This window comes from Trichocoleus sp. ST-U2 (genome assembly GCF_039961875.1).
Taxonomy (GTDB): Bacteria; Cyanobacteriota; Cyanobacteriia; order Cyanobacteriales; family FACHB-T130; genus FACHB-T130.
On the sequence record NZ_JAMPJY010000008.1, the window covers coordinates 115,343 to 207,890 of the forward strand.

Below are 92,548 nucleotides of genomic sequence, written 5' to 3' on the forward strand. Positions count from 1 at the left end.
TCCTCTCACTTCTCAACCATCGGTAAAATATCTGCACTGTAAAATTCAAAATTCAAAACTTATCAAATGGTTTGACGGCAAAATCTCCCAGTGTCACCGTGAAACTTTCCCGATTACCAGTGGCGACAAAATTAATAATTACTTCACTCGCTACGGCAACAGCCAACATTACTAAATTTCGCGCTAACGGGTAGTCGCAAACGTCATCGTTTACTGGTGAAGGAACGCGGTAAATTTCATTCCAGATAATCTCTGCATAATCGGAAGCTAAGCCAACGTGCAGGCAAGGAATATTTGCATTGATGCAATAATCTTTGACAATTTGACGGCTGGTGCTGTTATCAAAAGTATCAATAACAAGCGTACTACCGCTGAGCAATTGGGCAGCGTTTGCTGATGTTAATTCTTTCGGACGCCCATCAACGGCAACACCCAAGGCACGATAGAGGGTATTGGTGAGAATTTTAGCTTTGTAAGCGCCAACATCTGAACGGTAGTAAGGCTGAGTGGAGAGGTTGCGTTCCTCAATGCGATCGCGATCGATAACCACCAGCTTACCGAAGCCAGAACGTGCCAGATTTTCGGTAATATTTGCCCCCAGCGCCCCCGCACCGCACACCGTCACTGGGAAGTCTTTCAGCTTCGCCATCAGTGCGGATGTTCGGTGGAGTTGTTCGTGAAAGAAGATAGACATTTTTGCTAATGGCTAATAACTAATTCAAAAGTCCCAGTTATCTCGCGCTTCGATAACGCCAACGAGAGATTGCAAGTCAAAATCGCGATCGCGTCCGCTTAGGCAAATCCCAGAACTAATCACTGTCAAATCGCCCTTGTCGATTGCAGAGATGTGACGTTCACCGTTGCGGGTTGTCCACTCGACTTGCCAAAAGTCACCGCGATCGCGCACATCTTCGAGTTCGCCACCACCCATCCCCAAGGCATCGCGCACGCGGCTTTCATCACCTGACATCGCCCGCCGATACGGATCTTGCCGTACCTCTTGGTAGTGTCTGTATGGGCGTTGTGCTTGCTGCTGGCGTCTTGTATCCCGTCGCTGCTGGCGCAAGCGTTCTTCTTCAAGTTGTTGCTGCCTTCGGCGTTGATATTCTTCTGTCTGCTGTAACGCCAAGTCATAGACGGTACGCATCTCTGGCGTCATCCCCGCAAAGCGAAGATTTTCCGTTTCCGTCCCATTCCTCAATTGTTCTCTGAGTTGTTCCGCCACCAGAGGATCGGCACGTCGATCCAGTTCATCAAACCACCAAGCGCTGCCATCCCAACGCGCAATTATTGGCTCAAATGCTGCACCCTCAGTAACTAAATATACCGGCACTGGCTTAGCGGCACCCAAGCGCTGCTGCATATCAGATTCGTTAACAGGGTACGCAAGCCAAGTTTGTCCTTCCAACACATAAGCCAAACGCAGGCGCAACGGCTTCAACAGTCGCAGATATTCCGCCACCTGCGGCAAGTTTGCTTCCTCCACCATTTCAGCCTTTTTTTCGTTCATTGGCTGAAAAATGCCCCATCCTTCAAAGTTTTGTGGCTGCGGTTTAAAGGTATAAACCATCCCCGCTACAGAAGCGCGTACTTTCCCCCCACCTACGCATGGTGCGAGAAACTGAGTATCGCGTAATTGCACTTCCTGTGCAGCAATTTGGTTAAGGAGGTTGCGAATATCTGCCATTTCTTTAGGACTATATTTTTATAGCTATGAGGTTGCAATACTATTAATGGCTTGCCAAAATTCATGCCTAAAAGACTCTGATAAAACCAATTCAGGATCGTGTCCGAGCCTGATTAAAAATTTGCAGCCTAATTGCTCAAGACTGTACCCGCAGATATATAAGAGTGAATGCCATTCTTTTGGCGATAGAAACTCCCCTATTTCATTTGGGTTATCTAGAACAGTTTTGTATCGCCAAGTAACGGCGTGTGTTCCATGTACGTATTGGCAAAGTATGCGGTATAAAGGGTAAGTGCGTTCCCGATTCATCGAACGCAACATAGTACGAATGTCGGGTATTTTCGGGAATGATTTATACTCTGGTGGTAAATCACTAATGGTTGCCTCGCGAAAAAGCTTGATGTTGTCCCTGACCTGCTCACTCTCTAAGGTATCAGCGCCAAGTGCATTCAAGCTATTTATATAGCGATCGGAGAATTCAGTTTCTTCTTTTTGCATGAAGGCAACTAAACGAACCTCTCTTTCAAATGGATCTTCCGGCTCTAGCATCCAAAGTGCATTCATAGCAGTTTCAAAAGCTGAGCGCGAAATAACCACCGCTGAAGGCAGAAGGTAAAGATCTTGTTGAGCTAAAGACACCACACTTTCTACATGACAGATAGTGAGCTTTAATAAATAAGCCGCTTCTACATCTGCTCTACATTTCTCTGGTGGCTGAAATTTTATAAAGTCAGACGCTACGTTTGTTAATTTGCTGACAAGTTCTTCTAAAAATTTTGACGCTTGCTTTATTTCCGGTGTAGTAGACAAAACGGGATTTTTCATACAAAACCCTTTGCTCTATTGATTTGATTTTTTATGGATTTACACAAACCGATGAGCGAATTCATAGGTAAAATCAACTCTTCCCTTGCGTAAAACGGCTGGATCTAATCTTTCAGTTGTATTGCAAGTCATCAAAACCACTAACTTTTGCTTCGTATGAATTCCCGAATCATCAATTACGCTTTGATACAATGTTCCATCCAGTAAGCTCAAAATATGCTCCGTCTTATTATTATTTTGAGCAGCTTCAGAAGCGCGATTTTTGGCTAAATTATCCGCTTCGTTGATAATTAGACAAATTCGCTCTAAGTAACTTGGCGGCACAAAATTCTCAACCGCATCGTGATCCAGAATAAAAATCACATATCCGAGAGGCGCGAGAATTTCTTGTGCTACAGCTTGCGTCCAAGCAGTTTTCCCCGTACCCGGATCTCCGTGGACGAGAACCGCCAACTGGCTTTGGTCGAGAATTGCCTGCTGTACCGTATCGGTAAAACTTTGAATGTCAGCGGGAAACGACCGAATTGGAAATTCGCCGTGAATTTTTCCTACACGACTTTGGTAGCCACTCAGCATCACTGCAAGATTAAAAGTTGCTTTATTAATCAGTGGCGCTAGTTCCTTTGCCATTAGGGTATAGCGTCGCCGTCCCCGATCTAAATTTTCAATTTCTAACCAAGCTTGCTGTTGAGGCCAATAGGCATAAACTGTGTTAATGATATCCAGACGTTCCCAGTTAACAAATCGATCTACCGGAAAATAAAAATATCGATCTAGATAATACTGGGTAATCATATCTGGACGACCCAATAATTCCAGAATTTTGAAAATCGTTATTTCCTGTAGCCGGTTGAGGACGTGTTCAATAGGAATGCTGTTACGACTGACAAATTGAATCACCGGCGAATCAACACTTAAAACGTCTTGGAAGCGATAATCTGGAGTTGGAGGATCTGGGGTGATGTAATTCCAGAATTCATCAACTTCATATCGCGTACTTTCAGAAAATACATTTAAAATATTTGCCCACCAAGTATATTCGTTGCGACCCATTGCATCAGCAATGTCGCTTGCTAAACCCATAGTTTTCTGGCTTAGCTCTTTGGAATCGTTAAATACTAAATGCCAAAGAAATCCCCAGTCTATCTGCCGAGTTAAGGGTCGCCAACCTGCACCTAATAAGCCTTTAGCTTGCGGGTTTTTGTTGCCTGGATTGCTTTCGTCGTTTCCGAAATATCCCGATCCCATAGTTTCAGTTCTTCTTGCTTTGTGATGGAATGATGAGAAAGTAATGCGCTCAGTTATTTCCCCAAGCTGCCATTAAATTTTTTGCAAGTATTCGGCTGGAACGCAATCCACCAACCAAACCCCATTTTCAGAACAGTAAAATTCATATCCTGCTTTGTGCATCGCCGCCGCATCTACAGCAAAAACTACTGGACGACCATGTCGTGCGCCGACAGTTTTTGCGGTGGAAATATCCTTCGATAGATGAACGTGGTGCCGCGACATTTTACACAGTCCTGTACTCAAAATTGATTCGACTGTACCCTGTCCTGTACCGTGGTATAACACATCTGGAGGAACAACGGCTTCTAGCTGCAAATCAACTTCTGTACTATGTCCTTGATTCGCCCGAATTAAGGTACCTGTTGAGTCAAAAGAAAAGCGTTTTTTGTCATTTTTAGCAACAACTTCATCAAGCTCAGCACGAGTAAGCATAAAATAACGATCTGCACACGCTTTTAGAAGTTCATCGACAGCAACCCAGCCACCAGGTGCAAGTTCAAGACCAATGGCTTCAGGAGTATGCCGAAGATGCTTGCTGAGATATTTGCTAATTTTAACTAAGCGAGAATTATTCATTAAGTCGCTCTTTTTAGCTTAACAATACCAGTCATCTTCTAAATATCGCTTGACCAATCCTGCGTGGGATAAAGGACTCGATAAATCGTCTAAATCGCAGTTTGTTTCATAATCTAATAACAATACTGTTTGGTCTGCACTTAGCTGTTTGAGTTCCGCAAGTAGGTTCTGAAGGCGGTTCTCTAGTACCCATTTATACGATGGTAGGTAGATGGCACGACGCGCTTCTACATAGGACAATAATTTGTCTCCGGTTAAGCCTGCACGATGCCCTAGAACCTTGCCGAAAGTTTGTGTCGTGCGCTTGATCCCTTTCATATTAGCGATCGCTAGTTTGCCCGGATCTACATCCGCAGACTCAAAAACTTTTAATCCTTGCCAAATTCCTTCAACGGTATAGCTGAAGTGTCCTGGGGAAAAAGGAACGGGAATTCCACCATGCGGATAAAAAGGGCTAAAGCGAACCCAAGGTTCGGTACTGCGAGAAGTTACGTCGAGAATCGTTGCTGCATCATAGCGTTTACGCAAAGTATCTAGGGATGTGCGGCGACTTTTTACAAAAAGCGGCATTGAGGGCTAAATGTGTAGAGACGCGATGAATCGCCTCTTGAGTCCTGAGTGGGAAAGAAGAAAGGGAAATTGAATATTTGTATTATAAGGTACTACAGGATGGTTGTGGCAGATTCCCGATCGTTTCTATTTTCCCAATCATAGGGGCGCACAGGCGTGTGCCCCTACTGCATTACCGTGCAATGAGTTTGATATTTGGCTAATGCAACTCAGTACCGTCTTTGCCGAGGAGGTAGCGATCGCTGCAAAAGAAGCAACGCGCAGAGAACAAAGGTTTAATAAAGAAGGAAATTAACACCGAGTTTGATGATGAACTTTGTGCTGAATACGACAGCGCTCAAATGCATGGGTATGTCAAGGGGAAGTATGTTGAACGTTACAAACAAAGCACTAACTTAGTATTGCTAGCACCCAATGTTGCTAAGGCTTTTCCAAGTGATGAAGCAGTGAATAAGGCACTATGACTTTTAATTAGATTTTCTAAATCTCATCTGGAAAATCTTGAGTAAAAAATAAATTTACCTTTGATTGAACTGAATGGCGGGCATTGCTTGCCAGGTAATTTTTGGCTCAAACTGGAAGCATCGATCTAAGTCAAGTGAAGTTAATATAAAAGCTTGGGTTGGTGGGCAATGCCATTCTACTCTGTGTAGGGATGTCGGGATTTTCGCGGGCAATGCCCACCCTACAAGAGATCGCGCTAAAAATGAAGCATTGGTACTGATGAGCTATATGACAAATCCAAATTCCCGACCATCAAATCATCCTTTAGCTACGCTAAATTATCTGTCTGAATCATTTGTTGATGATGCAACACCCTTGACTGAATTTGATTCAGGCGAGCCTCCAAAACCTCCGCGACGCAGACCTCCTACTGGAGCAGAGTTTGAGCCAACCTATCTGGGTAAAAGGATCGTCAACGTGATGGAAGAGTTGGTGCAAAAAGAGGCGCTCGCACAGTTGGCGGAAATTGAAGCCACAAGCGATTGCATCCAGAAGCTGAGAGATATTGTTGCCTATGTCTTGAATAGAGTGCCCCCTCTCTATGCCACCACAAAAGAAGGTGCCGAGTATCAGCAACAACGTGCCAGAGACGAACTCCAACAACTGATTTCCCAGCAAGTCACAGAAGCGATCGCCTACATCAATAGACCATAATTTTTACCATAACGACAAGCCAAGTCCCACTTTAAATTTAATTAGTAGGTTGGATTAAGGTAACGAAATCTAATACCCCTTCTATAGTTGGGTTGAGCGTAAGCTCAACCCAACTACATTCTTTGAGCAGTTACTTATCATCCCGTACTGGTAGCGGTGTCTCCAGAATTTCCATTAGCAACTCTAGACGCGAAGGACGAGACAAAAGCAGGATAAGATTCGGCAGCGAGTAGTAGTCACCCGCAAAGCTGAAAGTATCTACTTGCACCTGTTTTTCCTGTAACCGACGCTCCAGCCAATCGTAGGTTTCTATTTTTCTAATCATAAGAGCGCACACTCGTGTGCCCCTACACCTATATACCGTGCCATAAATTTGATATTGACTAATGCAACTCAGTACCGTCTTTGCGGAGGAGGTAGCGATCGCAGTTTTGAACAGAGACAAGACGCGATCGCTCTTCTGTACCAATTTTGGCTCTAGCGATCGCGCAAAGGCTTATCCACCAAGCAATTTCTCTGTAAGATAGCTGCATCTGCTCGTAGAAGATAGATTTGTCATCCGCGATGAAATAGCTAAAAACAAGGCGGCTAAACTTATACTTGAGCTGAGACTTCTGCAATCTGCAATCCTCCATCCCAAGTCAGCGTGACTCCATTTCAAAAATAGACACTATGACACTCAGTAGAGAGCAAGCGCTAGAAACCCTACAAACATATCTGGTCGCTGGAGAACGGCTCAAAGCCACATCATTCCTGGCGGATGCCTTGATTAATAACGGATTTGTTCAAGCTGCTGCCTTGTTTAACGATGCTCAAGGGAAAGAAATTGCCCCTGATGTTTGGATGTCAGCAATAACAACAATTGAAAATACCCCCGAAGGATCTGTAATCGATAATGTTTTGTACAGTCCACATAATTGCCACTTGATGGGCGTTTATCCAAATGAAGAAGATGACGAACCAGAGTTCACATACTCAATTGGACTTTGGTATAACTTTCAACACCCAGAAATCTTATGTCTGGGGCTTCCTAATCGCGTTTCAGGGGGACTGATTAACGAATACGCTCAGGAAATTGCCGAGGGGAATGCCCCACCTCTGGATACTCCTTTGGATGGCGTACTTGCCGACGGTTATCAGCTCCAATTTAAACTTTGTAGTAACAAGGCAAAAACAGAATACACCTGCTGGGCTTCTTGGTTTAACGGAGGTCTCCACTATCCTGTTATCCAGATGATTTGGCAAGACAAAGAATACCGCTGGCCTTGGGAAGAAGGGTTCCGCCCAATTCAAGCTCAACCCTTGCTAACCTGAGTTGTAGGGTTTGCTTGGTATAGCCGTAACTGCCCGTAGTTTTTTAGAGTAATAAGGACGAATCCTCAATTCATCTAAAAACTTTTCGGAAATAATACTATCAATCGGAAAGTAGAACGCCAAATCCCCAGATTTGAAATTACCCTTGGCGGTAATAACCTGATACGCCATCCCTTCAAACGTGCAAATGTCTAATCTGTCTGCATTTGGGTGAGGATTGGCGCTATTAATTTTGACTATTTCTACTTTAAAAATGCTCATGACAAATTTATTAAAATTTGAAATAAGTCTGAATTCTTTTTCCCTTTGCTTTAACGCGAAAAATTCGTTTTAATATTGCTAAATCATCGGGATGCTCTTCGCCAGCAATTTGCCATACGGCAAGGGCTACCACTTTGTACGCTGTCTGTATTTCGCTCATGGCATCTTTTTGGGATGAATATATTTTTGGCAAGGATTTGCCACTAGCGGCAAATCTACATTTATCGTTGATATATTTCACCGATAGCGAAACCTATGCAGTCCAGCGTAGGGTGGGCACTGCCCACCCTACTTTTTTTGTCAGGGTAAGTTTTTTAAAACGTACCCCTACTTGTCATCCCGGACTGGCAAAGGTGTCTCCAGAATTTCCATCAGCAACTCTAGACGCGAAGGACGAGATAAAAGTGGCATCAAGTTCGGCAACGAGTAGTAATCACCCGCAAAGGTGAAAGTATCTATCTGCGCCTGTTTTTCCTGTAACTTGCGCTCTAACCAATCGTAGGAATAACCTACTTTGACGATGAGGACGCTTGGCTCTACTTTGAGATCGCGCTTGTAGGCGTCGAAAGTTTCCACAAAGTAGGGAGCTTTATTTTCTCCTCCGTCCGTCACTAGGATGATTTGCTCAACCAGTTGCTTTCTCAGGCGCATCGCTTCCAACCCGCAACCGATGCTGGTGGCACCGTTTGCCTTGATGTGCTGGAATGCCCGTTCCCAGTCACTCAACTGGTTCCCAGTCGCTTTGACGGGGTAAGGCATGGTGTCGAAAGCGTAGACAAATAAATCTGCCACCGCCATCCCGGAAATGAGGGCAGCGATGCGCTTTCCGACTTCGATGGCGCTTTCCATCGAGCTAGATTTATCGACTAATAAGGCAGTCGGTTTAGCAATTTTGCCACGCTTTTTTACCTGTTCGTCCATGACCCGCTCTAACCGTGCAGCGGTATCGGCGTCTAATTCTGCCGCATCTGCTGCTACACGCGCTTTTAAAGCTGCTACTCGGACATCTCCTTGCGCTTTCTCCAATTTCTCGTCGATGAGTGCTTTTACCTGGGGGTTTTCCATCGCACCGCGAGTTTGGAGTGACTTGAGTTTATTAATCACCTCTTGGGGTGTCATGGAGTTAATTAGCGCGACTAGCACGGTGGGGGTCATTTGTTTGATGGCTCCCACGGCAACTGTGTAGGGAATTTTGTGTTCTACAATCAGTTGCGCTTGCTCTAAGGGTGAAGATGCGATCGCCATCAGCTTTAGCGCAAAGGCTAAACTATCTTCTGGCGGGTTGTCCTTGAATAACACTGCATCCGCGCGATCGCTCGGTTTAATATGCAAACTAGCATACAGGTGCTTCATCGCACTCCGTGCCCGTAGCGCTGCCCGATCGAAGAATACAGGATTTTTCTCCCGTTCCTTCAGATAGCGCCGCACCGCAGTTCGAGTAGAACGCGGCAACTTACCCCGGTGTTGCTTCAAGAAGTCTACAATCCGCGCAACTTGATAAGGCGGAAACTCTTGCAAAAGCACATAACCAGCGTCGCGGTGTTCCCCTAAGCTACTGCTCAGCAAACTCCCCACAAATACCTCTTTGTGGTCGCGGACATCCCCATTGCGCTGATACCAGACTGCTAAATGTCCGTAGAAGATGGGGTCGCTTTCCACCATCGTCCTGTGAACTTCACTCACCTTCTCTAGCTCCCGGTGAGGCGTGGTTAGCAGACTATTTAACATATCTAAACGCAAGTCGCGCTCGGCTGTTTGCACAGGAATCACCTCGATATAAGTCACCCCGTACAAGTTGAGAAAGCTCTTGGTTACTTTGGAAATAAGTATGTAAGCTTTCTCGGTTTGGATACGGGGCGAACGCTTGAAGAATTGGAAATTATAAGCTCCGCGCAAGTCGGCAAAGCCGTTTCACTTTTTCTGGTGCTCTACCACTGAGCTACATCTCCAATTGGAGAGAATGGGATTTGAACCCACGACAACCAGAACCCTAGGTGTGTATGCTTCACTCATCTGGGCGCGGAGCAGAAAAATATAAGTGCCGTCTGCTCTTGGAGATAAAGTCACGTCGCCTAAAAGCGTCGGTTTCGCTTCCACGGCTACTGGCAGATGGCTTCAAAATCAGATACTTCTATATGCTACAAAAGTAATACAAGACCGTCAAGAGACTGGAAAAAAATTTTTGCGCTTTAGAGACTGACGATAGAATACAAATTCTCTACCAAGTCAGAACACCTGTATGGGGATGGTTCATTTCTATCGCCGTCCGGTTGCGGTCGATTTATTTGCGGGTGCGGGTGGATTTTCTTTAGGGATTGAGCAGGCTGGGTTTGATGTAGCGGTGGCAGTTGAAGTTGACCCCGTTCACGCAGCCGTTCACGCCTTTAACTTTCCCCATACCGAGGTTTTGTGTGCCGATGCGAGGACGCTATCCGCTGAAGCGATTAGAAAAGCGTTACAGAGATGGGCATTGCACAAGGGTAGCAGCGGGGTTTCCCCACCCGCACCCGCTTGGAATGGTGAAATCGATTTAGCAATTGGGGGACCCCCTTGCCAAGGGTTCTCTTTAATGGGCAAGCGGCGTCTCGACGATGAGCGCAACGATTTGGTATTGCATTTCTGTCGATTAGTCATTGAACTGCAACCCCGTTACTTTCTCATGGAGAACGTACCCGGCATTGCTCAGAAAGAACACGCGATTTATCTGGAACAGCTCAAGAGCGCGTTTAAATCCGTTGAGTACCACATCACCGAACCCGTGCAGGTATTAAATGCGGCGGATTTTGGGGTGCCGCAGAATCGGAAAAGGCTATTTTTATTAGGAACTCGTGCCGGGGAGGTGCCTTTGTCTTATCCTGTTGTCGCAGGTTTTGTCGCAGGTAAAGGCGTTAAGACAACCTTCCCCGATACTTCATTCCCGGATACTTTATTCCCCGATACTTTATTCCCCGATATTTCCTTGCCAAAGACTTCCTTGCCAAAGAAAAGAGGCAAAAAGAAGAATCCTTTGAGCCTGCACTCTTTATCCTTTCGAGTGACCGTGAAGGATGCGATCGCCGATCTCCCCAACCTAGATGATTTTCCCGAACTCCTGACAACTGATGAAGTCTTGCTACAGCAGCGACAACTAGAGCAGATGGAGACATTAGCCAGCATCTATGCACAGCACTTAATGGGGGTCGTACCCGAACCGAATAATTTCGCCTATCCCCGGCTAGTCAATCCTCATCTGTTGACTAGCTCTCTGCGAACCCAACACACGGCAGCTTCGATTGAACGATTCGAGAAAACAGTGCCCGGACAACTAGAATCGGTGAGTCGCTTTCGACGGTTGAATTGGGATACGCTGTCCCATACCTTACGCGCCGGTACGGGTTCTGGAGGCGGTCGCTACACCTCTCCCCGTCCGATTCATCCAACTTATCCCAGAGTGATTTCAGTCCGCGAGGCGGCGCGACTGCACTCTTTTCCGGACTGGTTCCGCTTCCACACAACAAAATGGCACGGGTTTCGACAAATTGGAAACGCCGTGCCGCCAAAACTGGCAAGAGCCGTCGGGTATCAAGTTATTGCTGCCTTAGGGATCAGACCACCCATGCCACAACAGCCGATAAATTTGGGTGATATCGAGCTAGTGAGGTTTAACCCGTGGGACGCGGCTCACTATTGGATAAGCGTCAATCGTCATGGTTGATTGCAACCCACTACTGAGAACTGACGACTGACAAATCGCTAAATCTACTTTTGTACCTGACTCTTGGTTGCAGAGACAGGATTGTATCCCGGTGCTCCTGGAGGATTTTGGGATTCAGCAGCCCCTTCTGTAGGACCCGCGATCGCTTTCCATGCAGGAAAACCGCCTTTGAGTTCAGCCACGGACTGGAATCCAGCCGAGCGAAGTTCGGAAGCTGCGCGAGAGGTTTCGGTGTCGCTGTCGCCATAGACGTAGATATCGCGGGCGGGACGAAGGCTAGTTTTCGCACGCTCTACTAATTCATCCATCGGCATGGACATGGCTCCCATGATGTGGCCTTCGTTGAAGGCACCGCGCTCGCGCACATCGAGAATTGTTAAAGCTGGCTCGCCCCATTCCAGACGGGATTTCAGGTCATTCACGCTGGACTGCGTTTTCATTCCCGGTGGGGTGGGAGTAATATCTGGAAGGGCTTCTTTTGCCTTAGAAATGGTGTCTTGAACCTTGGCACTAGCGCTTTCAACGCCACTTACGGCTTTGTCTTTAGCGCCTTCAATGTTGTTTTGAATGTCACTCATAAAAAAACTCTAAGTAATTGATCTCTTCAATGGAAATTTAATCAAAATTTGATATTTAACTTCTCTTTCTGGAGAAAGAACATTTAAATAATCCTTCTTTAGGCAGAGTAAAGTGTTAGAATTCCTATCCCAATTGACAAATATTTTCGGCAAAATTGCGGCAAATAAACAGCAACTCTCGCCTAAACTAAACTGGATCTCATGGTGTCTAGTATTCAAACTCTACCGGCAGAGGTAGTAAATTTAATCGCAGCTGGAGAGGTTATTGACTCTTTGGCGGCTGTGGTGCGGGAATTAGCGGAAAACGCCCTTGACGCCGGTGCAACCCGCATCAGCATCTCCCTATCGCCGGAACAGTGGCGGGTGCGAGTCGCAGACAATGGCTGCGGTATGGATTTGGTAGACCTGAAACAAGCTGCAACTGCCCACAGCACCAGCAAAATCCGCGACTTGGAAGACTTATGGAAAATTAGCAGTCTGGGATTTCGGGGAGAGGCGTTGCACAGTTTGGCAGCTTTACCTTGCCAAAGCTAGTTACGAAGAATTAGCTGAATGCGAGTTGCTAGATGCTATCTCAGCACGCATCCTCTCCAGGTTTTCCCGAATAGTAACAGGTTGAGGATGATTTGCTCCTAATGCGCGATCGCTAATTTCTAATGCTCGCAGATACAAAGGTTCCGCTTCGCTGTAGCGTCCTTGACTTTTGTAGAGAAGGGCTAAGTTGTTGAGGTGGATGGCAATTTGTGGATGGTCGGCGGGGAGACTTTTTTGAAGGATGTCAATCGCTTGCAGATACAATGGTTCCGCTTCGCTGTAGCGTCCTTGACTTTCGTAGAGATTAGCTAAGTTGTTGAGGTGGGTGGCAATTCGTGGATGGTCGGCGGGGAGACTTTTTTTATCGATGTCAATCGCTTGCAGATACAATGGTTCCGCCTCGTTGTACCGTCCTTGAGATTCGTAGAGTCCGGCTAAGTTGTTGAGAGAGGTGGCGATTCCTGGATGGTCGGGAGGGAGACTTTTTTTATTGATGTCCATTGCTTGCAGATACAATGGTTCCGCTTCGCTGTAGCGTCCTTGACTTTTGTAGAGAAGGGCTAAGTTGTTAAGGTCAATGGCGATTCCTGGATGGTCGGGGGGGAGACTTTTTTTATCGATTTCAATTGCTTGCAGATACAATGGTTCCGCCTCGTTGTACCGTCCTTGAGATTCGTAGAGTCCGGCTAAGTTGTTAAGGTCAATGGCGATTTCTGGATGGTCGGGGGGAAGACTTTTTTTATCGATTTCAATTGCTTGCAAATACAATGGTTCCGCTTCGCTGTACCGTCCTTGACTTTTGTAAAGTTCAGCTAAGTTGTTGAGGTGGGTGGCGATTCCTGGATAGTCGGGGGGAAGACTTTTTTTATCGATTTCAATGGCTTGCAGAAACAATCGTTCCGCTTCGCTGTAACGTCCTTGACTTCTGTAAAGTTCGGCTAAGTTGTTGAGAGAGGTGGCGATTTCTGGATGGTCGGGGGGGAGACTTTTTTTATCGATTTCAATGGCTTGCAGATACAAAGGTTCCGCTTCGCTGTACCGTCCCTGAGAATAGTAGAGTCCGGCTAAGTTGTTGAGGTCAGTTGCTAATTCTGTTAATAATCCTAACTCTTTTTCTAAAGCAATAGTCCTGCTAAAATATTCTATTGCCAGTTCTTGTTCTTTCTGATAATCTTGAGACTCTCCCCGCTCCACTCTTCTTTTATAAATATTTCCAATTCTGGAATATAAGACAGCCAAGTTAGGATCTTTAGTCCCTCGTTGCTGTTCGATCTGTTGAATTAATTGTTGCAAGTCTTCTATTGGCAGAAAATAAGGATCTTCATCATCTTTATTTGCTAAGTCGCTGTCATCTATAAATGCCCGAAATGGCGCTATATCTTTGATGGGGATTAAAGTGGTTTTTTTAGACTCAAAGCGAAAAACACCTTTGCGCCAACTCCAAAAATCAGGAGCTTTTTTACTTAAATTGCTGAGAATTTGATTATTTATCCAGAGGACAGTTGGATAAGGAAATTCTCGCAATCCTTCCCGCGTCCACTGTAAATAACCGAAAAAAACCTCTTGTTCCGAACGTTCTGCACCTAGCTTTAAGAAATAAAGTTGCTCTGCACCAGTGATAGTTAAAACTGCTTTACCTTGATTTTGTAAATACTCATCTTTTTGTACTAATTCTGCGATCGCCGCTCTAATACTTGGTTCGCCTCGCGCTAATTTTACTCGATAGGAACGAGTCTGCGGAGCTAGTTCAGCTTCATAACGAGCAATTATTTGTTCGCGAAAACTGCTGTCATCGCAAACTGCAATTAATATACTTAAGATGCCTTCGCTAGCTTCAATTGCTGCTAGCAAATCTTCATAAGCTATTTCATTTTTGTCTTCCAAATCTAGATTGCGATCTCGAATCATTAAATCAACCCCCTATCTCTCAACAAATCGATAACTATGGGGTGAACGTCGTACCAATTTTGACGATTACGATACTCTAGTACGTAGAGTCCGTGCAGTAAATCTAAAAATTCTGGACTTTTGGGATCGTCAGGTTCAAAATTCTGGTAAGTTATTTGCAATACTTCATAATCTGCTTTACCCAAAGGTACGGCAAAGTCATTGCGGATATTGTTAACTGCTTCATCTAATATTGTATCGTTAATAGTTAATTGCTGCTGTGGATGCCGTCGCACTAAACGCAAGCAAATTCGACAACATTCATTAGCAATCCGAATTAGTTCGCGTAACACTCCGCCACTAGCAATGACAATTTTTTCTGCTGTCTGTCTTTCTAGTAAAGTATTAGAAATACGCTTACTAATTACCTCGCATAAGATATGCATTGCCTTGTCACGAGGAATCCGATTTGGATGGCGGATGGCTGCTTTATCAAACAATTTAATAACAGGCATGACCACAACTTGATCGTTGGTCTCTGTCTCAATTAAAGGTCTGAGAACCTTATCGCGTAATACAGCAATAGGAATCGTGTAAATAACGCGAAAATGAGGCAAGCAAAGTGCTTTAATATTATCGCGATAAATATCGTTAACTCGTGCTAAGTCGATTTTATCTAAATCGTCTATAATAACTAAAATATCTTTATTGGTTGCTCCCTGAATTACAGCAGCAATTTCATTGATTCGCGCTACCAGTTCAGAAATTTTTCTTTCAAACTCCTGTTTGATTTCATGACGAATCGCGGCATCTGCTTTCAGCTTACCGCCGATAATTTTAAATAAATCAAACCCAGCAGAAGTTTCTGCACTTAACTTCTCTTCCTCAATTTTAGTTTTAGTCGCAAACCACTTATGCAAAGCTTCTTTAATTTTAGGAGGAATTTGTACTTGGCTTTTTTCCGCCTCTACCATTAAATTAACTGCGATCGCAAACAAAATATTGATATGATTTACATCCGACATCTCGATCGTGTCCGAGATAGAAAAGAACACGACAAAATAGCGATCTCTACACCGCCGACCGAACTCAGCTAACAATGTAGACTTGCCACAACCGCGATGTCCCGTAAAAATAATCTTGCCATCAGCAGCAGGACTATCCTCTACTAATTGCTCTAATTCCTCAATGATTTCGCTACCATAATCAACGCGAAATTTCTTGAGTTCATTTTCGTCTATTAGCGGCAATAAGTCTAAGTTCCTATAAGCTTCCCGAAAAGATTCTAATAACTCGCTGGTCATCGCGTTATGCTGTATTGGTGCTAACTACTCATATCATGTCCTATCCCCAAGTTGTCTGGTGTCTGGTATTCAAACTCTACCGACAGAGGTAGTAAATTTAATCGCAGCTGGAGAGGTTATTGACTCTTTGGCGGCTGTGGTGCGGGAATTAGCGGAAAATGCCCTTGACGCCGGTGCAACCCGCATCAGCATCTGCCTATCGCCGGAACAGTGGCGGATACGAGTCGCAGACAATGGCTGCGGCATGGATTTGGTAGACCTGAAACAAGCTGCAACTGCCCACAGCACCAGCAAAATCCGCGACTTGGAAGACTTATGGAAAATTAGTAGTCTGGGATTTCGGGGAGAGGCGTTGCACAGTTTGGCAGCTTTAGCAGAATTGGAAATTTTTAGTCGTTCTGCGGGAAGTTGTGAGGGTTGGCGCGTGGTTTATAACTCAGTCGGGGAATTCGTGCAGGTGGAAACTGTAGCGATCGCGCCCGGTACTGTTGTCACCGTCTCTAATCTGTTTGGCAATTGGTTGGCGCGGCGTCAGGGAATGCCTTCCGTCGCTCAACAACTCAGATCAGTGCAAGCCACGATTCAGCAAATCGCCCTTTGTCATCCTCATGTCACCTGGCAGGTTCAGCAAAATGACCGCCAATGGTTCACCATTAGTCCTGGGAAGACAGCGCAACAGATTTTGCCTCAAATTCTCCGGGAAATCCGACCGAGTGATTTGCAGCATCTGACAGTGGAAGTGCCAACATTCCCAGAAAAAATCCCAGAAAAAACAGGAACAGACACGCCGGGAAGCGGCCGAGAATCCAACTTCACTCTAAACTCAACCCTGACAGTGGTACTCGGCTTGCCAGATAGATGCCATCGCCGCCGTCCCGATTGGGTACGAGTGGCGATGAATGGAAGGCACGTAAAGTCGCCGGAACTGGAGCAAACGATCCTGGGGGCTTTAATGCGAACGCTACCGCGCGATCGCTATCCGATCTGTTTTCTGCATCTTTTCATCTGTGCCAGTCAAATAGACTGGAACCGCCATCCCGCCAAAGCCGAAATTTACTTAAACCAGCTCAATTACTGGCAAGAACAGGTGACATCAGCGATTGAGCAAGCCTTGCGTCTGAATGTGGGGACGATTTTGGAAAAAACCCCAGAGCGAGTCAGCCGCCTGATCAAAGCAGCGGAAGCGAAAAGTGCCTACAGCGTCAATCGTTCCCTGCAATCGCACCCAACCGATACTCAGGCAAAGAAAACTGATGACATTGGATTGATGGAACTCCGAGCCGTTGCCCAAGTTCACAACACCTACATTGTGGCAGAGCATCCGGCTGGGGTGTGGTTGGTGGAGCAGCACATTGCCCACGAACGGGTTTTGTACGAGCAGTTGTGCCAAGCTTGGCAACTCGTCCCCCTAGAACCCCCCGTCATCTTGAATCATCTCTCTCCCGCCCAGATCCAGCAACTCGAACAGATCAACTTAGAGATTGAACCGTTTGGCGAGCAACTGTGGGCGATTCGCACGGCACCCGCACCCTTACGAGAGCGAGAAGATCGTGCCGACGCCCTAGTGGAACTCAGTTTAGGTGGAGATTTGCAAACCGCTCAAGTAGCGATCGCCTGCCGCACCGCCATCCGCAACGGAACTCCTCTCGGCTTGCTCCAGATGCAAACTCTTTTAGAGCAATGGCAGCGAACTCGTCATCCTCGCACTTGTCCCCACGGTCGTCCAATTTATTTGTCCCTGGAAGAATCATCACTTTCCCGTTTCTTCCGCCGTCATTGGGTAATTGGCAAAAGTCACGGGATTTAGGAATATTTGGCAATTTCCATTTTTTTATGCCTCTAGTGAAAAAACAATATGTATATTTTGTGTGATGGGAATTGGGACAGACCAGAAATAGAGATATCTGATTTATCACAAGACCTAATTAGACTTGGAAAGCTTCTTTTAAGCATCAATGGAGATGTTAAGTTACAGGCAAACCTAAGAAAGTCCGAATTCTATCCAGAGAATCTTGAAGCTGTTTCAATGAAGTTACTTCAAAGTAAAAATGCAGAAAAATTAGATTTAGTCAGAATTTTTATTGATAACAAAAATCTTGTAATTGAAGGTTCTAAATTAGGTTTTTATAAGCTTGGCACTTCTTTACTAAACTACTTTAATAAAAATAGTCAAAATGGTGAACATTTTCATTTAGACTACTTTTCAGGAGATCGTCTAATAGCACCTACTAACTGCCATATAATATTTTTGTGCATAGACAAAAATCACTGAAAACGAGGATGAAGAAATAATTAGCCCGCCTACGCGGGCTAATTTTGTATAGCCGCAGACTTCAGTCTGACGGCTTATCAAGAATCAGCAGTAACTTTTTGTTTCTTCCTCCCTTCTCTCTTGATATTGTGTTCGTACCAATTCATCAAAGGAGTAGCACTAATCCCATGCAAAAATACAGAAATCACGATGACGATGTAAGTAATCCAGGCAATTTGTTCGCCCAAAGTATCTTTTAAACCTTCGCCAAAAGCATAGGAAAGATAATATAAAGAACCAACGCCACGAATGCCAAACCAGCCAAACAAAAAGCGGGTTTCAGAGGGGTAGCGACGACCGAGAAAGCTAATCCAAACTCCCAGAGGTCGAATCAAAAAAATCAACAAGACTGCTACCAAGAGACCCTGACCACCAAACTGGCGAATCGGCTCATACCGCAATAGCGTTCCTAAGATCAAAATTGTTGCAACTTCCAGTAATTTCTCAACTTGTTCGGTGAATTCAAATTGCGAAATTTTCTTTTCGGGATCGTGGTAACTCCGCTGAACGACGACTCCAGCCACAAAAACTGCCAAAAAGCCGTAGCCATTAACAATTTCTGTCAAAGCATAGGTAATTAAAATCGTACTGAGAGCAACAAAATCCTCCATCAACTCATCGACCTGGCGGAAACGTTGCAGTTGCTGGTCAACCAAAACAACCATTTTTGCCGCGATAATTCCCATGACAATGCCAGCTGCGATCGCCCAAAGTAAATCAACCGCTACCCATTGTTTAAACCAGTTGTCCCAGTTGCTATCTTTTAAGGAGTGAATCCCGAAATAAACAAACGGAAAAGCGAGCGCATCGTTTAAACCGCCTTCCGAAGTTAAACCAAAGCGCAGTTCATCTTTATCTTTTAGATCTCCCATCTGAACTTCTGAAGCCAAGACTGGATCGGTTGGCGCGAGAATTGCACCGAGTAAAATCGCTGGTCCCCAATCCATTTTTAAAAACCAATGACCAACCGCAGCGATCGCAAAAATTGAAATCGGCATCAGAAATCCAATCAACCGCACTGTTGTGTTCCACGACCTTAATCTGAGTGGGCGATTCATCTTTAGACCGCAGTTAAAGACGGAGACAATCACCACAAATTCCGTTAGTCGTTCCAGAAATTCGGCGTCTGGTCGTATCTGAATTAACTTAAGCCCGTATTGCCCTAATCCGATACCCACGAGCAGGTAAATGATGGCATAGGAGAGGGGTAATCGTTTAATCCAGCCCGATCCCAAAGTAACCATCAGCAGGAGTAGACCAATCACCAACAGGTCAAGAATATAGATAGATACAGGAGGGAATAGGACTTGGAGCATACATTTAGCGATCGCATAGTTGAAAACAGTACCCTCTGAACTCTACTGACTTGCCGAAGACCCCAAATCATCACCGGGCTAGATTTTAGACAAAATGCGATCGATCCACTTTTACGGCTGAAGGCTGAGGATCGCACTCCTTAAAAGCCTCTAAACCCTGACGCCAAATTATCCTGTAGTGGAAGGTTTTCTAGTGGAAGGTTTTCGCTCCAGATTACAGCGATCGCATCGCTGCCTCTGCTAGCTTAGTTTTGCGATCGATAAAAGGAAAAAATAAAAGGAAAAACGCCATGACACTGCCTGATGGGCCGCAGACGCCGCAATTCCTGCAACTACTCCAATGGATTTCCCAGCCGGTGCAGTACCTAGAAACGTCTGTTAAAGCTTATGGTGACTGCTTCACAGCCCGCTGGGGTGGCTTTCCCCCGTATGTACTCATTAGCAATCCGCAAGGAATTCAGGAGCTGTTAACGGCAAATCCCAGACAATTTAACAGCGGTAGTGGGAATAAGATTTTACAACCTTTGCTGGGCAACCAATCTCTGATATTACTAGATGGCGATCGCCACCAGCGCCAGCGACAGCTATTGACTCCCCCCTTTCACGGGGAACGAATGCGAGCTTACGGCAAGTTGATTTGTGACATTACCGAGGAAGTCATGAATCGGCTAACGATTGGCAAACCCTTCCTAATTCGTGCCACCGCGCAAGAGATTTCTCTGGAAACCATCTTAGGCGCTGTCTTTGGCATCAATGAGGGTCAGCGTTTCCAGGAACTCAAGGGACTCCTTACTTCGATGCTGGATGCTGTGAGTTCTCCCCTTTCCTCCGCCGTCCTCTTTTTTCCATCACTCCAACGAGATTTGGGTTCTTGGAGTCCTTGGGGAAAATTTCTTCGCCAACGGCAGCAAGTTGACCGACTCATTTACGATGAGATTCAGCAACGCCGGGAGCAATTCGATCCAGATCGCACAGATATTCTCACGCTGCTGATGTCTGCGCGGGATACTGATGGGCAACCAATGACGGATGAAGAATTGCGCGATGAGTTAATGACCCTCCTGTTGGCGGGTCACGAAACCACGGCTTCAGCGATCGCTTGGGCATTGTATTGGATACACCGTCAACCAGAGGTACATGACAAGCTTCTCCAGGAACTCAATAGTGTTGGGGATGTTTCAGATGTCAGCGCCATTTCTAAACTTCCCTACCTCAACGCTGTTTGCTCGGAAACGTTGCGAATTTATCCAGTGGCGATATTTACTTTTGGTCGAATTACGCGATCGCCAGTGCAACTGATGGGCTATCAATTTGATGCCGGTACACCGCTTGCTGCCTGTATTTATCTGGTTCATCACCGTGAGGATATTTACCCCCAAGCAAATTCTTTCAAGCCTGAGCGCTTTTTGGAACGGCAATTTTCTCCCTATGAATATTTGCCCTTTGGTGGCAGCAATCGTCGTTGTATCGGGATGGCATTTGCCTTGTTTGAAATGAAGCTGGTACTGGCGAAGATGCTTTCGCGTTATCAACTAGCTCTCACCGATCAACGTCCGGTTAAACCTGTCCGTCGTGGCGTTACCTTAGCACCCCCGGCAACGATGCAGATGCTTATCACCAGTCAGCGTCCCCAGAATACTCAAATACATCAGCCCCTTTCTACGTCTGCATAAATAACTGCTCGCTCAATTGTCATTCAGTTTGAGTTTTAGCCAGTCCAATCAGGATTTACAAGAAACGCTTGGAAAACTAACAGGTACGGCTGAAGATATGCCAAAAGACTCTATACACTGCAAAAATGGCTTGTGAAAATCCCTAGTAAATTTGCACAGTTCTGACTCTTATTGATTCCTTTTCTCTTCAGTCCTATCTTCTAATGAAAAGGTCATGGGCTTAAAATATGCAAGTCTTGGTACCAAATCTTCTTTCCCATGTCCTCTTGCAATTCACAGCAGCGGCGGGAAAACCCCGCCTCTACAGGATTCAGCAATTTTTAAAGTCAGGACATCCAGAAGCGATCGCTATCTTGGTAGCGATCGCCTCTGGTTTAAGATTGAGAAAAACAACGATTTTGTAAATATGGTGAAGTAAATGCTCAATTTCTATGTATTTTTAGCTAAAGACTGGTTAAAATCTGGAACTTTTAAGTGTTTTTTTCATTCTCAGATTTGTTGAAGCATAGTATCTTTAGTTAAGAACTAATCAGGGCAAAATAATGATAATACTTAACATTATTCTAATTTGTGCAGGTTTAGGGATTAGTAGTTGGTTACTTTTAAGTTATGGAAATGAGTTAGTTAAAGCGATAAATGTCTTGTTTTCAGGATTAGAATCTATATTTATGGTGATTATCGTTATTGTTTTTAAAACTGTAAAATCCCTAATAATTGGAGGAATTATTGCTCTACTCTGTGCTGGAATATTTAAAATAGCGGGTGCCCAGATAAGCCTTTTAAAAGTCGCTGCGATTACAGTAGGAATTATATGTTTCGCTTTTCTCATGCTTAAAACCTTCGTAGAAGAGTGGAGTAACTTTTACTGGAGTATCCGCAATGTGATTCGCAACAAATATCGCTAACGGTGAAAACATCTAGTTTCTAAACAGAGCAAACTAAGCTAAGATTTTGAAGATTGTCATCTTCCAGTTTTTCTTATGAGAATTGCCCAAATTGCACCGCTGTGGGAACGAGTGCCACCTTTTCGCTACGGCGGGATTGAACTCATTGTCAGTTTACTAACTGATGAATTAGTTCGGCGCGGTCATCAGGTAACATTATTCGCCTCTGGAGACTCGATTACAAAAGCTCAGATGAAGTCAGTGCATAACCAAGCGCTGCGCTTAGATTCAAAGATTAAAGAGCCTGGAGTTTATGAGCTAATGATGCTCTCTCAGGTCTATCAACAGGCGCATCACTTTGATATTATTCACTCCCACGTCGGCTATGCAGCTCTGCCCTATACGCCTTTTGTGAAGACGCCGACCGTACACACCACACACGGAATTTTCACGCCAGATAATGAGAAAATATTCCGGCAATTTGCATGGGAGCCTTATATCAGTATCAGTGAAGCTCAGAGAGAACCCCGACTCGGTTTAAATTACATCCATACGGTCTACAACGGCATCGACCCAGCAGTATATCCCTTTCAGGAAAAAGCAATTGAACCGCCCTATCTAGCCTTTGTGGGGCGTATTTCCCCAGAAAAAGGTCCGGAAGGAGCAATAAAAATTGCTCGTGCCAGCGGCTATCCTTTAAAAATGGCAGGTAAGGTTGACCCGGTAGACAAAGTTTATTTTCATGAACAGATAAAACCGCTGATTGATGGCGAACAAATCCAATATCTCGGTGAAGTTTCTCACGAAGAAAAGGCGCAGTTACTAGGAGGTGCCACCGTGACGCTATTCCCGATTACCTGGCGGGAACCATTTGGCTTGGTAATGATTGAATCGATGGCAACGGGGACGCCGGTGATTGGAATGGCGATGGGTTCGGTGCCAGAAGTCATCGCGCATGGCAAGAGTGGATTTGTTTGTCACTCTCTGCAAGAAATGATTGACGCAATTCCACAAGCGATGACCTTAAACCGCCAGACGTGCCGAGACTACGTTTTGAATCGCTTTAGCGTCAAGACGATGGTGGATGAGTATGAACGAGCTTATCAAATGACGCTAATGGGGAATCCGGAAGGAGTAAAACACTAGCAAATTACTGATTTTTGGCATAAGTTTTTTCCTTGAATTTGATTAATTCTAAGGGATCTAAACCAGAGGGCGTCATCAATTCTTTTGCTAATAAATACCCGGCACAAGTCCAGGTTTGATGCCTTCTGGCTTCTCGACCAATTAAGTGACCGCTTTTCCCGTCATAATATTCAGGCCAATCTTCTTTTTGCAACCGTTTTCCAGCTTTTTCAATTGCTGCTTTTGCAAACTGCATATATTCTTCTTCTTTTGAATCTTGACCCAATTTTCGAGCGGCGGCTGCCCACATCCACATCAAAACAGGCCAACTTCCCCCATTGTGATACGACCAAGGACTATTTTTAGGATCGCAACCCGTCAAAATTCTCCAATCTTCGTCTTCTATGGCTGGATAACAGATTTTGAAAGGCATTTGTCCAATTAGCTCTTTATCTCGTTTTTCGATGAGATTCATGATTTTTTCGGACTGATCGTTGGTAACTAAGGAACAAACGATTGCCATCAAGTTACCAACCGAAAAGAATCGAAAATCCATCTGCGATGGGCCAATATTTCCAACTAAATAACCCCCGTCTTCTGGCAGCCATTCGTCTAAATTAGCATAAGGAATAGATGCGGCATAGATATTGTATTTGTTGATAGCGGTTGCCCCATATTCCTCAACATTGTACTGATAGGTTTGATTTAGACGATCCATATCCATCCAATACTCAGTCCGAATATGGTTAGCCAGAGAACCCAATCGTTTCTCTATCGCTGAGAGAATATCTTTATTGTTGTGATTTTTGCGGTCGAGTAGCTCATCAGCAGCACGCAAGGCAGCGTAGAATAGGACTTGGATTTCTAGTGGGTATCCATAGATGCCCATTCGACGGTCAATCATAAAAGCTCCATCGGGAACTAAGAGAGTAGGTTCTCGATCGAAGCGATCGCTAAAACAAAGTTCCAGAATTAATCTGATTCCTTCTTGGAAGTCGGCTTGATGGACTAAAGAGGTGTCGCCCGTCGCTTTCCAATAAGCCCGCAACAGGATAATCCACCAGAGGCTAGAATCAACTGGCGTGACTCTAGCGATCGCGTGCTGACCAAAATCGGGGTCTAAGTGTTCTTTGCCCTTCTTATTCTTAATAATTTTGAAGCTAGCTGGCATTAAAACTCGACCCGTATTCAAAAAAGTTTCGGATCTTTCTTGCTGGTGTAGTTCTAACGTTACTTCTAGAAAATTTTTGACAATTTCCTTGCCGTTGACTGTCACCTCTTTTTTGTTATCAAGTTGAACGGAAAATTCACCTTTAACTAAAAATAAAAGTGCTACTGGAACAAAATCACGAATAAAAACTTGGTCATAATTCAGCGTATCTCTACTAACTTTTTTGGGGATATTTATTTCATTTTTATCTTTTTTATAAGTATGAGCGGCTGGAGTTCCAACCAGCCGTCCTTTATAAGAGATAAGCGAATCCACCAGTATTTGTAATGCTTCTATTTCCAGTGCCTCTACTCCCATCAGATACGGACCTCCTTAATTTCTAGAGCAATCTATTATACGAGATGCTGCTTCATCACAGACACTTTTAAGCCAGAGAATTGTGCAACATAATCCCTTAAATAGAGCGTACTATAGAATGCAGGGTGTGGTGTATTGTTGAATTTCCATTTAACGCCGTCATCCCCGCAAAGGGCATGATTGACCAGGTTGAGCGAAGAAAAAATCCGTCCGCAGTAAGAGAGTTGGAAAAAAATTGGAAATTTTGTTCTCTCCGAACGATAGAGCGGATCGTTGATTAGATTTGTAGAAGTATAAAAAGGGCACATTTGTCGAAACCTCGATCCTCTACTGAATATCAGTAGCGATGGGTAAGGTTTTAAATTAGATCGTGTGACCCTGATTAAAGCCTCACAAAGACCCTGTATTCTTGAGCAGAAACCTGATTCATGGCACCGGATATTCTTGAACTGGACGGAAAAACCTTTGTTCCCGCACAAGAGCTGCCCATTCCAGAGTGGCCTTGCGTTCTTGGCGATCGCCCCCAACCGACTCTTACTATTAAAGACAATGACCTGTTTTTAGTCACCGATACCCTGGGCAACATTGCCGGGTGTTTAGGCGATGACATGAATGCTAGCATGGGGCTTTTCTGCGCCGATACGCGGTTCCTTAGTCGCCTGGAACTGCAAATTAACGGACGCTCCCCCGTCTTGCTCAGTAGCACAGCTGACAAAGGATTTGCCCTTTCAGTTCTGTGTACCAATCCCAGCATGGACGGAGGAGAGCGATTAGAGGGAGGGGATAAATTAGAGCCAAATGAGCAAATTGACGGCGGGGCAATTTTTGACTTTGCACCTCTTCGAGCCGACACCATCGGAATTAACCGAGAAATTGTCCTAAATGGAGCGCTGTTTGAAGAATTAACTGTTTCCAACTACAGCACCAGTTCCATTCGCTTTCAACTTAGCCTCAGCTTTGATGCGGATTTTGTGGACTTATTTGTAGTCCGGGGGTACGGTCGAAAAAACAAGGGGCAGCTGTTACGAGCCGTGCCTAAAAGTCAAGCCGCAGAACCCGAAAAGCAAGAAATGACGCTCGCTTATCAAGGGTTGGATGGCTCTGTAATGGAATCGCACATCGAGTTTGTTCATCGCCAGCCAGACACTCTCAGTGGTTATACGGCAGTTTGGCAGCTGGAGATGGAGCCTCACGAAACTCAAAAACTGGGCTATCGGCTGCAAATGCGTACCAATAACCGTCCCACTTCTAGGGTATCTGCCCCAGTCACACTGGTACAGGCTAGAGCCGCAGAGTTATCGGAGCAGCAAGAGTGGCGTCAACACGTAACCGGGATTCGCTCAGACAAAAACACGTTTAATCGAGCGATCGAGCGAGCCGAGCAGGATACTTATTTACTGCGCCAGTCTTTCGGCAAAGGGAAGGTACTCTCGGCTGGGGTGCCTTGGTTTTCGACGTTGTTTGGGCGCGACTCGATTATTGCAGCGTCGCAAACGCTGATGCTCGATCCGACAATTGCCCGCGAAACCCTAACGATCTTGGCTGAATACCAAGGGAAAACGGATAATGAGTGGCGCGATGAGCAGCCAGGGAAGATTTTGCACGAGCTGCGTTTGGGTGAAATGGCGCGTTGTGAAGAAATTCCCCATACACCTTATTACGGCACCGTAGATGCGACACCGCTGTGGTTAATGCTGTATGCGGAACACTTTGCCTGGACAGCCGATCGGGAAACCCTAGAGCTACTGTGGCCGAATGCCTTGGCGGCAATGGATTGGATTGACCGCAACAGCAAGGAAACGGGTTATCTCATCTACCAACGTCAATCGAAGCGGGGTTTGGCGAATCAGGGGTGGAAAGACTCTGGCGACTGTATTGTGAATCGCAAGGGGCAGATGGCGATGGGCGCGATCGCTCTTTGTGAAGTGCAAGCTTATGTCTATGCTGCCAAAATCCGTCTGGCAGAAATTGCCCGCATGAAGAAGCGCCTTGATTTAGCCGACAGGTGGCAAGATGAGGCGAGAGATTTGAAGAATCGCTTCAATCGGGATTTTTGGATGCCAGAGGAAGATTTCTGCGCCTTGGCTTTGGATGGCGACGGCAATCAGGTTGATAGTATTACTTCTAACCCCGGTCACTGTCTGTATTTGGGCATCTTGACACCAGAAAAAGCTTATAGCGTGGCGGAACGGCTACGGGCACCGGATATGTTCAACGGCTGGGGAATTCGCACCCTCAGTAGTTTGTCACCGGCTTATAATCCGATGGGCTATCATGTCGGTTCTGTGTGGCCTCACGACAATGCCATGATTGCGATGGGGGTGCGATCGCTCGGTCTAATCGATCAAGCGCTGGAACTTGCCAAAGCTTTAATGGATATGACTTTACAGCAACCTTATCAACGACCGCCAGAACTTTTCTGCGGTTACGAACGCACAGAAGATAACACCACGGTCAAATACCCCGTCGCTTGTTCTCCTCAAGCTTGGGCAACCGGCAGTATCTTCCAGTTGCTGCAAATGATGGTAAATTTAGTCCCCGATGCTCCCAATAACTGCTTGCGGATTATCGATCCTGCTTTGCCGGAGTCGATTAATCGTCTAGCGCTACAGAACTTGAGAGTGGGGCAGACTTTGCTGGATTTGGAATTTGAGCGTTCCGGCAATACCACTGCCTGTCGGGTTGCCAAAAAACGCGGTAATTTGCGGGTTGTGATTGAAGCTTGATTTAGAAGCTGGGTGGGGAATGCCCACCCAGCTCTATCAAGCTGATTGCCAGTCTCTAAAAAATCTTGCTAATTTTTTGAGTAAATTATCTGATTTTCCTTTTAAAATCCCGCTACTTCATGCTTCCTCAGTGTCCCCATTGATACCGGGAGAAGATTTGTAGAGGGCGTCCAATTGTTCGCGGGCGTCTTCTACGGTCATGGAACGCATCACCAAAAGCGGTTCGTTAATCGGGTTCCCGGCATCATCTAATAGTTCCGGGTGCGGGATCGACCCATAAGGAGAGCGAGAATCTCTAAATTGGGACTGCATCCCTGGTGGGTAGCGCCGTTGAGAATCCATACTACTGATGGTTAACAAGTTGCGGAGCATATTCCCTATAGCAAGAAACGCCAGAACAGTAAAGGCAATTAAATAAAGCAGGTGTAACATACGATTTTCCTCCAAGCCGCACAGTCTAATGGGATGTTCGTCAATAGGGGCTTTCGCATTCGTGGCGAAACGGTAATGCTTGCCCCCGGATTTTCCGTAAAAATGTTTCGCCCTTAGATTTACTTGTTCGTGGAAGTGGATTGCTCAGCGTGGAAGCGCATCGACACCTGCCAACACTCAGTAACCAACTGGTGCCACGGCATCAGAACTGACGTTTCAATGCCAACTTGAGCATCAGTCGCTTGAAAGAGCATCTGAGCGGTGCTGACTTCCGCGTGAGCAAGCTTGACTCGATCCAGTAAGTCGGATTGCTGTTGGGCACTTAAAAAAGTAATTTCTTCAGTTTCTAAGAGAGCGCGCGATCGCGCAAACCAATACTGAAAATCTTCTAAGAGCGGTTGTAATACCGTTTTCAGCAATTCATTTTCAGGCAAGTTGGAAGCAGCCATGAATCAAAAACCGAATACTATCTAAATTTAATCTTAACGTAGTTTACAATTCGTAATAATATTTTTAGATTCTCTTAAACAACAACCACATCGCCAGGGAAAAACAACCTCGGTATGATAGAGGCAGTAACACCCGATTAATTGCCCGTTTCTTCGTCCTTATGGAACCGCCGATGAGCGTCTCAGAATCTCCAGCGTCTCAAGAACAGCCAGAAAAAATGTATTTGCCCCGTACCAGCGAATCTGAATCGTTGAAGAAAATCCGTCACACCGCTTCCCACGTTATGGCAATGGCGGTGCAAAAGCTGTTTCCCAAAGCGCAGGTGACTATCGGCCCTTGGATAGAAAACGGCTTTTACTATGACTTTGATAATCCAGAGCCATTTACCGAAAAAGATTTGAAGTCCATCCAGAAAGAGATGGTCAAAATCATCAATCGGAAATTGCCAGTGATTCGGGAAGAAGTCAGTCGCGAGGAAGCTGAAGGTCGGATCAAGACAATTAATGAGCCTTACAAGCTAGAAATATTAGAAGACATTGAGGAACCAATTACCATCTACCACTTGGGGGATCAATGGTGGGATTTGTGTGCAGGCCCTCATTTGGAAAATACCAGTGAGTTGAACCCGAAGGCAATCGAACTCGAAAGTGTTGCCGGTGCTTATTGGCGGGGGGATGAAACGAAAGCTCAACTCCAGCGCATTTATGCCACCGCTTGGGAAACGCCAGAACAGCTGGCTGAATATAAGCGCCGCAAGGAAGAAGCGCTACGCCGAGATCACCGCAAACTCGGCAAAGAACTGGGACTCTTTATTTTCTCAGATCCGGTGGGGCCGGGGTTACCTCTGTGGACGCCGAAAGGAACGGTGTTGCGAAGTGTTTTAGAAGACTTCCTGAAGCAGGAACAGCTGAAACGGGGATATCAGCAGGTGGTGACGCCCCACATTGCCAGAGTCGATTTATTCAAAACTTCCGGACATTGGCAGAAATACAAAGAGGATATGTTCCCGCTGATGGCGGAAGATGAGCAGGCGGCGGCGATAGAACAGGGATTCGTCCTGAAGCCGATGAATTGCCCCTTCCACATCCAAATCTATAAGAGCGAGTTGCGTTCCTATCGGGAACTGCCGATGCGGCTGGCGGAATTTGGCACCGTCTACCGTTACGAGCAATCTGGGGAACTGGGCGGCTTAACGCGGGTACGCGGTTTCACGGTGGATGATTCTCACTTATTCGTGACGCCAGAACAGCTAGACAGCGAATTCCTGAAAGTGGTGGATTTGATTCTGTCGGTGTTCAAGAGTCTGCAACTGAAAAACTTCAAGGCGCGACTCAGTTTCCGCGATCCGGCTTCAGATAAGTACATTGGTTCCGATGAAGCTTGGGAGAAGTCTCAAGGTGCGATTCGCCGCGCCGTGGAAACCCTGGGCATGAACTACTTTGAAGGCATTGGCGAAGCCGCATTTTATGGCCCGAAACTGGATTTTATCTTTAGCGATGCCCTAGATCGCGAGTGGCAACTGGGTACTGTCCAAGTGGATTACAACCTGCCAGAACGGTTTGATTTGGAATATGTGGCGGAGGATGGTTCCCGGAAACGTCCGGTGATGATTCACCGCGCCCCTTTTGGCTCCTTGGAACGGCTGATCGGGATCTTGATTGAAGAATATGCAGGGGATTTCCCGCTGTGGTTAGCGCCAGTCCAAGCGCGATTGCTGACGGTGAGCGATGCCCAGTTGCCTTTTGCTCAGGAAGTGGCACAGAAGATGCGATCGCTCGGTATTCGCGTGGAAGTCGATACCAGCGGCGATCGCATGGGCAAAATGATTCGCAATGCCGAAAAAGACAAAATCCCCGTCATGGCGGTGGTAGGGGCGAAAGAGCTGGAATCCAATAGCTTGAGTATTCGCACCCGTGCTGCTGGCGATGTGGGGGTTATTCCTGTAGAAGAAGTGTTGGAGAAGATGAAAAACGCGATCGCTAACTTCGACAATTTTTAAGAAGTTGCCAGTTCATAGTTCATAATAGGGGCACTCTTTTGGAGTGCCCTTTTCCAATTGGGTGCATCTCAATAACAGCAAAAATGCCACCCCAGCTCAGCCTCTCTCCGCTTGCAAAGAGGGGTTCAATCTTTCCCCTTCTCCGTCAACGGAGAGGGGCTGGGGGTGAGGTTCCGCCTTTATATTGCACGCTATAAATCCGTTTAATATTGATATTTTTCAGCTTCCCAGTGCCTGCCGATTCCAACATTTTTTAGAGTGCTGGTTTGGGAAATGTAACCAATAGATTGCTAATCCCGATAACAAATACATAGAGTAGAACCGCACCCGCAAGCGTTACCGCAGTGTAGGCAGTTGCTTTATTTTTCGGGCATTTCATCACAATCGGCAATCCCAGATATAGCAGATATACGCTATACAACCCAGCAAGAAATGCGAAAATCGTGAAACTTGGGATGATACGGAGGATACCGGCTAACCAGGCAGGTGTGTTGGCATAAGCAGCAACTTTAAGAGCTTGTAGCTGATTTTTCTCGGCTGAAAATTGAGGAGCGAAAGCATTAATAATCAACGACAAGAAAAATACGCTTAATAGTGTTAGTAAAAAGCTAACACCTGCATATAAAATAGCTGGCACTAAGGGCAACCGAGACGTAACGATACTAGAGGTATTGATGCCGATAACTGCCCAACCAACAGCTGCGGCGATTGGAGCGATCGCTGCCAGAGGAGCAATATAGGTGTTATACAATCTAGCGCTAGAGGTTGTTTCTTTTGCGATCGCTCGCCACTCACTTTTGGGGTGCAAAAGGATATTTGGAATGCGCTTAATTAAGTTCATTTTTCACTTTGTTTTATTGATTTGATGTAGCAAAACTGATTTTAAGCCCCAATCCAGCTAAACACTATATATCTTCCCAATTATTAGGATTTCACCCTTTTGTCAGATGCTGCCAGCGCAGATATTAGTTAAATCAATATCCATTTAAATATTCCTTTAGCAAGAGGATTTAAGAGGTTGACAAAAGGTATGCTAAAAAGGGTTTTGTCTTAACTTTCTGGCTAGGTAGGATCTAGCTAAGGTGGAGGTGGTAAAAAAGCGATCGCCCTGGTAAAACATCCGAATCATATGGGATTTCACGGTTGCGGGGATGTTTTCTTGCTGTCATGAATTTGATGAATGAGGGCAAAAGCACGCGAAGCCTAGAGACGAATCAAAGATTTACCTTCCTGCACGCAAATAGGGTGTCGGTAGTAGCGATTGGTGAATTTTGACTGTACCGCAAAAGGCGCGGCAACTTGTGTGAAGGCAATTTGTGTCAAATAAATCCCGTTGCGAGGCGGCGATGTGATACCGAATACAGTTCTGGCGGGAATCCTAAGTGAAGGAGCAACTGCTTTTCGCAAAATCTATTTGGTAATAGAGGAATTGCAAATGCAAGTATGCGATCGCCCACTGCAATACACCGCAATAATACACAGGTTGACCCATGCCAACAAAGGGATTGCTTAGCTTAGAATCTGTCATCGATCGTCGTCCTCTGACTGTATCGGCTGACACCCCACTGATGGACGCGATCGCCATGATGGGCAAAGCGAAAAGCAGTTGTGTACTTCCTAGTTTGAAGATACCCCCAGAAGCAGTGCTAATGAGCGAGGCACGAGCTAGCGCTGTCTTTGTAGTAGAAGGGTTGCAGTTAATCGGAGTGTTTACCCACACAGATGCTATCCAGGTAATTGCCTCAGGAATCAATTTAGCAGAAGTCAAGATTGCCTCGGTGATGACGCAGCCGAGCATCGCTCTGACTGAATCTGACACAGAGAATATTTTCACAGCATTGTCAATCCTGCGCCAGCATCAAATTCGCCACCTACCTGTTATAGACGCGCAAAGGCAAGTGGTAGGCGTCATCACCCTAGAAAGTATTCGCCAAGCACTGCCCCTCGATGAGCTAATCAAATCGCAGCCTTTGACAGAAGTGATGACTGCCCCAGTTATTCAAGCACCGGCGACGGCTTCGGCGCTGAGCTTAGCTCAATTAATGGCAGAACACCAGGTCAATTGTGTTGTGCTTACAGAAGAAAGTTCCGAGTCGAGTTCTATTGAAAACTCAAAACTTCAACCCGATCCCTTGAGCGAAGCAAAGGTTCAACGCTCAAAACTTCCTACGCATCGCTACACTAACAAAACTCAAAACGTGCGACCTACCGCTACGCTAACAACCCTCCTGAAGCCAGTAGGGATTGTCACCGAACGGGACATCATCGATCTTCAGGCTCTCAGCCTGGATTTATCACAGATACAGGCGTTTAGGGTAATGAGGGCATCCGTGTTGTCTTTAAGCCCCTCAGATTCAGTGTTAGTTGCCCTTTGGGAAATGCAGCAGCACCAGGTGCAGCGAGTTGTGGTGTCGGAGAATCCCAGGGAGCTGTTAGGTATTGTTACCCAAACCAGTTTTTTGCAAACGCTCGATCTCACACAAATATCTACAGCAGTAGAGCAATTGCAGCAATCGATCGAGCAGTTTGAAGCCGAATCCTCTCTCCCCCCGCACAATGAAACCCTAGAACCTCAAGGACAGGAAAGCCCAGCGGAACTGTTGGAACAGCTTGAGCGCAATCGCCTGTTAACCACAATTGCCCTCCGCATTCATCAATCACTCGATTTGGACGAAATTCTGAACACCGCCGTCGCTGAAGTGCGGCAATTTCTCCAAACTGACCGCGTGATTATCTACCGTTTTAATCCAGATATGAGTGGCACTGTCGTTGTCGAATCGGTCGCTGAGGGCTGGCAACCTGCTCTAAGTAGCACAATTCACGACAATTGCTTTGGGAAGAATTATGCCCAAGCCTACAAAAAAGGGCGTATTCAAGTCACAGCAGATATTTATACCACCGGGTTAACCCAATGTCATATTGATATCCTGGCTTTGTATGATATCCGAGCGAGTCTCGTGGTTCCGATTCTGCAAGGAGAACATTTGTGGGGTCTGCTGTGCGCCTATCACTGTTCGGGACCCAGGCGGTGGCGGGAGTTTGAGATTGATTTGCTCAAACAATTGTCAACGCAAGTAGCGATCGCAATTCAGCAGTCTGAACTTTATCAGCAAGTACAAGCTGAACTCGCCGAACGCAAACGAGCAGAAGAGCAACTCAAGGCTTCGCTTAAAGAAAAAGAGGTGCTACTGAAGGAAATTCACCACCGCGTCAAAAACAATTTACAGATTATTTCTAGTCTGTTAAAGCTGCAATCTGCCTATACCAAAGAGGAACAGGTTCTGGGAATGTTCAAGGACAGTCAGAATCGCATTCGCTCGATGGCTCTGATTCACGAAAAATTGTATCAGTCCAAAGACCTATCTAGGATAGACTTTGCTGAGTATATTCGCGACCTGGCAGGAAATTTACTTCGTTCCTACAAAGCAAGCTCTCAGGCAATTACGCTGAAAACAAACGTTAATGACATTAACCTAAACATTGATACAGCGATTCCTTGTGGTCTAATTATCAATGAATTAATGTCCAATTCCTTAAAACACGCTTTTCCAACGCCCAGTATCGATAAGGAAATTTGTATTAATATTTACTCAAACGGCAATCATCAATTTATTTTGAACGTCAGTGACAACGGAATCGGTTTCCCGAAAGACTTGGACTTCCGGAATACTGAATCCTTGGGGTTGGAGTTAGTCTGCACCCTCACTGAACAATTAGACGGGACTATCGAACTTGATAGTCGTAGAGGGACAAGCTTTTTTATCACATTTTCAGAAATCGGCAACATTAGGAAGACATAAATAAAAAAAATGGCAAAGGAAAAAATTTTAGTAGTTGAAGATGAAAGAATTGTTGCCAAGGATATCGTAAAGAGCTTGCAACGCTTAGGATATAACGTTGTCGCTTCTGTTGCTTCGGGAGAGGAAGCGATTCAAAAAGTATTGGAAATTCAGCCCGATTTAGTGTTAATGGATATTATGTTGAAAGGACAATTGGATGGAATAGAAACCACTGAAAAAATTCATAAAAACTTCGATATTCCAGTAATTTATTTAACTGCTTATGCCGATAAAAAAACCCTCGAAAGAGCCAAAATCACAGATCCATTTGGCTATATAATTAAACCGTTTGATGAAAGAGATTTACATACTACGATTGAAATCGCACTTCGCAGACATTTAGCCGAAGCAGCAACTCGCGTAGCTCTTGAAAAAGAAAAACAATTAAGCGAACTTAAATCTCGCTTTTGGTTCATGGTTGCCCACGAATTCCGTAACCCGCTGACCGCAATTTTATCTTCTGCTGAACTACTGGAATCTTATAGCCACGAATTAACAGAACTTAGAAGACGTGAGTATTTCTATCTTATTCAAACCTCGGTTCATTCGCTGAACAATTTGTTAAACGAAGTTTTAGAGTTTGGAAAAGCAGACGAAGGAAAACTAGAATGCAAGCCAAAACCCCTGGATTTAGTATGCTTTTGCCGGGATTTGGTAGACCATATGCAATTCAGCTCTGGTTCAAAACATAGAATTATTTTCACCAATCAAGGTGACTGTACTGATGCTTGTTTGGATGAAAAACTGCTGCGGCATATATTTAGTAATTTGTTAGGGAATGCTATCAAATATTCACCCGAAGGCAGCAATATCTACTTTGAACTTTTGTGTGAGAATGGAGAGGCAGTTTTTCAGGTAAAAGACAACGGAATTGGCATTCCTCCAGGCGACCGAGAACTATTGTTTGACTCATTTCATCGAGCGACAAATGTGAGTAGTATTCCCGGTCATGGACTAGGACTAACGATTGTCAAAAAATGTTTAGACTTACAGAGTGGAGAGATTGCTGTAAATAGTGAAGTTGGAGTGGGGACTACTTTTACAGTCATGCTGCCATTGAACATCTGCGTAATGCCGGAAAAAAATGTTCCTTCATAGATAGCAGGCTGTTAAACGGTAGAGTCTATAATAGTCTATTTCGCAATTCGTTGAGATGCATCCTGTTTCTACCGTTACCGTCAGCGTTCCAGCCACAACTGCTAACTTGGGGCCGGGTTTTGATTGCATAGGCGCAGCTTTAACGCTGTACAACCAGTTCAAGTTCACACGCCTGGAAGCGGATGCTGTAACACGACTCAGCATTACGGTCGAGGGAACAGAAGCCGCACGAGTCAACACGGGTGCTGATAATCTGGTTTACCAGTCATTTGTGAAATTGTACGAGCATATCGGTAAGACGCCACCGCCTGTGCAGATTGAGATCGAGCTGGGTGTGCCGCTGGCAAGAGGATTGGGGAGTTCGGCGACGGCAATTGTGGGAGGTTTGGTGGGTGCGAACTGTCTGGCTGGGGCACCTCTAGATGAAAATGAGGTGAGAAGAATTGCGATCGCTCTGGAAGGACATCCTGATAATGTGGTTCCAGCACTGTTGGGGGGGTGTCGTCTAGCAGCGACGGGTTTGAGTGACGAACCGCACAGACACGGAGAAAGCAAAGAAGAATGGGCAATTTGTGAGATTCCTTGGCATTCTGAGATTGTGCCAGTAGTCGCGATTCCGGATTTTGAACTTTCAACTGAAGAAGCGCGGCGGGTTTTACCAACTCAATACAGCCGTGCTGATGCAATTTTTAATACAGCTCATCTGGGTTTATTATTGCGAGGGTTGGAAACCGGCAGGGGTGACTGGTTGCGAGTTGCGATGCAAGACCGAATCCATCAGCCTTATCGGACAGCGTTGATTCGAGGATATGATGCTGTGCGCTCGGCAGCAATGGCTTCTGGTGCTTTTGGGATGGTAATTAGTGGTGCGGGACCAACTTTATTAGCTTTAGCAGAGGCGGCGTTGGCACCGACAGTTGTGGAGGCAATGGCGGCGGCTTGGAAGGATGAGGGAATTATGGCACAAGTGCGATCGCTCTCGATTGACACCCACGGGGCGAAAACCTCTAATATTTCCTGAATTTATCAGTCAAATTTTTGCGTAACTGCTGAATTTGTGGGGATTGGTTTCTAGGTCCTGAAACAAGAACGAGAACTTTATCCCCTTCAGGCGCACAAATCAAATAAGCTGACAGGTTGCCAAATCGTCCGTAAGCTGCTTCTGTGATAACTCCTGTCTCTTGGGCATTACTACTTTTCAGGAATTCAAGCGCATTATCCAGACAGTTGTTCTGGCTGGTATCGTCTCTCCGATTCGTCACTCGGCTGACACTGTTGGTTTCATTGATTTCAATCCATTCGCTCCAGTTACTTGTAGTCATATCCGCTAAAGCAGGCATTGACTCATTTAGCAATCCCGTTTCCATACTTAAAATTGTGGCAATGACTAAAAACGAATTTGCTGTCTTTTTAAGACTAATTCGGTTCAACATAAGTTAGGTCAACAAACGGGTGAATTAATGTCGAGTAATCGTAACCCTGTAAATTGATTCACAAAATGCCAGAAGTTTTACGGAACTATTCACCTAAGTTAGGAAAGTAATTATGGAGCCAATTCAAGTAGAAATTGAAGCGATTCGCACTCAGATTGAGGCGCTCAAAGAAGAACGCGCCATCCTGAAAGTCGATCCAGTATTGCCAAGCTATAACACGCCAGAAGCAATCGTTGAGGCTTATCGTCGTCATGCTAGAGAAACAGCACAAATCTCTGCTGAAGTCAAGGGAATCGATGATGCGATCGCTGCCCTGGAAGCTAAATTGAAGGAGATCGGGCGATCGCAAGGATTGGCGCAACAGTTATTGCATGAGCGGACACAACATCCTCTCGCAGAGCAGGTAGAGGAAGGAAAACAACGCGCTCAGGATCGCGCTGAACGAATTAACGAACTGGCGGAGGAACTGAAGCAGGAAGTGCAAGCGCTCAAGGCGATCGCTGATGAGATTAGTCCCAGTTATTGGCAGTTGTACAACAGACCTTTCATTACTGGATTCAGCAAAATTTCGGTTCCCTACGTCCGTTCGGATAGCACTGTGTGGATGATTACGAATCAAGTCGTGTGAACGGGAAAAACATCTCTCTTAACCCCTCTCCGATTCGGAGAGGGGCTTTGAAGATAGCTTGCGCCCCTTAGAAAGGTAGGAAGGGGTGGACGGTTAGGTCTCGGAGCGCTGGCTATTTTTCCAGGTTCGCCAGTGTTTCCGGTAAAGGCAATCGCTTTTGTACAGGATAATTCCGCTGCTCAATTAAGCGCTGCAATTCTTTAACGCGCCTACCAGGGGCAGGATGGGAGGTCAAGAAATCAAAGTCTGCACCCCTTTTGCGACTCATTCGAGCAAAAAAGTCGGTTGCACCCGCAACATGACCGTAAGTTTGTTGCAACAATGTTAAGCCAAACTCATCCGCCTCAGATTCCTGAGATTGAGAGAATCGGGAACTGCTAACAGCTTGAACACCCGTCGCCGCTGCCGATGATAACCCAGCAGCATCCCCAAAGACAGTAGCGATCGCAATGGGTAACAGTAGTTGTCGCACCAACGCCCGTAAATGATCTCGGTGGGCGAAATGCCCCAATTCATGCCCCAACACCATCATCAGCTCATTTTCCGATTCCGTCTGTTTCAGCAAACCGGCGTAGATGATAATGCGATCGCCCGGTAGCGCCAGCGCATTCACCGTATTATCGGGAACATATAGCACCCGATAATCTCGCTCTTGGCGCTGCTCGGAAGGCAACTTTGTCTCCAGCCTATCTAGCAGCTGATTTAGCGTATCTTGAGCCGGTGAGGGCTTTGCCAAGCGCTCATAAGCCGGGACAATGACGGCACCCAACTGTCGCTCCACACTGGGAGGAATTACCCACACCAAGCTATTAATAAACAACCCCAGCAGCCAAATAACGCCGACGATAAATCCAATAAATAGCCCTAAGACAATCAGTAACTGGCGGTTATTGGGAGGTGGGTTGCGATCGCTCGATGTTGCAGTTCCAGACACTTCAGGCTTGCTCCAAAAACGCTATTGTTACTGCATTGCCTAGTTGCATCCGGTATAGCAATGCATTGACCTTCTTTCTATTGCATCGTGAGTTACCTGCACGCGATCGCAATTCTCTATTTAGATGCCCTACAGTTCACCCCCACCCCATTTACCCACAGGGGTTCAAGATTCTCCCCTCTCCGCGAACGGAGAGGGGTTGGGGGTGAGGTTCCTCTCTATATTGCCCTTAAGTAAGAACCGACATAACGCGACCGTCTAAAAGTTCTATTTGGTGCAGTTACAGCAAGATTCAGCTTAGTTACTACTCTTCACTGGACGGAACGGATTCAAGAAATTTACCAGTGCATAAAGCTCACGCGACTGAATCCATAAACGTCCTTTACCCCGGAAGCGGCAAACCAATCCTTCCCCGCCCAAAATTCCAGTTCTCAGCCCTTTAAATGACAAGCCTCCCAACATTTCGACATTGTATTGTAACGAGTCTTCAAACGCCACAATATAGCCCGTATCTACTACATAATCACCGGCAACTGGAATTTCTACAATTGCCCCATAAGAACTAAACCAGATATCTCCTTGACCTGTTGCTCTCAGTAAAAATAACGACTCCCCACTAAAGAAGCCCTTAAAACCTTGAAACTTAGTATCAATTTCGACACTAGGGTTAGCTGCAACAAAACCCGAAGATTGCACCATCAATCCATTACCACTCAGGTAGTAATGCTGAATGTCTCCAGGGACTCCAGGCGAAACATAGAGTTGTCCTGCCCTTCCTTCAGCGGTAAATTCACTCAAAAATAAAGATTCACCGCCCAGCATCCGACCGATACCTTGCATTAAGCCACCTTTGACTTTGGACTTCATTTTAATGCAAGTATCCATTGCTGCCATTGCGCCCGATTCTACCAAGACAGTTTGATTTGCTTGTAAGTCGAGGCGTAGGGAAGCATAGGCTGGGGAATGCTCGATTTCGTAGGCAATCTCATTCATAATTATCCTTTGCTAATTCCTAATTGAAGGATGGGTAATCGTTCAAAATCTATTTATCAATGACAAATTTCCACTCACTCTTTATCGCGGCGGAAGCTGAGAACCCACTAGCACCCCGAAGGCACCTGGATTGTGAGTTTGGCAAAACACTCGACCTTGCCCTTGAAACCGACAAACGAATCCTTCTCCGCCCAAAAACGAACCAATTAAACTGGAAGTTGCTTTTTTAATTTCAAACTTCAGGCTTTTTTCAAATGCCACAATATGTCCCGTGTCAACGATATATTCGCCATTCACAGGAATTTCATAAATTGCCCCAAAGGAAGAAAGCAGAACAGAGCCATGACCGCTGACATTTAACCAAAAAATTGATTCCCCAGAAAACAAAGATTTCAAGCCTTGAAATCCTAATTCAATATCAACATCTGACTCGCTAGCAAGGTAAGAAGCCGATTGGACGACCAGCCCAGATCCAGTCATTTGATAAAGTAAAATATCGCCCATCAATTTGGGAGCTAAAAATACTTCACCGCCAGCCGTAGGAGAGCGAAAAACGCTCAAAAACAACGACTCACCAGCAACCATGCGTTTCAGCCCGCCCAAAATTCCGCCGCCTTTTCCTTGCCTTAAAGTCGTACTGGCATTGATATAACCGCTCATGGCAATCATCCTGCCAGCTTCTGCGACTAATTCTTCACCGGCACCGAGAGTAACGCGAGCGATCGCGCTATCCGGCTGATGTAAAATTTCCACATCCATCGCTTCAAATCCTCTTGATTTATGCACTCAGCAATTAAGCGAAAAAGCTATTACGATCGGCTTTTTCTTAACGAAATTTAGGACGTAAATATCCGACCAAACCCCCAATACTGCGAGATTGTAAATAAATTTCTCCTTGCCCCGTCAGCCGGTTGACTAACCCTTCCCCCGACGTGACAGAACCAAGCAAGCCACCTGCGAGTCCAACATTCATTTTGATGCCAGGTTCGTAGGCAACTAAGTGACCGCTATCAACCACAAATTCCCCGGTTATCCGTTTTTGAATGATGCCGCCATAAGCACCGAAAAATACCTGACCTTGACCGCTTAACTTCAGCTTGAACAGCCCTTCTCCTGAGATCCAGCTCTTAAAACCTGCCCACTTAACTCCCATTTTCACGCCTGGACTATGGGCAATATAAGCACCTGGTTGAAAGCAAATTTCTCGTCCGCCCCGCAAGTCAATACAAGCTATATCGCCAATGGTGGATTGAGTCAAGATTAAATTCAGAGGTTGCTGTGTATTGTTGGTAAAAACATTCACAAAAAGGGATTCCCCACCAAAGAATTTCTTTAGCAATCCAGAGATTAAACCCCCTGAAAATTCCGTCTTTATCGACAATTTGGCATCCATACTGGTCATAGCTCCCGCCTCAGCAGTGAGGCTATCACCTGGATTCAGGATGACAAAAATAGAGGCAAAGGCTGGTTTATAGCGAATTTCGTACTTCACCGACAAATCTCCTGCTTGTGGAGGATGCAAACCTATACAAGTCTGGCAGAAGTTTTTCCGGTATCCAGATTTTTTTAAGAAAAAGCAATAAGTCGCTCCTGAGCAGATAGAATGCCTGGACGCTGGATTGAGGGCATTATTTAGCTTGGGGGAAGCAGTAACTTGACCGCGTGGTAGGTTGGAAGGAAGACTGTAACAGCATCCTTTCCTCCATGCGATCGCCTCAACCTCGAAAACAATTTGCTCAACACTGGCTGCGGAGTGACAAGGCGCTCAATCAAATTGTCGCCGCAGCGGAGTTATCCAGCAGCGAGTCGCCTGAGGGCGATCGCTCCGCTTCACGGGTCTTAGAAATTGGCCCCGGCACCGGCATCCTGACTCGTCGCTTATTACCTTTAGCTCAATCTGTTGTTGCGGTTGAAATTGACCGCGATTTATGTCAACTGCTGGCTAAACAATTAGGTAAAGTCGATCATTTTTTACTTTTGCAAGGCGATTTCCTTTCATTCGACTTAGACGCTCAACTTGCTCCTTTTCCAGCCTTCCAAAATCCCAATAAAGTTGTTGCCAATATTCCTTACAACATTACCGGCCCAATTCTGGAAAAATTGTTAGGTACCATTGCCCAGCCAGCCGCTAAACCGTTTGATTCCATCGTGCTGCTGGTACAAAAAGAAGTTGCACAAAGGCTTTATGCCAAACCAGGCACGAAACATTTTGGGGCATTAACCGTGCGGGTGCAGTATTTGGCAGAGTGCGAGTTAATCAGTATTGTGCCAGCGGGAGCATTTTATCCGCCGCCCAAAGTAGATTCAGCGGTAGTGCGGCTGCGTCCGCGATTGATAGAACCGCCCGCCGAAAACCCCAAGCACCTAGAGAATTTAGTTAAACTCGGCTTTGCCGAAAAGCGCAAAATGTTGCGAAATAATCTGAAAAGTATGGTTGAACGCGATCGCCTCACCCAAATACTGGAACAATTAGAAGTAAACCCTCAAGCCCGCGCCGAAGACTTGGGCCTTACCCAGTGGGTTGCTTTGAGTAATTTGCTCAAGCCTAACGACTAAAGTTGCGGCTACACAAACTCTTGTCAGGATGGTGCGCGGACTGAAAAGATCGCTTGTTTGACTAAGCCTGCTCTCGTCAAACTTGGTTTATGTAGCCCCAGTATGAGAGCCTGTGGGCATATATCTACAAAACCCTAATGCGTTCCTATACCCTGATTTCCCCAGCCAAAATTAATCTGTATCTGGAAATTATCAGCGATCGCCCGGATGGTTATCACGAACTGGCGATGGTGCTGCAAAGTGTTGGTCTTACCGACCAAATTGATTTGCGATCGCTTAGCACTGAATCCATCCAAGTTCACTGCGATCATCCCCTAGTACCGTCAGACAAAACCAACCTTGCCTACCGCGCAGCAGAATTGATGGCGGCAGAATTTCCCCAAGCTTTTGCCCAGTACGGCGGTGTCGAGATTAACATCAACAAACGAATCCCCGTGGGGGCAGGGTTAGCAGGGGGATCTAGCAATGCTGCTGCTGTTTTAATGGGAATCGATTTGCTGTGGCATCTAGGACTCACTCAGTCGGAATTGCAAGAACTGGCAGCAAAAATTGGCTCAGATGTCCCCTTTTGCATCGCGGGGGGGACAGCGCTGGCAACTGGGCGAGGCGAACAACTCTCTCCCCTCCCTAATTTGGAGCATCCCTGGGTGGTATTGGGCAAATACCGCAACCTTGCGGTATCTACACCCTGGGCTTATCAAACTTACCGGCAGAAGTATATCAGTACCTACGTTTCTGACGCTGATAGTTTAGAGGCTCGCAGACAACGGGTACATTCTGGAGCGATGGTTAACGCCATCTTCAAGAAAGATCAGGTGAAAATCGGTCAATTACTGCACAATGACTTAGAAAAAGTCGTATTGCCGGAGTATCCCCAAGTGCTGCGACTGCGGGAAGCGTTCTATGAAGCGGGGGTCTTGGGGGCAATGATGTCGGGATCGGGGCCAACTGTGTTTGCTCTCTCGGAATCAGAAGCCAAAGCACAACAAGTACAGCAGCACGTAAGAAAGTCAATCCCCGAACCCAATTTAGATTTGTGGGTAGCACCGTTTACCACCGCTGGGATTCGGGTTGTTGCCCATTGATTGCGCTAAATATTCATCACCGATCCCTAATTGCGAATCGCTCAATGAACCTATGAATAATCCAAACACTACAGATAACCCACCAGCCCCAGTCCAAACGCCCACGAGTCCTCTACGCTGTTTGAGTGGTGCGTCGATCGCAGGAGCAATGGCAACAGGTTGTTATTTCCTCACCAATTCAATTGCTCAAAGCTTTGCTGCCAAGCCCATCCACTCGGATAATGTAACGACCATCAATATTGCGATCGCTGTTCGCACCCTCGTGGTGGGCGTCAGCACGCTGGCAACCTCTATCTTTGCCTTAGTGGCTGTTGGTCTAGTTGCCTTAGCGATCCAAATCGCCTTTCAACGCTTGACGAATCGGACGCCTCCACCCAGTCAAAATTAGAATTCTTATCTAATTACTTTCAGGGCAAAGCGAGATACCCGTCGAGAGCTTTAGCATCCCAAAAGTCGGGTGGGCATTTTTATCTTGAGACAAATGGAATGAATCGGGGAAGCTTGCCGATGGTGGGTGCTAGCTTCCCAATTTTCCGCGCCGTTAGCGAACTAGAGCAATCCGATTTGACCGGTGAGCCAGCCCATCAGATCCCAGACTTCTCTCCCGAAGTCGGGGATCTCACCTTTCCGAGTTATTTAGAATTGCTATGCCTAATCAAATGAGCAACTACTAGGGAAATTGTAATGAGTATTACAATTTCGCACTGTCAAAAAGACTTGTCTTGGCAATTTTTTCTGATGCGGCTTTCTTGCCCATCACCGCCACAAACTCCTATTTTAAGGCAAGATGAGCTTGATTCTAGCTAACTTAGCTCGCATCTCCCGAAAGTCATTAAAAAGAATCAGTAAAAATGCCGATGACTGGTACGCCAAATTACCTGGAAATTAGAATTTAGGACTCAGCAACCAGTGTAAATTTTTCAAGAAGAATTATGAAGAATAGATGAAGTATGCAAATAAGTAATCACTCTAAAAAGACGGTTTTTAGCCTTTTCAACAGACTCGACAGTAACTTTCAAGACAAACTATGCTTCTGATTTCGTCGCAAATCTTGCTAACTTTATCTTTTCTTTAAAATCTCTGTTTAGAGGTGCGTAGAAATAGCAGATGATAGTCATAGAGAGGTTCGCTCCAAAAACTAGGATTAAAATACTCCTGGTTGAGCGAGGAGCATTACCGGCTGCAAAGATAAACCCGGTATTCCTGCTCTGCGGTGCCTGAGTTGCTTTTTTAGAAACCTATATTCAAGCAGCTACCATCAAGCTTACGTGTAATCAAACGGTGCATACTTATGACTGTCTCCCCTTGCCAGATAATCACAGCGAAGAACCAAGTGTGGCTTCCGGAAATCAAAGAGCCAGCAGAACTCATTGAGCAACTTTTGGCAATCGGGACAGCGCTTTCGAGCAGTCATAATTTAAAAGAATTACTGAATCTGATTTTATCGAAGAGTCGGGAAATTACTTGTAGTGATGCGGGGAGTGTTTATTTAGTAGAGCGAAGTAGTGACACTCCCAAGTTAGTGTTTAAGGTCGCGCAAAATGATTCTCAATGCAGCGATTCCTTTCAAGAGTTTTTGATGCCATTGACTCCGAAAAGTCTGGCAGGGTATGTGGCGCTGACAGGTGAAAGCTTAAATTTGCCGGATGCTTATAATTTACCCCTGGAAGTTCCCTATCAGTTGGATCGCAGTTTTGACAGCTCGATTCCTTACCATACTCGCTCCGTCTTAGTGCTACCCATGCAAGACGGTGAAGGGGAAATTATTGGGGTGCTTCAGCTAATTAATCGCAAGGTTAATCGTGATGCGATTGTCACGCCTGAAAATGTGCTGAATGTTACCCAACCTTATTCTGCTTGGGAAGAGCGCGTTGTGCGATCGCTTGCTTCTCAGGCGGCGATCTCGATCGAACGCAATCAGCTGCAAGAAAGTATTGAAAATCTATTTGAAGGCTTTGTTAGAGCTTCTGTCCAAATTATTGAAACACGAGATCCCACAACATCCGGGCATTCCGAACGAGTTGCCGACTTAGTGGTGCGTCTCTCGCAAGAAGCCAGTACAATTACCACGGGATCGCTGCGGTCAATTTATTTTAACGAACGCCAAATCCAAGAAATTCGCTACGCCGCACTGTTACATGACTTTGGCAAAGTCAGTACACCCGAAGCCATTCTGGGGAAGCAGAAAAAACTCTACCCATCCCAGATAGAGGTGATTCGTAACCGCTTTGCTGTGGCGCAGCGAACGCTGGAAATGGAATGCGCCCAGACTAAATTTAAGTATTTACTGGAGCATCCCAGCCATCAACATAAAGATTCGGAAATTGTCTGTTCCCACTGCCAACAGCTACAACAATTAGATAGTCAGTTAGAGGATGCGATCGCGCAACTCAATGAATATTGGCATCTCCTACTAGAGGCGAACGAACCCCACATTCTCGCCCAAGAGCTTCCAGAACGGCTCCAAGAGCTGTCTGGTTACACTTATCAAGATGTGGATGGACAGATCAAGCCTCTCCTCTCACCGACAGAGATTGCTCAGCTAATGGTGCCACAAGGCAACCTGACAACCGAAGAGCGTTTAATCATCCAAGCGCACGTCACGCACACTTTTGAGTTTCTCAACCGGATACCCTGGACGAAACACCTCAAAGATGTTCCCGCGATCGCCGCAGGGCATCACGAAAAACTCGACGGAAGTGGCTACCCTCAAGGCTTGAAACAGGAAGCGATTCCAATTCAGTCTCAGATATTGACAATTGCGGATATTTATGATGCTCTTACAGCAAGCGATCGCCCCTATAAGCGCCGCTTGCCCGTAGAAACTGCCCTGAAAATCCTCAAAGCAGAAGCCGCCCAAAACAAAATCAACAGCGACCTCGTTACCCTGTTTGAGCAACGCCAAGTTTTCGCTGCTTTGGGACATTCCCTCTCAGTTCCAGCTCCTTCAGCCGCCTGATTCCGTAGGATAGCCATTTAAGGTTGAAATGGTGGATCGGATTAAAACGTTAAATTTTAACCGACCAACGTTTTAAAGTATCAACATTTCAACCCTCGACTGAGTATCAGCCGTCCTTCGATTAGCACTTTGCAATTCTTATCTTTCACCCAACTTTTCCCCATCCATTCCCCAGCCTTTCCACAAAGGCGTTCAACTTTTTCCACAGGTTCTGTGACCTTTTCCACAGGGTTGAACACTCGGATCGGGTTTTGCTGTTCTATTGGGGATTTTTCTAAAAGACAGTAACTCAGCCGAGAGCAACCGAGTTTTTGTAAAGATAAGTAACAAAAATCCGCCTACAGAGCTGATTAACTCGTGCATATTTTTTAGACATACCCCGGCCTGTAATATTTCGCAGCATTGACAACCCTACCCCCTCTCAGCAGACAATGATGCGACGGTCAGTGTGATTGGCAACTGCAAAACTGACCCTTGTAAGGGCATGGGGCTGTTGCGCCCTTACCCATAGACAACGCAAAGGAATTCTATGAACACAAATATCAGTATCTTGGCAGAAATTCCCGAAGACCTACACGAATCTCTCAAAGATTACCTGGAAACTCATCCCGATTGGGATCAAGACCGGGTATTTGCCGCAGCGCTGTCGCTGTTCTTGCTGCAAAATGGTAATGGCAGCACCCCAGAAGCTTCGCGGAGTTATCGCAAAGCAGCACGGGTCTATCTGGAAACTCTCTTCCAGCACTCAGTTTGAGAAATTGCTCTGTTACCCTTACAAAAACTTGTTGATCTTACAGAGTTTGACCGTAGAGGACACGATTGATGGCTTATTTCTGGTTTAAGGCTTTTCACATTGTCGGCTTTGTGGTTTGGTTTGCAGGCTTGTTCTACCTGGTACGTTTATTTATCTATCACGTAGAGGCTTCGGAGCAGCCAGAACCTGCCCAAACGATTCTGAAGAATCAGTATCAGATTATGGAAAAACGCCTTTACAGCATCATCACGACACCGGGCATGATTGTGACGGTAGCGATGGCAATTGGTTTAGTAAGTACTGAGACTGAAGTGCTACGAGAGAGTTGGTTGCATATCAAACTCAGTCTGGTGGCTGTTTTGATTGGCTACCACCATTACTGTGGTCGTCTCATCAAACAGTTAGCCGAAGACCGATGCACCTGGAATAGTCAGCAGTTACGCGCTTTGAATGAAGCGCCGACGTTACTTTTAGTGGTGATTGTTTTGCTGGCTGTGTTTAAAAATAGCCTGCCTACAGACATTACCACTTGGCTCGTTGTTGGGCTGATTGTGACGATGGCAGCGACCATTCAGCTTTATGCGAAAAAACGTAAGCGAGATCAAGAAAAACTCATGGCTTCTGTTCCCCAAGAAGAGGCTCAACAAGTAATCTGACGAAGTTAGCGATCGCTTCTTAATTCGCTTGACCCAGGTTAGTGGTTACTAATCATCGACAATTGATAATGGACAATCAAAAAATGACCACTGACAACGGAAAGGCAACCTCTACTCTAGTGATTCCCCAGCTAATCGTTGGTCTGGGGAATCCAGAACCCAAGTACGAGAAGACGCGACACAATATCGGGTTTGAAGTGATTGATGCCTTAGCGCGTTCCTGGCAAATTTCCAAGAGTGAAAATCGCAAGTTCCAGGGGGAGTTTGGGGAGGGACGCGGATTACACGGAGACAAGGTGCGGTTACTCAAACCCCTTACCTATATGAATCTCTCCGGACAGGCAATTCGCGCGGTGACGGATTGGTATAAATTGCCGCCAGAGTCTGTCCTAGTAATTTATGACGATATGGATTTGCCGCTGGGAAAGATTCGCTTGCGTCTTTCTGGTTCGGCTGGGGGACATAATGGGATGAAGTCTGCGATCGCTCATCTCGGTACTCAAAATTTCCCTCGATTGCGGATTGGCATCGGTAAAACCAAAGTAGAACAGGACACGGTTTCCCACGTCTTGGGTCGGTTTTCCCCTGATGAAAGTAAAGCTTTGTCTGATGTCATGCAACTCGTGGTTGAGGCGGTGGAGTTGAGCCTCAAACAAGGAGTTGAGAAATCCATGAGTCTTTACAATAGCCGTAGTGTTATGGCAAATAAAGAATCTAAAGAAGCGCCCTAGCTGATGCTGTAGTGGTAGCACGCCAGGGCAACTCACTTTTGTTACCCAAAACGTCTTTTTTTGCGGCGGGCAGCAGTTGCCTTGCGCTTGCGCTTTTCTATGGGAGTTTCAAAATGCCGCCGATATCTAAAATCTGCTAAGATTCCAGCCTTGGATACTTGCCGTTTGAAGCGGCGCAAAGCTGATTCTATTCCCTCATTTTCGCCTAAAACCACTTGGGTCATTCTTGATGATTCCTCTGTATAGGTGATTAAGTTGCTTTTCGGGTGTGAACTTAATCCACGATCGATGGCTTCGCTTGAGCGATCGCAGCTTTCGTTCATTCCTCCTGCGATTGGCGCAGCGGCAAGGGTTATGACCATGCCTCTACTGCCGTTTTCGGTGTGTTTCGGGTAAAGACTTGGCTGCCGAGTCTCTAGTGCCCTACTCACCTCCAGACCCTTTGCGTACTGGAGTTGTACAGACCCAATATCGCTTCTGTACAAAGCTTTTTGCTTATTGTTTTTCCCGACGAGTGCGATTAGCCTACCAACGTACTCAGTCTCGAACTTCCAGGAGCAGCCCTACCTTATTCAGTCGCTCTGAGTACCTGAGATGACTCCAGCCAAACGACGGGCGAGCAGCACACTTAAGCTACCCTAAGCATTGATTGTACCATGCGCCACCCAGCATCTTACGACTAACCTGGTCTGGTGTAGTCGTAAGATGCTGGGCGCATTTTTACTCAATTTTGACCAACTAACACTGCTAGTCCCTAACCGAAATCAAGCGGAGAATTACAGGCAATCGATCTTTGCTGTTATTCCAATCTCAAGTTGACATGATTAAGCCACTAGCTCAATAGCGCCGGGAAGAGAAATTTCCTCCTCCTCCTTGACCGCTCCTGCTTCCTGGACTGCGACTCCCACCCCTATCTTCACGGGGTTTGGCTTTATTTACTTTCAGGGTGCGACCCATCCACTCTGCTCCATCGAGGGCTTCAATTGCAGCTTCCTCTTCAGCATCCGTTCCCATTTCTACAAATCCAAAGCCACGCATCCGCCCCGTTTCTCGATCTGTAGGCAGCTGAACTCGTTTAACGGTTCCGTACTCTGTAAAGACAGATGTGAGATCGTCTTGCGTAACTTCGTAGGATAGGTTTCCTACATATATCGACACGGAAATATCTCCACGATTCAATATTTTCAAGCTCCAGTTTCGGAGAGCTATTTGCCCACACAGTAGAGATAAACTTGCTGCGCGAGTAACAAAGCTTACATCCGATTCTGATTCACGAGCAAGATTCTAGCATAAAATTTATTTTCTGAATCGAACCGTTCCTAACTTTTCATTAAGCAGGCGTACAAAATCAGGGGAAAACTGTTTTTCACCAGCAGCAGAAGTCGGATTTCTTCGTCTGTCTACCCTCCTTGCGCCCCCGCGAACCCCCTCAATTCCTCCACTAAGGGAAGGAGGCTTAGGGGGTTAGGGATTGTATTTGAGCTAACTGTTACCATTTCACTTTTGTGAGGCTACACATCAGCTTTCCTGAACCCCTGCTGAATTCGGGGCAATAGACAGATGAAATGTAGTGGTAATTGGAAAAACTAGAAAAGTAAAAAATAATGCCTCTTGCCTTCGTTGGGGCAAGCAGCGGCAATTCCTGATAATATTTAGCTCATAATATTTGGCTCAAGCAGGAAACATCAGCATCCCCAAAGTGTAGGCTTAAAGCTACATTCAGATTTTCCAGAGATTTGATTAACCACGGCACACCATCTCTGGCATAAGACTCGTAGTGGTTAAAAAGAATTGAAAATCGCTTTTCCAAGTAGGGCTTGACCTTGCGGCACAGCAGCACTATTTTCAAAAGCAAGCCGGTTGTGAATGTCGCCCCCAAATTCGTAATCAGATCGACGAAGACATAGTGATTCGGTCGCTGCGGACTTTCTACCACTAAAAAGTTCAACAATTGACTACAAGTTCGGACAATCAAGAATTCGCTAGGTCTTTGGGAATCGCTATTCGGGAGAGTGTTTTTTAGCTGGGCATACAAGCGCTCGTTAAACTGACGTTTACCAAATTCTGGGTCAATGGAAGCGGTCAGATATTCGTATAAATCCCATTTAAAAGCTCTGTAGGAAGGTGTTTGGCTAGTGTGGGTGAGGAAGCGCTGTGATAAATCCCGGTAGGTGTGGGAGCCTTCTACTTTGCCGTAAAATTGTTTGAGAGCAACACCCAGTTCGCGATCGCTCAATAACGTTGGATTCGTCACCGGCTGGATAATTCGTTCGCGTTGACTGGGGCAAGTCTGACGCGACACTTGGGCACGCCGTACTTGGTAAGTTACGTACTGAGACAAATCGACTTCAAATCCCCGCTGAATTCTGGATTGAATTTGCCGAACTGTTTGCTGATGCTCGTAAGAGCTGTCTTCACTCAATAGGCAATGTTCATATAGGTAGGGATACCGGCGAATTAAGCTTCCCAAAGGCTTAGAGTCATTGCCAGCTGCCTCTGCGGCTTGACTCATCACTTGGGCTAGCCGTCGCAGGGTCAGATATTGCTCCGTCTGGTTGAACATCCTTACCAGTTCCCGCAAACGTCTGGCTCCGCGAGAGCGAACCGTTCCCATGACCGGAGGCGTCTGGAATATTTCTACCAAATCCGGGATGGACGCTTGGAGATTGGGGTGCATCTGCCAGCGATTGATCAGAATATGGCAGCACCGATTAAGAATAAACCGGAATTCCTGCTCAGCCTGCTTAGAAGTCGTAATTCTCTCCAGCGCCATCCAGATTTTTGGCTCTGAATACCCCACGCCATCCATGAACAGCTGGCGAAATCGCTCAATCATCCGACTGGGTGATTCATGTTGAACCCAGTAAAGCAAATGATCGTAAAGCTGCTGCTCTTCAGTGCTAGTGTGTCGGTGATAACAGTCTGTCCAGGTTGTCACTTCAATGCCCCCCTACGTACGCACGCTAGGGCTGAGTTTATATCAGTTCGGTTGATTCGGTTTATTTCTATTGCAACTGTCGTGTAGTAGACGCTTGAATCGATGCACCCTAAATATCACCCTGATAAGGGGGCTATTTTCTATACTCCTATAATCGGAGAAAGATTACCCCAAATAGAGCATATCTTGGTTGATTCTTCAAATGGTTCCGCAAATATGCGGCAAAATTGTGAAGTTTCGATGAAGTAGAAATACGGATGCCGCAGAGCATCAATTATTCACTTCGCGCATCTACCTCTAAAGTAGTGGGACAAGATAGCGGATTATGTGATAGAAATCACTGCTCAAAATGCATCTTTTGTTCTAACGCTTTGCGTAGTGCATGATAAGGATGAATCTTCTTGAAGTTTGAACATAAGCCTCATGCCTTGTCACGTCCTCCTCTCTCAAATAGCCCAAATCATAGGGGCGAAACCAATCAATCTATCTGACGCCGAATTAGCAGGATATGTTGCAGGAATTACAACTGACACCCGTAGCCTGAAGCCGGGAGAAATTTTTGTGGCACTACGGGGAGACAAGTTTGATGGGCATGAGTTTGTGGAAACTGCTCTAGAAAAAGGAGCGATCGCAGCCATTACTGACTACCCATTGTCGGGATCTATTCCGCATTTGTGCCTAGAAGACACCTTGAAAGCATATCAGACGATCGCTCATTGGTGGCGCTTGCAGTTCGATATCCCTGTAATCGGTATAACCGGCTCGGTAGGTAAAACCACTACCAAAGAATTAATTGCAGCAGTTTTGTCAACAAAGGGCGACATTCTTAAAACTCAGGCTAACTACAACAACGAAATTGGTGTTCCCAAAACACTATTAGAACTTTCACCAATGCATAACTATGCTGTTATTGAAATGGCAATGCGTGCTAGGGGTGAAATTGCCCTATTAACACAAATTGCACAACCTTCTGTAGCGGTAATTACGAATGTGGGAACCGCGCATATCGGGCGGTTGGGTTCGGAGGAAGCGATCGCCCAAGCGAAATGCGAATTACTCGCGGAAATGCCTTCCAATAGCATCGCTGTTCTGAATCACGACAACCGCTTGTTAATGGAAACTGCGGCAACAGTTTGGCAAGGGCAAACCATTACCTACGGCTTGGAAGGGGGAGATTTACGCGGGGAATTGATTGATAACGAGACATTGTGCGTCGAAGGGGTGCATTTGCCGTTACCGCTACCGGGGCGTCATAATGCATCTAATTTTCTGGCAGCCTTGGCAGTAGCTAAAGTTCTCCAGGTTGACTGGAAATCGTTAACCGCCGGTTTGTCGGTAAATCTGCCATCTGGGAGGGCGCAGCGCTACGATTTGCCCAACGATGTTGCCATTTTGGATGAAACCTACAATGCTGGGCTAGAGTCAATGCTGGCGGCACTGCAATTGTTGGCACAAACGCCAGGAAAAAGGCATATTGCGGTTCTGGGGACGATGAAGGAATTGGGAGAGCGATCGCCCCAATTCCACTTTGCAGTTGGAGAAGCGGCACGGCGGTTGAATCTAGACGCTTTGTTGGTGCTGGTAGATGACAAAGAAGCCGAAGCGATCGCTCTGGGTGCTGCCCCTTTACCTGCTGAGTGCTTTTCGACGCATCAGGCTGTGGTAGAGCGTTTGAAAGAAATGGTGCAACAAGGCGATCGCATCCTTTTCAAAGCCTCCCATTCAGTAGCCTTAAGCCGAGTTGTCAATCAACTTCGCACCGAATTAACTGACTAATTATTTCAAATTCCCAATACCCCGTAGAGGCACCTCTACGGGGTGTCCAGACCAAACAAGAAGTCACCCCAAAATGGCTAAGAAATTAGACCAAATCCTTGTGGTTGATATTGAATCAACTTGCTGGCAAGGAAATCCACCCGCTGGACAAGAAAACGAAATCATCGAAATTGGGATTTGTCCAATTGATATCGCTACGGGAGAGCGCTTGGAAAAAGAAAGTATCCTCGTGAAACCCGAACGTTCCCAAGTTAGTCAATTTTGCACCAATCTAACCACATTAACTCAAGCACAAGTTAATCTAGGAATTTCTTTTGAATCAGCCTGTTCAATTTTAAAGAAAAAATATTTATCAAAAGATAGAGTTTGGGCAAGCTACGGCGACTACGACCGACGACAATTTGAAAAACAATGCCAATCTTGCCATATCAGTTATCCTTTCGGAACCCGACATATAAATATCAAAACTCTTTTTGGGATTATTCATGCCATGCCAAATGAAATTGGCATGGATATGGCATTAGAATTACTGAATCTTCCCCTTGAAGGAACTCACCATAGAGGAGGAGATGATGCTTGGAATATAGCCGGTATTTTATCGAAATTAATATTACAAAAAAGAATAAATGTAACACTAGGCGCAAGTTAAAAACTTAAACTCACCCATTCGTTATGCCCGCCGAAACACCAGCACCCACATCACTTCCATCCAGTCTCTTAGGTTAAGCAGAGGCTGATATCGAGTTACACTTCTTTGAGCTTAGACTAGAAGTATCTGAAGTGTAGCATCACAAAAGTTAAATGGTATTAGTATAAGTTAGCTTAAAATAAAATTGGGGCAACAACCTGTGGAAAAATATTATCAATAGCTGCAATACTACTCATCTTGTTCCCCATAAAATAATTTGTTTTATATTTATCAATTAAAAAAAAATCGCAAATATAATGAACGCTTTCTAGAGAGGATATTTCCTGCTGACCCCAGCTAGACCAATTAAATAAAAGTAGATAAAATCTAGAAGCAAAATTCTTTTAGTGTCTTAGTAGTCCTGAGTCCTTAGTCAAGAGGTAGTAGGTAATAAGTGGTCATCCTTACCAACTACCCACCACCCATGACCCACTACCCACTATCCATGAGCAAGAAAACTATTTGCCTAGTTTTAACTTTGTTTCTGGTGGCCTGCGGTGCAACCGGAAGCAAGATTACACCTACACCTGAGGCTGGAAAAGCCGGGACTTTTAAAGTAGCAATGCTTTTTCCTGGCCCTATAAATGACAAAGGTTGGAATCAATCAGGTTACGAAGGGCTGAAATTGATTGAAAAAGAACTTGGGGCTGAGGTGGCTTATACTGCTAGCGTTCCTGAAGCTGATGGTGAGAAACTTTTTCGTCAATATGCCCAAAAAAGTTTTGATTTCCTCATCAGTCATGGTGATGAATATCGCGACGCCGCCGAAACAGTTGCCAAAGATTTTCCTCGCACTAAATTTGCCCTCATGAGCAGTTATGCCGGTAACAATAAAAACGTGGGTGCTTTGGCGTTTCGGAGTGGGGAAGTGGGTTATCTAACTGGGGTCGTTGCCGGACTCAAAACCAAAACTAAAAAAGTTGCCTTTATTGGCGGTCAAGCATATCCAGTGATGGAAGAAGAGGCTATCTTATTTAAACGGGGTGTCCGGGCAACGAAACTGGACAGTACAGTTTCTATCAAGTGGCTTAACAGTTGGTCAGATGCGGACAAAGCTAGAAAAATTGCCCAAGAGCAAGTAGCAGCAGGAACTGATGTTTTAGTCGTTGATGCCGATAGAGCCAATATAGGTGTTATTAAAGTAGCTGCCCAAAGTAAGGGCGTTTACGTTATCAGATGGAGACATGCCACCAATGAGATTGAAAATCAGCACAAACTGGCTCCAAAGACGATTGTTACCAGCGTTATCCAGCAGGTGCCTATGTTAATGCTGGAGGGAGCAACTTTGGTACAACAGGGGCGATGGGAAGGCAAGCAATACAAGTTTGGGCTGCTAGAGGAAGTCCAAGATTTAGCTCCTTTTTATGGCTCGTTAACTCCAGAGCAAGAAGCTTTCGTCGCTTCTGTTAAGCAAGAGATCGTCACTGGCAAAATAGATGTTTCACCCTAGAGGCAATTTACATCGCTTCTGTAGGGGCTTTAAACAATTGCGAATCAGCGGGTGCAACTTTCTGAGCTAGGAGGCACGATGAACAAAAGAAATCGCAACAGTGCTTCGCATCAAGCTAATACAGGTATAAATTTACCTTTATCTTGGCTTTCTTCAATTGCAAATCAGCTGAGATACGGTCTGGTCTTGCTAGTCGTTTCAACACTATTGCTCACTTCGGGAATTTTAATCTATCTAAGCTTTCAAGCTCAATTGCAACAAGTAGAAATTGCCCAACAAGAGCGCAGTCATGCGGCTGCTGGGGAAATCAATGCTTACTTGGATGACTTGCAGCGGAAACTAAGCTATTTAGCGAGAGTGCAAGGATTGACCGATCTTTCGCCTGAGATTCAAGATAGATTTCTGGAAGCGTTAACCCGCCACAATAGTGCTTATGAAACAGTGGCAATTTTTAATAATAAGGGTAATATTGTTTCTTCCTCTTCGCCTTATGGTAAAGCAATTTTCTATCAAGAAGAAGCTTCTACATCATTTTTACAAGCTTTTAGACAACAGGAAGATTTTGTCAGCCCCGTTAGAATTGACCCTAAGACTCACTTGCAGACGGTCATCTTAGCTGTGCCCATTCGCAATCAACAGGATGAAATTAATGGCGTTTTAATGGCTTGGATCAATTTAAAGTTTCTCTGGAATGTTCTCTCTCACACCAAAGTAGGGAAGACGGGTTATGCTTATGCGATCGATAATCGCAATTATTTAATTGCTGAGAAAGGAAAATCTCCTGAAAATTTTAATCTGAAAGACCTCTCAGACTACCCATTCATCCAAAAATTAACTAAATTAAATGGTGCAAAACGGCTGACTACTTATCAAGGTTTGCGAGGTGTTGAGGTAGTGGGAGCCATTTCTACCATCCGGACTGGGCGCTGGAAGGTGGTGGTAGAACTACCCACCGTTGAAGCCTACGCTCCGGTGCGAAAAATGCTTTTGGTGATGGGGATAGCATTGAGCGTGGCGATGCTAGTGGCGATTGAGCTGGGTTGGTTCTTCTCCCGGCAAATTGTATTACCTTTGCAGCGTTTAACAAAAGCAGCAGCCCAAATTAGTGGGGGAAATCTAGATACGGAAGTCACAGTTAGACAAGGCAATGAATTGGGGGTATTAGCGACCACTTTTAATGAAATGACGTCTCAATTGCGGGGACTCATTAAAGATTTGAGGAAGGAGCGAAATTTTGTTTCTGCCATCCTTGATACGGCTGGTGCTTTAGTGGTAGTTCTCGATTGCCAAGGACGAATCATCCGTTTTAATCGAGCTTGCGAGAGAACAACTCAATATTCATTTGAAGAAGTCAAGAACAAGTATTTCTGGGATTTATTTATAATTCCGGAGGAATTGGAACCCGTCAAAACTATCTTTAAAGCTCTTCAATCAGGGGAATTTCCTAAGACTAATGAAAACTACTGGGTAACGAAAGATGGAAGCCGAAGACCGATTGCTTGGTCGAATACGGTTCTCGTCGATGCGGATAGCTCAGTTAATTACATTATCAGTATTGGAATAGATATCACCGAACGAAAACGAGCGGAAGAAGCTCTGACGCGAAGTGAGGAATTATACCGCACGCTTGCAAGAAACTTTCCGAACGGCGCAGTTTTCTTATTCGATCAAGACCTCCGTTACACGATTGCTGAAGGTGCAGGATTAGCTGCGATTGGTCTTTCTAAAGAGTTGTTAGAAGGAAAGATGCTTTGGGAGACATTACCTCGTGAAACTTGTGAATTGTTAGAGCCGACTTATCGGGCAGCGCTGGCAGGAAAAGCCACTGTTATTGAAGTTCCTTACAATAATTCGTCTGATAGCGATCGCGCTGCTTCCCGGATCTATCTTTTGCACGCACTTCCCGTCAAAAATGAGGGCGGAGAAATTTTTGCGGCAATGGTGATGACGCAAGACATTACCGATTGGAAGCAAGCAGAGGAGAAACTACGCCAAGAAAGAGACTTTAACACCACGATTGTCCAAACTTCTCCAGCTTTTTTTGTGGCTATCAATCCGGATGGCACCGTCAGGATGATGAATGACGCAATGCTTCACGCTCTTGGTTATACCTTTGAGGAGGTTTTAGGAACTGATTATCTTTCAACTTTTATTCCCCAAAGCGATCGCGCAATCGTTTCTGAAGTCTTTGAGCATGTCATCCAACTACAGCAACTGCCTCAAAGGCACAACTACGTGCTTACCAAACAAGGCGAAAAACTGCTAGTAGAATGGCACGGAAAGTCGGTTGCGAAAGAAAATGGGGAACTTGACTTTTTCTTTGGGTTAGGAATTGATATTACCGAGCGCCAGCGTGCAGAAGAGGCGCTGTTACTCTCGGCGGAGCGCGATCGCTTGTCGGGCGCGATGGCACTCCGGATTCGACAATCACTCGATATTCAGCAAATTCTAGATACTACTGTGATAGAAGTCCGAAATTTTCTCTTAGCAGATCGGGTTTTTATCAGTCGTATTTATAGCAATTTTGAGGTGGTTGCGGAATCGGTCGCTCCCCCTTGGCGACCTGTTTTGGGATGGAGTCCCACAGATGAAGAACATATGCAACAAATCAGAGCGATGTTTGAGAATAAAACTATCCACGTTGTCAAAGATACTTCTCAAATAGAGCTTTCTTCAGCCATTTCTCAAGATTTTTCCAATTATCACATCAAAGCTTATCTGGCTGTACCGATTCTTCTGAACGACGAGCCGTGGGGAATCCTGATGGTCGATCAATGTACAACCCCGCGTGACTGGAAACAATTGGAAATTGATTTGCTTTCATCGCTGTCAACTCAAGTGACGATCGCCATTCAGCAAGCAAAACTCTATCAACAAGTACAGGATCTCAATGCTAGTTTGGAACGTCAAGTTGAGACGCGCACTGCCCAACTTATTCAAAAAATGGAGGAACTCAAAGAGCTGAACGAACTCAAAGATGAGTTTCTTCATGCAGTTTCTCACGATCTTCGCACGCCGATTATGGGAATGTCCTTGGTAGTGAATAACTTGTTGAATAAGCCAGGAGACACGATTCCCATTCCTCGCTCAATTTTAGAGCGGATGATCCAGAGTAGCGATCGCCAACTGGGTTTAATCAACTCTCTCCTCGAAGCGCATTCCAGCGAAGTTCGCGGTGTTGTCCTCCAATATGAGTTTGTAGAATTGAGTACGTTGATTCAAGCGATCGCAGAAGACTTAGAACCGCTGCTATCAAAACATCAAGCGTCGCTGATAAATCGAGTTCCCGACGATTTACCGGGCGTGACAGCCGATCCATTGCAGCTAAGACGAGTTTTTGAAAATCTGCTGACTAATGCTCTGAACCATAACCCACCCGGACTTCGCATCACCTTGGAAGCCACCATAGAAGAAGAGATGATTCATTGCACCGTTGCTGATAACGGGATCGGGATGACTCCAGAAGCGTGCGATCGTCTTTTCGATCGTTATGTTCGAGGAAACCGCGCCCGTTCTGCTGGCATCGGTCTAGGGTTATATCTTTGTCGGCAAATCATCACCGCTCATGGGGGACAAATTGGTGCCATTAGCGCCCCCGGAACTGGAGCAACTTTCTGGTTCACATTACCTTTAGCAACCTCACCAGAGGCAGAAAAAGCTGGTTAGTTCATCGTCATTATTGCGTTACCACTGACTAATGACCGATCGCTAAAAATCACCCAATCGGGTGAGTCACCTGCACGAAGGCGATCGCCAGTGCTTATTGTAACTTGGAATAAGACTGAATAATACTGAAAATGAAGGGTGAGTGCAATGTTGAAAAAGAAATTCTTGGCTCAGAGAACTCAATCACGTGCTGCTCATCAATCAGTTTTTCAGTGTCATCCCATATCTAGGAAGGACATGGTTTCTGATTTAAATTATTTACAAGCTTTACGGGCTTGCTGTCGAGATGAAGCAGCTTTTGAACAGTTAAAGCTGCTCCTGAATTTAGAGGGAGAAAGTGTTGAAGAAATAGTCAGCCAAACTCAAACACAAGTCGATTCAGATTTTCAGTTCCCAACTGTCACCCATTCCTGGGAAAATCTTTTACCCGCAGAAATTCCCCTGTCACAAAGTGACCCAACACTTGAAAAAGTGGCAGCAAATAAGCTGGGAATTATTTTTCAGCTTCTCAATTGTGATGATTCTCGCTGGTTACTATTTGCCCATTCCGGTTGCCAAGAATTCTTAGAATTAGCATCTTATTCAGCTTATACAGACCCACCTCTGCTATGGAACCTGATCCATCCTGACGATCGGGAAGCTTATGAACAATCATTAGTTATTTCGGCAGCGAATCTTCAACCTTGGATATGGGAAGGTCGTGTGATTACCAAATCGGGCAACCTCAAGTGGATGCAAACTGCGGCTCGACCTATTTTGCAAGGAAATAATGACATTTATTGGAATGGTTTACTGATAGATATTACCGAGCGCAAGACTCGCGAAGAGGCACTCTTGCTTTCGGAAGAAAAGTTTTCTATAGCGTTTCGTTATAGCCCTGATGCTATGAGTATTACAACCTTCAATGAGGGGCGTTATATTGATGTAAATGATAGCTATCTCCGCCTTTGTAATTATAAAAAAGAAGAAGTTATTGGTTGTACCTCACTTGAAATCAATGCCTGGGTGAATCCAGAAGATCGCATTAGGATGCAACAGATGTTGCGGGAACAGGGAGCGATTCACAACCAGGAATTTGAGTTTCGCAAGAAGTCTGGCGAGGTGGGAATCTATTTATTTTCAGCAGAAATTGTCAACATTAATGGCGAATCATGCTTAGTTTCTGTAAGGAGCGATATTACTGAGAGCAAAGCTGCTGAAGCTTTGGCTCGCGCCACCGCAGAACGCGATCGCTTGCTCTACGAGATTGCCTTGCGGATTAGGCGATCGCTCGATTTGAATGAAATTCTCAACACCACAGTTGAAGAAGTTAGGCAGTTTTTGCACGCGGATCGCGTGTTTATTAGTTACTTTGATGAAAAGGGGCAAGGTACAACCGTTGCAGAGTCAGTAGATCCTAATTTTCCGTCAATTTTAGGTTGGGTTACGGAGAACGTTGCTTACAAAGAAGTTCAACAAATATTTGAACTCGATCGCATCCGAGTTGTCAACGATACAACAAAAGTAGAAAAATCTGCATTTATCGCTGAATACCACAATCGATATCAAGTCAAAGCTGGCATCGGTGTCCCAATTATGCTAGGAGACAAACTTTATGGCATCTTAATTGCCAATCAATGCTCTGCACCACGGGAGTGGCAGCAGTATGAAATTGACTTGCTCGATCAACTGGGAGTACAGGTAGCGATCGCAATTCAGCAATCTTCTCTCTTCCAACAAGTACAAATGCTGAATGCTAATCTAGAACGCCAAGTAGAAGAACGTACCGCTCAGCTACAGCAGAAAATGCAAGAACTGCAAGAGCTGAACCGGATTAAAGACGTTGTTTTACATACAGTTTCTCACGATCTCCGCACCTCGGTTCAGGGCACTATCATGGTGTTAAATAATCTGCTCGGTTCGCCAGAAGAAAAAGTGACCATTCCTCGCTCTCTTGTAGAGCGAATGATCCAAGGCAACGAACGCCAACTGAGCATGATTAAATCATTAATCGAAACCAATACTAACGAAAATAGAGGGATTGTTCTTCAGCGAGAGTTAGTTCAATTAAATACATTGGTTCCGGCGATTCTCCGAGACTTGCAACCCATGCTGGCGGAAAATCAAGCAACTATCAAAAATATGATAGCGGCAAATTTACCGTTAGTCATGGTCGATCCGTATCAGAGTCAGCGGGTTTTTGAAAACCTATTCACCTATGCTTTAAAACAAAATCCGCCTGGATTGAAATTGACTCTAAAAGCTAAAGTTGATAAGCAGATGATTCGCTTTACCATTGAGGATAATGGTAGAGGAATGAGTCAGCTTGAGTGCGATCGCTTATTCAATCTCTTCGTCCGCGATCCTCAAGCTCGCTGCTCGACTAACATCGGGTTAAAATTGTATCTCTGTCGGCAAATTATTACCGCTCACGGCGGAGAAATTGGAGTGACAAGTCGCCCGAATCGCGGCTCTACTTTCTGGTTTACCTTCCCTTTGGCAACAGCGGAAAGTTAAAACTGCAAAATTAAAAAGTTTAAAGTCTATCTTTTATTTTTAAATTTTTCATAGAGTTACTTGCGATCGCTTCTTCCCCTGTGCCTTACTGGATCTATAGGCAGTAACTCAGCGCAAACATCATGGCAATGCAAGAACTGGCTTCTCGGATTGACGCAGTTAAAGTCTACGCTGCCGGTGCCACTGTGACTCGGATTGCTGAGTTACATCTGAACGTTGGGGAACTGCCAGAACACGTTGAGATACCGGGATTGCCTCTGGCGCTAGATGATAGCAGTGTTCGAGTGAGGATTGAATCTGTAGAGACGCAAAACCCGTCCCCGATTGCCTCAGATGTTCGCATTGGTTTAGCTGTTCCCCCGCCGCAAGAGACACAGAACCCACCCCCGGAGGAGGAATTGCGTGTGGCGACGGCTGAGGTACAACGCATTGAGGACGCGATCGCCCTCATCGAAAAAGAAATTGGCGTCCTCAGTAATCTAAAAGTACCCGATCGCCCCAACGCTCAACCAGGGACAGCACCGCCGCCTTCGCCAATGAACGCTAGACTTGCTTTGGCAAACTTCAGCGAAGAACAAATCCGCGCCCGAATCCAGGAAAAGCGGGAAAATTTGGAAAAATTGCGTCTAGCTCAGGAATATCTTGCCGATTTGCAACAAAAGCAGGCGATCGCTTCCACCGCCAGAAATGCTAGACCTAATGAGCTTCGCAAGACGGTTATTGTCCGTTTGAGTTACGAAGAGTTTACTTTCCCTACCCCTTTTCTACCAGGAGAGGGCCAAAATTCCCCTCCTTCCCTTGTAGAAACGGGGGAAAACGGGTTAAGTTTTTCACGCTTAGTTATCGAATATTTTGTCCCCGGTGCGCGTTGGACACCGACCTATGTTTGCCGCCTAAATAGTGCGGAATCTAGTGCCAGCATTGCCGTCAGGGCGTTGATTTGTCAGCGCACAGGTGAAGATTGGTCAGGGGTAAGATTGGAACTTTCTACAGCCGAACCGATGGGTTGGTGTGCGCTACCGGAATTGCCCTCGCTGCGGCTAGGACGAGTGCAACCAGCGATGAGAAAATCAGGCTGGCGTCGTCCCCCAATCGGTGCAGAGATTCTTTTTGAGGACTACGATAGCCAGAGACCGACAGCTTTAACCGCTGTGTCGTCACAAAGCGCGATCGCGAATTTCTTATACAACTCTCCTCCAGTTCCACCCTTACCCGATCTGACGGCGCAGGATCGCTCTGAAATGTACGCTAGTTATGGGATGGCTATGCCAGCAGCAGCGCCTTGTGCAGACTATATAGAGGAATCACTGGCACCGCAAGTAGAATCCCCTTCCCTAGGAGACCGACTAGCGGCTCACAAAGCACTGAAACGGGCGGCAGCTGCCCCACCAGCAGCACCAGAATTTCTCCAGCGTCGAAGGAGGCAGAACCTGGAGGATACTACAGATGAGAATTCTGTAACCGATTTACTTGCATACGGTCTCATGCGAATGGGCGCAGCAGATGACCAAGCAAAGCGGGGTAAATTGTCGATAGAACAACAGCAGGAAATATATTTAGAAATCCTTCAACGTCAGAAAGTTACGGTTACGTTTAATGTCATGCAGGTCGTGCAACAGGCTTTTGATAACGCCCAAAAATGCCTCTGGATAATGCTTCCTCCCGGTGGTATCCATGTGCGAGACGTTGCAGGTTCCTTCGACTATGCCTATAGCGCTGATGGACGAATTGATGTCCCCTCAGACGGGCAATTTCACTCTGTCGCCCTAACTAGCAACAGTACAGACGTAGATTTGCGCTACATCGTCGTTCCCCGCGAAGATACTAACGTCTTCAGAATTGCCCAACTCCGCAACCCCCTACAAGCACCGCTACTCGCTGGCCCTGCGGATGTCTACGTCGATGGCGAGTACATCTTATCTACAAATATTGCCACAGTTCCACCAAAAGCACAGATGGAATTAGGGCTAGGAGTGGAACAAGCCATCAAAGTTGCTCGAAACACCGTTTATGAAGAAGTTCGTTCTGGCGAAACCATCGTCTCCTTCAACGAACTGCGCCACAAAATTAAAATCGATATTAACAACTATCTACCAAGAATTGCCAAGATTGAAGTACGAGAAAGACTCCCCATTCCCCAAGAAGGAGCAAAAGTAGATATCCATTGCGATCGCGTCTCGCCACCTTGGGAAAAATACGAACAACAAGAACGTAACTCACCCATCAAAGGCGGCTATCGCTGGCAAGTCGAAGTCCCCGCAAAAGAGAAAACTACCCTATCAGTTGATTACATCATTAAAACTTTTGTAGACAGCGAATTGATTGGGGGAAATCGGCGGGAGTCGTAATTTTAATTGAAGATTTGGGCTTACTAAATATATAGCCTAAAGAGAGTAAGTTGTACCGTGGAAAAATACAATCGGCGGGAGTTTATTGTGTATGGCTCAGCCACCGTTTGCAGCCTCTTGCTACTGAGCGTTAGTGCTAGCAGCAAGCCTTCTCAAGCATCAACCAATCCTATTTCCACAAAAATATCAACGAATGAGTATGTTGAAAATAAATGGCAAGAACTCGAACAGCGGTGGCAAGAAATTTTGCAAAAACACGAGCAGCGGTGGCAATACACAGAGCAAACTTGGGAAAACAATCAAATGCCCCCTATCATCCGAATCCGCATGGTTGAGTCTCACCGTTCTGTGTACGATTTAGTTCATCTTATTCAAACTGCTAGAAAACACTCAGTGCTGAGTCAACTTTATCCGTATACCAGTCATTATTGTCTAGGTTTCAGCAGATATACGGAACCGCCGTTTTGGTACGATTGCCCTGCTGCTGTACCCACAGGAAAGGGGCAGTATGAAGTATTGGCTCCTAGTAATTATCAACAGATTATTGCAATCGTTAATGATGCACCAACAGCAATTAGCTTGATAGTTGAAAATTTGCCGCGTAAATATTCTAATCTTTATACTTAAATGCAAAAGCTAAATGATATTAAATCCGGTTGATTATTCAGCATTTGCAAACAACCTCTCCCCGCCATCGCCGATGGCTCCGGTTTCCCTCTCCGTCAACGGAGAGGGGGTAGGGGTGAGGTTCCAAATGATGTCATCAAATCCGGTTGATTATTCAGCATTTGCTTTAGCATTCCCTCAGAAACTCTTCCCGCGATCGCCTGCGGCTCCGGTTCCCCTCTCCGTTAACGGAGAGGGGATAGGGGTGAGGTTCCAAACAATGACGATTTAAATAAATTTGATATGAGGAAGTGGTAAATTATGCAAGCAATTCAAAAGTCGCCAGAAGTTATTCAAGAATTAACGCTCGATGCACCCGTTTGTGTCGTAACACTCTTAGAAGATAGGGCACAGGTGCGACGAATTGGCAAAATTAATTTAACCCAAGGACTGTGGAGAATTCAAGTCCAGAAAGTTGCCCCAGTTCTTTCAGATAAATCTCTTCGGGCAGAGTTTTGTGAGGAATATCCAGAGGCACGGATTGACGATGTTCGCGTTCGCCGCCAGATGTTGGTTAAGGAAACAGATCGACTAGCCAATGTAGAGATGCAAAATTTCGCGTCTCTACAAGCAGAACTGCGATCACTACTTAACTCCTTCAACAATATCAGCGAAGACCGCCAGCACCTCGAATCGTGCTTCGAGCGAGTAAACACCATCCTTGCTAAAGGTTTGCAGGAACTCCCCGTGGATGCGATTTGGGGACAAATTGACCCTAAATCCTGGCGAGAGCAAATTTCTACTTTATTTAAACAATTGCGAGATTTCCGATCGGAAATCTTAAGCAGCTATCACACTCAAGAACAACTACACCAGCAAATTCACGACTTAATTGCCAAAGCAGAAGCCTTATCGCGTCCCGATATGGTCTATGTTGCCAACATCGAAGCCGACTTAATGATTCCCCAAGCGGGAGAGTATGCGATCGCTTTCGACTATGTGGTTCCCGGTGCCATGTGGCGACCTTGGCACCAAGCACGCCTTCTCCTCGACGAAAAACCGACGCTCTCTTTCCGCTTCGATGGCTGTGTCTGGCAACGCACGGGAGAAGATTGGAAAGACGTAGATTTAGTCTTTTCAACCGCCCGCGCATCCTTGGGAACTGAACCACCCCTGCTGACAGATGACCCTTTAAATGTTCAAGAAAAATCTCAGCAGATAATCATTCAAGCGAGAGATCAACAAGTTCAGACAACCGGACTCGGAACTGGCACCGCCCCCACTACCATTGATTTACCCGGCGTTGATGACGGCGGCGAAGTCCGCAACCTACGCAGCCAGACGAAAGCAACGATTCCCTCCGATGGTCGCCCTTACCGCGTTGCCATCTTCTCCTTCGACTCTCCCGCCTCTGTAGAGTATGTCTTGATGCCAGAATTATCCTGTCAAGTCATCCTTAAGAGCGAACAGACAAACACTTCTAAATTCCCGATTCTAGCCGGACCCGTAGATTTAGTGCGGACTTCTGGCTTTATCGGTCGCACCTCAGTTTTATTTATTTCGCCTGGAGAGAAATTCGCGTTGGGATGGGGAGCGGATAATGCAATGCGCGTACAGCGCACCCAAACCCAAAAAAGAAAACAGGAGCATCTGACTAAATGGAATACGGTTACAACTACAACAACATTGTTCCTTTCCAATATTGGTGCAGAACAAAGAGCGATCGCAACCACTGAGCGGGTGCCGGTTTCTGAGCTAGAGCAAGTGAAAGTTGAGGTAATCTCCGATAAAACTACCGACGGCATCCAGGCAGATGAAAATGGCTTTTGCACCTGGAATTTCATCTTAGAACCTTACTCTCAACTCCAGGCATCCTTGGTCTACCAAGTTTCAGCCGCACCGGAAGTACAAGGCATCTAGCGCCAAGATTCCATTGATTGGAGCGACAGGAGAGGGGAACTTTTGGGTGATAAATAATATCACATAATTAAAGAAAAGAAATCTACCCAGCTCCATAACCTCCTCACCATGTCTTTGCCTTCAAGCTCCTCCAAGCGTCTATTTGGACGGTCAATTGCCGCCCTAGCCACCGTCGTCCTCTCCACCCTCAGTGCCGTCAACCCCAGCCCAGCCGCCGTTTTTACTCAAAAAGAAGTTGAACAAGGTAAATTTATCGCCGTAGCTGCCCCATACGGCACGAATAGTCATCAACTGCTAATCCTGGAACAGATATCCGATAAACGGGCCTGTTGGAGTGAAAGTGGCGATCGCCCAACAGCAGTCGATCCGCTGCTACTCAACTTTGACTTCACCGGCATTTGCGGACGCAGTACCGATAGCAACGGCTATTCTATGCGTATGGCGGGGACGGATTTGGGGCTGAAGTACAGTTTCAACTTAGTAAAGCGCGACGGAGAACTCGTCCTCGTCGGTACAAACTTTAGCGATCGCACGGTTCCAACCATAGAAATTGGCAGAACCAACGGACTCAGCGATGGTTTTATGAAAATCAATCTCGATCCGGCGTGGCGGTTCGCCAAAAGAACCTACAACGGGAAAACCCTCGGTCACGTCTATCTTGCTAGCGACCAAGCCGCGCCGGGAATCGACCCTGGCGATATCGCAACGCCTCCCGGAAGTTCCACCTTCGGAGATATCGCCTCAGATGTCTACGCGAAAGAAATTGAACAAGCCGTTGCGCTGGGGTTCGTCGCAGGCTTTAAAGAAGACAACACCTTCCGCCCTCAAGTCGCCTTAACCAGAGAGCAGCTCGTGTCTATGGTGTTGGAATCTTTAACAAAGCTACCAGGAGCCAATGTCACGATCCCAACTCAAGCTGCATCCCGACCCTATCCCGATGTCGATGCCTCGCGCTGGAGTGCCGCTAAAATTAAATGGGCGCGGGATAACAACATTGTCAGTGGCTACCAAGACGGCACCTTTAAACCCACTCAACCCGTCACGAGAGCTGAATTGATGGCAGTGCTGCAACGTGCTGCTGAATTTGGCAAAAATATGCGTGGCCTTAGCCCAGAATTAGCGACCAAAAACTTAGCGAAAACCTTCTCAGACACCGAAAAACACTGGGCTGCCTCGCTGATTAGCCAAATGTCTTCTTATTGCAACGTCGCCTCCCCAGTTAATGAAGTCGGTAGCAAGTTTGAGCCAAACTCTCCGACTCGCCGCAACTATGCAGCCGCTGCCACTCTGCGGATGCTCAACTGCGTCAAAACTGAGTAATCCCGATCGTTTTCTCGCGTCTAATAGGCTCTCAAGATAATTTTGATGGTTTGTTCTAGACGCGATCAATCCTTTCTCTACGACAAATGAATCCTGCCGCTCAACCCTCACTAATTCGTAGACATTTGGTTAAAAAACCTTCGTCACGATTAAAAATCAGCGGGTTCTCTTCGGCACGTAGCGGCTAGTTTTTCTAACAACAGATCCAGTTTTTGCTCGATTTCTCCGGCACACTGTCGATAGGTTGTCAAGTCGCCACCATACGGATCGGCGATTTCAGATTGATCGGGATAGCCAACGTATTTTTTTAAGGTATATACTTTGTCAGCAGCAGCAGAGAAAGCATCAGCGATCGCTTTCTTTTGCCCGCCCGTCATTGTCAGCACCAAATCCGCCCAATCGAAGAGCTGGCGATCCAGCCGCTTCGCTTCATGGTAGTAATCGATACCATACTCCTTCAGGACGCGCTGGGTCTGCGGGGATGCAGAATCTCCCTCAAACGCCACGACGCCCGCCGAGCGCACCTCCACTTCCATTCCTTTCGCTTTTTGGCGGAATAGCGCTTCTGCCATCGGGCTACGACAGGTATTGCCCGTACACACAAATAAAATCCGCATTTGTGACCCTCTCTTTTCTCTCTCGCTGTTGCTCAGCCAATAAAACTGCTGTAGTTAATTCTACGGAAGATTGGGTCTTTTTATTGCATAAACGCGAACAGTCTTTTCCTGAATAATTGTGTCTTTTTCGTAAGTTAAGCCGACTTTCATTGCGACATTCTGAGACGCGATGTTTCCCGGATGGATTAAGGAAATGAGGCGGTTATAACCCAGCTCAAAACCATAATCCCGAATTGCACTAGCCGCTTCGGTTGCCAAACCCTTTCCCCAGTATTCCTTAGCCAGCATATAACCAATCTCGACTTCTTCTTGCCCATCCACTCGCTGCGGTATTAATCCACACCGACCAATAAACTGGTTTTCAGCCTTGTGAATGGTCGCCCACAAACCGAAGCCGTATTTCTCGTAGCAGCTAAATATCCACTCGATGTTGAGCTTAGTTTCTTCAGATGTTCGCGTGTTGGGGAAGAACTTCATCACGACTGGATCGGCAAAAATGGCTGCCAAGTCATCTACATCATCCCATGTGAGATGTCGGAGAATTAAGCGCGGTGTTTCAGTTACAATCATCTGATTTTTGGGTGCCTGTTTCACAAAGTTGAGTTCAACTGATATCTTGCACCAATATCTTGCAATCTTGCACCAACCCGATAACCTGCCCAGAATTCAAATTCTGGGTGAATAAATCAGGTCTATTGAAATAGACTAAAAACCTTAATATTTCTGATTTTTAGCCCGTTTTAACGAAATTAAAGCTATCAGCAAAAAAATTGCTTTCCTTGCGCCTCATTAAACTTCAGTTCTCATGCCGAGAAATGTAAAACGCACTATCTTTGTTATTAGACCTATTTTGACACCGCAAAATGAGGCTGAGGATAACACGGCGACGGTTCGGTATGCTAACGATCGCAAGTACCTTGGTCGTTGCTAAGGACGCGATCGCATCCCGCATCGCGAATGCAAACCTTACAAAAAATATTTTTATGCAAACAAGCCCTAAGACTTCCACCGCAGTCGCGAAAACCCAGGAGCCTGGTCGTATTGACGTGACGCTGCGAATCAATGGTAAATCGCACACTTTGCAAATAGAACCGCGCGTGACGCTACTGGATGCACTGCGCGAACGCATCGGTCTGACAGGCACCAAGAAGGGTTGCGATCGCGGACAATGCGGTGCGTGTACTGTGTTGGTCGATGGACGGCGCATCAACTCGTGCCTGACCTTGGCGGTGATGCAGGAGGGCGCGGAAATTACAACGATTGAAGGTTTAGCTCGTGGCGATGAACTTCATCCCATGCAGGCGGCTTTCATTAAGCATGACGGCTTTCAGTGCGGATATTGTACGCCCGGTCAGATCGTGTCTGCGGTGGGTCTATTAGCAGAAGGTTGCCCGACATCCGATGAGGCAATTCGGGAGTGCATGAGCGGCAATCTCTGTCGCTGTGGTGCCTATCCTGGCATTGTTGCCGCTGTGCGCGAAGTTCATCAGACGCAGACTAGCAATGGGTAGCCGGGAAGCATGAGCAATTCCGTCGTTTCACCAATCAATTGCATACCCGCAGCTTTGCCCTGAAATCAATTTCGGGCTAATCGCTAAAGTTAGCTAAAGCTAACTGGATATGGATTTCAACGGGTTGAAATAGGTTTGAGCGGTGAAGCCGGAAATTTATTTCATGGCTCTTAAGTCAGTGCCATTCAACTTAAACCCATGCACAGGAGTTTTAATGAAACCTTTTAGTTATGTGCGTGCTACTGAAAAAGGCGCAGCCATTCAGACAGTTGCGGGGGATCGGGCAGCAAAATTTATCGCAGGCGGCACTAATTTAATCGACTTGATGAAAGGAGGCGTGGCGCAGCCTGACCAACTGGTGGACATCACCCGGCTACCCTTGGCAGACATGGCGGCAATCTCGAATAGCTTACGCATCGGGGCGATGGCACGCAACAGCGACGTGGCAAATAATCGGTTGGTGCGCGATCGCTATCCGTTACTGTCTCAAGCGTTACTCGCTGGCGCGTCGCCGCAACTGCGGAATATGGCAACCATCGGCGGCAACTTGATGCAAAGAACCCGCTGCTACTACTTCAACGATTCGACGATGCCGTGCAACAAGCGCGAACCCGGTTCCGGTTGTTCGGCGATTGAAGGGTACAACCGCATTCACGCGATTTTCGGTGCCAGCGAACAGTGCATTGCAACGCATCCTTCGGATATGTGCGTGGCGCTGGCAGCCCTTGATGCCGTAGTGCGTGTTGAGGGGCCGAACGGAGAGCGACAAATCCCCATCAGTGACTTTCACCGCTTACCGGAAGATACGCCTCAAATCGATACGATGCTTCAACATGACGAACTAATCGTTGCGGTGGATTTGCCAAATTCACCCTTTGCCGAGCGATCGCACTATTTAAAAGTACGCGATCGCGCTAGTTATGCCTTTGCCCTGGTTTCCGTCGCCGCCGCCCTCGATATCGACAACGGCACCATTAAAGCGGCGCGAGTCGCGATGGGAGGCGTCGCACATAAGCCGTGGCGGGCGGTTGAGGCGGAGAAAATTCTGGTTGGTGCAAAAGCGAACGAGCAAACCTTTGCAGCAGCAGCAGAGGCAACAGTTCGGGAAGCCCAACCCCAAAAATACAACCGATTCAAAGTTGAAATGGCAAAACGAGCGATCGCTCGGGCACTCACAAAAGCAGCAGGAGGCACAGTATGAGTCAATCTGAGAATGCAACCAACCAAGCTGTGGGTAAGCCAATGGATCGGGTGGATGGACGCCTGAAAGTGACGGGTGGTGCCCGCTACTCGGCGGAAATCCCTGTAGAAAATCCCGCCTATGCCGTCTCTATCGGCAGCGCGATCGCCTGCGGACGCATTAAAAGCATCGACACCCGTGCGGCGGAACAGTCCCCTGGTGTACTGAGTATCTTGACGCACCTCAACGCGCCTAAACTCCGCCCGGTGCCCACCTTGTTCGGGGGTGGGGCTGCTGCCGAAAACCGCCTGGTGCTGCAAGAAGCGGTTGTACATCACATCGGTCAGCACATCGGCGTTGTTATTGCCGACACCCTAGAAAACGCCACCCACGCCGCATCCCTCGTCCGCATTGATTACGACGTCGAAACGCCGGTGGTGGAGATGGAAAAGGCGCAGGCATACGTGCCGAAGTCCGTGTTTGGCAAACCGCCAGAGACGATACGCGGCAATCCGACGCAAGCTTTAGCCGATGCTGAAGTGCGGATTGAAGAAACTTACCGGACGCCCACCGAACACCACAACCCGATGGAGACGCACTCGACAACTGCCGTGTGGGAGGGCGATCGCCTCACCATTTACGACGCCACGCAGTCTAACTTCGGCGTGCGTCAGGCAATGGCGACGACGTTCGGCATCCCCGACGAGAACGTGCGCGTCGTGTGTCAATTCATTGGCGGCGCGTTTGGCGGCAAAGCTATGGTTTGGCCCCACGTCACGCTAGCCGCCCTCGCTGCCCGCCAGGTACGTCGTCCCGTGAAATTAGTTTTAACCCGCGAACAGATGTTCACCGTGGTTGGGCACCGGGCAGAAACCGAGCAACAAGTCGCACTCGGCGCAACCCGCGACGGTCGCTTGACTGCGATCGCCCATCGGGGCATCTCCCATACTTCAACGTTCGAGGAATTCCTCGAACCGTACACTGTGGGAACCCACATGATGTACGCCACTCCCAACTTGCAAGCAAAGCAAAGTCTCGTCCGTCTCAACAAGGGAACGCCGACCTTTATGCGTGCCCCCGGCGAAAGTCCGGGAATGTTCGCCCTGGAATCGGCAATGGACGAACTCGCTTATGCCGTGAAACTTGACCCAATTGAGTTGCGCCTCCGCAATCATGCAGACATAGATCCCAGCAATAACCTGCCTTGGTCGAGCAAGTCGCTCAAAGAATGTTACCAACTCGGCGCAGAAAAATTTGGCTGGTCGCGGCGCACTCCCGAACCGGGTTCGATGCGGGACGGTCGTTACCTAATCGGTATGGGAATGGCAAGCGCCACGTACCCCGTGAATCACTTCCCGGCTAGCGCGAGAGTCCGCATCCTGCAAGACGGCACCGCCTTAGTGCAAAGTGGTTCCCAAGAGATGGGGACGGGTACGGCGACGGTGATGGCGCAAGTCGCCGCTGACGCCCTTGGTTTGCCGGTTGAGCGAGTGCGATTTGAGCTGGGAGATACCCAATTGCCCCGCGCGCCGATATCGGGCGGATCGGCGACGATGGGAAGCGTGGGGACTGCCGTGCATGAAGCGGCGCAAGCAGCCCGTAGGAAGGTACTGGAGTTGGCACGCACGGATGCTAGTTCGCCGCTTTACAACGTCCCGGAAACAGACATGGCGATTGAGGGCGGACGCCTGTTTCGCAAGAGCGATCGCAACCAGGGCGAAACTTACCAAGCGGTGCTGACGCGCCAAAATTTGCCGCAAGTCGAAGAAAGCTTTGATGCCAAGTTTAACCGCGCCGAGAAGAAGTATTCCATGCACTCCTTCGGCGCTCAATTTGCCGAAGTGCGCGTCGATCCTGACTTTGGCGAAGTGCGCGTAACCCGCTTTGTGGGAGCCTTTGGGGTGGGACAGGTAATCAACCTCAAAACAGCGCGATCGCAAATGATTGGCGGTATCGTCATGGGGCTAGGTATGGCACTACTAGAAGAAACGGTGACAGACTCCCGTACCGGACGCATCGTCAACGCCAACCTGGGTGAGTACCACGTACCCGTCAACGCAGACATCCCCGCAATTGAGTCGTACTTCGTCGAAGAAATCGACCCGCACATTAACCCGATTGGAGCTAAAGGCGTGGGCGAAATTGGCATCACTGGCGTGGCGGCGGCGGTGGCAAACGCTGTCTATCACGCCACCGGGAAGCGCATCCGCGACCTCCCGATTACGCCGGATAAGTTGCTGTAATCTGTCTTAGCACCTAACCCCCCATCCCCTTCCCTACGAGGGAAGGGGAGCCATATTCAAAGCCCCTCTCCGTGTCGGAGAGGGGTTTGGGGAGAGGTCAGCCCGGATTGGCTCAAACTGCAAAGCTCTATATGAAAGAATTACAGGAGATTGTTGCCGCATTTGCAAAAGCCAAAAATTGCGGCAAGACAGTAGCGATCGCCACCATAGTCAAAGTCAGTGGATCTACCTACCGGCGACCGGGCGCTCGAATGCTGATGACTCTAGAAAGTGAGAGAATCGGTTCAATTAGCGGCGGCTGTCTGGAGAATGACGTTTTTGAACGCGCTCAACAGGTCATCGCGTCTGGTAAACCCATGTTGGTGAACTACGATACGACCTCCGACAATGACATCGTCTGGGGGCTGGGACTTGGTTGCAAGGGAATGGTACAGGTGTTGATTGAACGCCTAACTCCAGAGAACGAGTTAAGTCCGATGACCTTTCTGGGAGAGTGTCTGCATCAGCGGCAGGTAGGAGTTCTAGCAACGATATTTCACATTGAAGGTCAAATCAAGGCACAAGTCGGAACCCATTTAATGCTGCATCAAGATGGCACAATTTTCAGTAACCTCGAAGATGCAGATTTGAGTGCAGACATACTCGAAGATGCCCGTGAAGTGCTTGATAAAAATTGCTCGCTTTTTAAAGCGTATCCCTTACTGGGAGGGAAAGCCGAAGTTTTTATCGAAGCGATTCAGCCACCTGTCTCGCTGGTCATTTTTGGAGCAGGTGACGATGCTATCCCGGTTGTACGCTTGGCGAAAGAATTGGGGTGGTACGTAACAGTCATTGATAGCCGACCTGCCAATGCAAAATCAGAGCGATTTCCCAGCGCTGATGAAGTGATTTTGTCTCGCCCAGAAATCGTCAATGAAACCGTAGAAATTGATAAGCGCACGGTAGCTGTGGTAATGACCCATAACTATCTGCACGACCTAGAAATCCTGAAAACACTCTTGCCTTCTTCCGTGCAATATTTAGGCATTCTTGGCCCTAAAAGAAGAACCGAACAGTTACTTTTGGAGCTAAAAGAAGGGGGAATGCATCTGACAGAAGCCCAACTTCACCGCTTGCATGGCCCTGTTGGACTGGATATTGGCGCTGATACACCGGAAGCGATCGCACTCTCAATTGTGGCGGAAATTCAAGCAGTTCTCGCCAATCGTTCCGGCGGGTTATTAAGAAACCGCCAGGAACCAATCCACAACCGGAGTACCGGATGAATGCGCCTGTCGTCGGTTTGATTATTCTCGCCGCAGGAGCATCCACTCGCATGGGGACGCCAAAACAACTGCTGATGTATCAAGGGCGCAGCTTCCTCCGCCACACCGCAGAAGTTGCGATCGCTTCTCTCTGTCAACCCATCGTTGTCGTTTTGGGTGCAGATGCGGAACGAATGAAGCCGGAAGTTAACTTATTACCCGTCCAAATCGTAGAAAACCCACAGTGGGCGGAGGGGATGAGTTCTTCGATTCGGGTGGGTATTGAAGCGCTGAGTAATTTAAATCAGAACATAGAAGCCGTTGCGATCGCACTTTGCGACCAGCCTTTCATTTCTTCCCAACTACTCAATCAAATCGTGGAAGCTTATCAGGTGACGCGCCGACCGATTATTGCTTCAGAGTATGCAGGAAGCTTGGGCGTACCCGCTTTGTTCAGCCGCGCCTTGTTTCCAGAACTCACGAGCCTAAAAACGACCGAAGGCGCAAAAAAAATCATTAAAAAATACTCACCCGAAGTCTTTCGCATCCCCTTTCCGGAGGGTGCTATCGACATTGATACCCCAAAAGATTACCAGAAATTTCAAGCGATCGCTGATGAGTATCTACAAAGCAGGACTGGTATTTAACAAATATAGCAATCCTAAATGAGTTGTAAACTTCTCTCTCTTCTCTTCTCTTTCTCTGTGTTCTCTGCGTCTTGGCGGTTCGTTTTTCCCCCAAATCACATAGGACTGATATATCAAGATGAAAGATGATGCATTTTTACTTTTTAAAGCATTTTCTCCATGAACACAGTACAAGGACTCGTATTGTATCGCTCAATAAAATAGAAGCCGAGCCGCTGATAAAGCTTCAGAGCTTGTGCTTGTTTTTGTTCATCAATCGTATCCAGCCTGACTTTCTTATAACCTGTAATTCTGGCAAAATCTAAGAGCATCTGAGCCATTTTCGTCCCCAACCCTCGTCCTCGATAATCTTTAAGAAACCACATTCTCTTTAGTTCGCAGATGTCGTCGCTCAAACGCCGAATTGCGCCACTGCCAACAACCCGCTCCTCATCAATCAGCACCAAGAATGTGCCCTTATTGTCGAAGTAGTGCGATTGCACGTCATCTATATCAGACATGGCATCATAACGCCTAATCACTTCTTCAGGAAGCTGCCATATTTCCTTGCAAACCGTGATGATTACGCGCTTGACTTCTTCAACTTGGTGCGGTTGTATCGGTTTGATTTCTATCATCTGTTTTCTGCTGTTGCGGATAAACGGGACAGATTATCAGTTTGAGATCCTTAAAGTCGATGTGCAACCGCTGAGTAAAGCCCCACCAAGTGTGAAGGCGGAAAACCGATTGCCAGTTAGGAAAAATGTCTATCTTAAGACGTATCCCCAAGCAAGTGACAAAACATCGTTCCCTGCGTAGACTGAGCGCAAGTCAATCAGGCAAACTTTAACAAAGAAATTAGCGATGAAGATACGACAGTTAGGACAAAGCGATCTCACCGTCTCGGCAATCGGCTTGGGTTGCATGGGAATGTCAGATTTTTACAGCAACCGCGATGATACTGAATCAATTGCCACCATTCATCGGGCGCTGGAGTTGGGGCTAAATTTTCTCGACACGGCTGATATGTATGGGCCATTCAAGAACGAAGAATTAGTTGGACGAGCAATTAGCGATCGCCGCGACTCTGTGGTTCTCGCTACTAAATTCGGCATCGTTAGCAGCGAAGACCCTAACGTTCGCGGTATCAATGGCAAACCGGAGTATGTTCGCTCAGCCTGCGAAGCGAGTTTGCGTCGTCTGGGTGTAGAGACGATTGACCTCTACTACCAGCATCGAGTTGACCCCAATACTCCCATCGAAGAAACCGTCGGTGCGATGGCGCAACTGGTTCAAGAAGGCAAAGTCAGATATTTAGGACTCTCGGAAGCCGGATCGGAAACCTTGCGTCGTGCTTGCTCCGTACATCAAATTACCGCATTGCAGAGCGAGTATTCCCTGTGGAGCCGCGATCCAGAAGACGACATTCTTGCCACCTGTCGAGAGCTTAACATTGGCTTTGTTGCCTATAGCCCGCTCGGACGGGGCTTTTTGACCGGGCAGATCAAAAGCTTTGATGACTTGGCTGCTGATGATTACCGCCGCAACTCACCGCGTTTTCAGGGCGAGAACTTTCAGAAAAATCTGGAACTGGTACAACGGATTGGCGAAATTGCCCAAGAAAAAGGGTGCCGACCAGCGCAGCTGGCTCTTGCTTGGGTGCTGGCGCAGGGTGAAGACATCGTTCCCATTCCCGGAACTAAGCGGCGGCAGTATTTGGAAGAAAATACCGCGGCGCTGGAAGTGAATCTGACACCAGAAGATTTGCAGCGCATCGACGAAGCGGCACCGAAGGGCGTCGCTAGCGGCGGACGTTACCCGGAATCGATGATGAGCATGGTAAACCGCTGACATTTTTGAGCAACGGTTTCTGCTACAAAGATGCTTGTGACAGGTCAAAGTTACTGCGTGCAATCCTGAAAGCGGTTAATTCCGAGCCATCAGATTTTTTGTCCATGCTAAAACTCCCTTCGTTCTACGAGGAAAACCATGAGATACAAGCTATTAGGAAAGAGTGGATTAAGAGTTTCCGAACTCTGCCTTGGCACAATGACTTTTGGTGAAGACTGGGGCTGGGGCGCATCTAAAGATGAAAGCCGCCAAATCTTTGATGCCTTTGTGGAAGCAGGCGGTAACTTTATTGACACTGCCAACGGCTACACAGAGGGCACCAGCGAGAAAATGGTTGGTGAGTTCATTGCCTCAGAACGGGAACGCTTTGTCGTTGCTACCAAATACTCATTTCCCTTGCACATGAGCGTAGGCGCTTCGCCTTCTCGTAGAGATCGCGCGGGCAATCCCAACGGCAGTGGCAACCATCGCAAGAACATGATGCAGTCGTTAGAAGGCAGTCTGAAACGCCTTAAAACTGACTACATTGACATATATTGGCTGCACGCTTGGGACTTCATGACGCCCGTAGAGGAAGTGATGCGTGCCTTCGATGACATGGTACGTTCTGGCAAGGTTCTCTACATTGGCATTTCTGACGCACCCGCATGGATTATTTCCCAAGCAAACACGCTGGCGCAGTGTTACGGCTGGACGCCGTTTGTAGCGCTGCAAGTCGAGTACAGTTTGATTCAGCGGACGCCGGAACGGGACTTGTTACCGATGGCAAAGGCTTTCGACTTGGCAATTACGCCGTGGTCGCCCTTGGGTGGCGGTGTGCTAACGGGCAAGTACAATCAGCGCACCCAGAGCAACAATAGCGAACAGGGGGGCGAACAGGGGCGAATCGGAACGATAGGGGGGAATATTTCCGAGCGGAATTTAGCGATCGCTGACGTTGTGTGTCAAGTTGCCGAAGAAATTGGGCACACGCCTTCACAGGTGGCGCTGGCTTGGCTAAGCGCTCAAAGCAGCGTCATCATCCCGATTATCGGTTCTCGGAAGGTCAGCCAGATCGAAGATAATCTGGCTTGCCTAGATGTCCATCTGACGCCAGAGCATTTGCAACGCCTCAATGAGGTGAGTCAGATCGATCTGGGCTTCCCCCATGACTTCCTGAGTAATGACACGATCCGCGATCGCCTTTATGGCGGCACATTCAACTTAATCGACAATCATCGCAGCTGAAACCAGGGTAAGGAATAAATCAATAAACCCATGCTATTTCCTGATAATTTCCAATGGCGATCTAATTCACCTTGCAGAATTTACGCTAAAGCCAGAGAATCAGGAATGCTTGGGGGAATTGGAGCGGGAATCTGTAATGTTAAGGTTGCAAAATCTAGAACGAAACGATTTTTAAATCTCCCACAAAAATGTATCGCTTAAATAAGGTGAAGTTGCCATGAAAGTTAAATCTGCATATACAAGGCTTCTGGTTACTGATATTGAAGCTTGCTTTCTGTTCTACCGAGATGTAATGCAATTCAAGGTAAATGTAGAAGATTTCACGAGCGGATATGCTGAATTTGAAGCGGGAGATATGAAGCTGGCTTTATTCAGGCGCAAGGAAATGGCAGAGATGATCGGAAACGATCAGAAGCCTTCCAGTGCCGAATGTCAAGACAAAGTTGTATTAATTTTCACAGTACCTAACTTGGACGAAGCCTATCACGAATTAAGACATAAAGACATCGAATTTACTACAGATCCGATGACCAACCCATACTATGGAATGAAGACAGCCTATCTTCGAGATCCTGATGGAAATCTTATCGGTTTATATCAATTTTTAGACTGATATAAAAGAGCCAGTCTGGTTAGCGATGCCTAAGCTTATGATTGCGCGATCGCTATTTGCATTTTGGGCCTGCCGTCAGCATTACAAAAAAAGCGCTGCCCCTGGATAGCAGTTTATCTCAGCGTTCGGAAACCAAAGGCAAACCAAATTCCGCATCCCTCTTAGGTGCGGCTTGCTGACGGACACAGTGCCTTCGATACCTTTAAAGAACTCCTGACACAAGGCGGTGCAGGTTTAATCGAACCCATGTGAAATGAGCCAATATCCTGGCGTGCTACCGATCCGAGAAGAGGGCTTTCCAGCGAATAATGTAGCTGAAGAGAGAAAATCGCAACTTTAATCTGGCGAACTGACTTTTTCCGCCCTTGTTGTCCCAGCGCTAACTATCGGTCTCCAAACCACCATTGCTCCCCTAAATCGAAATATAAAATTACAGTTTTCCATGTTCCGAAATCTGTAAATTGTTCCACAATTAAGGGAACCTCTATTAAGGAATTGTTATGGGCAAGGAAAAGGAAAAGGGTGGCAAAGAAGCCAAAAAGCCTAAAAAGGAATCTGACGGCACTAAGAAGCAGAAGAAAGATCCGAATAGACATGACGGACCACCAGGAGGGAAGTAAACCGAGCTAGACGAGTTCCGTCTTCATATGACCCGCCCCACTTGTAGGATACGGTTGGCATCCCGATCTAACCTCTCCCTAGCCCCTTTCCCTGCTAGGGAAGGGGCTAGGAAATTCGATTTGCCAAGCATGGCGTTTTAAGTTGATAGCCACGACCTCATTTGCTTACAACATAATCAAACCCAACCTCGCACCCAGAGTCACCGCCTCAGTTCGGCTGGAAGCGTTGAGCTTTTGAAAGATTGATGATACGTGAAACTTGACGGTATGCTCAGAAATGCTCAACTGCTTGGCGATATTCTTGTTCCCCATTCCCAGCGCCAGCATCCCTAAAACTTCGATCTCCCGTGGTGTCAGCGCCTGAATCGGGGAAGCAGGGAGTCGGCGTGCGGAGGACTCTCTGAGAGGCAGCAGAGAATCCATAAAGTCTGGATGCAGCACCATCAGCCCCAGCGCTGCTGTCACCACAGTTGCGACAATTTCCTCAGCCGTTGCCGTTCGCGGTAAGATTGCCCGCACGCCGACTTGCAAAACCGACTCTAGCCAAGTGCTGTGGGGGTTGTTCGCTAAGATGACAAGTGCCGGAGATTCTGCACCAAGCGCGAGTAATTTCTCTTCAGCCGGATCGTCATCTGAGAAGGAATAATCCAGCAACACCACATCGGGTTGTCGTTCCTCAAGCAGCTGCACCAGAGTGTCTGTGCTAGACGAACTACCGACGATTTCCAGCAACTCAGAGGTGCGGATGATGCTCTCCAACCCCGCACGCACGATGGGATTTTCGGCTGTCACCACGACCGAAATCACGCTGACTTCACCTCTGGAAAGGCTGGTTCGCCAGTGTCTTGAGGAGCCGATGCGATCGCGTAGCACCGTCTCCCAGAACGCAGAAATTCCAACGCTAGCGGCTTTCCCGGTTCGGCATCCTTGAGAATGCTGAGCAGATCCTCAGGAGTATGAAAAGATTCACCGCCCACGGCTATTAGCACGTCGCCCATTTGAAGACTCACCGAGGCAGCTAAACTCCCCGGAGCAACTTCCAACACCAATAAGCCTAAAACGCGCTGATTTTCTAACCAAAGCAGCACGGGACGGAGAGTGACACCCAGAGAGAGTGGGCGATCGCGTTTGAGAAACCGTTCGACTCTCTTACTGGGGATTGCCAACGCTAACCCATTGGCAATCATCGTGTTAATTGCGATCGCTCGCCCCCGTGCATCGGCAAGCAAACCCCCAGAATTTCCGGGTGCTAGCCGAATATCAGCCTTCACCCATCTTTGAGTGCTGAAGTCATCGGTGGCGTTAGTCGCGTGGATAATGCCCTTGGTGAGTGCTCCGACTAGACCCAGAGGATTTCCCACTGCCAGCACCAGTTCGCCGACTCGGAGAGCCTCAGAGTCGCCAACCGTGACGGCGGGAAGGTCAGTTGCCTCAACCTTGAGTGCTGCTAAATCCTGTCTGGAGTCGATATCAGTGCGGATAGCCTCAATGACTCGTCCATCCCAAAGTTCCACAATTGCCCGGTCGAAAGGGGCGACATGAGCGTTGGTGATAATCAAACCTTGAGAATTCCAGATTGTACCCGATCCGCCACCCCCGCCACTGCTGCGGACTTGTACGGTACAACGGCGTAGTTGTTCGGCGATTTGCGACAACTCCAGGGCAATCTCTGCACTTGCACCTGTATTTTCTATAGTTGCGATCGCGAAGCGCTGACTGGTCAAGTTCGCCATCTTAATCCTCCCTCGCCGGTCGTTCGCCAACGATGAGTGTGACTTCCAGGGGCGCACCCCCCCGAATCATCTGCACTTTCAGGCTTTTTCCGACGCTTTCCGTCCCCAACATCGCCTGCACGTTCTCCGTGTCGCTGACCGGATTGCCATCGATTGCGACTAACACATCGCCAATCAGCACCCCAGCTTTATCCGCAGGGCCATTCGGCTCAACGTTGACAACAATCACCCCACCATTAGAAGCCAGAGAAAGCGCACTCTTAAGCGTATCCGGCAAGCGAACCGGCTGCATTCCCAAACCCAGGTAGCCTCGTGCAATCCGTCCTTTTGAAAGCAACTGATTGACTACCCGGTTCACCGTAGACGCGGGAATGGTTAAAGCCATATTGCGAGGCCCGGAGGTGTTCATGCCTGCAACTTTACCGGCTGCATCGACCATCGGCCCGCCGGAGAATCCGGAGTAGAGGGTTAAATCGAGACGCACAAATCGATCGATCGAACCACCGCTCATACTACGCCAAGCATCCCCAATCGCGCTCACCACACCCATAGAGGCACTCACGCCGTTCTCAGTCCCTCGTCCGAGTGCAAGTGCCAGATGACCAACCTTTAAAGTTGCCGCATCGCCAATTTCCGCAACCGGGAATTCGATGTTTTCTAGCTTCAGGACAGCGACATCGGTGCTAGCGTCACGCCCCAGGATGGTAACGGGGACTGTCCGACCATCGGGTAAGGTGACGGTGATTTCCTCTTCGCGCTTGATGGTTTCGTCAGAGGTGACGATGATACCGGGTCGCCAGTGGATACCGCTTGAGGAGGAATTCCGCCTTAGCCATCCTCTTCTCCCGTGGGAGGTTCGCCCATTGACTGCAACAACTGAGGCACCGACTCGCTCAACAGTATCGGCTAAATTGTTGGACAGAGCCAGCAAGGTGCTGGATATCTCCGATGAAGATAAAGACATTCCATTTCTCCCATGCGATCGCTTTTACGGGATAACTGCCAATCCGGTTCGGTAAACTCCCTCAACCCCTCTCCATCTCTCCCTAACCCTCCTCGCGGGGGTAGAGAAGCGGGTTCGGGGGTGAGGTCTGCCCGATTTAAACCGAATTGCCACTTCCTGCTGATATCGTGCCGTTTTCAAAAGACGGGCGGCATCGGAGAAATGGGGAGAACCCACCCTAGAAAAATGGCTAGGGTTGCGTGTATTCCTAATTACAAGCCAACTTTATGAGGGCTAACTCCTCTGGCAGAACGCTACCCCGCACGAAGGTAGTTCTTAAGAACGAGGTAAGCTGAGAGCGGTTTCTCCAACATAGACAGCAGGCAAGTCATGAAGAACGCAAAAAAAGTCTATGGAACCAACAGAAACCAATCCATCCCAAAAACCGGCAGACAAGAACTCCAAGCCAATTACTCAGGTACAACGAGATAGTGTAATTACCTCTGAAGACTTGCCTCCGAAGGCATTTCGCATCAGCCTGACGATAGCAACTCTGGCGATTGTGTTGCTGTTTTTTGGCTTTTACTTCGGCATCATTAATGTTTAGAGTATTGCTAGCAAGATGAGCTACTTTGCATTTCACCTTGTCTTTATCCTGCCACCAATCCTCTTTCTAGCATGGGTTCAACGCCAACCTCTAGCTGGTATCGGAGGACTAAGAGCGTGGTTAGGGCTACCCCTGATTGCGCTGATTGCCCTGATTTATACGACACCGTGGGACAATTACCTGGTTTGGCACGACGTATGGAACTATGGCACGGATCGGGTGGTGGGTACGATTGGCTACGTGCCCGTTGAGGAATATTTATTCTTCATCCTTCAGCCACTTCTAACAGGTCTGTGGCTGTACTGGTTGTTTCCTCTCACAACTGAGCCAGCACAGGAGGAGGATTCTCCTTGGCTGCGAGCATCTGGCATCGTTTTCTGGCTCGTTCTCAGCATTGCGGGAGCTTTTATGTTGCAGTCGGAGAAGACTGTGTACATGGGGCTAATTTTAGCTTGGGCATGCCCCATACTGGCGCTACAGTGGGGAGTTGGAGCAAAGCAACTCTGGGCCAGAAAAGATGCTTGGCTGATTGGCACTCTAATCCCCACAGTTTACCTGTGGATAGCCGACCGCATTGCCATCGGACAGGGCATTTGGAGCATTTCTGAGACCTATAGCATTGGATTTAAGCCGTTTGGGTTGCCGATTGAAGAGGCGACATTCTTTTTAATCACGAACCTGCTAGTGGTGCAAGGACTTTTACTGTTTCTATTGGTGGGGAAGATGCGATCGCTTCTACCACTCATCTCTTTCCCGATTCTCAATAATGGGCGACCAGAACTTCCAAAAGCTCTTGCTCAGGTAGAGTCTGGAAACGAAACGTTTTAAGACGGTTGCCTCTATTTTCCACATCACCTTTTAGGAGTAAAACCGAGATGCCTATTAAGGAATTTTTAGAACAAATTTCTGACACGGTATGGGAAATTCCGGTTTCCTACAAGGAAGGGATGCGCGTTCCCGCCCGGATTTATGGGACAGAGAAGATAATTTCCGAATTAGATGAAGCGGTTTACGACCAAGTTACGAATGTCGCGACGCTGCCAGGAATAACCAAATATGCTTTGTGTATGCCTGACGGACACTTTGGCTATGGTTTTCCGATTGGTGGCGTGGCGGCGATGGATGTGGAAAAGGGGGGCGTGATTTCCCCCGGTGGTATCGGTTTTGATATCAATTGCGGAATGCGCTTGATGGTTACAAACCTCACCTACCATGAAGTCAAACCCTATATCAAAAAGCTGGTAGATAGGCTCTACGAAAGGGTTCCGGCTGGAGTGGGAAGCAGCGGTTTTGTAAAATTATCGCGGAATGACTTTCGCAAAGTCGTCGAACAAGGCGCTCAGTGGTGCGTCAATAATGGCTATGGTTGGGAAGAAGATTTAGAATTCATTGAAGAAAACGGCTGCATTAAAGGTGCTGATTCTGCAAAGATTAGTGACAAGGCAATTGACCGGGGGTTTAATCAAATTGGAACTCTAGGATCTGGCAATCATTATTTAGAAATTCAAGTTGCTCGAAAGCAAGATATTTTCGATCCAGAGTTAGCCAAGACGATGGGAATTACCATGCCAGATCAGGTGGTGGTGATGTTCCACTGTGGAAGTCGCGGATTTGGTCATCAGGTGGCAACCGACTATCTGCAAAGATTTTTAAAGGTAATGGATAGCAAGTATGGAATTAAAATACTTGACCGAGAATTAGCTTGTGCGCCCTTTGATTCGCCGGAAGGACAAGCCTATTTTTCGGCGATGAAATGCGGCATCAATATGTCTTATGCCAATCGTCAAGTGATTCTGCATCGCATCCGCGAAGTATTTTCGGAAATCTTTGAACGTTCGGCGGAAGACTTAGGGATGCACATGGTTTATGATGTTGCCCATAATACCGCCAAGCTAGAGAGTCATATTGTGGATGGGAAAAAGCGATCGCTCCTCGTCCATCGTAAAGGTGCCACTCGCGCTTTCGCACCGGGAATGGCAGATGTTCCGGAACGCTACAAGAATATTGGTCAGCCGGTTATCATTGGCGGCAGTATGGAAACCGGATCTTATTTATTAGTCGGAGTCCCCACTGGCGACCAAACTTTCTTCAGCACTGCACACGGAAGCGGACGCACAATGAGCCGTACCAAGGCGCGAAAAGCTTGGAAGGGAGAAACACTCCTGAAGGATATGCAGAAGAAGGGCATATATGTCCGCAGTACCTCAATGTCTGGACTAGCAGAAGAAGCGGGTGCAGCTTACAAAGACATTGATGATGTGATTGAAGCGGCTGAGTTAGCGGGGATTAGTAAAAAGGTGGTGCGGTTAACACCGATTGGAAATATCAAAGGATAAAGCAAATTTAACATTTGCGCGATCGCCATCTCCTACTAAAATTCTGGCTTTTTAGGTTGCTCTAAAAATTCCAAATCTTTACAGAAACTAGGCTTACCTTTTTTGAAGTCACTAAGCTTGTATTTGTAGAGGGTTCCTTGTTTGGCAAACACTAAATTACCCAGAAAATCCCAAGTAGCCCAGTCAATAGAATCAAGAAGATCGGGATATTCATCTAACCTAAACTTGAAAGTATAGCCACGTTGCAAAAAACCTGTGTAATACATTCTTAATGTCGGATGCTCTCGACTCGGCTGCCAATACCAGCCGTCGTCATTTTCGCACTTGACCGTATACGTTTTGGAATTCTCAACTTTCACATTATTGCCGTAATTGTCTCCAGCTCTAGTCCATCCATCCCGCTCTAACCGGGGATATAGTACGCCTAAATCTTCTCCTCCAAACTGGGAATTCAACTGTCCTAATTTAAAAGGGATGCTGCCTTTTGGCTGTCCCAAACCATTCAATAACAGTTCTTTCTCATCTTTCCAATAGCCTCCTCCAAACCACGTTCCCATATTGTCTGCCTCCAAGTGGGTTTTTAACCGAGGCAACAGACAAACCCCGCTCCAGGTGTTGCCATTACGCCCCCCCATCGCCAAATAAACCATCCATTTTCCATCGAAAGATATATCGCATCTTTTTGGATATAACTTACCGTTAAACCAAGACCCATATTCTAGGCAATCGTCTTCTGTATTCCAACGAATGATGTGGAAAACTTTTGACGGCTTTCGTCTGATTACAGCGACGTAGGGCGAGCCTTTCGCTGGAAGTAAATGTATTCTCGCTGGAATTTCTTCAATCATCGCAGTGCAGTTCCATCAAAGGGATAGTTTATGCAGGTACGCACGCCACTTACAGTCATTACGGGACCACTCGGAAGCGGAAAAACAACTCTGCTTCGTCACATTCTCGACTCTTTTCCTAAAAAGATTGCCATTTTGATGAATGAATTTGGCGAAATTGGTATTGATACTAAAATCATTCAAGGCAAAAATGTCCAAATGGCGGATCTCGGTGGTGGTTGCGTCTGCTGTTCGCTGTTAGGCGAGTTTGAAGCCGCTGTTAATGAAATCATTGATAGCGTTGACCCGGATAATATTGTGGTGGAGACAACTGGAGTTGCAGAACCAGATGCGCTGGTGTTCGACATTCAAGAAAGCTTAACTAAAGTGCGACTGGATGGAGTTGTTACGGTTATCGATGCCGATGCAATGGTGAAATATCCGTCTGTGGGACATACCACTAGGATACAAATTGAAGCAGCAGACACCCTCCTTTTGAACAAAGTTGATTTGGTTTCCGAAAGCGAGTTAAAGGCGATAGAAGATAAATTGCGCTCCTTCAACGAAGTCGCCTCAATTTTGCATACTAAGCGATGCCAAGTAGACCCAGATTTGCTATTTGGGATTGGTCGAGAGCGAGTTCAACCGCAACCTCATCACGTTCACCAACTTGAATTTGAATCATTTAGCACGACAAGTCCTGCCACTTTCGATCGGCAATGTTTTGGAGAATTTGCCGACTCACTTGGGACAGATGTTTACCGGGCGAAAGGTTTTGTACGATTTCCTGAAGGAAACTATCTATTTAATTTCGTGGCTGGACGTTGGGATCTGGAGCCATTTGAACAAGAGGGCACGGAGCTAGTTTTTATTGGCAAACAGGTAAGCGATCGCAAGGAAGAAATTATTAGTCAGTTAAAGACGTGTGAGCAATAGTCCTATGCCTTATGAGTTTCTCGAAGATGTTGCCACTGCTGATATTGCTTTTCACGCTTGGGGAAAGGATTTAGAGGAGCTTTTTATCACGGCGGGTGATGCAACCATTAACGTGATGATTGATAATCTGGATGCGATCGCGCAAACCGAGACGCGCACCTTCAGCTTGGAAAACGATGAGTTGGATATGCTGCTGTTTAATTTTTTGCAAGAATTCATCTACTACAAAGACAGCGAGTTACTACTGCTGAGAGCGCAGCAGGTTGAGATATCCGAGAAAGATGGAGTGCATCAGCTAAGTGCGGTTACAACGGGAGAAAAGCTAGATAGCGATCGCCATCAACAACGGGTAGATGTCAAAGCTGTTACTTTGCACCAGTTCCAATTAGAAAAAACAGATGACGGTTGGACAGCAATGGTGATTCTTGATATTTAGTGCGTATCTGCAAAAAGGCTTTGCAAATTGTAAATGCCGATGCGGATATTTTAAGATTGCAGCGAATATTGCGGTTCTCAATTGAGTGGAACATAGGTTGTTTGTAGGGGCGCATGAATTGCCCCTACTGTTTACTCTCTCAAAGAATGACTAATCTTCCTTTAAGTCAGTGACATTCGATTTAAATACTCTGACCGGGGAAAATATTACCCAAGCTAAGTCGCTCTAGCCTACGGCACGCTACGCTAACGCCGACTCACCAAAAACCCAAGTTTGGAAACCTGCGAAGGCAGATTTCGTCTTGTATCCATAGCTTACAGGATATCCTTATCCTTCCAATCGCAGTGGGTATTTATAAACATCCTTTCAAGAGGAGATTTTTCCTATAATGCACAATTTTATAGAACCGCTGGGCAACTGGAATCCCCAACTCTTGCGGGAACTCAAAGGGCGTCTTAAACCTCGCAACATTCTGTTGGCAAGTGCTATCTCTGTGCTGGGTCAATTTGGAATATTCATGTATTTTCAAACCCAGATGCCGAATTCTATTAACCGAATCGCGGATATCTACCATAAATATTGCACGGGCAAGCCCCTTCCTAATAGTAAGGAACCGCTATGTCTGTCGGATGGATTGGGCAATTTGGTTATCAACTCGCAATTATGGTCATTAGACCGATTTATATCCCTGAGCATTATTGGCATCTTAATCCTGTTACTAGCAGGAACCTATTTGCTAATTAGTGATTTGGCTACCGAACAACGTCGCGGCACCCTGAATTTTACTCGCCTCACCCCTCACTCTACTGCTGGTATTTTGACGGGAAAACTGCTAGGGGTTCCGATTTTGATTTATCTGGTAGCCGTCGTTGCAGTTCCTTTCCATTTGTGGGCTGGACTCGCCGCCAAAATTCCTTTGGGAGAAATTTTGAGTTTCTATGGAGTTCTCGTTGGTAGCTGTATTTTCTTTTATAGTGCTGCGTTGTTATATGGCATTGCCAGTTCTTGGCTGGGCGGTTTTCAAGGTTGGTTAGGCAGTGGTACGGTTCTGGCTTTACTAATGCTAACTAAGGGAATAAGTACGACCAGTTACTATAATTCAACGACTTGGCTGAAGCTGCTTAACCCCTTTTGCCTAATCCCACATTTGTCTGCCAGTTCTTTTAATGAATCCTTTGCCACAGGGTTAGAAGGTTTTAAGTGGTTTAACTTACCCTTGGGTGACAGTGTTTTAACTGCCGTAGGCTTTGTGGTGTTAAACTACAGCATTTTGACTTGGTTTATTTGGCAAGCTTGGCAGCGTTGTTTTCGTAATCCCAAGGCCACGATGTTAAGTAAGCAGCAGAGTTATTTGTTAACTGCTTGCTTTACAGTTTTGACTCTAGGATGTGCCAATTACAACTCCATAGAAAATCGTAGCGTTTACGCTGCGCCGCTGTTAGAAAACCTCTTGGCACTATCGTTGTTGAATCTGTTGCTATACCTCTGTTTAATTGCTGCTGTGACGCCTCATCGCCAAACTCTACAGGATTGGGTAAGCGCTCGACCCAAGAGGGGTTCTAATAGCAAGAGATTCGCTGATAGCTCGTTGGTAAAGGATTTAATTTGGGGTGAAAAAAGTCCAGCGGTAGTAGCGATCGCGCTGAATGTAGTGATTGCGATCATCCCCTTGGCTTTATTTATTTTACTGTCCCCTGCACAATCGGCTACTGGTATAAATGCTGCTGTAAAAGTAAATGAGAGCAGAACTGGGGCGTTGTTTGGTCTTACTTTAGTGGCTAGCTTAATCCTAATTTACGCAAGCATAGCCCAACTGCGATTATTCATGCGAACTCAGCAACGGACGCTCTGAGCAGGGGGAACGCTAGGGGCACTAATTATATTGCCACCAACTATTTTTGCGGTACTGAGAATTCACCATTGCGATCCCTTGGCGGTGCTGTCGCTGTCTATTGTCTCTCCTTTCGCTCTCTTACTAGGCTCGGAGAAAATTTTTCTGCTATGCTAATTCCAGGTCTGGGACTAATACTGGTATTGTTGAACCTGCAACTGACACGCTAGTTGCGACAAGCAGGCAAGCAAATCAAAGGCTCCAGCCACGTCACCTCGTAGTGATAAACGCGCGATCGCCATCAACAGCGAGTAGATGTCAAAGCGGTTACATTACACCAGTTCCAATTAGAAAAAACCGATGACGGTTGGACAGCAATGGTGATTCTTGATATTTAGCGCGTGTCTGTGAATTTGAGAATTTAGAGCGATCGCGCAGCAGAAATTCATGAGAGCGATCGCACTACTAGAACCAACGAATTAACAGTTTTAGAGTGGTCATTCCCAACAACTACGGCTAAAGTGCTATTGAATAAGTGGTGACAACAACGGATTTAGTTGACTTTATTTTTGAGAGGCTCAACTAACATCTATATACCCCTTTTTTTAACCAAATTTCAACACCAACTAAAATCATTAGTGGATGAGTATACTTGTCTGGTACATTGAGTTAGCTGTAGTTTGTTGTAAAGTCTTACCCATTTTTCTGACAAGTTAAAACATTTTCTATCATGACTTTTCAAATTTTTCCAAAAACTCGCTTCAAATAAGATTATTATGAGCTTGGGACTAATTGGGTAAGCAATCTGGACACCAACAGATGTCAGACCAGTACCAAAATTTTGATATTCATTTATAACAACTGGATTATCAGATGTACATAGAGGAATAGCAGTGGGATTAACACCAATTATCCATATATGCTCTGCCAAAGCTTTAGTAATCTCTTCGTCATTACCTCCATTAAGTTTGTTAAACATATAAATTACATGTTGCTTTTGTGAATTTGTTATTGGCTCATTTGCAATAAAATTTTCAATACCTATAAAATTGTTAAGCTCCCCTGGAAGAGGTTCAACATACTCATCTGCCAGGGGCTTGTAATCAGAGCGAACTTTTTGAAGCTTATTCAGCAGGGTGTCTGCATCTTCAAACATTCTTTTTAAAATATTTCTGAAATTTCTTGTTCTTATAATTTGGAGCATCAAAAAATAGGAAAGCTTTTCCTTGGTTTCTTTATTCAAAAAAAATGTGGGGTTAATATTTTCTGGGTTTTGATTATTGTATGCAGTTATAATCTTTCCTAATGTTTGGCAAAGATCAACTTCAATAGCTGAGAAATTATTTTCAATTAACTGTGATTCTCCCGTGCCTCTAATCTCTGCGGGAAGCATCTCTTCAGGGAAATCGTTAAAATACCTTGCACTGGCAACATTTCTCACATTTGTTCCTTCAAATGACAAAGATTTTTTTAAAATTTTATCAAATACAAAAATTTTGCTGCGAGTAGTAAAATTTTTTAAATAACACTGAGGAACATAATGCTGGTTCGTTACCTTGGACATCGTTTCATGCTTGGTTGCGAAGGAACTTAGGCTAGTATAGCTCCTTTTACCTTTTACCTCTTATACTGCTTTACTTTCAACAATAATGATGTTTGCTTTGTTTCAGTTGAAATAGAGGCGGCTGCATCGCAGTGATTCAATAGAGAAGTAATCGCCCTCAATCACCCTAAACTCAAAGCAATGACTTTCTGCTTTGGAGATTTGAGAAGCAATCACCCATTACGATTACTAAAAAGTTCGAGATCAAGAGGGGTGATCGCCCATCAAACTTGTTCACCGACGTTCTAAGATGTAGTGCGCGATCGCTGCTAGGTATGAGAATTACCACTACCCCGCCTAGTTAAGATACAAGCAGTAAGTCACTACAGGGAAACGTCATGGTACAGTACAACCCGTTGCAGCATCTTCCCACCGCTGAAGAACTGCCTGAAACTGACCATAAGCCGGTGGAAAGTCAACTACAAATTCTGGTTGCCAACTTGTTGGAAGAAATCCTGGCTTGGCTTTGGCAGAACCGCACCGACTGGTTTTGGGGCATCAACATGGGGGTCTACTATGACCCTGGAAAATCTGCAATTGTCCCTGATGGATTCTTAAGCTTGGGAGTTGAACGATTAACCCGTGCTGGGGGACGGTTGAGCTATGTTATCTGGCAAGAAGGTAAAGTTCCCCTTCTGGCACTTGAGTATGTCTCTAAAACTTACGGTCAAGAGTACGACATCAAGAAAGATGAGTATGCCAGTATTGGCGTGCCGTACTATGTTGTCTACAACCCGGAGTACCATAGGCGTGACAACCACAATCCCTTTGAGGTTTATCGCTTGGTGGATGGGCAGTATGTGCTGCAATCGGGTGAGCCAGTGTGGATACCTGAGATTGGCTTAGGAATTGGTAGGGCGCAGGGTACTTATCGGGCTTGGACGCGGGAGTGGCTGTACTGGTACGACCAGAATGGTAATCAACTCTCTACACCCTCGGAAGTTGCACAGCAGGAGCGTCAACGGGCAGAGCGTTTGGCTGAGCGGCTGCGGCAGATGGGAGTTGACCCCGATACTCTGTAGAAATGCGATAAGCCTGACGGCATGCTTTGCGATCGCGCAGCAGCTCTTCATGAGCGCGATCGCATCTGGGTCTATTCCAGTTCAAGTTGAGCGATAAGCGAAGAGCTTTCGCAACGCTTACCCGCTTTTCTCAATTTCAGCTTGGGTGCTGGAAGCGATCGCTTCAAATTTCCTCCTCCCTCTCGCTATTACCTATCTGCTGAACCCTTATCGATAGTTTCCCAAAATACATCATTCTTTATACAGAGAAATTAATCGCAAACAAATTTCTCTGATATTTAGACAATACTCATTCACTATTTTTAGGCTAAATATTCTATCCCCCCTACCCCCTTCTACCTTTAACAACCTGAGGTACTGTAGTCTTAAAAACTAAAAGTTGGGGGGATTGCTTTTTTTTGCAGACGCTTCGTAAAAAAAATACTTCAGAGATTTAGTCAATACTCATTCAACATTTTCAGGCTAAATATTCTATCCCCCCTACCCCCTTCTACTCTGAATAGGATGATGTGCGGTAGACAAAGAATTTGGGGATCGGGGGGGATTAGTGATTACGAATAAGTTGCTGAAATGGGATAAGTTTTACTACTTTGGAAAGAACATTATAAGATTTGTTTCAAATAATATAGTTAAAAGAAAACCGTTTAAAGCGAGCTTATGCAGATTGTAGATAGAGAAGAAAATTTGAGCTACAAACATTACAGCAGCGAATGGAAATGGGGTTTTACCCCTAGTGCTGAGATTTGGAATGGTCGTTTGGCAATGGTGGGCATTGTGATTGCTGTCCTTATTGATTTAGTTAGTAATCAGGGAGTCCTGCACTTTTGGGGAATCCTATAAGCAAGGCGATCTCTTGCTAATTTCTCTTACCGTTACCCGCCTTTAAATCTGACTTTCTTCTTTTTACAAAGTCGCGTTTGGAATTTAAATAATGCAAACTTCGCAAGATAAAACAGAACAACAATACACGGAAGCTGCTATTAACATAGAACAAGGCTTCACCCCAAATTCTGAAATTTGGAATGGTCGCTTTGCCATGCTCGGTTTTGTATCCATCCTCACTATAGAGGCATTAAGTGGGCAAGGCATCGTTCATTTCTGGGGCGATATCCTCAGCAATCTTTGGTAATTGTTCTAATCAATTAAACTCATTGAAATCTAAATTTGGAGCATTATGACATCTGAACAACCAAAAAATCCCAATCAAACTGACGCTGTGCAGCACGATAGCGAAACCCCTTTTGCAAAGAAACCTTCTGTTCTATTTATCCTTAGCACTTCAATAGGAGTTATCACCATTCTCACGGTGGTTATAAGTGTTTATCGCGGAGTTGCTGGTTTCTAGTTCTACTCAATAGAAGTTCTAAAGACTGGCATTTTCTGAAGGAAGTGTCAGCCTTTAGATATTTCTAAAAAATTAAGTCACTCAACTTAGAGCTGATTTATAAAGTAAATCTGAAGACAGGGAGTGGATAGCAATGCCGCCAATACCATAAGTGGATGTTGCCTAAAACTGCGGCTATGACTAGAAAAGCCTATAAAAGCG

Annotated in this window: 85 protein-coding genes and 2 pseudogenes; 52 read left to right on the top strand and 35 right to left on the bottom strand. The window is 46.4% G+C overall.

Annotated features, from left to right (window positions below):
* Positions 1-52: 52 nt before the first annotated feature.
* The 6 genes from NC996_RS07710 to NC996_RS07735 form a co-directional block, all read right to left on the bottom strand.
* Entirely contained in the window at positions 53-694 is a 642-nt protein-coding gene (locus NC996_RS07710; RefSeq protein WP_190690078.1) for a ThiF family adenylyltransferase, read from the bottom strand.
* Between the two features lie 24 nt (positions 695-718).
* Entirely contained in the window at positions 719-1,687 is a 969-nt protein-coding gene (locus tag NC996_RS07715; protein WP_190674828.1) for a hypothetical protein, read from the bottom strand.
* A gap of 24 nt (positions 1,688-1,711) precedes the next feature.
* Positions 1,712-2,512, bottom strand: coding sequence for a DUF5677 domain-containing protein (locus tag NC996_RS07720; RefSeq protein WP_190690080.1), 801 nt, complete (start codon positions 2,510-2,512; stop codon positions 1,712-1,714).
* A 39-nt stretch (positions 2,513-2,551) separates the two neighbouring features.
* Positions 2,552-3,760 carry an AAA family ATPase gene (locus tag NC996_RS07725; protein WP_190690083.1) on the bottom strand — a complete coding sequence of 403 codons (1,209 nt, stop codon included), beginning with the start codon at positions 3,758-3,760 and terminating at the stop codon, positions 2,552-2,554.
* Positions 3,761-3,832: 72 nt separating this feature from the next.
* The gene (locus tag NC996_RS07730; protein WP_190690086.1) at positions 3,833-4,378 is read right to left on the bottom strand and encodes an RNA 2'-phosphotransferase; all 546 of its coding nucleotides are present in this window, start codon (positions 4,376-4,378) and stop codon (positions 3,833-3,835) included.
* An 18-nt stretch (positions 4,379-4,396) separates the two neighbouring features.
* Positions 4,397-4,948 carry a hypothetical protein gene (locus NC996_RS07735; protein WP_190411623.1) on the bottom strand — a complete coding sequence of 184 codons (552 nt, stop codon included), beginning with the start codon at positions 4,946-4,948 and terminating at the stop codon, positions 4,397-4,399.
* A 732-nt stretch (positions 4,949-5,680) separates the two neighbouring features.
* On the opposite strand from NC996_RS07735, the gene NC996_RS07740 reads away from it, so the two are divergent.
* Positions 5,681-6,106, top strand: coding sequence for a late competence development ComFB family protein (locus NC996_RS07740; RefSeq protein ID WP_190429778.1), 426 nt, complete (start codon positions 5,681-5,683; stop codon positions 6,104-6,106).
* A gap of 130 nt (positions 6,107-6,236) precedes the next feature.
* Here NC996_RS07740 and NC996_RS07745 read toward each other — a convergent pair whose 3' ends face one another.
* A complete protein-coding gene (locus NC996_RS07745) occupies positions 6,237-6,431 on the bottom strand; it encodes a hypothetical protein (RefSeq protein WP_190429779.1) in 195 nt (64 codons plus the stop codon).
* A 58-nt stretch (positions 6,432-6,489) separates the two neighbouring features.
* Positions 6,490-6,726: a hypothetical protein gene (locus NC996_RS07750; RefSeq protein WP_190690089.1), complete on the bottom strand. Its 237-nt coding sequence runs from the start codon at positions 6,724-6,726 to the stop codon at positions 6,490-6,492.
* Between the two features lie 52 nt (positions 6,727-6,778).
* Here NC996_RS07750 and NC996_RS07755 point away from each other — a divergent pair, with 52 nt between their 5' ends.
* Positions 6,779-7,420, top strand: a complete 642-nt coding sequence (locus tag NC996_RS07755; protein WP_190429773.1) for a DUF4262 domain-containing protein — start codon at positions 6,779-6,781, stop codon at positions 7,418-7,420.
* On the opposite strand, the gene NC996_RS07760 is transcribed toward NC996_RS07755, so the two are convergent.
* The 3 genes from NC996_RS07760 to NC996_RS07770 form a co-directional block, all read right to left on the bottom strand.
* Complete coding sequence (locus NC996_RS07760) at positions 7,412-7,681, bottom strand: hypothetical protein (protein WP_199300373.1); 270 nt, start codon at positions 7,679-7,681, stop codon at positions 7,412-7,414. The genes NC996_RS07755 and NC996_RS07760 overlap by 9 nt on opposite strands.
* A gap of 10 nt (positions 7,682-7,691) precedes the next feature.
* Positions 7,692-7,922 carry a hypothetical protein gene (locus NC996_RS07765; RefSeq protein WP_190429772.1) on the bottom strand — a complete coding sequence of 77 codons (231 nt, stop codon included), beginning with the start codon at positions 7,920-7,922 and terminating at the stop codon, positions 7,692-7,694.
* Between the two features lie 86 nt (positions 7,923-8,008).
* The gene (locus NC996_RS07770; RefSeq protein WP_190690220.1) at positions 8,009-9,442 is read right to left on the bottom strand and encodes a hypothetical protein; all 1,434 of its coding nucleotides are present in this window, start codon (positions 9,440-9,442) and stop codon (positions 8,009-8,011) included.
* Positions 9,443-9,926: 484 nt separating this feature from the next.
* Between NC996_RS07770 and NC996_RS07775 the strand changes: the two genes are divergently transcribed.
* Positions 9,927-11,375, top strand: coding sequence for a DNA cytosine methyltransferase (locus NC996_RS07775; RefSeq protein WP_190690092.1), 1,449 nt, complete (start codon positions 9,927-9,929; stop codon positions 11,373-11,375).
* Positions 11,376-11,419: 44 nt separating this feature from the next.
* On the opposite strand, the gene NC996_RS07780 is transcribed toward NC996_RS07775, so the two are convergent.
* Positions 11,420-11,953 (bottom strand): rhodanese-like domain-containing protein, encoded by a 534-nt coding sequence (locus NC996_RS07780; protein ID WP_190411620.1) that lies wholly within the window; start codon positions 11,951-11,953, stop codon positions 11,420-11,422.
* Between the two features lie 201 nt (positions 11,954-12,154).
* Here NC996_RS07780 and NC996_RS07785 point away from each other — a divergent pair.
* Positions 12,155-12,466: pseudogene (locus NC996_RS07785) on the top strand (ATP-binding protein); the annotation flags it as partial.
* Between the two features lie 21 nt (positions 12,467-12,487).
* Here NC996_RS07785 and NC996_RS07790 read toward each other — a convergent pair.
* Both NC996_RS07790 and NC996_RS07795 read right to left on the bottom strand, forming a co-directional pair.
* The gene (locus NC996_RS07790; RefSeq protein ID WP_190690095.1) at positions 12,488-14,395 is read right to left on the bottom strand and encodes a tetratricopeptide repeat protein; all 1,908 of its coding nucleotides are present in this window, start codon (positions 14,393-14,395) and stop codon (positions 12,488-12,490) included.
* Complete coding sequence (locus NC996_RS07795; RefSeq protein ID WP_190690098.1) at positions 14,395-15,678, bottom strand: P-loop NTPase fold protein; 1,284 nt, start codon at positions 15,676-15,678, stop codon at positions 14,395-14,397. The genes NC996_RS07790 and NC996_RS07795 overlap by 1 nt, the downstream gene beginning before the upstream one ends.
* 55 nt (positions 15,679-15,733) lie before the next feature.
* Between NC996_RS07795 and mutL the strand changes: the two genes are divergently transcribed.
* Both mutL and NC996_RS07805 read left to right on the top strand, forming a co-directional pair.
* Positions 15,734-17,485, top strand: coding sequence for a DNA mismatch repair endonuclease MutL (mutL, locus tag NC996_RS07800; RefSeq protein ID WP_190690222.1), 1,752 nt, complete (start codon positions 15,734-15,736; stop codon positions 17,483-17,485).
* A 48-nt stretch (positions 17,486-17,533) separates the two neighbouring features.
* On the top strand, positions 17,534-17,950 hold the full coding sequence (locus NC996_RS07805) for a hypothetical protein (protein WP_190690100.1): 417 nt from the start codon (positions 17,534-17,536) through the stop codon (positions 17,948-17,950).
* 77 nt (positions 17,951-18,027) lie between these two features.
* Here the strand turns inward: NC996_RS07805 and NC996_RS07810 are convergent, their stop codons facing one another.
* Complete coding sequence (locus tag NC996_RS07810; RefSeq protein WP_190690103.1) at positions 18,028-19,305, bottom strand: sodium:proton antiporter; 1,278 nt, start codon at positions 19,303-19,305, stop codon at positions 18,028-18,030.
* A 290-nt stretch (positions 19,306-19,595) separates the two neighbouring features.
* Between NC996_RS07810 and NC996_RS07815 the strand changes: the two genes are divergently transcribed.
* From NC996_RS07815 to NC996_RS07830, 4 genes are all read left to right on the top strand, one after another.
* The gene (locus tag NC996_RS07815; protein WP_190690106.1) at positions 19,596-20,978 is read left to right on the top strand and encodes a cytochrome P450; all 1,383 of its coding nucleotides are present in this window, start codon (positions 19,596-19,598) and stop codon (positions 20,976-20,978) included.
* Positions 20,979-21,205: 227 nt separating this feature from the next.
* Positions 21,206-21,382, top strand: a complete 177-nt coding sequence (locus tag NC996_RS07820; RefSeq protein ID WP_190411616.1) for a hypothetical protein — start codon at positions 21,206-21,208, stop codon at positions 21,380-21,382.
* A gap of 138 nt (positions 21,383-21,520) precedes the next feature.
* Positions 21,521-21,883 (top strand): hypothetical protein, encoded by a 363-nt coding sequence (locus NC996_RS07825; protein ID WP_190674850.1) that lies wholly within the window; start codon positions 21,521-21,523, stop codon positions 21,881-21,883.
* A 75-nt stretch (positions 21,884-21,958) separates the two neighbouring features.
* The gene (locus tag NC996_RS07830; protein WP_190411614.1) at positions 21,959-23,008 is read left to right on the top strand and encodes a glycosyltransferase family 4 protein; all 1,050 of its coding nucleotides are present in this window, start codon (positions 21,959-21,961) and stop codon (positions 23,006-23,008) included.
* 4 nt (positions 23,009-23,012) lie between these two features.
* On the opposite strand, the gene NC996_RS07835 is transcribed toward NC996_RS07830, so the two are convergent.
* Positions 23,013-24,515 carry a glycoside hydrolase 100 family protein gene (locus NC996_RS07835; protein WP_190674852.1) on the bottom strand — a complete coding sequence of 501 codons (1,503 nt, stop codon included), beginning with the start codon at positions 24,513-24,515 and terminating at the stop codon, positions 23,013-23,015.
* A gap of 428 nt (positions 24,516-24,943) precedes the next feature.
* Between NC996_RS07835 and NC996_RS07840 the strand changes: the two genes are divergently transcribed.
* Positions 24,944-27,241 carry an amylo-alpha-1,6-glucosidase gene (locus tag NC996_RS07840; RefSeq protein WP_190411612.1) on the top strand — a complete coding sequence of 766 codons (2,298 nt, stop codon included), beginning with the start codon at positions 24,944-24,946 and terminating at the stop codon, positions 27,239-27,241.
* A 117-nt stretch (positions 27,242-27,358) separates the two neighbouring features.
* Here NC996_RS07840 and NC996_RS07845 read toward each other — a convergent pair whose 3' ends face one another.
* Together NC996_RS07845 and NC996_RS07850 are read right to left on the bottom strand one after the other, a co-directional pair.
* Positions 27,359-27,673, bottom strand: a complete 315-nt coding sequence (locus NC996_RS07845) for a DUF2973 domain-containing protein (protein WP_190411611.1) — start codon at positions 27,671-27,673, stop codon at positions 27,359-27,361.
* A 119-nt stretch (positions 27,674-27,792) separates the two neighbouring features.
* Entirely contained in the window at positions 27,793-28,122 is a 330-nt protein-coding gene (locus tag NC996_RS07850; RefSeq protein WP_190411610.1) for a DUF2605 domain-containing protein, read from the bottom strand.
* A 173-nt stretch (positions 28,123-28,295) separates the two neighbouring features.
* Here NC996_RS07850 and thrS point away from each other — a divergent pair, with 173 nt between their 5' ends.
* Positions 28,296-30,122, top strand: a complete 1,827-nt coding sequence (gene thrS / locus NC996_RS07855; protein WP_190411609.1) for a threonine--tRNA ligase — start codon at positions 28,296-28,298, stop codon at positions 30,120-30,122.
* Positions 30,123-30,375: 253 nt separating this feature from the next.
* Here thrS and NC996_RS07860 read toward each other — a convergent pair whose 3' ends face one another.
* Positions 30,376-30,963, bottom strand: a complete 588-nt coding sequence (locus NC996_RS07860; protein ID WP_190690110.1) for a Yip1 family protein — start codon at positions 30,961-30,963, stop codon at positions 30,376-30,378.
* A 649-nt stretch (positions 30,964-31,612) separates the two neighbouring features.
* Between NC996_RS07860 and NC996_RS07865 the strand changes: the two genes are divergently transcribed.
* Genes NC996_RS07865 through thrB form a run of 3 tightly spaced genes read left to right on the top strand, consistent with a single transcriptional unit; the run spans position 31,613 to position 36,080 of the window.
* The gene (locus tag NC996_RS07865; RefSeq protein WP_190690113.1) at positions 31,613-33,922 is read left to right on the top strand and encodes a CBS domain-containing protein; all 2,310 of its coding nucleotides are present in this window, start codon (positions 31,613-31,615) and stop codon (positions 33,920-33,922) included.
* A gap of 9 nt (positions 33,923-33,931) precedes the next feature.
* Complete coding sequence (locus tag NC996_RS07870; RefSeq protein ID WP_190690116.1) at positions 33,932-35,059, top strand: ATP-binding protein; 1,128 nt, start codon at positions 33,932-33,934, stop codon at positions 35,057-35,059.
* Between the two features lie 55 nt (positions 35,060-35,114).
* A complete protein-coding gene (thrB, locus tag NC996_RS07875; protein ID WP_190690119.1) occupies positions 35,115-36,080 on the top strand; it encodes a homoserine kinase in 966 nt (321 codons plus the stop codon).
* Here the strand turns inward: thrB and NC996_RS07880 are convergent.
* The gene (locus NC996_RS07880) at positions 36,067-36,492 is read right to left on the bottom strand and encodes a hypothetical protein (RefSeq protein WP_190667629.1); all 426 of its coding nucleotides are present in this window, start codon (positions 36,490-36,492) and stop codon (positions 36,067-36,069) included. The two genes, thrB and NC996_RS07880, sit on opposite strands and share 14 nt — an antisense overlap.
* 112 nt (positions 36,493-36,604) lie before the next feature.
* Between NC996_RS07880 and NC996_RS07885 the strand changes: the two genes are divergently transcribed.
* On the top strand, positions 36,605-37,120 hold the full coding sequence (locus NC996_RS07885) for a hypothetical protein (protein ID WP_190429154.1): 516 nt from the start codon (positions 36,605-36,607) through the stop codon (positions 37,118-37,120).
* Between the two features lie 112 nt (positions 37,121-37,232).
* On the opposite strand, the gene NC996_RS07890 is transcribed toward NC996_RS07885, so the two are convergent.
* From NC996_RS07890 to NC996_RS07905, 4 genes are all read right to left on the bottom strand, one after another.
* Positions 37,233-38,054: a M48 family metalloprotease gene (locus tag NC996_RS07890; RefSeq protein ID WP_190690122.1), complete on the bottom strand. Its 822-nt coding sequence runs from the start codon at positions 38,052-38,054 to the stop codon at positions 37,233-37,235.
* Positions 38,055-38,351: 297 nt separating this feature from the next.
* Positions 38,352-39,050, bottom strand: a complete 699-nt coding sequence (locus tag NC996_RS07895) for a TIGR00266 family protein (protein WP_347276185.1) — start codon at positions 39,048-39,050, stop codon at positions 38,352-38,354.
* Positions 39,051-39,128: 78 nt separating this feature from the next.
* Positions 39,129-39,806 (bottom strand): TIGR00266 family protein, encoded by a 678-nt coding sequence (locus NC996_RS07900; protein WP_190690225.1) that lies wholly within the window; start codon positions 39,804-39,806, stop codon positions 39,129-39,131.
* Positions 39,807-39,873: 67 nt separating this feature from the next.
* On the bottom strand, positions 39,874-40,539 hold the full coding sequence (locus NC996_RS07905) for a TIGR00266 family protein (protein ID WP_190411599.1): 666 nt from the start codon (positions 40,537-40,539) through the stop codon (positions 39,874-39,876).
* 212 nt (positions 40,540-40,751) lie between these two features.
* On the opposite strand from NC996_RS07905, the gene rsmA reads away from it, so the two are divergent.
* The 8 genes from rsmA (at position 40,752) to pth (ending at position 47,788) form a co-directional block, all read left to right on the top strand.
* Complete coding sequence (rsmA, locus tag NC996_RS07910; protein ID WP_190690228.1) at positions 40,752-41,603, top strand: 16S rRNA (adenine(1518)-N(6)/adenine(1519)-N(6))-dimethyltransferase RsmA; 852 nt, start codon at positions 40,752-40,754, stop codon at positions 41,601-41,603.
* A gap of 137 nt (positions 41,604-41,740) precedes the next feature.
* The gene (ispE, locus tag NC996_RS07915) at positions 41,741-42,688 is read left to right on the top strand and encodes a 4-(cytidine 5'-diphospho)-2-C-methyl-D-erythritol kinase (RefSeq protein WP_190429148.1); all 948 of its coding nucleotides are present in this window, start codon (positions 41,741-41,743) and stop codon (positions 42,686-42,688) included.
* A 52-nt stretch (positions 42,689-42,740) separates the two neighbouring features.
* Positions 42,741-43,076 carry a DUF3082 domain-containing protein gene (locus NC996_RS07920; protein WP_190411597.1) on the top strand — a complete coding sequence of 112 codons (336 nt, stop codon included), beginning with the start codon at positions 42,741-42,743 and terminating at the stop codon, positions 43,074-43,076.
* A 98-nt stretch (positions 43,077-43,174) separates the two neighbouring features.
* Positions 43,175-43,351: a hypothetical protein gene (locus NC996_RS07925; protein WP_190690125.1), complete on the top strand. Its 177-nt coding sequence runs from the start codon at positions 43,175-43,177 to the stop codon at positions 43,349-43,351.
* A gap of 628 nt (positions 43,352-43,979) precedes the next feature.
* Positions 43,980-45,647 carry an HD family phosphohydrolase gene (locus tag NC996_RS07930; protein ID WP_190411596.1) on the top strand — a complete coding sequence of 556 codons (1,668 nt, stop codon included), beginning with the start codon at positions 43,980-43,982 and terminating at the stop codon, positions 45,645-45,647.
* A gap of 529 nt (positions 45,648-46,176) precedes the next feature.
* Positions 46,177-46,401, top strand: a complete 225-nt coding sequence (locus tag NC996_RS07935) for a DUF2811 domain-containing protein (protein WP_190690128.1) — start codon at positions 46,177-46,179, stop codon at positions 46,399-46,401.
* 68 nt (positions 46,402-46,469) lie between these two features.
* Positions 46,470-47,057 carry a protoporphyrinogen oxidase HemJ gene (hemJ, locus tag NC996_RS07940; protein WP_190674878.1) on the top strand — a complete coding sequence of 196 codons (588 nt, stop codon included), beginning with the start codon at positions 46,470-46,472 and terminating at the stop codon, positions 47,055-47,057.
* 83 nt (positions 47,058-47,140) lie between these two features.
* The gene (gene pth, locus NC996_RS07945; protein WP_190411593.1) at positions 47,141-47,788 is read left to right on the top strand and encodes an aminoacyl-tRNA hydrolase; all 648 of its coding nucleotides are present in this window, start codon (positions 47,141-47,143) and stop codon (positions 47,786-47,788) included.
* A 41-nt stretch (positions 47,789-47,829) separates the two neighbouring features.
* Here pth and rpsU read toward each other — a convergent pair whose 3' ends face one another.
* The 3 genes from rpsU to NC996_RS07960 form a co-directional block, all read right to left on the bottom strand.
* Positions 47,830-48,012, bottom strand: a complete 183-nt coding sequence (gene rpsU, locus NC996_RS07950; protein WP_190411722.1) for a 30S ribosomal protein S21 — start codon at positions 48,010-48,012, stop codon at positions 47,830-47,832.
* Between the two features lie 613 nt (positions 48,013-48,625).
* Positions 48,626-48,946, bottom strand: coding sequence for an RNA-binding protein (locus tag NC996_RS07955; RefSeq protein WP_190411592.1), 321 nt, complete (start codon positions 48,944-48,946; stop codon positions 48,626-48,628).
* A gap of 499 nt (positions 48,947-49,445) precedes the next feature.
* The gene (locus NC996_RS07960; protein ID WP_190411591.1) at positions 49,446-50,726 is read right to left on the bottom strand and encodes a hypothetical protein; all 1,281 of its coding nucleotides are present in this window, start codon (positions 50,724-50,726) and stop codon (positions 49,446-49,448) included.
* 423 nt (positions 50,727-51,149) lie between these two features.
* Between NC996_RS07960 and murF the strand changes: the two genes are divergently transcribed.
* From murF to NC996_RS08010, 10 genes are all read left to right on the top strand, one after another.
* Positions 51,150-52,502, top strand: coding sequence for a UDP-N-acetylmuramoyl-tripeptide--D-alanyl-D-alanine ligase (gene murF, locus NC996_RS07965; RefSeq protein WP_190690131.1), 1,353 nt, complete (start codon positions 51,150-51,152; stop codon positions 52,500-52,502).
* A 73-nt stretch (positions 52,503-52,575) separates the two neighbouring features.
* Positions 52,576-53,151 carry a 3'-5' exonuclease gene (locus NC996_RS07970; protein WP_190690134.1) on the top strand — a complete coding sequence of 192 codons (576 nt, stop codon included), beginning with the start codon at positions 52,576-52,578 and terminating at the stop codon, positions 53,149-53,151.
* 463 nt (positions 53,152-53,614) lie between these two features.
* Positions 53,615-54,640 carry a BMP family protein gene (locus NC996_RS07975; RefSeq protein ID WP_190690137.1) on the top strand — a complete coding sequence of 342 codons (1,026 nt, stop codon included), beginning with the start codon at positions 53,615-53,617 and terminating at the stop codon, positions 54,638-54,640.
* A gap of 78 nt (positions 54,641-54,718) precedes the next feature.
* Positions 54,719-58,306 carry a PAS domain S-box protein gene (locus NC996_RS07980; RefSeq protein WP_190690141.1) on the top strand — a complete coding sequence of 1,196 codons (3,588 nt, stop codon included), beginning with the start codon at positions 54,719-54,721 and terminating at the stop codon, positions 58,304-58,306.
* Between the two features lie 237 nt (positions 58,307-58,543).
* The gene (locus tag NC996_RS07985) at positions 58,544-60,802 is read left to right on the top strand and encodes a PAS domain S-box protein (RefSeq protein WP_190690144.1); all 2,259 of its coding nucleotides are present in this window, start codon (positions 58,544-58,546) and stop codon (positions 60,800-60,802) included.
* A 122-nt stretch (positions 60,803-60,924) separates the two neighbouring features.
* Positions 60,925-63,150, top strand: coding sequence for a DUF4139 domain-containing protein (locus NC996_RS07990; protein ID WP_190690146.1), 2,226 nt, complete (start codon positions 60,925-60,927; stop codon positions 63,148-63,150).
* Between the two features lie 57 nt (positions 63,151-63,207).
* Complete coding sequence (locus NC996_RS07995) at positions 63,208-63,777, top strand: DUF6193 family natural product biosynthesis protein (protein WP_190524081.1); 570 nt, start codon at positions 63,208-63,210, stop codon at positions 63,775-63,777.
* 13 nt (positions 63,778-63,790) lie between these two features.
* Positions 63,791-64,048 carry a hypothetical protein gene (locus NC996_RS08000; protein WP_190411584.1) on the top strand — a complete coding sequence of 86 codons (258 nt, stop codon included), beginning with the start codon at positions 63,791-63,793 and terminating at the stop codon, positions 64,046-64,048.
* 29 nt (positions 64,049-64,077) lie between these two features.
* Positions 64,078-65,676, top strand: coding sequence for a mucoidy inhibitor MuiA family protein (locus NC996_RS08005; protein WP_190690150.1), 1,599 nt, complete (start codon positions 64,078-64,080; stop codon positions 65,674-65,676).
* A 108-nt stretch (positions 65,677-65,784) separates the two neighbouring features.
* Complete coding sequence (locus tag NC996_RS08010; protein ID WP_190690153.1) at positions 65,785-66,996, top strand: DUF3747 domain-containing protein; 1,212 nt, start codon at positions 65,785-65,787, stop codon at positions 66,994-66,996.
* 149 nt (positions 66,997-67,145) lie between these two features.
* On the opposite strand, the gene NC996_RS08015 is transcribed toward NC996_RS08010, so the two are convergent.
* Both NC996_RS08015 and NC996_RS08020 read right to left on the bottom strand, forming a co-directional pair.
* Positions 67,146-67,613, bottom strand: a complete 468-nt coding sequence (locus NC996_RS08015) for a low molecular weight protein arginine phosphatase (RefSeq protein WP_190690155.1) — start codon at positions 67,611-67,613, stop codon at positions 67,146-67,148.
* Positions 67,614-67,673: 60 nt separating this feature from the next.
* Positions 67,674-68,183: a GNAT family N-acetyltransferase gene (locus NC996_RS08020; RefSeq protein ID WP_190690158.1), complete on the bottom strand. Its 510-nt coding sequence runs from the start codon at positions 68,181-68,183 to the stop codon at positions 67,674-67,676.
* 293 nt (positions 68,184-68,476) lie between these two features.
* Here NC996_RS08020 and NC996_RS08025 point away from each other — a divergent pair, with 293 nt between their 5' ends.
* The 5 genes from NC996_RS08025 to NC996_RS08045 all read left to right on the top strand — a co-directional run bounded on the left by NC996_RS08025 (position 68,477) and on the right by NC996_RS08045 (position 74,438).
* On the top strand, positions 68,477-69,124 hold the full coding sequence (locus NC996_RS08025) for a 2Fe-2S iron-sulfur cluster-binding protein (protein ID WP_190411579.1): 648 nt from the start codon (positions 68,477-68,479) through the stop codon (positions 69,122-69,124).
* A 214-nt stretch (positions 69,125-69,338) separates the two neighbouring features.
* The gene (locus NC996_RS08030; protein ID WP_190690161.1) at positions 69,339-70,325 is read left to right on the top strand and encodes a xanthine dehydrogenase family protein subunit M; all 987 of its coding nucleotides are present in this window, start codon (positions 69,339-69,341) and stop codon (positions 70,323-70,325) included.
* The gene (locus NC996_RS08035; RefSeq protein ID WP_190690164.1) at positions 70,322-72,547 is read left to right on the top strand and encodes a xanthine dehydrogenase family protein molybdopterin-binding subunit; all 2,226 of its coding nucleotides are present in this window, start codon (positions 70,322-70,324) and stop codon (positions 72,545-72,547) included. The genes NC996_RS08030 and NC996_RS08035 overlap by 4 nt, the downstream gene beginning before the upstream one ends.
* 131 nt (positions 72,548-72,678) lie before the next feature.
* On the top strand, positions 72,679-73,812 hold the full coding sequence (locus NC996_RS08040; protein WP_190690167.1) for an XdhC/CoxI family protein: 1,134 nt from the start codon (positions 72,679-72,681) through the stop codon (positions 73,810-73,812).
* Entirely contained in the window at positions 73,809-74,438 is a 630-nt protein-coding gene (locus tag NC996_RS08045; protein WP_190690170.1) for a nucleotidyltransferase family protein, read from the top strand. The genes NC996_RS08040 and NC996_RS08045 overlap by 4 nt, the downstream gene beginning before the upstream one ends.
* Positions 74,439-74,581: 143 nt before the next feature.
* Here the strand turns inward: NC996_RS08045 and NC996_RS08050 are convergent, their stop codons facing one another.
* Positions 74,582-75,055 (bottom strand): GNAT family N-acetyltransferase, encoded by a 474-nt coding sequence (locus tag NC996_RS08050; RefSeq protein WP_190690173.1) that lies wholly within the window; start codon positions 75,053-75,055, stop codon positions 74,582-74,584.
* A 226-nt stretch (positions 75,056-75,281) separates the two neighbouring features.
* On the opposite strand from NC996_RS08050, the gene NC996_RS08055 reads away from it, so the two are divergent.
* The 3 genes from NC996_RS08055 to NC996_RS08065 all read left to right on the top strand — a co-directional run bounded on the left by NC996_RS08055 (position 75,282) and on the right by NC996_RS08065 (position 78,108).
* Positions 75,282-76,268: an aldo/keto reductase gene (locus NC996_RS08055; RefSeq protein WP_190690175.1), complete on the top strand. Its 987-nt coding sequence runs from the start codon at positions 75,282-75,284 to the stop codon at positions 76,266-76,268.
* Positions 76,269-76,406: 138 nt separating this feature from the next.
* Positions 76,407-77,495, top strand: a complete 1,089-nt coding sequence (locus NC996_RS08060) for an aldo/keto reductase (protein ID WP_190690177.1) — start codon at positions 76,407-76,409, stop codon at positions 77,493-77,495.
* A gap of 217 nt (positions 77,496-77,712) precedes the next feature.
* Positions 77,713-78,108, top strand: coding sequence for a VOC family protein (locus NC996_RS08065; RefSeq protein ID WP_190411571.1), 396 nt, complete (start codon positions 77,713-77,715; stop codon positions 78,106-78,108).
* 785 nt (positions 78,109-78,893) lie between these two features.
* Here NC996_RS08065 and NC996_RS08070 read toward each other — a convergent pair.
* From NC996_RS08070 to NC996_RS08080, 3 genes are read right to left on the bottom strand one after another with little or no spacing between them, the layout of a single operon-like run.
* Positions 78,894-79,535 (bottom strand): response regulator transcription factor, encoded by a 642-nt coding sequence (locus NC996_RS08070; protein WP_190411570.1) that lies wholly within the window; start codon positions 79,533-79,535, stop codon positions 78,894-78,896.
* The gene (locus NC996_RS08075) at positions 79,532-80,461 is read right to left on the bottom strand and encodes a trypsin-like peptidase domain-containing protein (RefSeq protein WP_190690179.1); all 930 of its coding nucleotides are present in this window, start codon (positions 80,459-80,461) and stop codon (positions 79,532-79,534) included. Before NC996_RS08075 ends, NC996_RS08070 begins: the two co-directional genes overlap by 4 nt.
* A 1-nt stretch (position 80,462) precedes the next feature.
* On the bottom strand, positions 80,463-81,425 hold the full coding sequence (locus NC996_RS08080) for a trypsin-like peptidase domain-containing protein (protein ID WP_190690181.1): 963 nt from the start codon (positions 81,423-81,425) through the stop codon (positions 80,463-80,465).
* Positions 81,426-81,816: 391 nt separating this feature from the next.
* Here NC996_RS08080 and NC996_RS08085 point away from each other — a divergent pair, with 391 nt between their 5' ends.
* From NC996_RS08085 to NC996_RS08095, 3 genes are read left to right on the top strand one after another with little or no spacing between them, the layout of a single operon-like run.
* Positions 81,817-82,011, top strand: a complete 195-nt coding sequence (locus NC996_RS08085) for a hypothetical protein (protein WP_190690185.1) — start codon at positions 81,817-81,819, stop codon at positions 82,009-82,011.
* Positions 82,012-82,026: 15 nt separating this feature from the next.
* Entirely contained in the window at positions 82,027-82,839 is an 813-nt protein-coding gene (locus tag NC996_RS08090) for a lycopene cyclase domain-containing protein (protein WP_190690188.1), read from the top strand.
* A gap of 47 nt (positions 82,840-82,886) precedes the next feature.
* Entirely contained in the window at positions 82,887-84,347 is a 1,461-nt protein-coding gene (locus NC996_RS08095; RefSeq protein WP_190690191.1) for an RtcB family protein, read from the top strand.
* Positions 84,348-84,382: 35 nt separating this feature from the next.
* Here the strand turns inward: NC996_RS08095 and NC996_RS08100 are convergent, their stop codons facing one another.
* The gene (locus tag NC996_RS08100; protein WP_190432582.1) at positions 84,383-85,195 is read right to left on the bottom strand and encodes a hypothetical protein; all 813 of its coding nucleotides are present in this window, start codon (positions 85,193-85,195) and stop codon (positions 84,383-84,385) included.
* A gap of 30 nt (positions 85,196-85,225) precedes the next feature.
* On the opposite strand from NC996_RS08100, the gene NC996_RS08105 reads away from it, so the two are divergent.
* The 4 genes and pseudogenes from NC996_RS08105 to NC996_RS08120 all read left to right on the top strand — a co-directional run.
* Positions 85,226-86,110 (top strand): GTP-binding protein, encoded by an 885-nt coding sequence (locus NC996_RS08105; RefSeq protein ID WP_190432584.1) that lies wholly within the window; start codon positions 85,226-85,228, stop codon positions 86,108-86,110.
* Positions 86,111-86,114: 4 nt separating this feature from the next.
* Entirely contained in the window at positions 86,115-86,546 is a 432-nt protein-coding gene (locus NC996_RS08110; protein ID WP_190690230.1) for an archease, read from the top strand.
* A 388-nt stretch (positions 86,547-86,934) separates the two neighbouring features.
* Positions 86,935-88,398: a hypothetical protein gene (locus tag NC996_RS08115; RefSeq protein WP_190690193.1), complete on the top strand. Its 1,464-nt coding sequence runs from the start codon at positions 86,935-86,937 to the stop codon at positions 88,396-88,398.
* A 275-nt stretch (positions 88,399-88,673) separates the two neighbouring features.
* Positions 88,674-88,775, top strand: a pseudogene (locus NC996_RS08120) (archease); the annotation flags it as partial.
* A gap of 218 nt (positions 88,776-88,993) precedes the next feature.
* Here NC996_RS08120 and NC996_RS08125 read toward each other — a convergent pair.
* Complete coding sequence (locus tag NC996_RS08125) at positions 88,994-89,941, bottom strand: DUF4238 domain-containing protein (RefSeq protein WP_190690196.1); 948 nt, start codon at positions 89,939-89,941, stop codon at positions 88,994-88,996.
* Between the two features lie 377 nt (positions 89,942-90,318).
* On the opposite strand from NC996_RS08125, the gene NC996_RS08130 reads away from it, so the two are divergent.
* The 3 genes from NC996_RS08130 (at position 90,319) to NC996_RS08140 (ending at position 92,131) form a co-directional block, all read left to right on the top strand.
* Complete coding sequence (locus tag NC996_RS08130; protein ID WP_190690198.1) at positions 90,319-91,002, top strand: Uma2 family endonuclease; 684 nt, start codon at positions 90,319-90,321, stop codon at positions 91,000-91,002.
* Positions 91,003-91,659: 657 nt separating this feature from the next.
* Entirely contained in the window at positions 91,660-91,842 is a 183-nt protein-coding gene (locus NC996_RS08135; RefSeq protein WP_190690201.1) for a chlorophyll a/b-binding protein, read from the top strand.
* Between the two features lie 91 nt (positions 91,843-91,933).
* A complete protein-coding gene (locus tag NC996_RS08140; RefSeq protein ID WP_190690205.1) occupies positions 91,934-92,131 on the top strand; it encodes a chlorophyll a/b-binding protein in 198 nt (65 codons plus the stop codon).
* Positions 92,132-92,548 lie beyond the last annotated feature (417 nt).

Bases quoted from the DNA above. Each gene is read 5' to 3' on its own strand.
- NC996_RS07710 (WP_190690078.1), bottom strand. From the start codon at position 694: ATGTCTATCTTCTTTCACGAACAACTCCACCGAACATCCGCACTGATG.
- NC996_RS07715 (WP_190674828.1), bottom strand. From the start codon at position 1,687: ATGGCAGATATTCGCAACCTCCTTAACCAAATTGCTGCACAGGAAGTG.
- NC996_RS07720 (WP_190690080.1), bottom strand. From the start codon at position 2,512: ATGAAAAATCCCGTTTTGTCTACTACACCGGAAATAAAGCAAGCGTCA.
- NC996_RS07725 (WP_190690083.1), bottom strand. From the start codon at position 3,760: ATGGGATCGGGATATTTCGGAAACGACGAAAGCAATCCAGGCAACAAA.
- NC996_RS07730 (WP_190690086.1), bottom strand. From the start codon at position 4,378: ATGAATAATTCTCGCTTAGTTAAAATTAGCAAATATCTCAGCAAGCAT.
- NC996_RS07735 (WP_190411623.1), bottom strand. From the start codon at position 4,948: ATGCCGCTTTTTGTAAAAAGTCGCCGCACATCCCTAGATACTTTGCGT.
- NC996_RS07740 (WP_190429778.1), top strand. From the start codon at position 5,681: ATGACAAATCCAAATTCCCGACCATCAAATCATCCTTTAGCTACGCTA.
- NC996_RS07745 (WP_190429779.1), bottom strand. From the start codon at position 6,431: ATGATTAGAAAAATAGAAACCTACGATTGGCTGGAGCGTCGGTTACAG.
- NC996_RS07755 (WP_190429773.1), top strand. From the start codon at position 6,779: ATGACACTCAGTAGAGAGCAAGCGCTAGAAACCCTACAAACATATCTG.
- NC996_RS07760 (WP_199300373.1), bottom strand. From the start codon at position 7,681: ATGAGCATTTTTAAAGTAGAAATAGTCAAAATTAATAGCGCCAATCCT.
- NC996_RS07775 (WP_190690092.1), top strand. From the start codon at position 9,927: ATGGTTCATTTCTATCGCCGTCCGGTTGCGGTCGATTTATTTGCGGGT.
- NC996_RS07780 (WP_190411620.1), bottom strand. From the start codon at position 11,953: ATGAGTGACATTCAAAACAACATTGAAGGCGCTAAAGACAAAGCCGTA.
- NC996_RS07790 (WP_190690095.1), bottom strand. From the start codon at position 14,395: ATGATTCGAGATCGCAATCTAGATTTGGAAGACAAAAATGAAATAGCT.
- NC996_RS07795 (WP_190690098.1), bottom strand. From the start codon at position 15,678: ATGACCAGCGAGTTATTAGAATCTTTTCGGGAAGCTTATAGGAACTTA.
- NC996_RS07805 (WP_190690100.1), top strand. From the start codon at position 17,534: ATGTATATTTTGTGTGATGGGAATTGGGACAGACCAGAAATAGAGATA.
- NC996_RS07810 (WP_190690103.1), bottom strand. From the start codon at position 19,305: ATGCTCCAAGTCCTATTCCCTCCTGTATCTATCTATATTCTTGACCTG.
- NC996_RS07815 (WP_190690106.1), top strand. From the start codon at position 19,596: ATGACACTGCCTGATGGGCCGCAGACGCCGCAATTCCTGCAACTACTC.
- NC996_RS07820 (WP_190411616.1), top strand. From the start codon at position 21,206: ATGCAAGTCTTGGTACCAAATCTTCTTTCCCATGTCCTCTTGCAATTC.
- NC996_RS07825 (WP_190674850.1), top strand. From the start codon at position 21,521: ATGATAATACTTAACATTATTCTAATTTGTGCAGGTTTAGGGATTAGT.
- NC996_RS07830 (WP_190411614.1), top strand. From the start codon at position 21,959: ATGAGAATTGCCCAAATTGCACCGCTGTGGGAACGAGTGCCACCTTTT.
- NC996_RS07835 (WP_190674852.1), bottom strand. From the start codon at position 24,515: ATGGGAGTAGAGGCACTGGAAATAGAAGCATTACAAATACTGGTGGAT.
- NC996_RS07840 (WP_190411612.1), top strand. From the start codon at position 24,944: ATGGCACCGGATATTCTTGAACTGGACGGAAAAACCTTTGTTCCCGCA.
- NC996_RS07845 (WP_190411611.1), bottom strand. From the start codon at position 27,673: ATGTTACACCTGCTTTATTTAATTGCCTTTACTGTTCTGGCGTTTCTT.
- NC996_RS07850 (WP_190411610.1), bottom strand. From the start codon at position 28,122: ATGGCTGCTTCCAACTTGCCTGAAAATGAATTGCTGAAAACGGTATTA.
- thrS (WP_190411609.1), top strand. From the start codon at position 28,296: ATGAGCGTCTCAGAATCTCCAGCGTCTCAAGAACAGCCAGAAAAAATG.
- NC996_RS07860 (WP_190690110.1), bottom strand. From the start codon at position 30,963: ATGAACTTAATTAAGCGCATTCCAAATATCCTTTTGCACCCCAAAAGT.
- NC996_RS07865 (WP_190690113.1), top strand. From the start codon at position 31,613: ATGCCAACAAAGGGATTGCTTAGCTTAGAATCTGTCATCGATCGTCGT.
- NC996_RS07870 (WP_190690116.1), top strand. From the start codon at position 33,932: ATGGCAAAGGAAAAAATTTTAGTAGTTGAAGATGAAAGAATTGTTGCC.
- thrB (WP_190690119.1), top strand. From the start codon at position 35,115: ATGCATCCTGTTTCTACCGTTACCGTCAGCGTTCCAGCCACAACTGCT.
- NC996_RS07880 (WP_190667629.1), bottom strand. From the start codon at position 36,492: ATGTTGAACCGAATTAGTCTTAAAAAGACAGCAAATTCGTTTTTAGTC.
- NC996_RS07885 (WP_190429154.1), top strand. From the start codon at position 36,605: ATGGAGCCAATTCAAGTAGAAATTGAAGCGATTCGCACTCAGATTGAG.
- NC996_RS07900 (WP_190690225.1), bottom strand. From the start codon at position 39,806: ATGGATGTGGAAATTTTACATCAGCCGGATAGCGCGATCGCTCGCGTT.
- rsmA (WP_190690228.1), top strand. From the start codon at position 40,752: ATGCGATCGCCTCAACCTCGAAAACAATTTGCTCAACACTGGCTGCGG.
- ispE (WP_190429148.1), top strand. From the start codon at position 41,741: ATGCGTTCCTATACCCTGATTTCCCCAGCCAAAATTAATCTGTATCTG.
- NC996_RS07920 (WP_190411597.1), top strand. From the start codon at position 42,741: ATGAATAATCCAAACACTACAGATAACCCACCAGCCCCAGTCCAAACG.
- NC996_RS07925 (WP_190690125.1), top strand. From the start codon at position 43,175: ATGAATCGGGGAAGCTTGCCGATGGTGGGTGCTAGCTTCCCAATTTTC.
- NC996_RS07930 (WP_190411596.1), top strand. From the start codon at position 43,980: ATGACTGTCTCCCCTTGCCAGATAATCACAGCGAAGAACCAAGTGTGG.
- NC996_RS07935 (WP_190690128.1), top strand. From the start codon at position 46,177: ATGAACACAAATATCAGTATCTTGGCAGAAATTCCCGAAGACCTACAC.
- hemJ (WP_190674878.1), top strand. From the start codon at position 46,470: ATGGCTTATTTCTGGTTTAAGGCTTTTCACATTGTCGGCTTTGTGGTT.
- pth (WP_190411593.1), top strand. From the start codon at position 47,141: ATGACCACTGACAACGGAAAGGCAACCTCTACTCTAGTGATTCCCCAG.
- rpsU (WP_190411722.1), bottom strand. From the start codon at position 48,012: ATGACCCAAGTGGTTTTAGGCGAAAATGAGGGAATAGAATCAGCTTTG.
- murF (WP_190690131.1), top strand. From the start codon at position 51,150: ATGCCTTGTCACGTCCTCCTCTCTCAAATAGCCCAAATCATAGGGGCG.
- NC996_RS07970 (WP_190690134.1), top strand. From the start codon at position 52,576: ATGGCTAAGAAATTAGACCAAATCCTTGTGGTTGATATTGAATCAACT.
- NC996_RS07975 (WP_190690137.1), top strand. From the start codon at position 53,615: ATGACCCACTACCCACTATCCATGAGCAAGAAAACTATTTGCCTAGTT.
- NC996_RS07980 (WP_190690141.1), top strand. From the start codon at position 54,719: ATGAACAAAAGAAATCGCAACAGTGCTTCGCATCAAGCTAATACAGGT.
- NC996_RS07985 (WP_190690144.1), top strand. From the start codon at position 58,544: ATGGTTTCTGATTTAAATTATTTACAAGCTTTACGGGCTTGCTGTCGA.
- NC996_RS07990 (WP_190690146.1), top strand. From the start codon at position 60,925: ATGGCAATGCAAGAACTGGCTTCTCGGATTGACGCAGTTAAAGTCTAC.
- NC996_RS08000 (WP_190411584.1), top strand. From the start codon at position 63,791: ATGATATTAAATCCGGTTGATTATTCAGCATTTGCAAACAACCTCTCC.
- NC996_RS08005 (WP_190690150.1), top strand. From the start codon at position 64,078: ATGCAAGCAATTCAAAAGTCGCCAGAAGTTATTCAAGAATTAACGCTC.
- NC996_RS08010 (WP_190690153.1), top strand. From the start codon at position 65,785: ATGTCTTTGCCTTCAAGCTCCTCCAAGCGTCTATTTGGACGGTCAATT.
- NC996_RS08015 (WP_190690155.1), bottom strand. From the start codon at position 67,613: ATGCGGATTTTATTTGTGTGTACGGGCAATACCTGTCGTAGCCCGATG.
- NC996_RS08020 (WP_190690158.1), bottom strand. From the start codon at position 68,183: ATGATTGTAACTGAAACACCGCGCTTAATTCTCCGACATCTCACATGG.
- NC996_RS08025 (WP_190411579.1), top strand. From the start codon at position 68,477: ATGAGGCTGAGGATAACACGGCGACGGTTCGGTATGCTAACGATCGCA.
- NC996_RS08030 (WP_190690161.1), top strand. From the start codon at position 69,339: ATGAAACCTTTTAGTTATGTGCGTGCTACTGAAAAAGGCGCAGCCATT.
- NC996_RS08035 (WP_190690164.1), top strand. From the start codon at position 70,322: ATGAGTCAATCTGAGAATGCAACCAACCAAGCTGTGGGTAAGCCAATG.
- NC996_RS08040 (WP_190690167.1), top strand. From the start codon at position 72,679: ATGAAAGAATTACAGGAGATTGTTGCCGCATTTGCAAAAGCCAAAAAT.
- NC996_RS08045 (WP_190690170.1), top strand. From the start codon at position 73,809: ATGAATGCGCCTGTCGTCGGTTTGATTATTCTCGCCGCAGGAGCATCC.
- NC996_RS08050 (WP_190690173.1), bottom strand. From the start codon at position 75,055: ATGATAGAAATCAAACCGATACAACCGCACCAAGTTGAAGAAGTCAAG.
- NC996_RS08055 (WP_190690175.1), top strand. From the start codon at position 75,282: ATGAAGATACGACAGTTAGGACAAAGCGATCTCACCGTCTCGGCAATC.
- NC996_RS08060 (WP_190690177.1), top strand. From the start codon at position 76,407: ATGAGATACAAGCTATTAGGAAAGAGTGGATTAAGAGTTTCCGAACTC.
- NC996_RS08065 (WP_190411571.1), top strand. From the start codon at position 77,713: ATGAAAGTTAAATCTGCATATACAAGGCTTCTGGTTACTGATATTGAA.
- NC996_RS08075 (WP_190690179.1), bottom strand. From the start codon at position 80,461: ATGGCGAACTTGACCAGTCAGCGCTTCGCGATCGCAACTATAGAAAAT.
- NC996_RS08080 (WP_190690181.1), bottom strand. From the start codon at position 81,425: ATGTCTTTATCTTCATCGGAGATATCCAGCACCTTGCTGGCTCTGTCC.
- NC996_RS08085 (WP_190690185.1), top strand. From the start codon at position 81,817: ATGGAACCAACAGAAACCAATCCATCCCAAAAACCGGCAGACAAGAAC.
- NC996_RS08090 (WP_190690188.1), top strand. From the start codon at position 82,027: ATGAGCTACTTTGCATTTCACCTTGTCTTTATCCTGCCACCAATCCTC.
- NC996_RS08095 (WP_190690191.1), top strand. From the start codon at position 82,887: ATGCCTATTAAGGAATTTTTAGAACAAATTTCTGACACGGTATGGGAA.
- NC996_RS08100 (WP_190432582.1), bottom strand. From the start codon at position 85,195: ATGATTGAAGAAATTCCAGCGAGAATACATTTACTTCCAGCGAAAGGC.
- NC996_RS08105 (WP_190432584.1), top strand. From the start codon at position 85,226: ATGCAGGTACGCACGCCACTTACAGTCATTACGGGACCACTCGGAAGC.
- NC996_RS08110 (WP_190690230.1), top strand. From the start codon at position 86,115: ATGCCTTATGAGTTTCTCGAAGATGTTGCCACTGCTGATATTGCTTTT.
- NC996_RS08115 (WP_190690193.1), top strand. From the start codon at position 86,935: ATGCACAATTTTATAGAACCGCTGGGCAACTGGAATCCCCAACTCTTG.
- NC996_RS08125 (WP_190690196.1), bottom strand. From the start codon at position 89,941: ATGTCCAAGGTAACGAACCAGCATTATGTTCCTCAGTGTTATTTAAAA.
- NC996_RS08130 (WP_190690198.1), top strand. From the start codon at position 90,319: ATGGTACAGTACAACCCGTTGCAGCATCTTCCCACCGCTGAAGAACTG.
- NC996_RS08135 (WP_190690201.1), top strand. From the start codon at position 91,660: ATGCAGATTGTAGATAGAGAAGAAAATTTGAGCTACAAACATTACAGC.
- NC996_RS08140 (WP_190690205.1), top strand. From the start codon at position 91,934: ATGCAAACTTCGCAAGATAAAACAGAACAACAATACACGGAAGCTGCT.